Here is a 115343-nt window from a genome sequence, read left to right as displayed (position 1 = left end):
ATGACCAGCGGCACCTTCATCGTCGACCAGGCTGGTCCGGTGGTCCAGTCACCGAAGGTCACCATTTTCTCGCCGCCGACCGGCATGATCGCCATGCCGAGCTTGGCATGCACACTCAACTGCAGTTCCTGGAAACCGGCGGCCAATGTGCCGGGCACGGTGATGGATAGGTGCTGCTGGTCGGTGTGCGCGGCAGCCGCGGTGATGCTGGGCTCGGCGGAATTCTTGTCCGCGTCCGTGCCGCATCCGGCCACCATCAGGAGTCCCGCCAGCGCGGTACCGCCGACCGCTTTGCGCAGGCGCCGGGATAGCTCAAAATACATACTTCGACACATTCTCGTTTCGAACTCGCCCAGGTCTCGATGTCAACACGGCATCCCGACACCGTACTTGGCATTGACACCGACCGCCCACCTCAACCGCGCCGACGCCGCCGAACCCGAACAGCAACAATCGCTTACGGCGTGGTCAACCGGCATGTACGCCGTAATGCGCCCGATCGGCGCCGCTACTCGTGCCTGATCGCGCGCCGCCCTCATCCGCGAACTTCTTGTGATCATCGCCTCGCAACGTACGCGACAAATCCGGCACGGCCCACTTTTCCTGGTACCAGGGGTACGGCGCGTCTCGAACGGAAGGGCGTGTCGCCCCGGCGAACAGACTCGAGCGCGGCGCAGGATAGTTCGATGCAGCTGACTTCGGTACCCATCGATAAACCGGACGATCTCAACGTCATCATCGGACAGGCCCACTTCATCAAGGCGGTCGAGGACCTGCACGAGGCACTGGTCGGGATCAGTCCACATCTGCGTTTCGGGTTGGCATTCGCTGAGGCATCCGGACCGCGGCTGATCCGTACCTCCGGCAATGACGACGAGCTGACCGAACTCGCCACCAAGAATGCCGTGGCGGTCGGCGCAGGACATTCGTTCATTGTGTTCCTGCGTGAGGGTTATCCGGTCAATGTGCTCAATGCGATACGACAGGTTCCCGAGGTCTGCGGAATCTTCTGTGCCACAGCGAATCCGGTCGAAGTATTGATTGCCGAGACCGAATCGGGGCGCGGAATCATCGGGGTCGTCGACGGGGGTGCGCCACTCGGCGTAGAAGGCCCGAGTGACAAAGAAGCCCGCAGACAACTACTCCGCCAAATCGGTTACAAGCTGTAGTACCACCAATACATTCTCGGCTGATCGTCAGACGAGGGGGCAGTGGGTGCGGGTGTAGATGGTGGGCATGCATTCGTTGCAGTGGATGCAGGCCGAGCGCGTGCTTCGATCGGCTTGGATTCGGCGCAGGAGGTCTGGTTCGCGGAGCAGGGCGCGGCCCATGGCCACGAATTCGAAACCCTCGGACATTGCGGTGCGCATCGTGTCGAGGTCGGTTATGCCGCCTAATAGGATCAGTGGCATGGAAAGTTCGCTGCGGAACCGGCGGGCGTTTTCCAGGAGGTAGGCGTCGCGGTACGGGTATTCGCGGAGGAAGGCGCGGCCCATCAAGCGGAAGCCCCAGCGTGCTGGCGCGGGAAGGACTTTCGCGAATTCCTTGCGCGGGGCGGCGCCGTGGAACAGGTACATCGGGTTGAGCAGGGAGCTGCCCGCGGTGAGTTCCAAGGCGTCCAGTGCGCCGTCCGATTCCAGCCAGGCAGCCACCCGCAACGAGTCAGCGAGCGAAAGGCCGCCGCGCACACCGTCTTCCATATTCAGCTTGGCGGTTACCGCCAAGCGGTCGCCGACTGCCTCGCGCACGACCAGTGCGACCTCGCGGGCGAGTCGGGCGCGGTTGACCAGCGATCCGCCGTATCGATCCTTGCGCCGGTTCAGTAGCGGGCTCAGGAACGAACTCACCAAATAGTTGTGGCCGAAGTGGATTTCGACCGCATCGAAACCCGCCTGCTCGGCCAGACCCGCGGCGTTCGCGTAATCGGCTATGACCGTGGCGATTTCGGATATGTCCGGAACACGCATGGGACGCATACCGAGTGGGCTGAACATTCGACTCGGCGCCAGTGCGGGTGCGCGGTTCGATGCGGCATTGGCCACCGGGCCCGCATGGCCGATCTGGGCGCTGGCGGCGGCGCCTTCGGCGTGTACGGCGTCGGTGAGTTCGCGCAGTCCCGCAACGGCTTCCTGGCGCATCCAGATCTGGTGCCGGTCGGTGCGGCCACCGGGCGATATCGCGCAGTAGGCGACGGTGGTCATACCAACACCACCGGCGGCTATTTCGCGATGGAAGTCGATCAGATCATCGGTGACCAGCGCGTCCGGTGTTCGGCCTTCGAAGGTGGCGGCCTTGATCACCCTGTTGCGCAAGGTGATCGGGCCGAGCTTCGTCGGTGCGAATACTTCGTTCATCATTTCTCTCCTGCCGCGGTCAGTCCGGCGACAACGAAATCGCGCAGCGTGCGCACCGCCTCGTCCGACAGTTCACGCTCACCCGTGCCGAAACCACCGAATTGCACGATGATCAGGTCGAACGCCAATCCCCAGCGCCGTCGACTCTCGTGTTCGCTCAGCTCCGGCAGCAAGCCGATCCAGGCATCCATGCGGAACCAGTGTCGACGCCACATCGTCGGGTGCCGACCGAGTACGAATTGCGCCAACAGCCGCAGGTGCAGCCGCCCGACAGGGTCGGCCGCCAATCCGATGAACGGCTCGATCACCGCATCCACCAGCGCCGATACCGAACCGTGCGCGGCCGTCACCTCGGTCAACCTTTCCGCCCACAGTGACCCGAGCCGGTCCTCGAGCAGCGCCGCGACCAGCGCTTCCTTCGAGCCGAAGTGATAGTGCACCGCGGCCGGATTGGACCCGGCCGCCGCGCAGATCGCCCGCACCGAGACATCGTCGTACCGCTCGGTCAGCAAGAGTCGCTCGGCTGCCAGCAATAGCCGTTCACGCGTGCCCGCCGCGGCTGCCTGTTCCACCATGACCGAAGTCAATCACATTCCCATCATCGATTCAATCACTGATTGAATCAATGATGGAGGCCTAGCATAGGAGCTACCTCGAGAGCTCCACGCGAGGAGAAGTGGCCAGCTCAGGACGGGAGCATGATGAGCCAGCACGTCACCTACCGGAGAATCTATGAAGCGCCGATTCCGTCGGATGGCGCCCGTGTGCTCGTCGACCGGGTCTGGCCGCGCGGGATCCGCAAGGACGACGCGCACCTGGACGAGTGGATGCGCGATATCGCACCGTCGACCGACCTGCGCAAGTGGTACGGGCACCGGCCCGAGCGCTTCGCCGAATTCCGTCGTCGATATCTGGCCGAACTGCGCGATTCGCAGCACCGCGAGGCCGTCGCGCAGCTGCGCGAGATTGCCCGCGCACATCCGGTGACCTTATTGACCGCCACCCGCGACGTCGACCACAGTCAGGCCGCCGTTCTCGCGAACTGGATTGCGACAGAGTCGAATTCGACCGACTGACGGGGCGGGACGCTAACCGACGTTACGGGCGGTGCCGCGGTGCGCGGGCACGCTGGTCGGATCCTCCGGCCACGCGTGCTTGGGGTAGCGACCACGCAGGTCACTGCGGACCTGCGGCCAACCGGTGTGCCAGAACGACGCCAGATCAGCGGTGATCGCCACCGGGCGTCGAGCGGGCGAGAGCAGGTGCAGCACGATCGGGACTCGCCCATCGGCCAGCGACGGTGTCCGCGTCCAGCCGAAGACCTCCTGCACCTTGACCGCGAGCACCGGCGGGTCGGTCGAGTAGTCGAGACGGACGCGGCTGCCGGAGGGGACCAGCAGCCGCTCCGGCGCGAGTTCGTCCATGCGCGCGGCATCGGGCCACGGCAGCAGCCGACGCAACGCCTGTCCGGCGTCGATGCGTTCCAGGTCGGCGCGGCGCCGGGCGGTGGCGAGTTCGGGGCCCAGCCAGGCGTCGGCATCGGCAAGCAGTGATTCGTCATCGACCGGCGGCCAGGGTGCGCCGAGTGTGCGGTGCAGGAAATCGAGGCGCTGACGGAGGGCCTCCGCGTCGGAATCCCAGTGCAGCACAGCGAGTCCGGTCGAAGTGAGACCGCGTCGCACTGCCGCGCTGAGTAATTGGCGGTCCGGATCACGAATCTGCCGCTCCGACAGGACGATCGCGCCCAGTCGCTCGACGCGCTGGGCAACCACATCACCGTCTACCCAATCCACCTCGTCCACGATCTCCAATAGATTCGATGCCGCGCGGCGCGCGAGCTTTTCGTCGGCGACCGCGGCCGACCGGATCCGCCCGTCGGCACGCCCAGGATCGCGTGTCGCCACCGCGACCGCCAACCACTCCGCATCACTCAACCCGGAACCCGGGGGCAGCGTCACCGCCGTGCCTCCGGCCAGCAGATAGCTCGTCGAGCCAGCACTACGCCGCCGCGCCAGCCGCTCCGGATGTGCCAGTGCGACAACGAAAGCCGGATCATCGGCACCGTCCGTCGCGTCGACCAACCGAGACAGGCGCTCGACCTCCCGCCGCCAACGCGGCGGCCGCTCACGCCGCAGCGCGCGCAGACCGGCCACCAGGTCGACGCCGGGCACGAGGGTGTCATCGTCGAGGACCGCGACCACTTCCGCGGCCCACCGGGTGCCGACCTCGACGGCACCGTCCAGCAGCGCTCGCGCCAATCGCGGATGCAGGCCGACACGTGCCATGTGTCGTCCGCGCTCGGTCACCTCGCCTGATCCGGTCACGGCTCCCAACGCGCGCAACACATCTCGACCAGCAGCCAAGCCACCTTGCGGCGGCGCGTCCCACCACGCGAGGCCATGGCCATCGGGGGTGCCCCAACAGGCGAGTTCCAATGCCAGCCGGGTCAGATCCGCCGTGCGAATCTCCGGCTCCGGATAGGCGGGCAGCGTGCCGTTCTCGTACTCCGGCCAGCAGCGCCATACCTTTCCTGGAGCCTCCCGTCCCGCGCGCCCGGCCCGCTGTTCGGCCACTGCCGCCGAAACCCGCACTGTCGCAAGGCCGGACAGCCCGCGTCCACGATCGATGCGCGGCACTCGAGCCAGCCCCGAATCCACCACGGCGCGCACACCGGGCACCGTCAAACTGGATTCGGCCACCGCCGTGGACAACACCACGCGCCGCCGCGAACCGGGCCGCAACGCCAAGTCCTGTCCGGATGCGGAAAGCCTGCCGTGCAAAGGAACCAGATCCACGTCTACATCGGCCAGGAGATCTATGGTCCGGCGAATTTCAGCCGCTCCGGGCAGGAAGACCAATACGTCCCCGTCGATCCCGGCCAGCGCTGCCCGGGTGGCGCGGGCCACCTGCGCATCGCCGCGTTCCCTCGGCAACGGCGGGACATACGTCGTCTGCACTGGATAGGCCCGCGCCTGCACCTCCACCACCGGCGCATTTCCCAACAGCACCGAAAGGCGTTCGGCCGCAACCGTTGCCGACGTCGCGAGCACCCGCAGATCGGGCCGTAAACCGGCCCGCGCATCCAATAGCAACGCCAACAACAGATCCGCGTCGAGATGTCGCTCATGACATTCGTCGAGGACAACGACATCCACGCCCGCGAGCTCGGGATCGCCCTGCAACCTCCGCACCAGCAACCCGGAGGTGACGACCTCGATCCGGGTGCGGGCACTCACCCGCCGATCGCCCCGGACCGAATATCCGACCGTCTCCCCCACCGACTCACCCGACAACGCGGCCATCCGACCGGCCGCCGCACGCGCCGCCAACCGCCGCGGCTCGGCCACCACCACCCGCCCGACAGTCTCCAACGCCAACGGCACCAACGTCGTCTTCCCGGTTCCCGGGGGCGCGACCAATACGGCGGTGCCATGCTCGGTCAACGTCGCGACAATGCGATCGAGCGCACCGCGCACGGGCAGATCTGGAAGTTCAGGCAGTTTCATTGCCAACCAGTCTGCAGCCCCCGGCGCGGGGGCGGTGCCGCACTGCCATTCCGGTAACGCGACGGTGTCGGAAACACCGCTCACGCCCAGCCGAATCGGGCCGCCAGCCGAAGAACAGCCACAGCACAGTTGTGGCAATACATGACCGGCGTCCGAATGACCTCGGCACCCCTGGGCCGAGAGCTCGACCCGCAATGCCCACTCTGACGGTGACTTTTGCCGCAATTCCATCGAAATGCGTTGTGCGGCAACATTACCTGCGTCAACACAAGGGTTCGCTACGATGGAAAGGTGCGGATCGGAGTCGGTCTCTCCACCGCGCCGGGAGCGCGGCAGGCGGGCATGGAAGCCGCAGCGCACGCCCGCGATCAGATCGCGGGCGACACGCTGTCGCTTGCTGTGCTGCTGGCATCACGAGCCCATACCGACGATGCCGCGGACGTACTCGCCGCAGTTCACCAGACGGTCCGGGTGCCCGCGCTGGTCGGATGTGTGGCGCAGGCGATCGTCGCGGGCCGCCGCGAGATCGAGGACGAGCCCGCGGTGGTGGTATGGCTGGCATCCGGATTACCCGCCGCCGAGACCTTCCGGCTGGACTTCGTCCGCACGGCGACCGGAGGACTGCTCGCGGGCTACCGCTTCGACCCGGCCGCACGCGACTTCCATCTGCTGCTGCCGGACCCGTTCTCGTTCCCCGCCGACATCCTGCTCGAGCACCTGAACACGGATCTGCCCGGTATCACCGTGATGGGCGGGCTGGTGAGCGGCGCGCGGGGGCCGGGCGGCTGCAGGCTGTTCCACGACCGCGATGTGCTGACCTCCGGCGCCGTCGGCGTGCGGCTTCCCGGAATGCACGGTGTCCCCATCGTGTCGCAGGGCTGCCGACCGATCGGCTATCCGTATATCGTGACCGGCGCGCGTGGCGCGCTGATCACCGAATTGGGCGGCCGACCGCCGATCCAGCGGTTGCGCGAGATCGTCGAGATGCTGCCACCCGACCAGCAGGAACTGGTGACACACGGGTTGCAGATCGGCATCGTTGTCGACGAGCATCTGGCCGTACCCGGACAGGGCGATTTCCTGATCCGCGGCCTCCTCGGTGCCGACCCGGCGAGCGGCGCGATCGAGATCGGCGAGCTCGTCGAGGTCGGCACGACCGTACAGTTCCAGGTCCGCGACGCGGTCGGGGCCGACGAAGATCTGCGCGCTGCCCTCGTCCGAGCGGGTTCGGACCTGCCGGGGCGCCCGGCGGGGGCGTTGCTGTTCACATGCAACGGACGGGGTCGCCGGATGTTCGGGGTCGCGAACCACGATGCCGCCGCGATCGAGGACCTGCTCGACGGCATACCGCTGGCGGGCATCTTCGCCGCGGGCGAGATCGGTCCCATCGCTGGTCGCAATGCGTTGCACGGATTCACGGCATCGATGGCGGTATTCGTCGAATGAGCGTCGACCTGCGGGTCTACGCCGAGCTGAACGATTTCCTCCGGCCCGACGAGCGGTACACGGTGCTGCGCCGACCGTTCCGTGCGCACCAGACCGTCAAGGACGTCATCGAGGCGGCCGGTATCCCGCACACCGAGGTCGACCTGGTGCTGGTCAACGGCGAAACGGTGACCTTCGGTCAGCACCCGCGCGGCGGCGATCGGATCACCGCCTATCCGGTATTCGAGACCCTGGACATCGGCCGGGTTACCAGGGTGCGCCCACACCCACTGCGCGAGCCGCGCTTCGTCGCCGACGTCAATCTCGGCGGCCTCGCCAAGCTGATGCGGCTGATGGGCCTGGACGTGCACTGTCGGTGGGACGCCGACGACGCGGCACTCGCCGAGCTATCGGCGGCCGAGCACCGGATACTGCTGACCCGCGATCGTGGACTACTGAAGCGGCGCAATGTAACTCACGGCGTGTACATCCGGTCGGACCGGCCGGTCGATCAGATCGTCGAGGTGATCCGACGGCTGGACCTCATCGAGCGCTTGGCGCCGTTCACCCGCTGCCTGCGCTGCGGTGGCGCGGTCGTCGCGGTGGCCAAAGCCGAGGTCGAAGATCGGCTGCAACCGCTCACCCGACGCCATTACGACACGTTTCGGCGATGCCGCGACTGCGGGCGGATCTACTGGCAGGGTTCGCACCAGGTCCGACTCAGCGCCACGGTGGAGACGATCCGCACCCGCCTCGATCAATCCCTTCTTGCTCAGTAGACCTACCGAAATCAGTCCCGAAACAGCCTGTGTCCGTTGGGAATGGCCGATCTGGGCTGGGCATGGCGCCGAAACTCATCGGTCGCGCGTGCGGTCCGGGTGTTGCGACCACGGCGTGGCCTTAGGTGGCTGGGCCGAGCCCGTGGATGGCTCGGGTATCCGAAACCCGCCCTCGGCAACCTCGGCGCGCAGGAGCGCCAACTTCTGGACCTTCGTCCATATCTCGTCGACCCCCAGCCCGATCACCGCACGCATCCGACCGGAACCGCCGACACCCCGGACGGCGAGGCGCATGCCCCACTCATGGGCCAGCCGCACGAAGTCCTCGGACAGCAGCGGGTAAGGCACCGCGACACCGGTGGCACCCGTGCGGCGTGCCTTCTCGAGGAGAGTGCCGATACCCTCCGCCCGGGGTCGCACCGCGCGAGCCATCCAACCGAGGGTGCCGCGAATACCCGCGGTGGTAGTCATCAGGGAGTTGATCAAGAGCACGCGGTGGCAGTCCGGGGCCAGCTCCGCAGCCGCCGTCAGTACCCGCTGATCGAATGCGTGCAGCTCCCCCCGTGTACCGTGACGCGCCAACGTGGCGACAACTTCGGCCACTTTCGTCCGGACCTCCTCGTCGGACCAGCGCGGACCGGCATTCACTTCCACCGCCAGCGTCGCATCGTCGAACGCTGCCGACCGGCACACGGCATCGAGAGCTGCCACGTCCTCAGCGCCACGGCCGACTCGCACGCCGAGCGTGTTCACGCCGAGCGCGAGCGCGTCCGTGCCCGCCGACCCGGAATCCACGAGCCCGTCCGCCCCGAGTTGGACGGCAATCCTCGGGCCTGCCGTTGGGGAAGGCCGCGCTGGCGCGGCGTGCGGCTCAGCCTCCGCCGACGTCGCCGCAGGCCCCCAATGCTCACCCACCCCCCGCTCGGCCTGCTCTCGCGGCTCCCAGCTGTCGAAATGATTGCCGTCGCGGTCGGCGTATCGCGGGCGCTCGCGGTCGATGGGTCGCACGCCCAACCCGCGGCCGGATCGACGGCGCTGCACCCGGACAAGGGTCTCGCCGCGTCCTGCGGTGATCTGCGCTACGTTGGCCAGCGCTTCGGTGGGCAGCCCGGTCGCCGGATCGCGATGCAGATAGCCCTGGTGCACGGCCTCGGCGCCCGCGAAGTTCGGCGAGGTGGGGAACTCGGCGCCGACTCGTTGACCGCCGAAAGCCTCGGTGGCCGGATCAATGCCGTGGCCGAGTCGCGGGTTCACGCGGCTCCGCGCGCCGGGCCGGTCCGCGCCGAATATCGTCACCGGATCGCGCCACGACGCGAGGACATAGACATTCTCCGCGCCGATGCCGAACTCCGCGGCATGACGAACCGGGCCCGCACCCGGCGAGCCCGCGAGGGTTATCGAGCCGACCAGGCCAGCGAGCCTGCCGTACCTGCCCGCATAGCATGTGGTCACCGAACCGTAGCTGTGCCCGTAGAGCCGGTTCACGAGCTGGTCGGGGGCGGCGGTTCCGGCAAGACGTCTGGTGGCGTGGAATGCCGCGATGTCACACAGCAACCGATGACCGCCGACACGGGCGCGGCGCGGGAAGGCGGCTTTCGCGAATCCGGTGTTCATCGGCCCGGCCGGTGCGTCGTATCCGATCCAGATGATCGACGCCAGCTCGAGCGACGGATCGACGCGCAGTGTCTGCTCATACAGGTTGCGCAACGGCTTGAACTGGTAGGCCAGCGAGGAAGAGGTCGTATTCGTCCCGGGCACATGCCAGTTCACCGTCTGCGCGGTGTCCACATTGCCGAGCGCGACGACGGCCTTGCCTTTGCCGTGGAAGGCGGTGGAATCGTAGGACAGCAGATGCACCGGAGGACTGCCCACCATCTCGGCGGCCTGCCGGTCCAGCTGTTGCAGGTGATTTCGGATATGGATCAGGTTGCCGAGCTGTTTCCGCTCGGCGGCGGTGAGTCCGGTCCGGATCCAATCGAGCATTCCCACGCCGCCCGGCCTGCGGGCGATGAACGCGCCCAGATCACGGCGGATCGACAACCGGTTGGCGTGGTCGCGGATCACGGCGGGCAGACCGTCGGCATTACCGATCTGGTGCGGGTAGACCTGGATGAGTGCCCGTTGCGTACTGCTCGGCCCGCCGGGTTCGTCCGGGTCGCTCAGCGAATCCCACCACTGGCCGTTCTCGGTCGCACGGCGTTGTGCGGCGTCCGCGAACAGGTGATCTCGCGGACGTTGCAGCATATCCGCGTCGTCGAAGCCGCCCGCACGTAGCGCCTCGTCGGCCAGCCGCCGCTGTTCGTCGTCGAAACCGTGATCCACCGGCAACGACCGCCAGTGGTCGTCCGCGTCGGCGTGCACGGAGCCGGTGCCGTTGTGGTCTGGGCGCCCCGGCTCCTCGGACAAGGCGGTCGCCGAATGGGCGTCGCCCGGGGCGGTGGTGCCGTCTCGACCCGGCTCGTCAGCAGGCGACCCGTCTTGGTGCGATCGGCCGTCGGGTCGATCCGCAGTCGCCGCGGAGGAACCTCGACGGCTGCGCCTGGACCGTTCGGCTGACTCCGGCGGGTCCTGCCGGTCCAACCAGCCCAACACCGCGTCCAGACATTCGTCCGCCGTATACGTCTGGGCTGCCGTGGAATTCGCGTGCTGCGCCGCGGCAGGACGCTCGTTCTCCGCGAGATGGTTTCCGTGCTGGAATTCGCCCTTGTCGAAACGGTTTTCGTCTACGGCGGATATTCCCGCAGGGGGCGCGATCCGCCCCGCGATGTGCCGAACGATGTCGACCGCACGCAAAGCGCGCACGGAATCCTCGGGTTCGGAGGCGGGCGACGTCGCCGGTCCGAACCGGTCGACCAGGACTCGGCGTTCGGCGGCCGTGAGTTGGTCGAGTGCCGTTTGCAGTTCAGCGGGACTCGCCGCGGCCAGCGCGGTGGCCAACACCGTCTGCGACCGGTTGTGTTCGACCGCAAGGGCGCTCACCCATCGACGAGCGGCGATCAACGCCATGCTGCGAACCACCGGTGTATTCGATCCCGCCCGCAGTCGGCTCAGCGCTGCCCGATGCGCCGAGCTGAGGCCTTGGACAGCGCGTTCCATCTGCTCTTGGCTCGCCCCGGCCAGCAGTTCTCGCGGATCGGGCTGGTCGGCGCTCGTCAAGGCGGCGTACATGGCTGCTCGGAAACGCTCGGACTCGGATGCCGTGGACGGTAGGACGCCAGGACCGCTCGGCGCCACCCGCTGATTCCTGAGCTTGCGGCGGACACTCGCCAGGTGCGCCCGCACATCGCGCACGGAAAGATCGAGTGTGGCCGCTATCTCGTTGTGTGTCATGCCTTGCCGCACCCGAGCGAGTACTTCGGTCTCGCACGCGGTGAGCGGGACCAGGCCCGGCGTGTTTTCGGCGAGTCGCTCGGGGATCAGATGCGATGGTTGTCTGCGGAGTTGGTCATCAGGGTGCGGTTCGCCATCCCGCGACCAGGGCGTCGTCTGGCCCGGTGTGGGGCGTCGTGCTGGCTCGTCCTGTTCATGTGGTCTGCTGCCGATCCAGCCGCCCGGTTTCGGACTCCCCTGGCCCGGTTCCGAATCGCCGTTTCGCTCAGGTGGCTGATCCGGCTCCGCCCGCGCCGTGGTCCACGGTGTCAACGATACCGGTTCCTGTTCGCTACCAATCACATTCGCGGACCGACGCGGGGCATCCGAATCGTCCTCATGTGGCCTGCTACCGATCAGGCCACGCGCACGACCCGGAGCCGGTGGATCATCCTGCGGTGGGAGATCGACCTCGAGGTCCGGCGCGACCCGCGGCGGACGCCCGGTGGTGACGTACTCGTGGATCGCCCACTGCGGCGAACCGACGCCCACGCCATGGATGTCCGCCTCCGCGAACCCGACAGCAAGCACCTCCTCATCGTTCAATACGGTCTTGGCTTCGTTGCCGAAGGCGTACTCGGGCAGCCGAGCGATCCAGGTCCACCAGTGCTCGTCGACCAGGCCGAGCCTCGACAACTGTGAATAGGTCTCCCCCAGCACCTGGCGCAGGTTCTCCGAGAGTCCCTCCTTGGCATCGATCGCGTGGATGAATTCGTGGACGGCGTCGTGGTGGAATGGTCTATCGCCGATCGGATTGATCCCGTCCACATGCGATCGGATACCGAATTCGACAAACGGCGCGGGCCTGGCCGCATGGTGCAGGCTGAAATGAATCCGCTCGGTTCGACCCGCCGCCGCTGCGCGATCTACATACCAAGATGTTCTGGCACTGGCTTTCGTGTCGCCGAGGTAATCGATCCGCAGTTCCCGGATATTGGTCCGGCCCGGGAATCTGGTGAACATCTCATCCAGCCCACCAAGGATTTCCACAACGACATCGGCGCGCACATGTGGATGGTCGAACCCCACCATCGTGAGATACGGATACTTCAGGGTGAACACCTCGACCAACCGCGCCTTGTCCGCCACATCGTCGCTGCGCCATTCGTCGTCGAGCCCCGCACGATGCAACATCTCCCACGGGGTGGGCACGGCGTGCCGTTCGATCTGCGCGAGCGCTGCCAAGTACCCGCGGTGGATGTCGAGCAGCACATCTCGGTGTTCCTCGGGAGCCGGATAGCTTTCGATCCACGATTCGAGGTAGGTCACCCGCTCACGAATGTCCTCGACCGCCCACCTCGGCAGGGTGTTGTCCAACCACACCTCACGGCCATCGATACGTTGTACGAACTTCGCCGCGAACACACCGGTCGGCGTGGCGTCGACGTCGGATCGGGCGCGCCCGCCCATCACGTCGTCGTGGGGACCCATACTCCACTCTCGCCCGGTCCGATTCGTTCTGGTCATCACATCGAACAGACCGAGCAGCACGCCCGAGGACGAGTCCAGAATCTCCGGGGGCAAGACATCGAACATATGCCCCGGCCGCCCGGGCGGCGTGAGTTCCCGATAAACGCGGCCGTCTTCCAGATTCAGCATCGCGTGGGCGACCGGAGCACCCATGACAGCGGCGACCTTGGCCTGCAATACCTGGATATCCGCTTTCAGCGGATCGGAATATGTCTCCGCGAACACCCGCAAGCCGTTGCCGAACGTTATCTCCTCGACCCGCAGCCCCGGCGCATCCTCCACCACGAACCGTTCCGCGATACCGGAATCCAGACCCGCCAGCACCAACTCCTCGAACCCGGGGCCAGCAAACGCACGCTCACCAGGCGAATCCTCGAAGGGCCTGCTACCGATCAATCCATGCGGACCGTTGTCGTCCGCCTTGGGATCCTTGCTTCGAACAGGCGGCTGATGCTGCTCGGGCGCTTGGGCCCCAGGAATGAACGGAGCCGGATTCCGCTCGGCGGTACCGGGATCAGCCGTGCCGTCTCCGCTCGACTCGGCATCGCTGCTATGCGTCGACGACTGATCCGGCTCTGCCCTCGACCCGGCCCACGGTGTCAGCGGTGCTGAGTGCTCCTCGCCTGCGAAGACTTCGGCGGACCGACCCTGGCCGAACGCATCGCGCAGCCGTGTAAGAGCATCGGCGAGAACCTCGGCCGCGTCCGCGACCTGCAACCCCAATCGCTCGGCCGCGTCGACCAAAGGCATGCCCTCCACCACATGCAGCATCACCAACCGCTCCGCGGTGCCGGGATCGGGCATATCAGCCAGCGCGGCACGAACCGTCATCGCGAAGTCGGTGTCGGAAAACCCTGTGGAAGCAGCCGGATCAGACAATTCCCGATTCCGGGCCCCATCCTTGCCGGTGATCGACGCGTCCAGGTGCAGCGTGGGCCGAGCCAGAATCTCCCGCGCCGACATCACATCGGCCATCTTCAAACCCGTCGCGCGCGCAATCTCCGCGTCATCGAGAACCGAACCTGCGGCAAACATCCTGCCGATCTGTGCTCTTACCGTGATCACTTTCGCCAGCGTGCGATCGTCAAGATCCGGGAACTGACGCTGCAGGCGGTACCGAAAAATTGCACTGCGACCGCTGGCCCACGCATGGGAGGTAAACGATCCGAAAGGGACGTGGTTGTCGATCGCATTCAGAATCCCCATCCACGCGACCTGCACCGCCTCATCTCTGATATTCCGAGCCTCACGACGAGCCAACGCATTAGGAATCCATGCGAACATTTTACAGATATCGTCCCGGATGCCCTTTTCCTCCGACGAACCCACCTTGCTCACGACGTATCGATTGAACAGGTCTTCTTCATCTCGATCACCGGGCTGGCCGAAAGGGCCACTATAGAATTGCGCGACGGCCTCCAACAAAACATCACCACCGACACCGAACACCGCACAGAGCCGCCGCAGATTTCTAAGTCGCGGACGGTGCCGGCCTCTTTCGATGGCGGCAATTGAGTAACGACTAATTCCCGACTGCCGCGCGAGCTCGTCTCTCGAAATTCCTTCGATATGGCGCAGAGCCACAATCCAACGACCTAGCGAAGCATGCGAGACGGACCGGTAGATGTCGCGATAAAAGTGTTGGGAAGCGGCCCGCCGTAGTTCGTCGCCGACCTCCAATACGTTACAGATTCGCCGGAATACCGCGAACCTCGGCCGATAGTTCCCGGCCTCGATACTGGAAAGCTGAACCCAACCTTGCCCGATTGCGTTCGCGAGTTCGATCTGAGTCAGATCCCGATCGTGCCGCAGCGCCACAAACCAGCTACCCGGAGACCAGCGGTCGTGGGCGGCCGGATCGAGATCGAGTTCGAGATCCCGATAGAAATGTCGAGTTGCCGCATCCAGAATTTCCGGCGAAACCCCTCGAGCTCGGCATACCCGACGGAAGATGATCGAATTCGGAGGGCGTTCTCGGTCCTCGAATACAGTGAGGTACTCCGTCCGTGCCAGTTCGGCTCCGGTCATGTCCCGGTCATAGCGCAATGCGGCAATCCAGCTACCCGGCGCGCCGGGGTCGTGCGCGGTCGGATCAAGGTTGTACTCGAGATCTGAATAGAACTTGCGAGCAAGTTCGGCCAGCTCTTGCCGCCCTGCACCCAATGCGTGAGCAATCGGCCAGAAAACTTCCGGCTGCGGGCGCTCCCCGTTTTCGATATCCGCGATCCGCTTCGGACTCACACCGACCGTGCGCGCGAGGTCCGCCTTGGACATACCTTTGCGATTACGAAGCCCGGAGATCCAGACACTCGGCGAATCCTGTGCAGCCACCTCGGTTTCCGGCTCGACCTCTGAATAGAAATGGTTGATAGCGACCCGCCTCAGTTCGTCGCCGACCCTCAGCACATCGCAGATCCGCAGAAATGCCACATACTTCGGCCGAGACCCCGTGGTCTTGACCTGGTGGAGGTCGACCCAGCCTGGCCCGATCGCTTCCTCGAGTTCAGCCAGAGTCAGATCCCGGTCGTGCTGCAATGCCAGGATCCAGGTATCCGGCGACCAACGATTGTGCGCGAGCGGATCGAGATCGAGAACGAGATCCGGATAGAAATGCCCAATGGCCGCCTCGAGAACTTCCGGTGTCACGCCCCGCGCACGACAGGTCCGCAAGAAACCGATCGAAGTCGGGCGCATCCCGCGCTCGATCGCGATGACATCTGCGTCCGATATGCCTGCGGTCGACGCCAGCTCGGCCACGGTCGTACCCCCGTCGAAGCAGAGTGCCGCGATCCAATTCCCGGGCAACCCGGGGTCATGCGCGCCTGGATCGAGGTCGAGCTCGCGGTCCGAATAGAGCTGTCGCACAGCCTCGGACAAGGTCTCACCAGCGAGCCCGAGCGCTTGGCAGATCCGCTGAAAGATTCCGAGCGCCAGCTCCCGCTTTCCGGACTCGATCGCGGACAGTGCGCTTATCCCCACGCCCGCGGCTTGCGCGAGCTGTCGCTGCGTCATTCCTCGATCGAGTCGTAGGGCTTTGAGCCACGCGCGTCGCGCAGCCTCCGATTGCGAATCCTCTTCGTGTGGCCTGCTACCGATCAGCTCACCCGGACCACCCGGGTCCGGATGATCTGGATGCGGCGGGAGATCGATCTCGAGATCCGACGTGACCTGAGGTGGCTGCCCGGTGGTGACGTAGTCATGGATCGCCCACTGTGGTGCCCCGGCCGCCGCGCCGTGAATGTCGGCCTCAGCGAACCCGACAGCGAGCGCTTCCGCATCATTGAGTACCGTCTTGGCTTCGTTGACGAAGGCGTATCTCGGCAATCGAGTGAGCCAGGTCCACCAGGACTCCTCGATCAGGCCATGATTCGACAACTGTCCCCAGGTCTGCGACAGCATCCGCTGTAGGGTCTTCGACAGCCCCTCCACGGCATCGATCGCATGCACGAACTCGTGCACGGCGTTGTGATGAAACGGCCGGTCACCGACCGGATTCAGGCCGAACTCGAGAAACCGGATTCCGCGTTTGACAGTCTGTGCCGGGTTGGCCGCATCGCGCAGGCTGAACCGCATACTCAGCGTCCGGCCCGCCGCTGCGGGGTCCGCATAGTTATGCGTTCTGGGGCTGTTGGCCTCCCAGTCGGTGTAATCGATCCGCAGTTCGCGGATATTGGTCCGGTCCGGGAACCTGGTGAACATCTCATCCAGCCCACCCAGGATCTCCTCGACGACATCGGCGGGCACGTCCGGATGATCGAACCCCACCACCGCGACGTGCGGATAGTTCAGGGTGAACACCTCGACCGATCGCGCCTTGGCCTGCGCTTGCGCATCGAGCCCGGCGCGATGTGCTCGCTCGCCGAAGGTATGCACGGCGTGCCGCTCGACCTGTGCCAACGCCGCCTCGTACCCCGCGTGGATATCGAGTAGGGCCGTTCGGTGTTGCTGGGGCATCGGAAAATTCGAGATCCACGTATCCAGGTGCGACACCTGATCCCGGATGGGCGCGATGTCCCACGTCGGCATGGCGTGGTCCAACCACACTGCGCGACCGTCGATATACCGCACGAACAACGACGCGAACACACCGATCTGTGTGGTGTCGACGTCGGGGCCGGAACGTCCGCCCATCACCTCGTCGTCGGCAACACTCCACTCACGCGCCGTCCGGCGAATCCCGGTCACCGCATCGAACAAACCGAGCCGCAGCGCCGAGTCCGAGTCCAGCACCTCCGGGTCCACAACATCGACGCTGTCCCCAGGTCGCCCAGGGGTGAGTTCCCGATAAACGCGGTCGTCCTCCAGGTTCAGCATGGCGTGGGCGACCGGAGCACCCATCATGATGGCGACCTTGGTCCGCAACACCTGCACCAGCGCGTCAATCGGATCGGCATAGGTCTCCATGAACACCCGCACGCCATTGCCGAACGTCAACTCCTCGACCCGCACCCCCGGCCCGTCCTCGACCACGAACCGTTCCGCAATACCGGATTGCCGGCCCGCCAGCACCAAGTCCTCGAAGCCAGGACCAGCAAACGCACGCTCACCAGGCGAATCCTCGAACGGCCTGCTGCCGATCAGCCCACCCGGACCTCCGTTCCGCCCGGTCGCCGGGCGGTTATCTAATCGCTTGTCGTCCCCGGTGCGGGACCGTGCGCCGCTGTCATCGGCAGGTGCTGTGCCGGTCGTCAGCAGGTCCGGTGACGGTGCGAACTCGATGCGGGTACCACCGATAACGGCCTCCCGCACCGCGGGATCGGATTCCATCGCGTCGGCCACGGCGAGTATCCGCTGGTAATCCTCTTCCTCGCCGCGCGCCACCACACGTCCGTCCTCGAAGGAAACCTGGGTCCGCGACTGCCTGATCGCCGAGCGAGAGTGCGGGTCGGTGTTCCGTGCGGCGTGCACGAGCATCCTCGCGCTGTTTTCGCGGGTGTACGGCCGCATCAGTCCCTGTAACCCGCGGGCCGCCGCCCATGCGCCGGGCAGGTCGTCGAGTACGGAGCCGAGTCCGGCCACCCAGTTGTCGATCGGCACCTGGGCACCGAGCGGCTGTTCGACCAAGTTGAATCGTTGCGCCAGGTCGCGGTAGTCCGCCAGGTCGGCAAGGAAACGGCCCACTCCGCTGGACGACGGGACCGCGACCGGCACACCCTGCTCGATCGCCTCGATAGCGACCCCACCGAATCCCTCGGCACGCGAAGGCATTACCACGATGGTCGCCGCGCGGATATCGTCGCGCAGCTTCGCACGGCTTGTTGTATACGGCCGCACCTCGACCGCATCCGGGTCACCGACCAGCCGAGCCAACGCGGTGTGCGCCACTTCGACGCCGCGTTCCGGATAGCCCCGCACCACCAGCCGCACGTCACGCCCCTGCGCGCGCAGCCGCCGCACCGCCTCGGCGGTCTCGGCAGCGCCCTTCAGCTCGTCATCCACGCGCCCGAACAGCAGAATCCATGCCGGATCGTCGGGTGCGGGCTCCGGTGGCTGCTCGGCTATCTCCAGACCCGGCTGTAGTTGGTGCACCGAGCCGTGCCCCGCCATGACAGCCGCCGACAGCGCATCCGTGGCCAGCACAGGCCCCAGGCCCGCCACCAGATGTGCCCGGCGCGCCAAGTAGATGCGGGCCGCGAGCTTGGCGCGACCGCGTACCGGACTGTTCCGCAGGGTTTCCCACAGCATCGGGGTCAGGTGGTGGACGCTCACGAATCTCGCTGCGGGATACCGGATCTGGGCCTCCAGCGTCGCTCTGATGCCGCCGTCCTCGGCGTGCACGATCACCAGATCCACCGACTGCGGCAAATCGTTCGGGCCGCCGTCGTACCGCGGGCGCCGACTCGCGCCAGAGTCAGGGTCCCCGTACAGCTTCACACCCGAGAGCCGCGAACCCTGAGCGACCTCGCCTGCCCAGACGATCACCTCGTGCCCGGCCGCCGCCAGCCCCTCACACAGCGCCACATTCAACGTCGACATACCGGTCCCGCCGCTGCCCCAAACGCGGCAGCACACCAGAATCCGCTGCCTGGTGAGGTCGAGCCGAACCCGATGCCGGACCTGGCCATCCGGCAGCGGATCGGCGGTGTCGACGTCGATGCGGCCGTCCACGTCGGACAGCTCGCGGCGCAATTCCTCCGCCGTCACACCGGGAGCGGGATCGGTTGCGTCCGGTCGGGTGTAGTCCAACTCGACGAGCAATCGGCGTCGACCGTCGGCGTCCTCGGACGAGGTCACGACGAGCACGGCCTCAGCCCCCGCACGGGGCAGGGTGAGTTCCGCGAGCCGCGCCACCGCATCGATGATGTCCGCGCGGGCCCGCGCGGAGCCCGATTCGGGCAGTCGCGCGGCGACGGCGTCGGCGAGGGTACCGGGGTCCGAGGTGTCGGTGCCGGGTCCGATGACCACCTGCCAGGCTGAGGCCACATGCTCCGGCAGACCCCGCTCCGGCGTCCGCCCATCGGAGTGAGCGCCCGAATTCTCCGATGGTCGGCTGCCGACCTGATCACCGCGTGCCCGCCGCTCGGTGCCCGCCTCGCCTGTCTCGGCCTTCATGCTCTTCGCGAGTCCGCGCGCGTTGGCCGTGGTCGCTTCTGCCTGGTGGAGGTGGGCGAGGATGTGGACAAGGGGAAGGCTTGTTTTTGTCCGCTCGGCTGCGATGTTGTGGATGAGTCGGCGGGTGTTGTCGGCGGCGGCACTATCGATATGTGCGCGCACGTCAGCGCTGCCGACATGTTCCCTGGCGGCCTGTTCGGCCTCGTCGGATGTCATCCCGTGCCGGTTCATCAGAGTGGTCCGGCGCCCGTTTCGTGCGGCCGATTCTTGTCGCTGTCGGTATTCCGCGTAGCAGGACATGACGAATCGCTTGGCGTCCTGCGCGATAACCGGACTCGATTCGTCACGGCCGATCAAAGCGAAGGCCTGCTGCAGCTTTCGCGCATTCGCCGTATTCGCTTCTGCTCGATACAGATCGGCGAGACTGCCGGGAAGACTGATCTGTGCCCGATCGGCAGTGCGATGCATATCGACGATGAGTCCGCCGACATCCTGAGCGGCGGCGTCGTCGATGGCGGTGCGCGCTTCAGCGCTGCCCACGTATTCCCCGGCGGCCTGCTCGGCCTGCTCGGGTGGCATCCCGTCCCGGTTCACCAGAGCGGTCCGGCGCCGCTTCAGAAGGGCCGCCCTTTGTTGCTGTCGGTATTCCTCATAGCACCTGATCACGAAACGCTTTGCATCCCATGCGATGTCCGGGCCGCATTGGATGCCAGCGACCACGGCGACGGCCATCTCGAGGGCCGTCGGCGTGGCCGAGAGGGTCGCCGGCTCCTGCCCGGGTGCGGGCTCGGCCGGGTCGGGGGTGTTATGCGGGCGGCTGCCGATGCGGGCGGGTGCGGCCGATGGGGGGATGTCCGACTTGTCGGGCGTGTCCGCGTCGGTCCGCGACGGCAGATCAGGTGGGCCGTCGCCATTGACCGGCCAGCCCGGCTGTATCGCGTTGATTTCCTGCACCAGTTCCGCACTGACCTCAGCCTCCTGGGATCGGGGCGGGGTTTCGGCGGCGGGTGCGTCGCGATGCGAACTGGCGACGAGGTTGCCCTCGACGTCGAATTCGATGGTCTCGAATCTGCGTTTGTCGGCGGGCAGTCTGCCGATGAACTTTTGTTGCTCTTGTCGCCAGGTGTCGAACGGCACGGCCTTGGCCAGCAGCGTGCGGCGGTTGCGGAGGTCTTTCGGGCCGTAGTCGGTGCTGGTGTCGCCGTCTCGCGAGGCCGCGAGGTCGACCACGACCAGTTTCGGGGCCTCGCCCGGCTCGCTGTCGTTGACTACCAGCACCATGTGGTCGTCGGCGAGGCCCGTGGCTTTGGCGTTGGGACTGGCTGTGGCCGGGGTGTCTTTCCATTTGTAGACCAGGACGGTGATGCCTCCCGGCCGAGCTCTCAGCGATTCGGCCACCCCGTCCAGCGATCCGGCATTCTCGAGTGGGGCGCCGAACACGTTCGCGACCGCATCGCGGCCGTGGCCTGCCAGTGTGCTGGACGGCATTGCGATGTCGCGTCCGCTCAACACCCGCATGCCGGTCACAGCATTGTTGACGCAACTGTTGGGGCTGCGGCGGTGGATCCGCATGACCAGGTCGAGCAGGGCCGCAGTGGCCAGGTAGTGCGATGCCGCGGCGATAACGTCCTCGGCTACCGGATTCTCGGCTACCACCGATACGGGGTTCGTCGAGATGGGGGCGGCATCGTCGCGGGCGGCTTCGTCGCTGGTGGCCGACTCGGCGGTGCCCGCGACGGACAGGTGGCGGCCGACTGCTTCGCCCAGGATGTCGCGGGCTATGGCGGGCGTGATCTCGGAGGCGGGATAACCCAGTGTTTTCGCGAGGTTGTTTCTGGCTTCGGTCAGCGCGGGGTCGATCGTGCGCATACCTTCGGCGCCTTCGATGGCCTCGGTGTCCCAGCCGAGTTTCTCGGCCAGACGGTCCCGCTGCGGCAGCAACTGATCCAGCGCCTGCTCGTCGGTGAGCCCCGCATACTGCTCAACCGTTCCGCGTGCGGTCGCCTCGACTTGCTGCCGCAACGCCTCCACCGCGGCGGGCGGCAGGCCCGTCCGTTCCAGCAGGCTGCCCAGCGGGTCGTCAGCGCCGTCCTGTTCGAGTGCGGCGACGGCTGCGGCCGGGATCCCCAGCAACCCAGCCATGTGCGCGGCCGGGCCCGGCGAGTATTCCGGCTGCCCCATCTGACCGATGTCCGTACTGCCCTGGTAGCGCAACGCCTCGGCGGCGGCGACAACCGCGGCCGGGTTGTCGGTGAGGTAGGCGTGGTGGCGAATGAAGTCGGCGGTGGCGTGGCGGAGCGCGCGCTGTTGCAGTTCAGGCACCAGCGCGCCGAGGTCGTGGCTGGCCTCGACGAGGTTGTGGTGATTTTCCGGAGTGGGGTCGCTGCGGTGAGCGGCGGCGGCTTGGTCGTAGCGGACCGCCACCTCGCGTACCCCGTGCAGGTGCATAGCGTTGCGGATCAGCGCGTCCTGCGGTGACATCAGCGCCTGTGCGGACCCGCGGTCACCGTTGCGGGCGGTGCGGTTCTTGGCCTGCTCATGGATGTAGGACTGCTCGGGGACTTCGGTCATCCACACGAACATGCCGCCCTTGGCCTGCACCGCCTCCGACACCGCGATATCGACACCGCGCTGTCCCTGCCGGTTGATCACCAGGATCTTGCCCTGCTCACCGGCGGCATCGAAGACCTTCTGCAACTGGCCTTCCCACTCCGCGCCCCACCCGGCGATCCGCTCGGCGTCGACGGCCTCGATCGCCTCCCTCGGCACCCCCTGGCGCACCAACGCCTGCACCTGCCTGTCGACCAGATCGTTGCGATGACACAAGATTTCCTGGGACCTGCCCCGGCCGCCCTGCCACACTCTGTGCGCGCCTTCGGCGATAGCGCTCAGCTTGGCGCGGGTGTTGGCCACCACCTCGGGGGCGCCCTCCATCAACCGCTGCTCCTGTGCCCGGTCGACTTGGTGCGCTTCTTCCAGACCGTAGATCTTCTCCAGCACGGGGTTGAGGTCCGCGAGGGTGCCCGAGGCGCCGGTGACCTCATCGAAGAACCGGTCCTCCGGGCGGCCTCCCGTGCGATAGATTTCCACCGCGTTGATGCTCTTGGCCGAGTCGGCGTCGGCGCGCACCACGATCTGATGCTGCTCGGCACTCATCCCGAGGGCCTCGGCCGACCGGATCTCCTTGGCCTCGACGGCCTGAGCCAGACTCGCCTTACCCTGCTCGGCACTCCACCGTGATTCGCTCGAGGTCGTCGGGTTGCGTTGCAGACCGTGTTCGCCCTGATCGATGATGACGATCTTGCCCGCATCCATCACGTAGTGGGTGCTCTTGCGGCAGGTGAACTCGGCCGCGGCGGCCGTCTCGAGCCGCGACAAGCCCAACCCCGCCAACCACTGTTTCCCGCCAGGAAGCGCCTCGACCTTCTCCCGTCCCCCAGGCGTCAATTCCGCCCGACCGTCGTACCAGAACTCGAGCTCAGGAGTTCCGTCGGGATTCAGGCCGACTTCTTCGATGATCCGTGTGAGACCGAAATCCTCATGCGACAACGTCCCCTTCGCCAGCGCCTCGGCGAGGAAATCGTGCGCGGCGAACACCTCGCGTGCCGTCGCCTCGGGCGCGGCCTGCTCGACGCCTTCCGACCGGAGAAACTGCCTCTCACCACGGTCGATGATCCCGTCCATCTCATCGATCAACGCGTGGCGCGGCGGCCGGTGACCGGCGTTGCACAGATGCCCGACCGTTTCGCCGGTGGCCACAACGACCGCAGGGCGACCGGCGGCGACCGGCCCGAAACCCTGCTGCTGGTCGGCACGGAACACGTCGATCCCCAAGTCGGTCAACAGCTGTCGATACCTGGTGAATTCGCGGTGGGCCAGCCCATCGGTCGTCGTCACCAGAAGACACTCACCGTGACGCACCGCTCGCTGCATCGCGGCCGCCATGAACATCAGCGACTTGCCTTCGCCCGGCTTCATCTCCACCGGACGCTTGTCCAGCGCGTACAACCCCTCCGCCTGCTCGACCCGCAACACCATCCCCCCTGGCACAGCGTCGCTGATCGTGCCGCGCCGAATGATCTCCGCCGTCGCGATCATCGACTTCCGCGCGTCGGTGTCGAACATTCCGGCCTTCAATACCTCGTCCGGAAGGTTGCACAGCCGCAGCTGCTCCGGAACCCGATCACCAGAACCGGCGTGGAAATCGGCCAACAAGTCCACCGCCTGGTCACGCGCGCTCGGCGCAGGCGAACCGGCACCGTCGACGTGATCCGCAACCGGTCCGGCCGACACCTCGTCGCCCGTTTCACCAGCCAGGACGCTTCGCTCCGCCGGGATAGCGTGCTCCTCGTTCCCCGGCAACCGGTGTTCACCGGCGGCAGGGGTTTCGGCGTCGCCGGTGCCCGTGGCCGGGCGAGCGTCAACCGGGGCCTGGTGCTCATCTGCCGCGGCACTCACCTTCCCGGTGTTGCCGTACTCGTGATTCCCTGGCGATCGGTGTTCACCGACGGCATGGGTTTCGGGCCGGTCGCCGGTACCCGTGGCAGGGCGGGCGTCGACCGGGGGCCGGTGCTCATCTGCCGCAGCACTCACCTTCGCGGCGTTGCCGTGCTGGTGATTCCCTGGTGATCGGTGTTCGGCGGCGGCAGGTGTTTCGGGCCCGGTGCCGGCCTGCCGGGTCGGGGTGCTCGTCGAAACCTTCTGCGGCGCTGACGCTTCCGCTCCGGCCTCGGTCGTTCGTTGCGCTGTCGCGTTCGTGCGGACAACCGATTCGCCCCGCTGCGGACCGGGCACCGACGCATCCGTCTCCGAACGCCCCGCCGACCCGAGTCCGAGCTGAGCACGGCCAGTCGCCTCATCGTGTGGCATCGACCCCGATACCGCGGGCGACCGCGATTCGCCGGACTTGACCGGCCCGGTATTTCCGTCCGCTCCGGCCGTGGGCACCTCCGCGCCCGCGGCAGCGACGGTATCCGGAGTCGTCGCCCATGCTGCCTTCGCCGCCTCCCATGCCTGCTTCGATTCCGCGGACACCTCGATGGGCGGCAGACCCGCAGCGGCCTCGCTGCGTATGGCCGCGGGCAGATCGGGCCGGGTGAAAGCCCCACCGCCGTCGATCATCGCCCCCGTCGGCGCAGCCGATCCCGGGCGAGCGAGGGCGTGAGCGTGCACTACCCCGGCGAAACCACCGTTGAGCAACGGTGCCAGCACATGATCGAAATGGTCCGGCCAACCGGTCACCAACGCCGCCGCACCCAGACCGGCCACCGCGCCCGCTGTGCCGTGCACCAACCCGAGCGCCAACCGGCTGCCCTCGATCCGGGGAAACACCTTCGGCGCGACCCGGCCCGCGACCATCCCGCCGACCGCACCACCGGCCCCCGCCAAGGCCGCGACTTTGATCGATGTCAGATCGATACCCGTCGGATTCTCGCCGTCCGAACCGATCACGGCGAGGGTTCGATCACCGGAGGCGGCCTGCAGTGCCTGCACGCCCGCGTCGACACCCACCGGCAGCGCGGCGGCCTTGGCCAACGTGACAGGCAACTGCAGCGCCCCCAGCGCCGCCCGCCGGGCGGCCGTGCGCGTCGCGCCCGCCCTGAACGCCTGATCCAGACCCGCACGCATGCCCGCGACACTGGCGCGCCCCTCGATCAGCATCGACTCCGCCACCGGCACCGCCGCCACTTCCCCTGCGGGACCAGCCGCTGCGGCAGCGGACAGCACACCGAAGATCCGCCACGCCAACTCGATACCGAAAACGAACATCACACACAGCGTCTTCTCCGCATCGTTGGCGGCCGCCTGCACCTGATCGGCCAGGGCCAGCGCGTCGTCACCGAGCCTGGTCGCACCATCCCGGTGCAATCCCAACGTCTCGCGCAGCCGTTCGCCGAGGACGCCCATCGAATCCTCTTGTGCCAGCAGCTCTTTCGTATCCTGTGCGCGATCGTTCAGCGCAGCTGCCTGGACACGGAACTCCGCGGCCATCCGACGCATCCCGGAAATATCGGCACGCGGCAGCTCTCCCCCGAACACCACCATCTCGATCGGACGCCGCACCACAGCAGGCAAGCTTTCGAACGAATTCCGCAGCTGCACAACAGGGTTCAGCGACAACGAACCGTCCACCGACACCGCCTACCCCGGCCGAGAAGCCGCGTCGATCAGCACCGCGTGCAGTGTTCTCGCTTGGATGCGGGCCTCATTTCCGCGCAGCACTACCTCGGCGAATGCGGCGCCGAAGGCTCGACTCACGTCGAATCCGCCTGCGGCCGTGGTATCCCCGGTCAACTCGGCACGCCAGTGCTGGTAACCGCGCACCACCTCGGCGAGTGTGCGCTGTCGGCCCGGTTCCAGACGCAGGTACTCCGCGACCAGGACGCGCTGCGCCCGCCTGCGCGCGAGACCGCCACCGGCGCCATCGAGCGCCGGGCCGAACTCACCTAACGTCGCCGCGTATATACCCGGCTCGGTTCCGGTGGCTTCCCTCGGCTCCTGAGCGCTCCGCTGGTCGAGAGTGATCGAGCGAACTGCGCACCCCGGGCCGCGTGGTTCCGAACTCCACCGCACCACGCCCGATTCGGCGCCGAGTTCGGCCACCGCGACGACATCCAGGACGATCACCGGATAGTCGGTAAGCACCCGGTCCACGGCGGCCACGAACTCCCGCACCACCGACACCCGCAGGCCAGGTGTATCGAATCCGACCACTCGCACACCGTGCTGATCGGCCAACCTGTGTGCCAGCCACCCGACCACGGGATCGGGAACCGGTCGCCCTTCGGAACCGCGCCGATCACGCCCGCGCCGCGGTTCTTCGGTGGGCTTGTTCGATCGCGGCGGGGAACCGTACCGAGGGCTCGGGGAACTCGGCTGGGCGCCCGCAGGCGAGCCGCCGGGTGTCGGGTGCCGTTGCCCGGTCCACGGGGTGTCTCGCCGCCCGACATCGGCCGCTGGCCTCGGTCCGGATGCCGTGCCCGCGGACCGCGCGGCATTCCTGGTGGCAGCCGGGGGCAACGACCAAGAGGACGGGGGCGACACCCGACGACCGAACTCTCCGGCTGGGTCGCCGGATTTGCCCCTGCCCTCTCGAACTGACCGATCCGACCTCTGGGCTGTTCTATCCGAAGAATCCGGGCGCCGCGAACCGTCCTGCGGTGCGGACTGTTCCGGGGAAGCCTCGGGCGACCGCCGCCCGCCGGGCGCGGATCGTTCGGTGGGTCGCGCCCGGTCCGTGGGAGACGCCTGGCCTCCCACCGCCGAAGAGTTCGCCGCCGGATCGTTTGTCCCAGGTGAGTGCGCGTCGGCGAACGCTGGCGTGCCGACGCGGCCGTCCGACAGCTGCCGAGCAGGCTGCCCGATTTTCGGGTCGAGGTCCTCGGCTGTGGCGCCTACCTGGCTGGCAAGGTAGGCGTCCTGCGCCTCGAATTGGCGTGCGGCGTCGATGATTCCGGCGGCCGTGCCGTGCAGGCTCTCCGCCATTTCCCGCACATTCGCCAACAGCTGCTCGGCGTGCGGCTTGAACTCCTTGGCGAATGCCAGGCCGATATCGTCGTCGCCCCAGCTGCCTTCGGACTGCACCACAGAGTCCCGCAAACGCGCGTACGTCTGCCCCACCTGGTCACCGAGTTCGGACAGCCGCTCGCCCCGATTTCGCAGACTATCCAGATCCAACCGGACCTCAGTGTTCACGTCCCACCCCGTCGGTCAGACTCGGCCGCTGCTACGCATCCGGAACCGTCGCTCGAAATCGGTGACGAACACCGACAGCGGCACAGAGGAGGTAGAGCGCTCCACGATGCCGTCATCAGCGACATAGAAAACCGCACGGTCCAAAGCGATTTCACCGTCCGGCACCGGCGAACGCACCAACCAGCCCACGCTGATGCGATCTCCCCGCAATGTCGACACCGGATATCCGGTGGTGTCGTAACTCCGCTGGCGGATGTGATCGCGGACCAGATCGAGCGCATCCGCTTCGCCGATCCCATCGGCATGATCGGCAACCAGATCCGCGAGCATCAATTGGAATAGTCCACCGTCGATATCGACTCCGTCGCCATCCCCGATGGCCTGCACCATCGCCTCACGGGTCACCGCACCCGCCTGCGCCGCCAACACCAACAGCTCAGCGGATTCCGGACTTTCACGCGATCGGTCACCCAGCAGGCTGCCGACGACTCCCGCAACCGTCGAGACCGTCCACACCGCGGGCAGCGCCGGCGCGCACTCCGGTATCGGCGCGGACTCACCCCGATACCACTGCCCGTCTTCCCACCAGTAACAAAACGACAGCAAACCGGTTATCGCACGCGGATTGAGCACCGGGTCCGCCACCCAATCCGGTGCTCCCGCAAACAATTTCGGCATCGCGGCGCCCCCGTTGTACGCGGCGTCCAAGACCGGCGCATCCCACACCCCGCCCGACAGCACAGCTCGGTCACCGGGCAGCAGAGTCAATGTCGAGCCGCTGCGTTCCGCACTTTCGAAGATGCCCACCGACGGTCCGATCCGAGGCCCCCGCTTCGATCCGACCGCCACGAAGGCCGCAGCCAGCACCGCCCACCGGGCCCACAACACCGCCAGCTCCGGCAGCTCGCCATCCACGGCCAGCGCTCGCACCCCCGCACGCCGGTCCGCACGTATCCCGTCGACGGCGGCCCGCGGCGGCCTCGACTGGCGTTCACCGCGCCCGATGTAAGCCGCCAACCACACTGGCAACCGATCGCGCGGATAGCGTTCTACGTCAGCCAGATAGGCATCCGGTGCGAACAACTGCTCACCGGGGAACGGCTCCTCCGCGCCGTGATCGACGCCGACTTCCACACCGTCCGTGTCGATGCGCACGAGCAACCGCCACCACGGCCCGGACGCCGAATTCGCAGATATCCGCCGATGCCGACGCACCGTCTCCCACACCGCATCCGACACCTGGTACCGCACCGACCGGCTGCCATCGTCGACCATCAGCAGCGCCGATTCGGCGACCACGGTCATCGCGAACCACGCCTCCAACCGTTGCCACCCGGGCGGGGCAAGCCCACGCAGTTCATCCGCGATCCGGTCGGCCAACGCCGCGAGATCCTCGCCCCCCTCGGGATCGCCCCACAACGGTTGACCCACTTGTTCTCCCTTCGGAACCCCCGCCCACGCATGACGCCAGCCATGTCAACATGTGTGACTGCGCCGCCCGAATGACATTCACACCAGTTGATACACGATTGCACCATGCCCCTCATTGTCTGTCAACGGTCGTCAAGCGATAATGGTTGGGAACCATTCCAGTTGACGGAAAGGCGATCGGTGGACGAGGAAGAAGTACCCTCGACGTTGGCGTCGAAATTGACCCATCTGTTCGACGTCGTACGCAGGCCCGACGGTCGCGAGTTCAGCAACGAGGAGGTCGCCACCGCGATCACCCGCGACCAAGAGGTCAAGATGTCGGGCTCGTACGTCTGGTACCTCCGCACCGGTCAAAGAGACAACCCCACCTTCCGACACCTGAGCGCACTGGCTCGATTCTTCGGGGTCCCCCCCGCGTACTTCTTCGACGATCAGACCAGTCGCGAAGTCGACGCCGAGCTGGGTCTACTGGCCGCCATGCGCGACGCGGGCGTCCGCGATGTGGCCCTGCGAGCAGCGGGACTATCCGCCGAGAGCCTGGCCGCGGTCACCGACGTGATCAACCGTTTTCGCCGATTGGAACGACTACCCGCAGGCCGCCCCAGCGACCAATAGCTGCCATGCGGACCAAGGGGTCGGCACAGTCGTGGAGCGTCAGACCACAATCGGGTTGTCGGGGGCCACGTTGCTGACGGGCTCGACGGTGGTGAAAACCGGAATCATGCGCGAGGCCGCCAAGTAGGGGGTGCCCTCGGTATATCCCGTGCCACTGGCACCGCCCAGCATGCGCACTGCTAGTCGATAATGCGTGGTGCGCCAGCGCAGCAGAGCGGCCGAGAAGTTTGCCATCACTTCCGCCAGTCGCGCCAGTTCGGGGCCGGCGATGTCGCCCGAGCGGCTCGCAATGGTGAAGGCCTCGTCGAGGGTGCGTTCCTGACCGGCCAGAACCCGGTCCCGAACCTCAGGCACCGACTGGTATGCGGGTGACTCGACGCGATCGACGTCCGGACGCCGACACAGCGACTCGACGAGCTTGTAGCTGCGCGACTGGATCGCGCTGGCGCCCTCGGTGAACTGCCGAAAAGTCCGGAAGGACTCGATCTGCATCGTGGCAAGCATCGAGAACAGCGGCGCCGCCTCGCGCAGTGCATTCGTCGAGCTGCCGATGAAGTGGATTGCTCGGCTCACGTCGCTTGCGGCCAGCGCCGCCACAGCACCGCGCAGGTGCATCGCCAGAAGCGTGAAGGTCGTCTCGAAGGTCTGCAGCACCCGAATGAACAGGTACTCGTCGTGGATGGTGTACACCGGCAAGATGCTCAGCTCGAGCACACGCCGCTCGGCAAAGGACATATCGCCGTACACGAGTGCGCTGACTTGGCGCGCCCGGTTGATGGGCTCGTCGTCGGTCAACCCGCGGTCCAGCGCCAAGCGCGCCAGCACTGGGCGGATCGCACGCAATCCGTGCCGAATCCGCTTGTCGACCAGATTCCGTGGCGGACGCATCGTCGGCAGTAGTGTGGCTCGGTCATGTATCGCGGCCAGTTCGAAGGCTAGAACATCCGCGAGAAGTTGCACAGTGCGCCGATCACACCGAGACCGCGCGAAAAGCGCCTGCTCTATCGGGTCATCGATGACGGGCAGTTCGAGCAGCCGCAGCGCCAGGTAAGTCGGGTAACTATATCGGTTGTCCAGCTTATCCAGTGCACAGTCCAGAAATGCGGCAAGGACTCGCACTGGTGGCCAAGGACCACCGAGCCGAGGCAGTACCGCGCGGGCCTGGTCGAGCAATTCCAACGTGTCGGTGGGCACGAAGTGCTTGCCGACACTGTGATATCCGCACAGGACCGCGTCGTAGGGGAATCGTGCAGCGTCTGGCTCGCATAGCCACGACATGACTTCAGCAGTGGACATCAGAGCCTTTCCGTCTATGCAGAGAAAAATTCAGAACGCCGGATTTCGCGCAGGGCCGCGCATAGGGCGGCGATGTCCTCAACATTGCTGTAATAGTGAAATGACACCCTTACCACGTCCTGCCGTGGGCTGACCGCGATGTGGTGTCCGGCAAGTCGGCGACTCAGTCCGGCGGGGTCGGCGTCGACAATTCCTATATGCGCTCCACGGCGCTCGAGCGGGACGGCGCACACACGCTCGCCTTGTTCGCTCAATTGCTCGCGAGCCAGTTCGCCCAGGCGCCCCACATGATTGCGAACAAGTCCGAGATCCAGCTCACCGACAAGCTGTATCCCCGCCACGGCGGCATAACATGCAGGCACCGCCGGTGTACCGGTTTCGAATCGCGTCGCCGTTTCGGGGAAATCCAATTGGAAGGAGTTGAATGCATATGGGTCGACTCGCCCGAACCAGCCTGTCAAAGTCGGTAGGTGGTCGGAATATTCAGGCGCACGGGCGTAGAGGAAAGCGAGGCCGGGCAAGCCGAGTAAGTACTTCGAAGTACCCGCAACCAGGAAATCGCAGCCGAGGCTTTCGACGTCCACGGGATCCACACCGACCGCCTGATAGGCGTCGACGAAGACTTCGGCACCGGCCGCGTGCGCGGCCTGGACTACTTCCATGACCGGCATCCGCACGGCGTGCTGGTAACTGATCAAAGGCACCGAAACCAAGCGGGTTTTTCGGTCGATGAACGCTGTGAAACTATCCACGGTATGACCGGCGTCGACAACCTCGGCGCCGCACTGCCGCTGGGCACGCCAGACATGGGCAATAGACGGAAATTCGGCCGTCGTGGTAACGATACGAGGGCGAGCTCGCCAGCTTCGCGTAGCAGCGACCTGGAAGGCGCCGATCGATGCGTTGGGAACTATCGCCACTTGGTCGAGCCGCGCACCGATCAGTGCCGCAAACCGATTTCGTGCCACACTGATCTGGTTCTCGAATGCCTCCCAAGCCGCGCCGGGAAGGGTCATCTCCGCCAGCATCCGAGCCAAGGCATCATCGAGCTCCACCGAACGAGCCCCAACGCTGCAACTTGCCAGATGTACCGCGCGTTGCAACATCGGAAAGTGAGACCGGAATGCCTCGGCAGACATCGGCCGACTACTCATTGCCGAAGTTACCGGGTAGCTCGGCATTCGCCTGCGCCATCGGCCCGGTCTCGGTAAGGAAACTCCGGATTTCCCATAGCTCGGGAAAAAGCCTGTGCGCGATCAGTTTGGTCAGCATTGCGACCGGCGTGCCCTGTGTGCCGGTCGCATGATGTCCGATCAACCGGGCGGTGATCTTGAAGTGCCGCACCCGCCATAAAGATACTCGCTCGTCCCATTCGATCAGCGCCTCGGCCAGGCGGTGTATTTCGGACTGCTGCTCGGCCCGATATACCTCGACAAGGTCGATACCCCGATTCTGCACGAATGTGGTGAACGATTTCCCGATGGCCCGACTATCTCGCCGCACCGAAAGCCAGCCCGGAGAATCGGATCCCGAACCGTGGCCGAGAACGGTGCGGATAGTTTGGAAGTCCCACGGTGACAAATGGCGCATCATCTCCAGCTGGTCGGTGATGAGTTCCATTGCCAGAGACGCTCGGTTCAACAGCGCGATCGCGTTGTTCAGATCGGCATCATCGATATAGTCGGCCGCCTTGCGTAATTCGGTGCAGGCCAGCTCGAGCCACAACTCGGTCGACTGATGGACGATTTGGAACAGTAATTCGTCACGGTGCACCATCTCGTCCGACCGACGCTGCAGATCCAGCAGTCGATCGGTACGCATGTAACGGGCATAGTCGTTATCGCCCTCGCCACTCAGTATCTGCTGGGAATAGTCCTTCATCGCCACACCTGGATGCCACGAACTGTGCCGATGCATCTCCGACAAGACTGATTTCCACCTATTGTTTCCCAGGCGATCGAGTCCAGCTCGTTGAAATTCATATTATCCTTCTTGCATCGGAGCCGATGCGATTCGGCGCCCGGTCTTCCTGCTGGGCAATCACTATCGGAGCCAAGAGGACCGGCAGTTTTCGTAGCCGACCGACACGGGCGCCGCCGGTCCCGACCGGCCGCGGGGCAGGACTGTGTTGGGTGGACAACCAGGGCCGTGGCCTTCTCGCGCCGGTGTCGAGCAATGCCGCGGTGAACCGAGGACCTGCCGACGGTCGACCTCCGGGGGTGCTGCTGCCCACTGCCGGTCCTCTCGCCAAGACATAACGCATCTACCGGCGCGTCAACACTCGTGATTGGTTGCCGACTCTTGTTCACACCAGTTGATGCGGCTGATTATTGCCACGTCTGGCGTGTCCTGTCAACGGTTGTCAAGTGATAATGGTTCGCAACCATTCCAGTTGACGGAAGGGCGATCGGTGGACCACCCAGTCTCGACGTTGGCGTCGAAATCGACCCATCTGTTCGATGTCGTGCGCAGGCCCGACGGTCGCGAGTTCGGCAACCAGGAGGTCGCCGCCGCGATGACCCGCGACCAGGCTCGATTCACCGATGTGATCAACCGTTTTCGCCGATTGGAGCGACTACCCGCAGGCCGCCCCGGCGAGCAATAGCACACGAAAACCTCCACCCAGCAAGGACTGCCCCATGCGGACCACTGATTTGCGGAAGCGCTGCGAACGGCGAATCGATACGCTCTCGCTACCGGCTCGTTTCGGTATCGGCGATGTGTGCGAGCGTCTGGAGAGTCATGTGGGCAGACGGATCGAACTGATCCCGATGGCGTTGCCGCCAGCGAGTCCACTCGGGTTGCTGATCACCGACGAACGCGGACACTCCGTTATCTACGAGGAGTCCGCCAGCCCGATTCACCGGCAGCAGATCATCTTCCACGAATTCGCGCATCTCCTCTTCGGTCACCGCGGTCAACCGATCAGCGATGATCGACGGCACTGCATGTTCGTGCACATCGCCGATGAGATCCAAGGCCAGGTGCTCGCCAGGTCCTGCGGGTCGACCGAGCAGGAAACCGAGGCCGAGATGACGGCGACATTGCTCCTGCGGCGCGCGCACCGGTCGAGCCAGCCGGTCACCGTCGCCGCCGATCCGGCGATCGCCGACATAGTCCGCCGCTTGGATAAATCACTGTGACCCCCGACCCGATTCTGCTGATCTTGCTCACGGCGTTCGCTTGTGGCGCAGTCCTGGCCATCAAGGCGCGCGACATCATGCGGGATCCGGATAACGGGATGCACCGTGCGAGTGCGCTTTTCGCTGCCGCGATCCTGGCGACCATGATGCTCTGGCTCGAATCCGATGCCATCGACCAGCACACCCATGTTCGGACAATCGGCATCTTGCTCAGTGACATCACGGCAATGCTCGCGGTGTGCGCGAGCCAGATATGGTTTGTGTACCTCACGACACCGACCGAGATCGCGCGGCGCAGATCCCCGCTGTGCTACGCGGGGTTCGGAGTTGTCGTCGGCGCGGTCGTCTTGCTGTTCGCCGCCTTCCCACCGGCCTCAGCGAATGATGCCCAATATCGGTATCTGTTCATCTGCTACGTCGGTGTCAGCGCCGTCGCGGCGGTAGTGTTCGGGTTCCGCTACGCCGCGCTCACCGCGAAGCCGTGGCTACGCATCGGATTTCGGGTTATCGCACTAGGCGGCATCGCCGTGATCGCGCGCCTGGCCTTCCTCGGATATGTACTGGTCGTCGTCGATCTCGGCCACGAGGCCCGGCCGGTGTATGCCACCGTGGACGGACTACTCACCGTAGCCGGACTGCTCATCGTCATCACCGGGATGGCACTGCCATCGGGGGGCGAGTTTCTGGGCGCGCTGCTGCACGCTTACCGATGCCACCGAGCTGAACGACAACTCGGTGAGCTGAGCTGGCACCTGACTTCCGCGACCGGGACGACGAGCGTTGTGCCGCTGCCTGCCAGCCGCGAATGGAATCCTTTGCGGGACGCTGAATTTCGGCTCTGTCGCCGGGTCGTCGACATTCGGGACGCGCAACTGGCATTGCGCGGATATGCCGATCCACGGGCGCGACAACTCGCCGCCGACCGGTACGACGCACTCGGCTTACCGGACGATGAGCGCGGCCCGATGATCGAGGCGGCCGTCATCGCGTCCGCGATCACGGCGAAGCAAGCAGGCGACCCGCCCCAGCACAACACGACGATGACCCTGTCTACTGAACAAGGCGGCACCGACACATTGCTCGACGAAGCCAGGTGGCTCGGACGTGTCGGCCGCGCCCTGCGATCTGCCGAGATCGCGCGTCGCAACGCCGAGGTCTAGCTGCTGTGTTCGTCATCGTTATTTCCGAATGACGTTGGGCCAGTGGGTAACCCACACAGCGCGTAGGTGAGCATGCTACCGATATCCCTGGTAGGTGGAGACCTGCGCCGAGCGGCAGTGCACGCCCGCCCATGCCGCCGATTTCAATTCGTCGAAGGCAGGTTCCGGCCGTGTGAAGCGCACCCTCACATGCTGGAGTCTCGGGAACATTTGTTCAAGACACTGTTCGCGCCAGCGGCGACAGTTAGAGGGTGATTTCACCTGTACTCCGCGCCGAAAACAGCGCCCGCTCGCGCGCGGAGATCGAGGCGGCACTGGACGCACGGGCGTCGAAAGCCGTTCCGAGACAATGCCGCTCGGCAAGCTCATGCCGTCGATCAAGAATTCTCGTCAAGTAAGGAAACTGCTCATGCGGATTCTCATTTCCGGTGCCAGTATCGCCGGTCCGGTGTTGGCGTATTGGCTCACCAGGCACGGCTTTTCGGTCACCGTCATCGAGCGCGCTCCGGCGCTGCGCAAGACCGGCGGCCATGCGGTCGATCTGTTCCGGCCCGCGGTGGACATCTCGGAGAAGATGGGCGTGCTCCCACGCGTCGAGCAGCGGGCGACCGGCACGAAGCGGATGACTCTGTACCGCGAGGGCGCACGGCGTCCGGTCGGGGTGGACCTGTCCAAGATCTTCGGCGCCACCTCCGACCGACACGTCGAGATCATGCGTGACGAGTTGAGCGAGATCTACTACGACGCCGCGCGCGAGGACGTCGAGTATGTCTTCGGCGACTCGATCACCGCGATCTCCCCTGAGGGCGAAGTGCGGTTCGAGAACGCCGCGCCGCGCCGCTTCGACCTCGTCGTCGGCGCGGACGGACTGCATTCCAACGTGCGCCGTCTCGTCTTCGGCGACGAGTCCCGGTTCAGCGCATTCATCGGCGCCTACCTCGGTGTGCTGACCCTGCCCAAGGCTTTCGGGCTCGACGGCGAGGTCCGCATCCACGTCGGCGTCGGACGCACCGCGGGCATGTACGGCGCACGGCACCTCGGCGACGCGCGGGCGTTGTTCCTGTTCCGCAGCGAGCACGAGCTCGACTACCACCACCGTGACGTGCCACGGCAGAAAGACCTGCTGCGCAATGCGTTCGGCGGCATGCACGCCGAGGTAGACCGCTGGCTGGACGAACTGGACCGCACCCCGGCGTTCTACTTCGACTCGATCACCCAGCTCCGCATGGACACCTGGTCGCGGGGGCGGGTGACGCTCGTCGGCGACGCGGGCTACTGCCCCGGCCCGGCCGTCGGCGGCAGCACCACTCTGGCCGTCGTCGGCGCGTACATCCTTGCCGGGGAGCTGGCCCGCGCGGACGGCGACTACGAGCGCGCCTTCCCCGCCTACGAGCGCGCGATGGCGGAACACGTGCGCGGCAGCCACGCGGTCGCGCTGAGCGCGGCGAAGACCCTGATCCCCACATCCCGCCTCGGCGTATCGGGACTGGTCCAGGGCAGCCGTCTGATTTCCGCCCTGCCGGCGGGGCTCAGCCGCGCCTTCATCCGCCTAACCACCAAGAGCGCACGTCTCTACAACGCGATGACCGTCGACGACTATCCGCCGTCACCCGCCCCGAGAGACCAGGTCGGCCACGCGGGCGACCCAGGAAGCGGGCTCGGGGTGGGGTAAGGAGCGCTCACCGACCTGCTTGCCGATGTCACTCGCAAGGGCGGTTGCCACTGACCGGCGTGGCTGCGGCTACTCCAGCTCTGCTATTTCATCGCAGGCCGAGCGCTGACGAACAACCCGGCCAAGGGCCCCAGCCCTGAGTGGCGAGTACCTGCTCGGCGACGGCGATCTGCTGCTCACGGGTCGCCTTGTCGGCGGTCTGCCCATACGCGGCACCGCCATACGCAGCCCAGGTGCCCGGCGAGAATTGCAGGCCGCCCTGAAACCCGTTGCCGGTGTTGCTACTCCAATTACCACCCGACTCACATGCGGCGAGGCTGTCCCATTCCTGATCGGTAGCGGCGGACGCTTGGCCGATGTATGCCATGCCGGTCCCGCCGATAATCGCGCTGGTGAGGACGATCTTCTTGAGTGGAGTACCCAGAGTGCCCAATTCGCAGTTCCTTTCGAGTCAGCAAACCTATACAGGTGTCCAAGCATGAAAGGTGATCACTGGATCTTTGGAGCCGTTCGAGTCTGTGCTGGGCGCGGTGAGCTGAAGTGAGAGTCCTCGATATCGTGTCCACATCGAAATACAAACCTGAGTCATGCATGAACCATTGGCAGCCGTCGAAAAGCTTTGACGTCGCTAGGCGCTCGGTAAACCGGACGCGAGCAGCTGGAGGGTGCGTTATCGTCGGCTCCCTGAGGGATATGCCAGCTGCCCCGAGGGGGCGGCCTGCCCTGGCGTTCAGCGCTGACCTGAAGTGCGGTATCAGGGAGGAATTGTGGACATTACCGAGCTGATCCTCGACGACCACCATGAACAGCGGCGACTATTCGCGATACTGGAGCAGATCGATCGCGCCGAGACCGGCGTGCTCTCCGCGATCTGGGACAGGCTGGCCGCCTTTCTCGAGCTGCACGCGCAGGCGGAGGAGGAGATCTTCTACCCCGCACTGCTGCAGGCGGGTATCGCGGCCCGGCGCGCGGCGGGGGTGGAGGACGAGACACTCGACGCTATCCACGACCACAACGAGATCAGGGACGCTATCGCCGAAGTGGCGCGTCATCAGGTCGGTACCGATGACTGGTACGCGGCCGTCGCGGCAGCGAACTACGCCAACAGCGATCACATGGCCGAAGAAGAACGCGAGGGCCTCACCGACTTCCGCCGCCTGACGGGGCTGCCGCGCCGCCATCAGCTGGCCGTGGCCTTCGCCGCTTACGAGGCGCGCAACTACGCCGGAGTCCAGCCCGTCGACAAGGATCCCGTCAGCTACGTCCGTGCGGAAGAGAAGAAGCTGCGGACCACGGCGAGCGGATCGCTGAGTGTCGGCACCCTGAAGCGGCACTGACCCAGATGTGCTGCGGCTCAGGACATCCCGCACATGCCGATCTCGGCTAGCGGCCAGGGTAGAGGTTGCAGAAGTCTTCGGGTTGGAGAAGGCTGCCGTCGCGGGCGATGCGAGCCTGCTCCCGGGTGATGCACTCCTGATACTGCAATCGCCGATCCAGATCGTATTCGTCGTCCCCACTGAGGAACCCGGCGACGAGCGACCCCAGTACCACGACCACTGCCCGCACGATGGCGACTGCCCGCTGCGTCGGCACAGAGGCCAGGGCTGCGGCACCCTGAACTCGCATTCGCCGATTCCGTTGTGCCGGAATCAATATCGTGGACTATGCCAGCGTCCGTCAATGGTCCAGGGCGTGTTCCGGTTGACAGACGTGCAGCGGAGACGGCAGATACCGAACGATGGCGTCCAGGAGCGGGGCGATGTCGTCACTCCATGGCGCGGCATCACACAGGACAGGCACGGCGTCGCCGATGCGCGTGCGGCAGCGGATGCGCTCGTGCAACTGTTCGGGTGGGATCACTCGAAGGCCGAGCGAATCTGCCGCGTCCTGTTCCATCACTGTGGCGACGAGCTTGCGGTACCACTGCTCGGCGACTTTCCAATGGCTGCCGTAGAATTCGGCGGCCATCGGTTCGAGCGCCCACATCGGGACCAGATCGATGACGCCTTCGAAATCGGTGCCGATGCCGATAGGAATCTGCAGCGTCAACGGCACCGCCCCGCGCGTCTCGGCGATCGTGTGGACGCAGCGGTCGAAGTCGGCGGCGGGATGGTCGAGTCCGGTCATCAGACACAGCCGTGCGACCTGATGGTCGTCGGCAACCCGCAGTATCGTCTCGAGTCGCGGGGTGCTCCGCACGGCAGTGTTCACGACCGCGATCACCCCGTCGGCTACCCGGATGGACCGCTCCAGCTCCGCGATCGGCGCGTGGCTGGACAGCTCGGCGATATGGATTGTGTGATCGACGCGGCCCGTCACCCAATGGACCGTGCCGGACCCGCTCCCGGCGAAACGGTGGAACAGGCGGTGGACGACTCGCGTCGTCTCGTCGGGGTCCCCGATGATCGTGACGTTGCGGATCGACTGCGGGTAAATGGCTTTGGTGCCCATCGGGTACTCCAGGTCGACTCGAGGTCTCGTCGCGTCCTCAGTTCGCCTCACCGTACCGCCGCGCGTACATCGCCGGTGCCGAGTTCCGTCCCAAAATAGAACATGTTCCTATAACGTCGGGTTCGTGCAGAAAGAACAACGCCCCGCGGTGGCAGATTGGTTCACTGCGGACGACGGCGCGGTACGTCTCGTGGGAAGTCGCTGCGATGTGTGCGGCACACCGTATTTCCCGCGGAACACGCTGGCCTGTCGCAACCCGCAGTGCGCAAGCCCGAAGGACGGCTCCGAACTGGTCGAATACCTGTTCTCCACGCGTGGCCGGATCTGGTCATACGCGGACGCCCGGTACAAGCCGCCCCCGCCCTATGTCTCCCCCGATCCGTTCGAGCCGTATGTCGTCGCGGCGGTCGAGCTCGAGGTCGAGCAGATGGTGATTCTCGGGCAGGTCGTGCGCGGCATCACCGTGGACGACCTGGCCGTCGGCATGCCGGTGGAACTGACGGTCGGCGTGCTGTACGAGGACGAGGAAGCGGAGCATACGGTGTGGATGTGGAGGCCGGTCGATGCCTGACACGAATGATCGCGACATTGCCGTCCTCGGTGCCGGCATGCACCAGTGGGGCAAATGGGGGCGCAATTTCGTCGAATACGGACTGGTCGCGGCGCGCGCGGCGCTGGCCGATGCCGGGGTGGACCACCTCGATGTCGGCTACATCGCCGGTGCGGACACCATCCGCAACGGATACCCCGGCTTCGTCTCCGGTGCGACATTCGCCCAGGCGTTGGGCTGGTCGGGTGCGCGGATCTCGAGCAGCTACGCCGCCTGTGCCTCCGGTGCGCAGGCCATCGCCAATGCGCGGGCCCAGATCCTGGCCGGGTTGACCGATGTCGCGCTGGTGATCGGCGCGGATGCCGCCCCGAAGGGCTTCTTCCAGCCGGTCGGCGGCGAACGCCGCGACGATCCGGACTGGTTGCGCTTCCACCTGCTCGGTGCCACCAACCCCATCTATTTCGCGCTCTATGCCCGCCGCCGGATGGCACTGCACGGCGCCACACTCGATGATTTCGCCGCAGTCAAGGTGAAGAACGCCAAGCACGGCCTGAACAACCCGTACGCCCGCTACCGCAAGGAGGTTTCGGCCGAGGAGGTCGCGGCCTCGGCGATCGTCTCGGACCCGCTGCGGCTGCTCGACATCTGCGCGACCAGTGACGGCGGTGCGGCACTGGTGCTGACGTCGATGGAGTACGCCCGCCGCCGCGGCGTCACCGACCCGGTCCGTATCCGGGCGCTGTCGACGGTCACGCCGACATTCCCGAAAACCGTCCTCGACCTGCCGGATTTCGCGACGGACTCCGCCGTGGCCGTTGACGCGCCGCCGCGAGCGTTCCGTTCCGCCATCGCGCACGCCGCGTACGAGGAGGCCGGGCTCGGCCCCTCCGACCTGTCCTTCGCGGAGGTCTACGACCTCTCGACCGCTCTGGAGTTGGACTGGTACGAGGACATCGGGCTCTGCGACACGGGCGATGCCGAGGAACTATTGCGCAGCGGCGCAACAACTTTGGGTGGACGCGTGCCGGTGAACCCCAGTGGCGGTCTTGCCTGCTTCGGTGAGGCGATCCCCGCGCAGGCGATCGCTCAGATCTGCGAACTCACCTGGCAATTGCGCGGCCGAGCCGACGGCCGCCAGGTGGAGAACGCCCGTGCGGGCATCGCGGTGAATCAGGGCCTGTTCGGTCACGGCTCGGCAATTATCGCCACGCGCTGAACCGAGGCCGATCCACGCCGCGACCGCGATGAAGCCGCGGTCGCTGTCGTTGGATCGGCCGACCCGAGACCGCTCAGAATCGGTGCGCCGCTCCGTCTGGATTCATATGAAGCTCACCGTTCAGACGTTCCTGACCCTCGACGGCGTGATGCAGGCCCCCGGCGGGCCTGAGGAAGATCCCAGCGACGCCTTCACCCACGGCGGCTGGCAGGCCCCGTTTCCGGACCAAGCCGTCGGCGAGTTCGTCACCGAACTCAACAGCCACGCCAGCGCGTTCCTGTTCGGACGCAGAACCTTCGACATCTTCCGCGGCTACTGGCCCGATCAAACCGACCCCGACAACGCCATTGCCACGGCGATCAACTCGCTGCCCAAATACGTCGTGTCCAACTCACTCAGCGAAGCCGATGCCACATGGCGCGGCGAGCACCCCGACACCGCTCACCTGCTGACCGGCGACCTCGTCGCGGCAGTGCGGGCGCTCAAGGACGAACCCGGCGACGAACTGCAGATCTGGGGAAGCGGCAAACTGCTCCAGACGCTGTTGCAGCACGAGCTCGTCGACCGCTTCCGCCTGATGACATTTCCGCTGCTGCTCGGCTCCGGTCGCCGCCTGTTCAACGACGGCATCCGCCCGGCGACGATGCGCCCTGTCGAGCTCACCGTGACCGATCTCGGCATCGTCCTCGGCACCTACGAACCAAACGGCCCGGTTCGCCACGGCCAGATGTAACGATGGCCGTGCCAGGCCGTCACGGCTGGCCATCACCGTGCTGAACTCCCGCACACGTTCGGGGGGCGCCCCTGGGGCGCTACCAGAGGTGGGCCGCGCCGGACCGAAGCAAACCAGAGCTGGACGACGGGAACGGTCCGGTATCCGCCGCCCGACTCCATTACGCTGATGCCGAACGCGCGGGAATGAGTGGAAGTGCGGGTGACTGGGTTGTCGGATCTGCTGCTTGGTGTCGACATGGGTACGGGCAGCACCAAGGGGGTGCTGACAACCAGCGACGGCAGGATCCTCGCGACGGCGGTCCGAAAACACGGCATGAGCCTTCCTCGGCCGGGCTGGGCAGAGGTCGATGCAGAGATCATCTGGTGGGGCGATCTGGTCGAGGTATGCCGGGAACTCGTTCCCCATATCGGCGAGCATCGTCTGGCTGGCATATGCGTCAGTGGGGTCGGTCCGTGCCTGCTGCTGTGTGACCAGGATTTGCGCCCGGTCCGGTCGGCGATTCTCTACGGAATCGACATGCGGGCTACGGCGGAGATCACTGAACTCACCGAGCGACTCGGTGCCGACCAAGTGCTGCAGCGTTGCGGTAAAGCTCTGTCGACGCAAGCAGTTGGACCGAAAATGCTGTGGGTGGCGCGGCACGAGCCCGACGTGTGGAAACGGGCCACCCGGTGGTACAACTCCAGCTCATATGCCGTCGCAAAACTGACCGGGGCCTACGTGCTCGACCACCATACGGCCAGCCAGAGTGACCCGCTGTACGACCTGCGCGGGCAGGAATGGGCCCAGGATTGGATCGGCGATATCGCCGGGCATCTCGAGATGCCGCAGATCGTTTGGCCGCATGAGGTTGTGGGCGCGATAACGTCAGCGGCCGCAGAGGAGACGGGTCTGCCCGTCGGTACCCCCGTCTGCGCGGGTACCGTCGACGCCTGGAGCGAGGCTTTCAGCGCCGGGGTGCGGCGACCGGGGGACGTGATGCTGATGTACGGCTCGACCATGTTCTTCGTCCAGGTACTTCCCACCCTCCAAACCCACCCGCTGCTATGGACAACCTCTGGCATCGAGCCGGGGCAGTTCACGCTCGCCGCGGGAATGTCGACCTCAGGGTCGCTCACGTCATGGGTTCAGCAGTTGACCGGGGACGTGCCGTTCGAACAGCTCATCGCCGAGGCGGCGGCGGTGCCGCCTGGATCCGACGGCCTGGTACTCCTGCCGTACTTCGCTGGTGAGCGCACGCCGATCTTCGACCCGAGAGCGCGTGGCGTCGTCGCCGGACTCAGCCTGCGGCACGGACGGGGGCACCTCTTCCGTGCCGCATACGAGGGCATCGCCTACGGCATCCGGCAGATCATCGAGTTCCTCGACAGCGAGCAGACCCCGATCGAACGACTCGTGGCTGTCGGCGGCGGAACGCAGGGTGGATTGTGGACTCAGATCGTGAGCGACGTCGTCGGCCGACCCCAGGTGGTGCCGACCCAAACGGTGGGCGCGAGCTACGGCGACGCACTGCTCGCCGCGATCGGAACCGGCCTGGTCGCACCGGAGACCGACTGGGCGACCGTCGGTCAGCTCATCGAACCGAACCCCCGCACCCGGACACTTTACGACGACCTGTTCGGCGTCTACGACAGCCTGTACGGAGCGACGAAACCGCTCGTGCACACGCTGTCCGCCATCCAGGAGTCTCCCTTCACCGAGTGACTCCGCACATGCCGGACGGATGTTCGCCCGACATGCAAGTCGAGGCCCTACTGACATTTCCGGAGGATGTCGAGGAGCTCATGCCTGTCCGTGCGAGACGCGGGAGCGGCGCGCCAATGAATCGATGAGTACCGCCAGGGCAAGGACAGCACCGGTGATCATGAACCGCGGGGCCGACGACAGATTCAGCAATGTCAATCCATTCGAGATGGACTGGATCACGAGGATCCCCAACAGAGCTGAATACGCCGATCCTCGACCGCCGAAGAGGCTCGTACCACCGATGACGGCTGCGGCGATGGCATTGAGATTGACATCGCCGGTGCCAGCACTCTGGCTAGCCGAGGCCAGCCGGGCCGCCATGAAAATACCGCCGAGCGCCGCGAGCGTGCCGGTGAGGACGAACGCGGACGTATAGACCCGGTTGACATTGATACCGGCTCGGCGCGCGGCCTCGACGCTGCCGCCGACCGCGAACATGTGCCTTCCCCAGCGGGTTCGGGTCAGGCCATAGTTCACCACCACGACCGCGATGACGAAGACCATGAACATCCACGGCACTCCATTGTCCTGGTTGAGGTACCAGGCGGCGGCGAGGAAGACGACCAGGAGCGCACCGCTCTTGATCACCCGGGATTGCACGGACGGCCGAGATAGATTGGCGCGCGCCCGTTCTCGGATATTCGCCAGACCCGCGACGAGCACGCCGACCGCGGCGACGACGCAGATTACATAAGCCACAGCGGGTGGGAGGAACTGCTGCTGGCCGAAGGTCACCAGCTGCGAACCGTATGGGAGGTTGATCGATCCGTGGCTGCCGAGCAACTGCAGCTGAAGTCCGAGGAAGGCGAGCAGCCCGGCCAGAGTCACAACGAAGCTCGGCATCCCGAATCGGGTATAGACCAGTGAATAGAGCAGCCCGATCAGCGCACCGCTGAGCAGAGCCGCTAGGACGGCCACCGGCATGGGCCAGCCCTTGTTGACCCACAAGACCCCGAGGAACGCCGCCGACAGACCACTCAAGGAACCCACCGACAGGTCGATCTCCCCGAGAATCAGGACCAGCACGATGCCAAGGGAGATCATTCCGACGGCCGCACTGTCGTATAGCAGGTTGACCAGGTTCGTCGAGGTGAGGAAGACCGGGTTCAGGGTCTGGAAAACAACAGCGATGCCGACCAGACCGACGAGGACAGGCAGCGCTCCCAGATCACCGGAGCGCACGCGGCGACCGAATCCGGTGATCATCGCGCCGACGCCGCCCACACCGACGGTTACTCGGCTGTCCTGGCGGTCGAGTTCAGTGCGCTCGGCCGCCTCGGACTTCGTGGACGTTTCCGTCTGACTCATGACAGCTCCTCTGCGGTGTTCGCAACAGCCGCGTCGATCTCGACCGCTCGCCGGGCCGATCGACGAGCGACGACGTTGTCCGTGGCGCCCGTGATCGCCGCGACAAGCTCGTGGTTGCTCACATCCGGACCGAAGGTTCCGTTGTTGCGACCGAGCCGCAGCACCACGATCCGGTCCGCGACCGCCCGTACGTCCTCCATGTTGTGACTGATCATGATGACGCCGAGCCCCTTGGCGCGCACGCGTTCGATCAGGTTGAGCACTTCCGCGGTTTGCGCCACCCCCAGGGCGGCAGTCGGCTCGTCGAGCATGATGAGCCGCGGGTTGACCAGTAGCGACCGGGCGATAGCGACGGTTTGGCGCTGACCACCCGACAGCGACGCGATCGGGACGCGAACGCTCGGGATCCGAGCCGATAGCTCCCCGAGCAGCTCCCAGGACCGGGTCTCCATCTCGACCTCGCTGAGCCGGGTCCTACCGAGCTCTCTCCCGAGAAACAGGTTGGCGACGACGTCGAGATTCTCACAGAGCGCCAGATCCTGGAAAACAGTCGCGATGCCGAGTTCGAGTGCCGCGTTCGGCGAGGGAATCGCGACGGGCTTCCCGTCGAAGAACAGCTCACCAGAGTCGGGCTGATGAACACCGGACAGGACCTTGACCAGGGTGGACTTACCCGCCCCATTATCGCCGACGAGGGCGACCACCTCACCGGCGTGGACTTCCATGTCGATGTCGGCCAGCGCGGAGACCGCGCCGAAAGTCTTGCCGATACCGCGAAGGCTGAGCACCGGCGTCGTGGACGATGTTGCCGTGACTGTCATAAGAACTCTATCGGTGACGTGGAGGCGGTTTCAGGAGATCCCCAGTGCCGTGCATCCAGCGGCATAGGCACCGGTGCACAGCTCCGCCGCGGTGTTGATCTTGGCGTCGACGATATCGGCCTTGAGGTTGTCCCGTGTGACGACCTTCGGCACGAAGAGCATGGTCGGGGCCGTGAAGACGGTTGTCAGGTTGCCGCCACCGACGGCCTCGACCTGCTTGCCCTCGACGAGGTCGACGACCACTTCAGCTGCTGCGGCAGCGACTATCTCGCTGGGCTTGGAGATCGTGTTGTACTGGTCACCCGAGATCACGAGCTGCAGCCCCGCGTTGGTCGCGTCGTTACCGGTAACCGGCGGGATAGGCTTGACGTTCGCGGCCTTCAACGCGGCAATGGCGCCACCGGCCGTCCCGTCGTTGGCCGCGACGATCCCGCCGATCTGCGCCCCGAATCGGGAGACCTGGCCTGCGACCCACTGTTGCGCGGCGGTCGGCTCCCAGTCCGGGGTGTCGTACTCGGCGAGTGTCGCGTACCCACCGCTGGCGAGGCCTTCGTGGATGCCCTTCTTGATCAGGCCTGCTGCCGCGTCGGTCGGTGAGCCGTTGACCTCGAGGATCCCCTTGTCGGTCGGGACACCGGTGTCCTTCATGTGCTTGACGAGCGATTCGGCGATTGCCTTACCGATGGCCTCGTTATCGAAGGACACGTAGTAGTCGACCTTCGCGTCCGGGATGGGCCGATCGTAGGCAACGACCTTGATTCCCCTGGCCTGTGCACGAGACACCATGGAGGCCGCGGCCGTGGAGTCGACCGGATCGATCACGATGGCCTTGACGCCCTGCGAGATCGCGGCGTCGAACTGCTGCTGCTGCTTCGCCGCGTCAGCGTTGGCGTTGTTGTAGAGCGTCGTACAGCTCGCGCACACCTTGCCGAGCGCGGCCTTGAAGCCCGGCGCATCGTGCTGCTCATACCGGGTCGATGCCTGGTCCGGCATGAGGAAGGCGATCTTCGCGCCATCGATACCGCCGGTAGCGGTTTTGGCGTTCTTACCCGAGCTACACGCCGCGAGCGGCAGGGTGAGGGCAATAGCGAGAACAAGGGCAGCCCGGGTGGTCTTGATAACGTTCATTACGATGTCTTTCCGATCTGATGTGGGTCCGGGTGGCAGTGAGCGAGCATGGTTCGGCCACTCGCGAGCCGATCGTTTCCGTCAGCCTGAGCCGACCGATCAGGGAATGAGTGAAACCTTGATCGAGTCCTTGCCCGACGCGACGAGGTCGAGTCCGCGCGCGAACTCCGCAATCGGCAGCTGGTGGGTGCAGATGTCGTCGAGCGGGAGCTTTCCGCTCTCGATGAGCCGTATCGCAGCAGGCCAGCAGTTCGGTCCTAGATGGGCGCCGCGCACGTCGAGTTCCTTGTCATCGCTGATGATCGTCCAATCGACGGTCACCGCCTCCTTGAAGACGCTGTATTCGATGAAGCGACCGAGCCTGCGCAGCAGGTTGAGACCCTGGATCACCGCCGACGGGTGGCCGGTCGCCTCGAGGTAGACATCGGCGCCATAACCACCGGTAAGTTCTCGGACGCGGGCAACGGGATCTTGCTTGCTGATGTCGATCGTCATCGTGGCCCCGGCGCGCGCCGCGAGTTCCAGCTTGCGCGGTTCCATGTCCAGAGCAATGACCTGGGCCGCAGACTTCGCCGCCGCACCCGCGACCATGCCGAGGCCGATGGGCCCGCACCCGGCGACGACAACCACATCGGAGAACGTGATGTCGGCCCGTTCGACGGCGTGGAGTGCGCAGGACAGCGGCTCCGCGAAGGCCGCGTGCGCAGGCGGAATATCAGCGCTGATCCGATGGACCAGCGAACCCTGCGTGATGACCATGTACTCCTGCATGCCGCCGTGGGTCGCGCGCTTGAAGCCATAGATGTCATGCACCTGACACATGTGGTAGTTGCCCTCGGCACAGTAGCGGCAGTTCCAGCACGGAACGATCTGCTCGACGACGATGCGGTCGCCGATCTCGACGCCCCAGCGCTCGCGAGCGGCATCGTCGATCTCGACGATCCGCCCGGTGATCTCATGCCCCGGTACGACCTCCGTCTCCGCCCATGCCGCCCGGTTTTCGTCACCCCAGAACTTCGATGCGCCGTGGTAGCACTTCAGGTCGCTCGCGCAAATGCCGACGGCCTCGACGCGGATGAGTGCTTCTCCCGGTCTCCGGGATGGGACCGGTAGCTTCTCCAGCCGGTAATCGGCGGGACCGTGGCAGACGACTGCCTGCATCGTGTCACCAGCACCAACGGCTGAACGGGTGCGTTGTCGATCAGTCACGAGTGACTCCTTCTGCCTGCCACCTCCCGTGGGGGGCGTGTTCTATGTCACTATAGACATCGGTGAACAAATGTACAGCACAAATGTTCAGACCCGATCGAATACTCTGAACATCTGCACACCCGATTCGCGCGGAAGGAGGATGCCGATGAGAGACCGAGCAGCCGGGAGTATCGATGCGGCCACCCGCCGCCGGTTTCCTCCCGGGCTGGTGTACCAGGCGGCGCGGCTGTACTACCTGGACAACGCGACTCAGGCCGAAATCGCACACCAAATCGGCACCAGCCGTGCGACCGTGAGTCGTCTCCTCGCCGAGGCGCGCGAGACCGGCATCGTCCAAGTCACGATCCGCAACCCGGAGAAGCGGGCGCTGACCGACCTCGAGCATGATCTCCGCCAGGCGCTGGGACTGACTGCGGCATACGTGACACCGGAGTCCCCGGGTGTGGAATTGGGGACGCTGCTCGCTCCCCGCGTCGCCGACGCGCTCACCGAATCGCAACTGCGCCCCGGCGACACGCTTCTGGTGTCAACCGGCGCAACGGTATTCGCGGTCGCACGGCATGATCTCCCGCCGCTGCCCGGCGTCGTACTGTGCCCGACAGTCGGCGGTATGGAAGAGCCGGAGGCGCACTACCAGTCGAACGAGATCACGCGAGCGCTGGCGCTGCGGGTCGGCGCAGTCCCTGTCATGCTGTACGCCCCAGCCATGCCGACCCCGACCCTGCACGAAGCGTTGATGAGCGACCCACAGATCCAACGGGTCCAGCAACTGTGGCGGTCTGCGCGTGCCGCACTACTCGGGATCGGTGCGCCACCGCTGCACCGCTCGTCGCTGCCGAGCGTTATCTCGGCGCGGGAGGCAACGCTCGAGCACGCCGTCGGTGACATCTGCGCCCGGCCCTACGGACCTGACGGAGCGCCGATCGAGTCCAGTGGGTTCGAGCGCCTCATCGCCATCCCGTTAGAGGACCTCCCGCGCATTCCGCACACAATCGGCGTGGCCATCGGCCAAGACAAGGTGGATTCCATCCTCGTGGCGGCGCGCGCAGGCTACGTGAACACCCTGGTGACCGACAGCCCGACGGCGGAGGGTCTCCTCAGAGCCGCTGCCGTCAGATAGACGACCGTCACGACGGCACGACACTGCCACCGGTCAGCGCCACAGTTCGTCAGCGCCCACGTTCGGATGTACTTTGCGGACATCGACGATCGCACCGCTGCGGTGACGGTCGCGCTCGAACGGGGCTACTGCGGTTGAAGGGGTGTCAATCGACGACGTAGCGCAGCATCACCACCTCGTTGAAGTGCTTCGTCTCGGCCAATCGGAGCTGGATGCGCTTGTCCAGCAACGGGAACATCGGTGTGCCGCCGCCGAGCACCACGGGCGAGACGAACAGCTGATACTCGTCGATGAGCCCGTGTGGCATCAGCGAGGCCGCGAGGCTCGCGCCACCGACCTCCATGACGCCATCGCCTCCGGCCTTGAGCCTGCGGACCTCCTCCACCGCGTTCGCACTGACCAGGGTGCTGTTCCACTGGACCTCGGTGAGCGTCCGGGAGAAGACGACTTTGGGCTTCTCCGTCCAGAGCCCGCCGAACTCGCGCTGGATTCGCGGCGCGTCCTCGGGCACGTGCGGCCAGTACTCGGCCATCAGCTCGTACAGCCGACGACCGTGCAGTGAGATTTCGATCTTGCGGTACCTGTCGTTGTGGAACTGGTGCAGCTCGTCGTCCGGGTTCGTCCAGTCGATGCTGCCGTCGCGGTCGTTGACGTAGCCGTCCAGGGACACGCCGAACCCATAGATCAGTTTCCTCATGACCAGGTAGACGCCCTACGCGCTCAAAACTCATCGGACCACAGCACAACGATGCCCGCACCGGCCACCAACCCCTGCGCGAACCCGCGCCATCAGGACGCATTCGCGGAACGGCCGAACTCCCCCTGCTAATCGACCTGGTTCAACTGCACAATGACGCTGACGCGGCCCTTGTCATCGCGACGGGCGACCGCGTGCCCGGACCGTTCGGCGCCGTCCAGCTTCAGCGAGATGGGGCCACCCGCGCCGAGAAAGTTGCGCCACCAAGTCTTCTGGTCCGGCATGCCGACCGCGATGGTGATTTCGTCGCCAGAGCGTCGAAAGCCCACCGGTGTGCTGAAGGTGTGTCCGGAACGTCGGCCGACGTACGTGATCTCGGTGATCGCCCGGCCCACCCGAGGCCCGATCCATGGTGCCTTGGTCAACGCCATGACCCCTGCATTGAATCCGCGCGCAACAGGCCCCAGCACCGCTTTGAGTTCCATGGCATCTCCTGATCGCCGAACGGGTATCGACCACCAAACTAGCCGACCGCCGTGCGTTTTGTAGGCAGCGATAGCGGCACGAACTCACAAGACTACAAATACACAGCACTGAAACCCACTGCGGCACTGACGAAGTCGCCGTAGTGGAAACGCGCCTCGGGATCGATACCGTCGCCACGGAACACCCCGGATGTGTCATGATCATGAAGCTGACCGTTTCGATGGGTTGGCATTCTGCGGGTGACATCGGAAAATCAGGAGGGGCAGTGCTTTTCGTCCCGGAGTCGGCGCTTGGTATGGCAAGCACGATCGAGCCGGCCGTTCATGCCACCCAGGGGCACGCGACATGTATCGCGGGTGCTGGTTTCGAGACAGCTCATGCCGGGGAGGACTATCTGGAGCATGGAAAGAAACTCGGTGAGATTGGAGTAAATTTGTGCCGAGTACGTCGTTTCACGGAAGCCTCGAAACCGATAATCCGGAAATTGTCGAGCAGATATTGAGATCGTGGCTATCGACCGACGATCTACTTGTGCGGCCTCGTCGAGGATGGGAAACGCATTACGAAACAGACGACTTCGAACTGCTCTGCTATGAAGCATCACCGCAGAATCCCCCCAATTACTTCCTCCTCGAAGGCCATATCGATGGCGCCGTCCAGGCCGCCGTGGCCCGGCTCCATGAACTTGCCGAACAGTGCAGAAACGCGGCAGTCGAATTCAGTATCGACTATGAGGAAGTCGATGCGAACGGTAGCCCGTTGAGCGAGGAACACACCATCAACTGATCCAGTGGCCCCGAGATAGATCCGGATGCACAGGGGCTGTTGCTGCTGAAGCGCGCCTCTGCGCCAACGCGAATGAATGGCCATGACCGTGACATCGATCGGGTGGCGATGATCGCAACTCCGGTCTTCACGTAGTACCGGCCGCCTGATCCGGCGATATGAATAAGGGGAATCCATCATGGGATGGCGTGCGCTGACCGATGACGAGATAGCCGAATTGGTTACCGGCTTGCGGACCTTGGACTGGTCGTGGCAGCTGCAAGAGGTGCCCGCTATAGCGACAAAGTTCGACTGGAAGGTATTGATGACCCGAGCGGATTGGGTCATGCTCGACTGCGGTTTCGGGCTGAGCAGCGGTGCAGTAACAGGCCGCGACGGGGTAGCAGAGTCCATCGAGTTGATGGTGACGGACTCCGCGAGCGAGGACGCGACCGGCCGAGCATTGGTGCGTGACGCGTTCGTCAGGATGTCCGGCGCCATAACCGGCGCTCTCGGCGAGCCATCCGCCCGCATGCCGGGGGAAGCCGCGGAAATCCGTTGGGCTTTCCCGGAAACAACATTGCGCCTGAAGAATCTGAGCCTCGCACATACTGTCCAGCTGACGTATCAGACGAACGCCTCACTGGCGGCTCTCGACAGATCCATCGAATTCGAACGGCAGGGCCTGCTATGACGGATTGGACAGAATTCAGCGAGCGACTGGCCGAGCAGTTAGCGGTACTGCCCGCAGGCGCGATTGTGAAGATCGTCGAAGCGGGACCTCCTCCAGGCCACCAGCGGTTCGCGCAGTTCGCGCAGACCGACAGTGAGCTGCTGGCCGAATTGGTAGGCGATGAGTTCCTCGAACCCGCCGCACGGCCGGACGAAACGGGTCACCGCCTGATCATCGAGACCGGCTGGCAGGAACCCGATGCCGACCACGGCCCCTACTGGTGGATCGAACTGCCATGGCCGGTCAATTCAGCCATATACCGCCAGTTGGCGGCAATGGTGGTGACCGGACTGCGTGACGCGTTCCGAATCGCCGGCCCGGGGTCGTTGACCTACACCGCGTGGAACAAGGGCGCGGACGAACGCGACCTCCACCTGCCACTGCTCGGGCTGGCACGTCAGGATTGATCGGTTGTCATCCGAGCTTTGGAGATAAGGAGGCTATGACCTTGGCGCTATACGCAGAAGTCGAGAAAATCGAAGAAGACGAGGCGCGTGTTCGCTACCGGTACACCGATATTCAGGCAGTCAGTACACGTTGGTCCTGTACAAGGCCACCGAGGTAATCGCGTCGGAGAACGGCGCCGACGATATGCTCTATCGGGCCGTTGCCAGAAAGATCGCAGTTGCGTGGCTGGACAGCGGAGCAACACCCGAGCGCCTGGTAGTGCAGTCGTGAAGGCAACATCGGGAGGCCTTGAATGAAGCTGATGCGGCGGTTTCGCCTGGTCACTACTGGTCGGCTCGATCTAGCCCAACTCGAGGAACTTCGAGCGGTCATCGGGCTTACTCCATCGGGAGCTGCCGAGGATGCAGTGGGCAGCGAATTGGGGTGCCGAATCCGAAACCACCCGCGATACCCCTCAATTCGTGCCTCCACTATCACGCTGCTGCGCACCGGCGCCGATGAATGGTCCATCACCATTGATGCCCTCCCCTTTTTCGACATCGCGACATTGATCGGGCTCGTCGAAGTCGGCTGCCGCGCAGCAGGACTGACTGTCATCGATCGGCATCTGTCAGCAGACGCAACGGTAAGCGACGCACCGCCCAGCCCGGCCTCACTGGAGCACGCACGCAAAATTCTGGAAGAATCCAGAACACGAATGTGGGGTGCCACCCTCACTTTCGGCACACCGGCCCCCGAAGCACCGCGAGCCCGTATCACTTCCGAAGACGACCTGACGTTCGACTATGCGGCGGCCACCGAATCGCTGTCGACGCCCCGCGCGGGCCGACCTGCGTCGAAACCCCTCTTCGTCGCCGACCACATACCCGTCGCACAGCCGATGCCGCGGCCATCCGGATGGCAGGCATTGTCCGACAATGAGATCGCCGATCTCGCCGAGAAACTGCGGACGCTGGTCTGGTCATGGCGAATGGACGATCTGCTGCGCTTGGTGACCGTATTCGGTTGGCAAGAACCCAAGATCCACTCAACGGACCGGGTTCAGTTCGCCTCCGGTCTCGGCCCCGACACCGTCGATATCATCGGCTTCGACGGCGACGCGGTACGCATCGAAGTCACCGTCAGTACCCAGGCGGCTGATACATCGGACGGTCGCGACAGCACAGTGGCGGCTTTTGCCCGGATGGCGGACGTATTGACCAGATCCATCGGCGAACGAACCGATCGCCTCGACGTTTGGATTCCCGAAATCCGCTGGGCCGGTCCGGAAACAACCCTGCGGCTGCTCGATTTCCACCACACGGTCCGGTTACAGCTGGTCACCAACGACTGGCTCAGCGCCCTCGACCAGGAGGATTGATAACGCCGTCGACCAGGAGCTGGTATTTGCGGATCAGGCCCGGCGCGTGAACGTGCGAGCGTGGGCGAGAGCGGACTGGCCGTATTCGAAAGTGATGATAGGACGAGGTTATGACGGGTTGGCGGGCGCTGAGCGACGCCGAGATTGTCGTGCTCGCGCTGCGATTGCGGTCGTTGCATTGGTCGTGGTGGTTGGCTGATGTGCAGGACCTGGCGGCGGAATTCGGTTGGCGCATAGAGCGGATCGGCCCACATTCGGTAAGCGTTGACGTTGGATTCGGGCTGGATAGCGGTGGAGTCGACGGCTGGGACGGGCAAGCCCACCACATCGTGCAGTCGGTGACCGACAGCGCCTCCGATGAGGCCGACAGCGTGTGGAATGCGTTCGTGCGGATGACGCGTGCGCTTACTGATGCGCTCGGTGCACCAACCATGCGGATCCCGGGTGAATACCCCCAGGTGCGGTGGGCCGGGCCGCAGCAGACGCTCATGCTGAGGGCGCTTCCGAACGTGGTGAACCTGGAGTTGGTGCCCAACGAGCAATTGGCTCTCGACGACGAGGGCGAAGCGCTCGCCGAGGCAGAACGGTCATGACCGGCTGGGACGAGTTCACCGACAGGTTGGCCGACCAGTTGGCGTTGCTGCCCGCGGGCGCGGTTGTGTCCATCAGGGAAGCTGTACCGAACCCGGATCGGCGCCGGTACACGCAGTTCTATCAGACCGATACCGAGCTGTGCGCCGAACTCCCCGGCCCCGACATGCTGGACCCCGAGGTGCGCGCAGACGCAGCGGGCCTTCAGCACATCGCCGACCTGGGCTGGGAACCACCTGCCGGGCGCGACGACTACAACTGGTCATACAACGTGGCGTGGCCCGCGCCACGGGCCGACTACCGCAGGCTGGCGACGATGATCACGTCCGGTTTACGGGATGCGTTCGGGATAGCGACCCCCGCACGGTTGACCTATAAGGCGTGGAACGAGAACAAGGGCAACGCCGACCTCGCCCTTCCCCTACTGGGACTGGAACCAACTCCCGACGAGGCGGGATCGGCGACAGATCGGGAACTCCCGGTCAGGCCGAAACGCCGGTTGCTGCTGAGCCTTTCGGGGGAGCTCGACCACGATCGACTGGAACAGCTGCGTGACACCCTCGGTCTGAGCCGCCGTGGACGTCTCGATGACCCCGATGCCGTGCAGTTCGGTGCACGTGAGCTCAGCGCGGGTGGGAATGCCTCGGTGCTGGCCAAGCTGTGGCGCGACGATGAAAACCGGTGGTCCATCAGCGTCGAGGTCATGCCCGATGCCCTGATAGACAGCACCGACGTGGACCAGTGGCAGGAAATGTTCGAAACCGCCGCCCGGTCCGTCGGCTTCGATGTGGTCGACGTCCGTGAATTTCCATGACCCACTGCACCTGCTGATGACCATACGCGCGCAGCCAGGACCGTCCGCGGATCCCAGAGGTGGCTGGGTGGAATTCGCACCGACCGGATACGCAATGATGGTGTCCCGTGGGTGATTACACACTGGTCTTCGACCGAGTCCGGGGCTCGCTGCTGGGTGGGGCGATTGGTGACGCGCTCGGGTGGCCCATCGAATTCTTGCAACTGGCCCAGATTCGCCAGCGGTATGGAGCCGAGGGTGTGCAGGGTTTTCTGCCGCAGCATGACGCGGGTGCGCCGCAGCAGGTGACCGATGACACCCAGATGACGTTGTTCACCGCGGAGGGTCTGTTGCGGTCCGTTCCGGGTGTTGACCCTGTACCGGCGCTGCGGAAGGCATATCTGCGTTGGTTGCAGACCCAGAGACAAGATGCTCCCGCACCAGACAGTGATGGCTGGCTGGCGAGTCAGCCGTTTCTGTATGTGGCACGGGCGCCAGGAAATGCATGTATGTCCGGGCTGAACCAGCAGGCACGTAAGTATCTCGCCCCGGGCATGCTCGACGAACCCGGTCCGGTGAATCCAGGCTCGAAAGGTTGCGGCACGGTAATGCGGTCAGCGCCGTTCGGACTGGCTGGCGCCGGCACTGATCTCGCATTCACCACCGCTGCTCGCAGCGCGCAGCTGACCCACGGGCATCCCACCGGATACCTCGCCGCGGGTGCGTTCGCCGCACTGATCGATCGCGTCATCAGCGGTGTCGAACTGCCGATTGCCGTGCAGCAGACCATCACTCAGCTCGCGGCGTTCCCCGCAGGTACGGAAACCATAGCGGCACTGAACCGAGCTGTCGAACTGTCCGAGGGCGTCGCGACCGCTGAAAAGGTCGAGCAGGTCGGCGCGGGGTGGATCGCAGAAGAGTGCCTGGCCATCGCGGTGTACTGCGCTCTGCACGCGGTCCGGACCAGCGACGTACGCGCAGCGCTGCTGCTGTCGGTGAACCATTCCGGTGACTCCGATTCCACCGGTGCGCTCGCCGGCAACCTGATCGGCGCCGCCTATGGTGTGTCCAGGCTGCCGATGGAGTGGGCATCCGCCGTCGAGGGTCGCGATGTACTGGTCCAAGTCGCCGACGACCTCGTCCTGAACTACTTTGCCGGCGACCGGTCCGCGTTACACGACCGGTACCCGTTCGACGAGGGACTGTAAAGGTCGTTCGTTGGTTCGCGTGACCGGTCTGACGGTTCTCGCAGATCGAGACGGCGTCGGTCCACAACGCGATCGACGGCCGCATCTGAATTTCGACGGTCGGTGGCCGAGTCGCGGGGTCCGGTCAGGACCCCGCGACCAGCCGCACCGAACCGGGCCCGTCAGGCGTCGAGGGCCGCAGTGATCTTGCGCGCCATCACAGCCACAACAGGGCCGGGCTCGCCCTTGCCGAACCCGGCCGCGGCTTCCACAGCCACCAAGACGGTAGCGCGGAAGTTGTCGACCTCCTCCGGATGCTGCGTACCCAGCAGCCTCACGGCAGCAGTCAGACTCGGCAGCACCTGATCGGCCAGCTCGGCGACCGACTTGCCATGCAAATGGATGTCTTTGGACTTGGCGGCCAACACATGCCCGACCAGCCCGGTCGCCGAAGTCAGCGCGATGGAACCATACGAGATGCCCTTGTGCGGCACACCCGAAGCAGCCATCAACGCCACAGCCCCATAGGCAGCGATGCGCAAGGTGCTCTTGTCCTGATCGATCAGGGTGATAGTGACAGACATGTCGTGTACTCCTCGAAATCAGTGGTGGCACTAAACCATCGGTGCCGATCGTTTTGTTCGATGAACACACTGTCCCCGCGCCGACTGACACCGGCCTGACACACACCTGACACCCGCACTGACACCGCGATCGGCCATCAACACACCAGCCGACCCGCTGACGATCACACCGCACGCTGCTGCAACAGACTCGACCCGCATCGTCGTACAGCAGCATCGAGAACGCGCGGCGCAGCGGACCAGGCCCGAGACTGCCGTGGCGCAGAACGTCCTATGCCGCGCTCGATCAGGCACAAACGTTGGCCAGCAGTCGATCTCGCGAACATCTGCCGCCGTGGTCGGCCATCTCTAGATCCAGAACCTTTTGCTGGGCATAGCGGCCGTCGGGCCGAGGAAACGTTGTGGTGGCGTTGAACGCGGAAACATACTCGAAGCCAAGGGATTCCACGACGCGACGGGCACGCGTGTCGCAGGAGAACCAGGCCCCGTGTATCGGCGTAGCCGGATGCTGGCGGAGCGTTTCAGGTCGAGACTTGTTCCACCCCGAGCATGGCCCAGAGTTGCTCGACCCTTCCCAACCGTGATCCCGCGCTGCCGCCACGCCGCTGGACCAGCCGTGACGCGGTCGCTGACGCACTTGCATCGCAATTGCGTTGCGGGAAACGGGAATAGGGCAACCTCGTGCACGACGCGCGCAGTTCATGGCGGTCGGCAAGTAGGGCTGGAGACGGCGCGAAGTGTTGTTCACCAGCCCATTCGGGCTTGGGACCGCACTTGTCGGTGCCGTCACATATCTTGGGCGCATCTTGATCGACCGGGAGGGAGAACGATGGCCTCGAATCCGAGTGCCACGCCGGATGAATCGGCATGGGAAATCGCTTCTGTCGTGCGGGTTTTGCCCGCCGTCGCACCGCGCAAACTGAACAAGGTGCCGTTCGTGGAGCTGGCCGACGGGCGCCTCCAGGGCGTGGTCTCGAGTGGCTCCGATATTTCACGCGTGTACGTGGCGTCGGTGACCGCGGGGACGCATGGGCTGAGCTGTAGCACCAATAACAATCGGCCGTGCGGTGGGTTGAACCAAGGATGGGTCTGCAAGCATCTGGACGCACTCATCGACGAAGCGGTGCTCCAGTACGGGCAGGACAGGGTGGCGCGTTTCCTGCGTGTCGAGGTCCCCGAGGGAACCCGACTCGCGCACTGCCTCAATGGAACTCGCGACCCGGCTCCGGCCGCCGCGGTGTTCAGCCGGTTCCTGCGGCATCTGACCTACCTGGAACTGCCGGGTAGCGCGACGCCGATCCCGGAACTGCACTGGTTCCCGGCGGGGGTGGGTCGCTGATGCAGGCTGTACAACTAGCCGCACTGGCGGATGCGCCCACCGGCGTCGAAGCGGCCATGGACGCGGTGAACGGCTTCGATACCGCACTGGTCAACGGCTTCGCCCGGGTTTCCGAACCGCAAGGCGCGGCACTGACGGCGCTGGCTGCTGCCGTGGCGGGTTCGCCACTGGCCGAGGCGGTTGCGGCGGCGGTGTCAAAGGTGAGCACGGGGTCGATCGGCACGGATGAGCTGTCGGCGCTGGCCGCCGCCCGTGCCGCCCTGCTGGGCGCGGTGCACGACGCACTGGTCGACCAGGCCGATACGGCACTGGGCCGCAATCGATCCGAGTGGACGGCCACGCCGGATGCCGCCGCCCCGAGCCCGCTCGCCGCGGGTTCCCGCGCCTGGCTGGGCGAACTGGCCATCGCCGGATGGCGCGGCGTGGACCACGACCTGGTGGCGGCCGCCGATCAAACCGTGCAGTCGCTCCTGGCAGACCCCGCACTGCGACGGCTGGCGACGCTGCTGGACGGCTTCACCGCCGAACTGGGCGCCTCCGCGCCGATCGCCACCATGGACCGGGTGCCCGCGCGACGCTGGGCCGATCTGTGGACGCGCGCCCTGCTGCTGTCCTGGCGCGGCACGGAATCCACTGTGACCGAGTCGGTTTCGGGTCGGCTGCTGCCGCTGGGCGTGGACCTACACGAGCACGGCACCGCCGTACAGGCCCAGGTGCACGGCGTGCTCGAGGTCGCGGGCGCACCGGCCCGTCGAGTGCGGGTGTCGGTGGCCGCGGCCAAGGTGGATACCATTGTGGGACCGGCGGTTTGGCAATTGCTCGGTGCGCATCGGCAGTTGCTCACCGCGCTGGCCGAGCAGCGCGCGCTGGAGCTCACCGATATGCCGCTGACGGCGACCGGTGACCTGCTGTGGGGTGACGATCGGGCGAAGGCCGGGGAGGCCGCCGATCCGTTCGTCACCGCCACCGTGCAGCTACCGCAGGCGCAGGCCCCGGCCGTCGCACCGCTGGATAGCGATCCGGTGCACATCGCCGAACCGGTTCTGCTCGAGGGGTACCGATTCCGCGACGGTGCAATGGAATTGGGTGAGCAGCGGATTCGAGTGGAACTTGACGCACTGCCATCCGCCGGTCCGCTCACTCCGGCCGGGGTGAGCGCCTCCGGCACCATGATCGGATTGCTGCGCTGGGATGCCGACGGCTGGTCGGTGCGACCGTTGGCCGTGCGGCGCAAGGTCAAGGGCGCACTCACCGCCTTCCACAACGGTGACTGGGCGCTCGGCCCGACCGATCCGAAAGTCGCCAAGGCACAAGCCAAGTCGGGCGACGCCGTGGCGGTGCTGCGCGAGCGCGCAGGACGGTTGCTGCGCAATTAACGGCTCCCTGCCTTGAAGGGCAGGGATTTCCAGCTCAGACCGCAACCGAATCACGCGCCCGAAGGAGGCGATCCGCTTGTCTTACGTCCTCAACACTGACACAGCCCCGTTCTGCTGTGGCCAAGATCGCCTTGGCGGCGTTCCGGTCGCGCCCCTCTGCGTGGCCGCAGGAGTCGCAACGGAAGTCTCTCTCGTGCAGTTCGAGTCGCTTGGTTCTCGCGAAGCAGGAACTACACGTCATGGTTGTGTAGGCGGGCCGGACCATCACCACCTTCCGCCCGGCCCGCGTGGCACGCCCGATCAGTTCACGCTTGGCCGCGCCGATCGCGGCGTCAGCCGCCTTGCGGGCCATCGTGGACTTCGCCAGGAACACCGGTTTGAAGTCCTCGACAGCGATCAGGTCATGGCTGTCCACGACACGCTTCGCCCAGACGCCGGAGTCGTGGACGGTTTGGCGAGTGGCTTTCTTCGCCAGCTTCGCGGCCTGCCGCTTGGCGTCCAGGCAGCCGCGCGATGCAGGGCGCCCCTTCCAGTAGCGGCGGGCCATTCGCCGCTGCGCTTTCGCCAGCTCGGCGGCGCATCGCCTCCGGTGCCCGAGGTGGGGCAGGTCGAACGCGGGATCACTGGCTGTGGCGGTAGTGGACACGCCCCAGTCGATACCGATACCACGCTCGCAGCGCGGGTAGATCTGGATCTCACGGCGGACCACGAACGAGGCATACCAGTGGCCGAGATTGTCCTGGTAGACGCGGACCGACGTCGGCGAGGACGGCAGTTCCCGCGACCAGACGACGGGGATCGTCACACCCTTCGGCAGGGTCAGCCGACCGTTGCTGATGCCGAATCCGCGAGTCGTGTACTCCAGGCTCGGCAGGGCCTTCTTCCGCGCCTTGGCGACCGGGTGGCCGCGGCCCTTCACCTTGAATGAGTGGTCCAGTGCGCGGGAGTACTCACGCAGCGTCTGCTGCTGGGCGACCTGCGATCCCTCGCGCAGCCACGGCATCCTCGCCCTGGCTTCGGTGAGGAGTTTCCCGAGCTTCGCGAACGTCGGTTTCTGCCTGGACTTCTGTTGGTGGACGGCCTCGTTCCAGACCCAGCGACACCGGCCCCATTCGGCGAGTAGAGCGGTTTCGGCGGCACGTCCGGGCCGCAGCCGGTAGGTATACCGCACCACTTCGTCCATACGTTCGATTCTATCGAAAGGCGTTGCCATGCAATGGAAACGACACACATGCCCTTTCCTCCCAGTCGTTGACGACGGGGTATCGAAGGCGGACTTCTAATGACTACAGCATCGCGAAGCGATTCCATGGGGGTCACGGGTGGGCCGAATTACGAGACGCGACGCCAGATCCTGTACTGGCGTCTCCTGGCCGGTGTGTTCACCGGGGATCAGCAACCGACGCTGGAACAGGCGAGCGCGGGCATTGTCGACGATCTGGGGTTGCCGCTGGCCGTGCTCGATCCGGGCATTTCCATCGACAATGTGGTGCAACGCTATCCAGAGATGAAGGCGGAATTCGAAAGCCTCGACTTCTCCGAGACCGTCGACTCCGCGACCGAGACCGTGGATTCCGCGGCCGAGAACGAGGCCGTGCCCGATTCGCCCCAGCCCGTCGGGGCGGCCGACGTCCGTACCGCCGCACTGGTTTCCAAGCTGCTGCTGAATGTCTTCGCCACTGGCTCCGGCCAGGTCAGCGCCACCCAGCTGGCGGGCTGGCAGTCCGATGCCAACTGGCTGCGCCGCAGCCTGGGCGAGGAGCAGGCCGGTGCCGTGCAAGGCGTGCTCACCGGTCTGGAAGGCGAACTGGTGTCCCGCATGCGACTGCGCGAAGTGCTGGCCGATCCGCACCTGGCCGCCCAGCTCACCCCGAGCATGTCGCTCATCGAACAACTGTTGCGCGACAAGCACAATCTGTCCGGCGTGGCGCTGGCCAATGCCAAGCGCCTCATCCGCCGCTACATCGACGAGGTCGCCGAAGTCCTGCGCACCCAGGTGCAGCAGACCAGCGTCGGTTCCGTCGACCGCACGGTCGCACCCAAGCGGATCCTGCGCAACCTGGACGTGGACCGGACCATCTGGAAGAACCTGCCCAACTGGAATCCGCAGGACGAGCGCCTCTACGTCGACCGGCTCTACTACCGCCAGACCGCCAAGCGCACCGTCCCCGCTCGGATGATCGTGGTGGTGGACCAGTCCGGTTCCATGGTCGACTCCATGGTGAACTGCACCATTCTGGCGTCGATCTTCGCGGGCCTGCCCAAGGTGGATGTGCATCTCATCGCCTACGACACCCGCGCCCTGGACCTGACCCCGTGGGTGCACGACCCGTTCGAGGTGCTGTTGCGGACCAATCTCGGTGGCGGCAACGACGGCCCGGTCGCCATGGCCATGGCCCAACCCAAGATCACCGATCCGAAGAACACCGTGCTGGTGTGGATTTCGGACTTCTACGAGTTCGACCGCTCCCAGCCGTTGTTCGAGGCCATGGAGGCGGTGCACCGGTCCGGGGTGAAGCTCATCCCGGTCGGCTCGGTGAACAGTTCCGGCCACCAGAGCGTCAACCCGTGGTTCCGCGAACGGTTCAAAAACCTTGGCACCCCGGTGATTTCCGGCCGCATCCAGAAGCTCGTGCACGAACTCAAGAACTTTCTCGACTAGGAGACCAGCCATCATGAACGACGTTTTGCGCGCCCCCGCCGAGGTCAAGTACGCCGAGGAACTGGATTGGCTGGAGTCCGTCGACGACGGCCCCAAGCCGTTCGCATGGCGGCTGAGCCCGAAGATGGTGCGGCTGTTCATTCTCGGCTCCGAACGCGCCGACGGACTGGACCGCCAGGTGGAGCAGAAGTGGTTCGGTGACCGCAGTTTCGTCGAGCGCAGCATCGTCACCCTGGCCTCGGACCGGGGCCTGCTGCTCATCGGTGATCCGGGTACCGGCAAGAGCTGGCTGGCCGAGCTGCTTTCCGCGGCCATCAGCCGCAATTCCACACTGGTGGTGCAGGGCACCGCCGGCACCACCGAGGACCACATCAAGTACTCGTGGAACATCTCCATGGTCATCGCCAAGGGACAGTCGCGGGAGTCGATGATCCCGTCCCCGATCATGACCGCCATGGAGCAGGGCGTGATCGGCCGCTTCGAGGAGCTCACCCGCTCCACCAGCGACGTGCAGGATGCATTGATCTCCATCCTGTCGGAGAAGTACGTCTCCATCCCCGAACTCGACGACGACAATGTGGTGTTCGCGCAGCCGGGCTTCTCCATCATCGCCACCGCCAACAGCCGCGACCGGGGTGTGAACGACCTGTCCTCGGCGCTCAAGCGACGCTTCAATTTCGTGCGCATTCCGGTGGTGTCCAACAAGAAGAGCGAGGCGGAGATCGTGCGCTTCCGCACCGCGGAACTGCTGCGCCGCCATTCCATCGAACTGGAACTGCCGCCCACGCTGCTGGACATCCTGCTGGACAGCTTCGCCGATCTGCGCGCCGCCGCGGCCGTCGCCACCAGCGACGATGACAAGCTGGAATCGGCGCTGTCCACCGCCGAGCAGATCGGTGTGCTAGAGGACGCCATCCTGCACAGCCAGTTCTTCGGTGCGAAGGAATTGGGCGCCGAGACCCTCGCCGGTTCGCTGGTCGGATCCCTGGCCCGGCGCACGCCCGAGGACCTGGCCATTCTCAACAAGTACCTGCACGGGGTGGTCGAACCGCGCACCAAGGACAAGAAGAGCAATGCCGCCTGGGGCGAATTCCTGGCGGGCGGCCAAGCGGCGATCGCGAGGCTGTCGTGATCGTCTCCGATATCCGGCCCACGCCGGATACCTTTGCCCCGCTACGCGATCAGCTGGCGGACGCGGCTGTCGCGTTCGCCGGGGCGGCGGGCGACATCCTGGCGGGCATGGTCGACGATGTCGACCGGGCGCTGTCGGAGCGGCTGGAAATCTTCCCGGTCTGTCACCACTCACCCGCCTCCGGTCTGGCCATGGTGCGGCGGCTACGCGAAAAGCAGCCGAGCGTCATCTACCTGGAACTGTGCGAAGACATGCGGCCACTGCTGGACGAACTGCGCAACTGCCGGTTGCCGGTTGCCTTGCAGGCCTTCGCCACTGATATCGAGGGTTTCCCGGCGGAATGGGCGCCGCTGTCGGTGGTCGCGCCGATCACCGAATCGTCGGCCGAATACCAGGCCATCGCCTACGCGCTCGATACGCCGGGCGTCGAACTGGTGCTGGTGGATCGGTCCACCGATCACATCTTCCAGTGGGCTCCCGACGAGGCGAAGTCGGAAACATCCGCTGACGGGGAGCAGGACGAGGACGACGGCCTGCACGGCGAAGCGGTCGGTATCGAAATCGGTGATCTGCGACCGCGTTTCGCCGAGCTGGAAGAACACCTGCTCCACCACGGCAAGGTCCGGCACTGGTCGGAATGGTGGGACCAGTACGTCGAGCAACCCCTCGCGGACGCCGATTACTCCACCTACCGCCAGGTCATGGTGATGATCGGCAGCCTGTTCCGGCGGCTGCGGCGTGGCAGCACAGTCGAGGACGAGGACCGCGAACGATACATGTGGACCCGCATGCGGGAACACTTGTCCGCCAACGACATCGATCCCGCACGGGCGTTGTATGTATGTGGCGCCGCCCATGCGGCCAGCCCGGTCGATCAGTTCGGGCTGGAGTCGGACGCGCCGTTCGAGATCTCGCCACGCTCGGCCACCAAGTGGCACTACGGGCTGATCCCGTCCAGCCACTCCGCCATCGAGGCACAGTTCGGGCTGGCGGGCGGCGCGGTGTCCATCGCGGCAGCGACCTGGGCGAAGGGATTGCGGCGCGGCAAACTGCAGTCGTTCCAGCTGGAAGGCCAGCAAGGGACGAAGAAGCGCGCCAAGAAACTGGCGCCGCTCGCGGCAGAACCGGAAGCCGAAGTGGCGGACCGGCTTTCGGGCTTCCTGTCGCGGCCACCGGTACTCGACCCACTCGATGAGGCCGAACTCCTGGAATGGTCGGTGGATATCGTCCGGCTGGCCCGGCGCAACGGCTACCTGGCCAGCACCGCCGACGCAATCGCCATCTTCGAGACCTCGATCCTGTTGGCGGGCTTGCGCAATCGTGCTCGGCCGACGCCGTACGACTTCCAGGACGCGGCTGTCACCTGCCTCGAGAAGGATCGGGTGCCGGGGCGGCGCGATGTGCGACGGCTGTGCGAAATCCTGCTCGGCGGCGACCGCATCGGCCAGGTCGGCTATGCGGCACTGCCACCGCTGGCCCGCGATGCGCTCGACCGGCTGCAACCGCTGGGACTGGATCTGTCCAAGCGGACGCTGCAACGCGCGCTGCTGGACCTGAAGGCGAATCCGGACCTGCGGCCATGCTCGGATCTGCTGTGGCTGCTGCGCAGGTTGCTGCCGCAGGACGCGCTGCGGCCCATCATGGGCTCGCGCGGACTTGGTGAGACCTCGATCCAGGAAAGCTGGGATATCGGGCTCGGCAAATACCAGCGCTCGCTGGTGGAGCTCGGCTACGAGGGTGTCTCGGTGGAGCAGGTGCTCGAGCAGCGCCTGCGGCGTGCGGTCGCCGCGCCGGACGCGACAGCGGCCGTGGCGCTCGGCGCGGTCGAGGATGCGCTCGTTTATCTGGGATCGGTCCGGCTCGCCGACGAGCTGGGCAATCGCGCGGTCGAACTCCTCTCCGCCGAACGCACAGTAGACGACGCGCCCGTCGTGCTGCGGCGAATCCGGGTACTGCTCAACTACTTCCGCTCCACCGAAGACGGCTTGCCCACCTGGTGCGAACGTTTCGTGACGGCCGGGTACGCGCACTACTGCACCCTGCTGCCCACCGCCTTCGCCGCCGAGGAGACCGGACCGGCTCAGGTGGCGGCGATGCTCGGCTTCCTGTTCGGGATGGAGAACCTGGCGCTGTCGCTGGGCTGCGATCACACCCAGCTGGAACTGGCGGTGCTGCAATCACATCCGGAGGCGCCTGCCAAGGTGGCCCTGTTGTGGGCGGCGCGGTTCCAGCTCGGCATGCTGACCATGGCCGAGCTGCGCGAGCGGTGCGACGGCATGCTGGCCAATCCGCTGGTGCTGCCGACGGTTCCGCAGTACGTGAGCGGTTTCGTGCAGGCAATCGACCCGGCTCCGGCGCTGAAACCTTTTGTGGTGGAGCTGTTGTCGAAGGCCTTCGGCACGCTGCCGGACACGGTGCTGCTGCCGTGGCTGCCGAAACTCATCACCACGCTGAAGGACCAAGCGGGCGACCTGATCCCGGGACTGGTCCGGGAAGCAGGCCGCACCTTCCCCGGCGCACTGCCCGCCGTGGACACCTTCGTGCCGCCCTGGTCGGTCGAATTCACCACGGCCGCAACGCCGGTGGTGGCGGCGCCGCGCGGCCCCGTCACCGAACTACTGGCCGCCCACCCCGCCGCCTGCGATGCGCTCGCCGGACTGCTCGGCGTCGAGGGCGGCTGGCAGGAGGCCGGAAACCGCGAGGTAACCGGTTTGCTCGACCGGTTCCCCGCAACCGCCGCCGCACTGGCGGCGCAGCTCGCAGTGTCAGCCGCGCGGAGCTGACGCCCGGCCCTTCGTCCCCGTCCGCGCTGATCGAAACCGGTCGGCGCGGTACCTCGGAAGATCAACGGGCCGCGGACATCCGGCCTCATGCCGAGGAGAATGTGCCGGTCCGTATCGGTGGTCGGATCCAATCCGGGCGCGGACATCCGGCCTCATGCCGACAAGGATGTGCCGGTCCGTATCGGTGGTCGGATCCAATCCGGGCGCGGACATCCGGCCTCATGCCGACAAGGATGTGCCGGTCCGTGTCGGCGGCCGGATGCAATCCGGGCGCCGACACCGTCTTCCTCGGGACTAGCCGACCCGGCGGTGTCCCGGGTCGATTACGTCTTGTACCGGGCGAGGCTCGTCGGCACGTCTGAAACGCCGGACGGTGGGCCCGCGGCGCGCAAGGATGGCCGAATGACATTGCCTGCCCTCCCCGAGGAGTCCTTCCAGCGCGTGCTCTGCGTCGTCGCACACCCTGACGACATGGAGTACGGCACGTCCGCTGCCGTCGCTCGCTGGACCGCCCGCGGCATCGAGGTCGGTTATCTGCTGCTCACCCGCGGCGAGGCAGGCATGCCGAACCCGCCCGAGGAGACAGCACGCCTGCGCGTCGCCGAGCAGCGGGCCGCCTGCGCCGTCGTCGGCGTCGATCACCTGACCGTCCTCGAACATCCGGACGGCGTGCTCGTCTACGGACTCGACCTGCGTCGGGATATCTGCCGGGAGATCCGCCGGTTCAAGCCCGACGTCGTACTCGGCGCCGGTTACGAAATCGAGACGCCCTATGGCTTCGACCAGGCCGACCACCGCGCGGCGGGGCTCGCGACGCTCGACGCGGTGCGCGACGCGGGCAACCGGTGGGTCTTCCCGGAGCAGATCGACGACGACCTCGAACCGCACTCCGTGCGCTGGTTCATCGTCCCCGGGCTTGCCGGCTCCGCGACACACGGCGTCGAGGTCACGGGTGAGCCGCTGCGCCGCGGCGTCGCTTCGCTCGAGGCGCACGCCGCGTACCTGGCCGCGCTCCCGGACCACCCCGCCCCCGAGGACTTCATCCCGCAGTTCACCGCGATGAGCGGCAAGGCCATGGGCGTCGAGCACGCCGTCCTGTTCCGCGCCCACGATCTGCAAGCACCGCCGGAATTCGCCCCCGAGGACACGCAGGACTCAGTCGAAGTGATGGCGACGAAGTCTTCGCGCAGCGGTCACCTGCCGATCAACGGTCTGAGCCTCTATTACGAAGTGTATGGCGAGCTCGGCACGTCGAAAACGTCTCCGTTGCTGCTCATCCCCGGCGCGTTCATGGCCACCGACTCGATGAAGTCGTGGGTATCCGCCTTCGCGAGCACGCGCACCGTGATCGTCTTCGATCAGCAAGGGCACGGCCGCACCCCGGATACTTCGCGCGAGATGTCCTACGAGCAGTTCGCCGACGATGCCGCGGCGTTGCTGCGCGCGTTGCAGGTCGAGCGCGCGGATGTGCTGGGCTACTCGCAAGGTGGCGGGGTCGCGTTGCAGCTTGCGCTGCGTCACCCGAGGCTTGTCGACAAGCTGGTCTCGTTGTCGGCCACTTACCGCAAGGACGGCTGGTACCCGTCGGTGATGGAGGGCATCCGGGGTCTCAGCGGCGCAGCCTTTGCCGGTACGTCCGTCGAGAAGGCGTTCAAGGAGCACACCCCGGACGCGGCGGCGTTCGACGCCTACCTCGAAAAGATGAAGGTCCTGAGCATCGATGACCAGAACATCAGCGACGCGCAGATGCGTTCGATTTCCGCGAAGACGATGGTCATCGCCGGTGATGCGGATGCTGTGAAGCCCGAGCATGCGCTGGCGATGTTCGAACTGCGCGGTGGCGGCGATGCCGAAGCGGCAGCGTCAGGGGTGCTGCAGAGGGTCCCGGCCGCGCGCTTGGTAATTCTGGCGGCGACGTCGCATATCGGCATCTTCGGGGAGTCAGCGGTACTGGTGCCGATGGTGAATGCGTTTCTCGATGATGTGCTGCCGAGGACACCGAATCTCTTTTAGGAGTTGTCAGTAGACGTAGACCACCGCGTTTTCACCGCCCGTGCACGTGACCAATTGCCCGTCCGCTACACAGTTCATGGTGTAGCTGCGGCCGGTGACCGGGCTTGTGGCGACCACTGAGCGCGAAGAGCGCGAGACGTTCGTGGCGGCGGATTCGGCGTAGGCCTTGCGGACCGCTTCCGCGAAACCGCAACTGGTGACCGGCGATCCGGTGGCCGATTGGGTGTAGCTGCCCGAAACGGGTTGGCCGTTGGTGCAATTCGCCGCGCCCGCGGGCAGGGTGACCGAGGTGGGTGCGGCCTTGGTGGTCGACGGCGACGGCGGTGTGGTCGCACCGCCGGTGGCGCCGATGGCGGCCGTCGTGGTCAGTTGCGCGCCCGCCTGAACGTTCGAGTCCCCGGATTTGCCGGAACTGAGCACCTGCCAGCCAATGGTGCCGACGACCGCGAGCACTACGATCGCGAAGACGGTGACCATGATCGGCAACATGACCGATCGATCCTGCCGATACGGATCCGCGGCAGGGTCCTGCGCGTAGTAATCGTCTTCGTACTCGGGCGCGACATGGCCCTGCGGCGAGTACTCGGCCGGTTGCGGCGAGGGCCGGTAGGGGTTGGGCGCCGCATGGGCGGGACCGCGCGGCGGCTCGAACGGCGGTGTGCCGGAGAAAGGTTGCGGCAACGGGACACGGCGCGTCTCCGGAGCGGACGAATCCTCTTGCGCACCATAGTGTTCCGGGTATCCGGCCGCTGGGTAACGCGACTCCGGATACCGCTGAGTCTGCTCGGCCTGCGAGTATTGCGCTTGTTCCGGATAACGCTGGGTCGGCGGAGCCGCCGGATCACCCGGGTACCGCGGTGACGGCAAATGCTGCGGAACCTCCGGTGGGGACTCCTCGTACAAATGCGCATCCGGAAACGGCCGCACCGGCCGACCGCCCCCTGGCGTCCCGAACGGCGGACCGGCGGGCTCCGGCGGCGGCAACGGGGTGAACTGCAGATCGGCGAGCGAGACGACCGTCGGCGCGGTCGGATGGATCACCGCGGGAATCGTTCCCGTCGACTCGGCGGGCGCCGCCGGACTGCGGTGCACCACAGCCTGATCCGACGGACCCCGCGACGGATCGGGCGGCCGCACGATCAGTGTCGGCGTATTGGCGGCGGGCGCGGTGCCGAGTGCGGCCCTGGCCGCGCGTGCCAGGTCAGTCGCGGTCGGGAAGCGATCGGCGGCCTCCTTGGCCATACCGCGCGCGATCACCTCGTCCATCGCCGGGGGAACTCCCGGCCGCTGCACGCTCGGTCGCGGCGGCGCCTCGGTGAGATGCGACCGGATCAGCACACTCATGCTCCCGGCCGGGAACGGTGTTGCCCCGGTGAGGCATTCGTGCAGTACACAGGCGAGCGAGTAGATATCGGCGCGACCGGTCACCGGTCCGGAATCGAAGCGTTCCGGCGCCATGTAGGTGTAGGAGCCGATGGCCGTGCCCGCCTGGGTCACGGCGCTGTCGCCCTCGGTGTGGGCGATGCCGAAGTCGACCAGGTAGGCGAAATCCGCCGCGGTGACCAGGACATTGGCCGGTTTCACATCGCGATGCACCAGACCGTCGGCGTGCGCGGCGTCCAGACCCGCGGCGATCTGCTCGATGATGCCGATCGCGCGCTCGGCGCTCATCGGACCCTGATCGCGCAGGATTTCGCGCAGATCGGTGCCGGGAACCAGTCGCATATCGATGAACAGCACACCGTCGATCACGCCCCAGTCGTGAATCGGGATGATGTGCGGTTCGGCCAGCCGGGCCGCGGCCTGCGATTCGCGACGGAAGCGCACCTGATAGACGGGGTCCCTGGCGAGTTCGTCGGACAGCAGTTTGACCGCGACCACGCGGTCCTTCACCGTGTCGTACGCCTCGTAGACCTCGCCCATACCCCCTTTGCCGAGCAGCGCTCTGAGCTCGTACGGCCCGAACCGACTGCCGACTCTCCATCCAGGTCCGTCCACCCCGTCAATCCTCCACATCCCGGGCAAAGATCGCCCATCACCAGCTCCGGGTATGCGCGATCCGGCTGCCCGTCAACCCGTGGATTGTCCTGGTGCAACCACCCCGTGGTCAAACGCGAACACGATCGCGGCGGCCCGATCCCGCAGCTCCAGTTTGCCGAATATATGTCCGACATGGCTCTTGACGGTGACTTCCGAGATGCCGAGGTCGCGTGCGATCTCGGCATTGACCCGGCCGCGCCCGATCAATTCGAGCACCTCGTACTCGCGCGCCGTGAGTTCGGCGAGTCGGCTGTCGTCGCGAGTGACGGCGGGGCGGACCGTCCGGTAGGCCGAGAGCACTCGACCGGTGACCGACGGGTCCAGCCAAGCGCCGCCGACGGCGACCGTTCGGACGGCACGGATGAGATCCTCGGCGGGCGAATCCTTCAGGATGAATCCCGCGGCTCCGGCCCGCAGCGCGCCCGACAGCAGCTGGTCGTCGTCGAAGGTGGTCAGCACCAGCACCGGCGGCGCACCGTCGCGCGCACGCAGCATGCGGGTCGCGTCGATGCCGCCGACGCGCTTCATGCGCAGATCCATCAGCACGACATCGGGTCGGTTGGCCGCGATCGCGGCGGGCACTTCATCGCCGTCGGCGCATTCGGTCACCAGGAAACCGTCACGTCGCCGCAGAATGCGCCGCAGCCCGCCGCGAACGAGTTCCTGATCGTCGACGACCAGCACGGTGACGGGCTCATCGCCGCCGGCCGCAGCCCCTGTCGTCACGCGCCCTCCCCCACCGCACCGTCGCGCCGCATCGCATTCGCGGCCCCGTGGATCACGTCGGGCAAGCCGCACGACATCGACCAGGCCCGCGCGCCGCTCAGCGGGAATTCGGCTCGCACCGTCCAGCCGTCGTCGTAGGGTCCGGTCTCGAGGCGACCGCCGAGCAGTTCGGCGCGCTGATGCATACCCGACAGTCCCATCCCACCGCCGAGATCCGGCGGCAATCCCTTGGGCAGCGAATTGTTCACGATGAGCCGGGCCACCGACGAATCCACCTCCAACAGCACGGTCGCGGTCGCGCCGGGCGCATGTTTGATCACATTGGCCAGGGACTCCTGGCCGATCCGATAGAGCGCGAGCCCGACCGCCGCGGATACCGCGGACAGATCCTCGGTGCGGGTGTAGCGAACATCCAATCCGGCTCCGGCGAAGTCACCGACCAGATCATCGAAATCGCGGATGCCGGGCTCCGGGACGAGTTTGGACGGTCGGGCGTCGAGCAGGCCGATGGTGCGGCGGATATCGGCCATGGCTTGCCTGCCGAGTCGCTCGGCGTCGACCAGCGCGTCCACCGCTTCGTCCACGTCGCGGTCGGTCTGCAGTGCGTGCCGGGCGGCGGTCAGATGCAGCAGGGTGATGCTCAGTGAATGTGCGATGACATCGTGTACCTCGCGCGCGATCCGGCTGCGTTCCGCGTCGGCGGCGCGTTCGGCCCGGATCTGCTGGCTCTGGCGTTCCTGATAGAGAAATTTGCGCTGGTACTGCAGCATCACGCCGACCAGCCAGCCGAGTGCGATCCCGACGATGTACATCTGCAGGCCCTGCAACCGCTGACCCGTCACGCTCCACATCAGGTGACCGGCCGCGTCGAAGGCCATCAACTCGAGCACCGCGATCACCGCGAACAATGCGCTGAAGCGTTTTCGGACGATGGCCGCGACCTCACCGACCATCACCACCAGGATGAACGGGGAGAGGTCGGACGATACCGGCTGGGTGAGCATTATCGCCGTCGCGACCAGACCGGACACCGCGAGCAGGATCGGGCTCGGTGTGACACCGAAGAAGCAGAACAGCGGCACCGAGAGAAAGACCAGGATGAGCGCGAGAATCGGCAGTGCGGTCGGAAAATATTCGTGCCGCTGGATGACCGCGCCGACACCGACCACGAGCAGCGCCGCATCGGCGCTGATCATCACCGATGGCGGATAGTCGAACGGCAACTCTTCGAGATTGCGGCGCAAGACCGCGACCGGGTCGCGTACAAAGGCCACAAACCGATCCCGGACGCGCCCACTCTCGCGGAACGGTATCGCCGGTCGGGCGCCCGCCGAGGAGCCGATGGCGTGGGTCACATCCATCCTGTAAGGCTAACCGCCAGGTCGGGGGCGGTGCATCGTGCTCGGAGCGGGCCGCGGCTCCTACCGCGGTAGGAGATCGATTCGCGTCCCTGGCACGAAGACACCGAATTTTGCCGTCCGTAGCGTGAGATCTACCAAATCACGGAAGGGCATATGCGATGTCCGATCATTTCGAGCGACCTGCAAGCAATCGCTACGGCCAATTCGAGCGACACGGCAGTCGCAATGGATGGGAAGATCACCACCGTCGAACCGAGATCGTGCGCACCGTGCTCACCCGCGCGGCCATCGATCCGGCCAGTCCCGACCTGTTCGCGGAGATCCCGGAACTGGACCGGTTGTTCGGCGGACCGGAGGGCCTCTTGCTCGCGTTGCGATATCGGTGGAATATCCACCTCGACGCGAAATTGGACCAGGCGCTGGTGCAGGGCCAATCCGCGGTCGAGGCCTATCTCGAACTCGCTGCCGAACAACCGGTCCTGCGCGCCGTGCTCGACGCGCAATATCGCCGCAAGGCTCAGGCAGCCGAGGCGATGGCACGATAACGCGCCGGTGCGACACCGCGGTGCAGCACAATCGACCAAGATCGAATAGTTGAGAAAGAGGGTGGGGGACCGCCATGTCGAACCAGGCCATGCTGGAACTGACGGATATCACCAAGGAATATCGCGTCGGCGAACAGGCGGTGCGAGCACTGGACGGCATCAGCCTGCGCATCGAATCCGGTGAATTCACCTCGATCATCGGGCCGTCCGGCTCGGGTAAGAGCACGCTGCTGCATCTGCTCGGCGCACTCGATACTCCCGACTCGGGGTCGATCCGCTTCCAAGGCGAGGAGATCGGCGGCCTCGACGATGAGCGGCAGTCCGAATTCCGCCGCCACCGTGTCGGTTTCATCTTCCAGTTCTTCAATCTGCTGCCGACCCTCACCGCCTGGGAGAATGTCGCGATTCCGAAGCTGTTGGACGGCACCGGATTGCGCAAGGCCAAACCGCGCGCACTGGAACTGCTCGACCTGGTCGGGCTCAGTGAGCGCGCCGCCCATCGCCCCGCCGAATTGTCCGGCGGTCAGATGCAGCGGGTCGCGGTGGCGCGGGCGCTGATCATGGATCCGCCGCTGATCCTGGCCGACGAACCGACCGGCAATCTGGATTCCAAGACCGGTGCGTCCATCCTGAAACTGCTCGGCGATATCGCGGGCGACGGTAATTCGGTGGTGATGGTGACCCACGATATGGACGCTGTCGAATATTGCGACCGGGTGATCACGTTGCGCGACGGGCAGATCGGCTCCAATGACAAGGTCGATATCGCCACGCGGTCGGTGCGCGCATGATCGGCGCGGCATGGGATCGGCTGCGGCTGTTCAATATCGGTGAACTGCTCGCCCACCGCGGCCGCACCATCATGTCGCTGGCGGTGATGTCCATTTCGGCATCGCTTCTGGTCGCGGTGTTCAGCATTTCCGGTTCGGTCACCGGTTCGGTGGATCGGCTCACCCACAGTCTCGGCGGCAAGGCCGTGCTGGAGGTCACCGGGATCACCGACGCGGGGTTCGATCAGCGGGAACTGCAACGCGTCGCGACCACCCCCGGCGTCGACAAGGCGGTGCCGATGTTGCGCGCGCAGGTCGGATCCGGCGCGGATAAGGCGCTGCTGATCGGCGCCGACACCAGCATTACCGCACTCGGCAGCGATCTGGGCGGGCCGATGGCCGCACAGGCGAGCAAGTTGCTCACCGTGCCGAACGGTGTCCTGGTCGGATCCGGGATGGGCCGCGCCGAGGGCGAACAATTCCCGCTCGGATCCGGAACCGTCACCGTCGCAGCGGTTCTCGATAAGAAGTCCGCCAAGCAACTCAACGGCGGCCATATCATCGCAGCCCCGCTCGGGCTCGCGCAGAAACTCACCGACCGCGTCGGACGCCTGGACTCCATTCAGATCATCGCGGCCGACGGCACCGATGTCGACCGGTTGCGCGAGACGCTGACCGAGGTGGTCGACGGCCGCGCCGTGGTCGCCGACCCCGGGTTGCGCACCGCACAGGCCGGTGGCGCCATCCAGATCGTGCGGTATTCGACGCTGATGGCCTCGGCGGCAGCGCTGATCGTCTCGGCATTCCTGATCTACAACGCGATGAGTATGGCGGTCGCCCAGCGCAGGCCGGTGTTGTCCATGCTGCGGGCGATCGGCGGCAAGCGCGGGCCGATGGTGCGTGATCTGCTGGTCGAGGCGGCGCTGCTCGGCGTGCTCGGCGGGTTGGGCGGCGCGGTGGTCGGCGCCGCCATGGGTGGTGTCGCGATCGGCAAACTTCCCACCGCCATCATGCAGTCGGTGGAGGCGCGCACCGAATATATGGTGCCCGGGTACGCGATTCCGGTGGCGGTCGGCGCCTGTGTGGTGGCCAGTGTGCTTGCGGCCGCCATCGCGGCGCGGCAGGTGTACAAGGTCGAACCGATCGAGGCGCTGGCGCCGGTGGGCGTGGCGCGCACCGATGCGACGAGTGCCGCACTGCGCTGGTCCTCGATCGTGCTCGGCGTCGGCCTCATCGTCGGCGCGATCGTCATTGCCGAGGCCGATCTGGGGCGCCTGTCGCTGGCGTCGATCTCGATGTCGTTCGCCGGGGCGGTGACGCTGTGCTTCGCCGCCACCGGACCGCTCGTACGGGCCGCCGCGGCGATCGCCGGACGCTTCGGCGCACCGGGCACCCTCGGGGCCACCACCCTCGAACGGGCACCGCGGCGGGTGTGGGCCACCGCGATGACGGTGATGATCGGTGTATCCGCGACGGTCGCGATGGGCGGGGGCTCGCGCAATATGGTCGATTCGGCCACCGCTTCCTTCGCGGGCTTCGGCGATACCGATCTGTTCGTCAGCACGAGCTCGATGGAGCAGTTCCCTACGGGTCCGTTGCTGCCCACTGGATTACGCGAGAAGATCGCCGAGGTGCCGGGGGTCAGGGAGGTCGGGCCCGCGCAGATGGCCTTCGCCACCCTCGGCACCGGGCGGGTGATGCTGCAGGGGTATCCGAGCGAGGCGAACGAATCCGAGACCGGCTCGGTGAGCCGAGAAGTCATGGCCCACTTGGCCGCCGGGGACGGTGTGGCGATCTCCCGGGATGTCGCGCGATCGCTCGGCGTCAGCGCCGGGGCCGAATTGACCCTGCCGACCCCGACCGGCAACCACACCGTGCGGGTGCTGGATGTGATTCCGTACATCTCGGCCATCTCGGGCGTGGTCGTGATGAATCTCGACCAGATGCGCGCGTGGTATGAGCGACCGGGTGAAACCGTGCTCGCGGTGCATTTCCAACCGGGTGTGGACAAGTCGGCGGTGCGGGCCGCGGTACGACGGGTGGTGCCTGCCGATATCCATGTGGATACCGGCGCGCAGGCGGTCGTCGCCATCTCCTCCAGCCTGCGGCAGGGCTCCGCGATCAGCTACGCCATTCTGTGGATCGTGGTGCTGGTGTCCACCGTGGCACTGCTGAACACCCTGATGCTCTCGGTCCTGGAACGCCGCCGCGAACTCGGCGTACTGCGCGCCATGGGCACCAGCCGCAAATTCCTGCTGCGCTCGGTGCTCGCCGAGGCCGTCGGAATCGGATTCATCGGCGCGGCAATAGGTCTCGCGGCCGGTGCCGCGATCCAGTATCTGGCGACGGTCGCCGTCGGGCACGCGCTGACAATCGACATCGCGTATCAGCCGAGCCCGATGCTGCTGGTGTACGGCACCGCCGCACTGGCATTGGCGCTGCTCGGATCGATTCCGCCCGCATTGCGTGCGGCACGGATGCCGATCGTGGAGGCATTGGCGGTCGACTGAGTTCAAATTGCGCTGCCGCAGTGCATGCGACAGCCCGATTGGTTTTGTTCGGCAAGCGTTACGGCCGTGCAGTGCGCCGCGATGGTGAGCGGGCATGGGTGATCGACTCGTCCGAGCACGGCGTCGTCGAGTCGATCTGCTCGCGCGCAGGACCGCGGTCTCAACAGCAATGCGCCCAGCTCGGGTGAGTTGCTCGGTCCGGGGACTGGCTGCATCTGCGCGCCAAATGTCCGGACTTCTGAGGCGGCACCAGTCCAGCTGTCCAGTAGGCGATTACAATGGTGCCGCGTCCCACCAGGCAGTTAATGCGTCCTGGGCGGTGGGGGTCGGCGGGACGGTTTGCACTCCCCCGGCGGTGCCATGGTTGCTCACGTACACCAGGAAATTCGCGCGGGCGGGGTCGGATTCGAAGCTCACTACCAGTTTGGCTGTGTGATAGAAGGGCTGGAGCGGGCCGGGCGGGTCTTCCACGGTCCAGCGGTGGGTGTTGACCGGGATTCCGCTTTTCTTACCGGCCGTCGCGACATTGGCGGGTAGGGCCTGGACCACGGCTCGGGCGTCGGCGGCGGAGGCGTATTCGAGGATGGTGTAGCTCATCTGGGTGGTGGTCTGGGTTTCGCGATGGCATTCCCATGCGGTGATCCAGGGACTGGATTTGAGGGTTTCGTCCTCGATTCCCAGCGGCTCCCCGGACTCGGATGCCATGCAGCGCGCGTCTTGGTAGGCCTCGCCGAAGTCTTCCTTGCCCTGCGGCACCAGATTCGGAAACAGCCTGCGGCTCTTGGCGAGTGGATCGGATGGAGCGGCCGCCGTCGTGGCGGTAGCGGGTGGCGGTACTGCCGCATCGGGTGGTCCTTCCGACTCCCAGCCGACGACCACGAGCGTGCCGAGCGCCGCGACCACCGCGACCACGATCCCGACGGCGATCCAGCCGACCAGCACCGCGGTATTCCGGCCGTGGTCCGGGGTCGGTTGCGGGCCAACGGCATTCGGGCCGAACGGCGGCGGTGCCGCGCCGGGCGGCAGCGCGGACGGCGGCTGCCCCTGATGCGGTGGTCCCTGAGTCGCCTGGCCCGGAATCGGCGAGCCCTGCGCCGCTGGGGCCTGCATCGGTTGCCCCTGAGCCGGTGGACTCTGTGTCCCCTGCTGAGGCGGAGCCGCCTGCTGTGGTGCCGCCGGATACGCCGCGGCCTGCGGTGGCCCCTGTGTCCCCGGATGCGCCGGCGCCATCGGATACCCCGCACCCCCCTGCGCCGGTGTCCCCTGCGGCGACGGTGCACCCGGCTGCGGCGCAGGTGCCGCCGGATAACCCGCAGGCACCACCGGCTGCTGCGCCGGTGGATAGCCCTGCGGCGCACCATATCCAGCGGGCCCGACCGCCTGCGTGGACTGCACCAACGCCCCCTGATCCGCGGCCCCGCCGAATCCCGGTGCGGGCGGCGCGGATCCAACGGGCTGCCCCGGATACACCTGCGGGAAGCCGGGATTCACCTGCACGGTGGCACCCGGTGGCGCGGTCAATGCCTTGCGGGCCGCGGCGGCGAATTCCGCACAGGTCGCGTACCGATGCTCGGGCCGTTTGGCCATCGCCTTGGCCAGCACCCCGTCCAACGCGGGATTCAACCCCTGCCGTCGGGTCGCCAATGGCGCGGCGACATGTTGCAGATGCCCACGGATGATGTCGTTCGGATCGGGCGCGTCGAATGGCGCCATGCCGGTGAACAGCCAGTACAGCGCGCAGGCCAGCGAATACTGATCGGTGCGGTTGTCCAGCTCGGCGCCGGTCATCTGCTCCGGCGAGGCATAGGACAGAGTCGCGCTGAACATGCCGGTCTGGGTCAGGTGGGTGGAGTCCTCGCGCAACCGGGCGATGCCGAAGTCGGTCAGGAAGACGCGCTCGCCCTGCCCACCGCTGGAACGGGCCAGCAGGAAGTTGGCGGGCTTCACATCCCGGTGCAGCACACCCATGCCGTGCGCATAATCCAGTGCCGCCGCGACACCCTCGATGATCTGCACCGCCCGCTCCGGCGGCAGTGTCATCGGGTCGACGGTCGCCGCGTCGACGCCGTCGATGTACTGCATGGAAATCCAGAGCTGATTGTCCTCGGAACCGCGGTCGTAGACGGCGACGATATTCGGGTGGTCCAGATGCGCGGCCAGATCGGCCTCGCGCTCGAAGCGCGCACGCACCTCGGCGTCGGCGAACAGCTCCCTGTTCAGCAGCTTCAGCGCCGTCTGCTTACCGAGACGGGGGTGTCTGGCCAGGTATACCGAGCCCATGCCCCCCTGGCCGAGCAGCCGCTCCACGGTGAACCCGGCGAACACCTCACCGCTGTTCAGCAACGCGACCCCCTTCAGGTGACTGCGGCCATCGGACATCGGTCGTCCGAGCGCGTAAGCCGATCTTTTCGAGCGACCTGCAAGCAGTCGCTACGGCGGTTGTGAGCCTACCGGGTAGCCCCTTGGCCACGCCGTTTCGAATTCTCCGGGAAAATCGGCGAAACTATCAACAGCGCGTCATCACCGTGTCAGCCGCTGGCATGACCCGGTGCTGATCGCGCGACGTCCGGTCACCGACCGGGCGGGTGTGACGAGGATGTTTTTCGCACCGCCGATGGAACAACGGGTGTCAGGTTGTGGTGGCGCGAAGAACGCGGCGGTGAGGTCTACAAGAACGATGGTGAATTATCGGGTGGCGCTGCGCGGCGCGGCACTCACGGTGTTGGTCACACTCACCTCCTGTTCGCTCTTACCCAGCATCCATGACGCACCCGCGGAGCCGACGCTACCTGTCGAACGCCCCGGATCCTGGCATCCCGGCTGGTCGATCTCGCGGCCCGATTCGCTGGCCGCCGACTTCACCCAGTTGCAGCCGAATCTGCTCGGGCAGGTCGGGATGGCGATCATGCCGGTCGGCGGCGGCCGGATGACCATTTTCGGCGACTGGACCAGCGGTGTCGCCTGGTCCACCATCAAGGTGCCGTTGGCCATCGCGGCGCTGCGGCACGACCCGACCGGTGTCGCGGAATACGCGCACGAGGCGATCACCGTCTCGGATAACGATGCGGCCGAAGCGCTCTGGGAGTCGCTCGGTGACGGCGAAGAGGCCGCGCGCGCGGTCCAGGGCGTCCTCGACGAGGCCGGTGACGCGCTGACCAACGTGTACGGACCGAAGACCAGTCTGGATTACACCGCATTCGGCGCGACCGAATGGACGCTGGCGAATCAGGTGCGCTTCGCCTCGCAGCTGCCGTGCCTGCCCGAGTCGGCCACCGTGGTCGAGCTGATGGAACAGATCACGCCGGAACAGCGCTGGGGTCTCGGCACCATCGAGGGCACCGAATTCAAGGGCGGCTGGGGGCCCGACGACGAAACCGGCGTCTATACGGTCCGTCAGTTCGGCATCGTGCCGACTCGATCGGGCGGTGTCGCGGTCGCGCTTGCGGCACAGGCGGATTCGGGCACCTTCGAGGATGCGACCGACCTACTCGACCGGCTGGCCCGGCTGCTCTCGCGACACCTCGACGATCTCAACGGCGGTAAGTGCCAGCCGCAGCCGCGCTAGCCAGGGGTGACCAGACCCGATTCGTAGGCGAGTACCACCGCCTGCGCGCGGTCGCGCAGATTCAACTTCGAAAATACCTTGGAGACATGGGTTTTCACGGTCTGCTCGGCGACGAACAGTGCGGTGGCGATCTCGGTATTGGACATGCCCTTGGCGATCAACTCCAGCACCTCGCGTTCACGTGGGGTCAGTGACGCCAGCGCGGGTGTGGGTTTGACCCGGCTCGCGGCGCGGCGGCGGGTGACATCGGCGATCAGGCGGCGGGTGACCGTCGGGGCGAGCAGTGCCTGGCCGTCGGCGACCACCCGCACCGCGCGCACCAACTCCTCGGCGGGCGCGTCCTTGAGCAGGAACCCGCTGGCGCCGATGCTCAGCGCCTCGTAGACGTAATCGTCGATATCGAAGGTGGTCAGCATGAGCACCCGCACGGGCGGGTCGAATCCGGCGGCGAGGATGACGCGTGCGGCGTCGAGTCCGTTCATCTCCGGCATGCGCACATCCATCAGCACCACATCAGGGCGCAGCCGCTTGGCCTCGGCGACGGCGACCTTTCCGTCCGGCGCGTCACCGACCACGCTGATATCGGATTGCGCGGCGAGCAGAGCGCCGAAACCTTGACGCACCATGGCCTGGTCGTCGGCGATCAGAACAGTTATCGGCAGCTCGTCCGCCTCTCCGCGTATTCAGGCCATACCAGTCAGGCGCGTGATGGGTAGCGTTCAGGTGCAACACCAGTTTTTGGCGTGCCCGACGAGTTACCCGTGTACTAACGAAATCAGTTGCCCGGTAGGCAAAGAGTCACAATACAGATCGTCGCGGAGATGCCGGTATTCCGTCGTCGTGCCGATGGTCAGACGTCGTTGGCAGCGCCGATTGCCGCAGTTGTCGCCGATCTGGGTCCGATTTCCGCAGTCGCGGCGATCGGCAGCCGCGCCCGGACCTCGAAACCGCCGTCCGCACGCGGGCCCGCCGACACCTCGCCGCCGACCGCGAGCGCACGCGCATGCATGCCCGCGAGACCGTGGCCGCCATTGCCGACCGGGCGGGCGACAGTAGCGCTCAGGGCATTGCCGACGCTCAACTGCAGTGCGTCGCCGCCGATCACGATCGATACCCGCACCGGCGCGCCCGGGGCGTGCCGGGAGGCGTTGGACAGCGACTCCTGCACGATCCGGTACAGCGCGAGGCCGACCGAATCCGGTACCTGATCCAGCAGTCCGTCGACGGTCCATTCGATGCGGACACCGGCGCGACGGGCACCCTCGAACAGTCCGACTACATCGGCGGCCTTCGGTTGCGGTGCGTGTTCTGGCAGTTGGCCGTCGCTGCGCAGTACACCGAGCATGCCGCGGATCTCGTTCAATGCCTCGCGGGCGGTCGCGCCGATGGATTCGAATTCCGCGCGGGCGGCGGGCGTCACGCCCTCGACCCGATACGGCGCGGTCTGGGCCTGCACCACGACGAGCGACATGTGGTGGGCGACGACATCGTGCAGGTCGCGGGCGATGCGGGCCTTCTCCTCCAGAATGGCGCGCCGGGCCCGCTCCAGTTCGTTCTCCTCCTCCTGAGCCAGCAACTGCTGGCGCGATTGCACCAGCCAGCGCACCAGCATCGCGAACAGCACGACGGCGGCGAACGCGATGGGCCAGGCCCACGCGGCGCCGGAGATATCGCCGGCGCTGGTCATCGTGGTGGCCAGCAGCAGCGAGGTCGCACCCCAGGCGACCGCGACGATCGGGACCGCCGCTCGCAGGGCCACCGCGAAGAGCAGCGCGAACAGGCAGAGGATGTGCACGACCTGGATCGGGATCTCATTGTTCGGCTGATTCGGTATGGCCAGGGCGATGAGCAGGGCCGAGCCCGCGGATATCGCCCAGCCCAGCGCCGGGTTGAGCCGGATCAGCAGGATCGGGAACGCGGCGAGCGCGGCGATGAACGGCTGCACCGCGATCGGTACGTCGTGGGTGATGTGCAGGGTCGGCCAGGCGACGGCGTAGAAAATCACCGCGAGCAGCACCGTGAACGCGTCGAACCACATCCGCGCGTTCATCCCCTTGATCCAGCTACCACGATTTTCCCTCATGGCTACGACAGTAGGAAGCCGGGCGGTCGGGGTCCTCATACCCACGGGTGAATTCCGCTCCAGTACCGGAGTGGGAGGACCCGCGCGCGCTCCCCCGACGGCACGGGCCGGTAAACCGCTCCGCGGCGTGAGGTGGCGTAGCGGCGTGGATTCCTAGCGTCGAGCACCATGAGCACATCGACCATCGATGCCCGAACCCGATCCATCGCACGACGCAGTGCCGCATCGACCGCGGCCGCGCTGACCACCATGGCGGCCACCATCATGCTGGCGCCGGCGGCGCATGCCGCCACGGTCGAGCGGCCGGTGGAGAACGCTTCGGCCGGTGCGGCGGTGGTCGAGCTGACCTCGGGGTCGGGTTCGACCGCGGTGATTCCCGCCGATTTCACGGCGCGGTTCGGTTATCGGCCTGCTGTTGTCGACGGGCTGGTGGTGAATCCGGATGGCGGGTGCTCGTCGCCGGTGACACTGCCCAGCGAATTCGAAACGGCTTGTAAGGCACACGATTTGGGGTACGACCTGCTGCGCTATGCGGACGCGCGAGACCAGCCGCTCGGCGGGTGGGCCAGGCAGGCGCTGGATGCGACGCTGGCCGCGCATATGCACGAGGCGTGTGCGGCTCGGGAGGACGAGTTTTCGCGGGCTCGGTGCGATGCGATGGCGAGTATCGCGAGTACGTTCGTCGATCTGAATTCGCGGCGGCAGGAATATGGCGCGCCGGTTGTCGAATCCGCTTTCGGGGCAGGGGATTCCGGGCGAAACGGCTGGGTCGTCGGTGGCGGCCTGATCGGGTTAGCGGCGGCCGGATTCCTGCCGTCCATCAGGCGGCGGCTCGGCTATGCGGGAGCACGGGCTCGACATCGCCGCGCGGGTGGATTCACGAATCATCTCGGCGCTCTGGCGGTTCAGAAATGAGCACGCTGACCGCGCTCAGACCGGTGTCGGCCCCGAATGATTCGAGCACGAACGCATCACCCCCCATCGCCGACAGCAGCAGCCGCGAGACGTATCGTCCGGGTCGGGAACACACATGGAGGACACTGGCCGCCAAAGGGTTCCACCGTGCTACGCGGCCGCGGATCGGCACGACACTCGCCATCGGTATCGGCACTTCGATATCGCTGATGCCCGGTCTGCTTCCGCGCACATCCAGTGCCCAAGCCATGTTGACCGGGCTGGCCGTCGTTGTCGCACTGGCCATTGCGGGATTACTTCGATTTGCTTTGCGGCCCTTCGATATCAACCGGCGGCTGCATCGATTCCGCGGGCCATTGCTCGGTTCGACCGTGCTCGCGGTCATCGGCATGGCCGCCCAGGCGACCCATTGGCAGAACGAGTTGCGTACAGCGATGGATACGGCATTGATCGGTCCGGACTATTGGGTGCGCTGGGGGTCCATATCCGCGGTAATCGTCGGTGTATTCATCGGAATCGCCCGAGCGATCGGGTGGTTCATCCGGAAGTTGGGTTGGGCGCGCAGCATCGCAGTGGGCCTGGCTGCGGCGTCGGTGCTCTACCTCGTCGGGGTACCTGCGGCGATCGACTGGCGACGCAGCGCCTATGCCGCAGCCAATGCGGAGATCGATCCGGCACTGGTACAACCGGTTTCGTACTCCGGGTCCGGAAGCGCCGAATCCGCGATCAGCTGGTCGTCACTGGGTGCGGAAGGGCGCAAGTTCGTCACCGGATCGCCCGCCGGACCGATCCGGGTGTACGTCGGACTCGACTCCGCGCCCGATCTCGCTTCCCGGGTGGCCCTTGCCATTCGAGAGCTGGAACGGTCCGGCGGATTCGAACGGTCGAATATCGTGCTCGCGGTGCCGACCGGGTCCGGGTGGATCGATGCGAATGCGGTTCGCGGCTTCCACGAACGCTTCGGCGGTGATGTCGCCCTCGTCGGGATGCAGTACTCCTATGCCCCCAGTTGGGTGACCTTCGTCTTCGGGCGCGACGATGCGGTCGCGTACGCACGAGCGCTGTTCGATGCCGTGCAGCGCCGCATCGACACACTCGACCACAAGCCCAGGCTCTACGTATACGGGCAGAGCCTCGGCGCGCTCGGCGGCAGCTCGGTATTCGCCGATGACGCCGACCAGGACCGCCGGACCTGCGCAACGCTATGGGCGGGTCCGCCCGCCGGTCAGGTGCATCGGGCGGGTGCGACGGTACTCGCCAACAGCTCGGATCCGGTGGTGCATTGGTCGCCGTCGCTGCTGTGGCGCGCACCCGAACTCCGCGATGTGCGAGTGGACGCCCCTGTGCCGCAATGGCTTCCGGTGATCAGCTTCCTACAGACCAGCGCCGATCTGCTCGCCGCTCTGAACGCGCCGCCGGGCCACGGCCACCGCTACGGCACCGATCAGGGCACCGCTATGGGCGCATGCTGACCCGCGACTTCGCTGCTGCGAGGCTTGATCAGCTTTAGAACTTGTTCTAATTTGCTAACCATGCCCTTTGTCATCGATGCCACCGTGGAGATCGACGCCCCCGCCGAACTGGTGTGGCAGGTGATCACCGACCTCCGCCGCTACGGCGAGTGGAACCCCTTCTGCATCGAATGCCGCAGCACCCTCGTCCCCGGCGAGCCGATCGACATGCTGGTCGCGCTCTCCGGCGGCAAACCGCGCCGCCAGCGCGAATGGATGGTCTCGCACACCCCTGGCACCGAACTCAGCTACTCGATGAAGCCGGTCCCGCTCGGAGCCCTGCACAGCCTGCGCGCACACCGAGTAACCCCACTCGGCCCCGACCGCACCCGCTACGAATCCCACTTCGAACTCGGCGGCTGGCTGCACCCTGTGGTCGTGGCCGTCCTCGGCAAAAACCTCCAGCGCGGATTCGCGGGCATGACCGAAGGCATCCAAAAACAGGCCGAATCCCTCCGCGCCCACTGACCAAAAATCCCGGCGCGGCTGCCGCAAACCTCCCGAGCACGGCGCATAGCGACGTACCGCCCGCCGCGCCGAGTTCCGCATGCGAACGTGTGCGAGAGCATCGCCCCCGACGGGAGCGGGGTGTGGTGAGGGTCTCTTCGGGGTATGGGGGGAATGTGGATTCGGGCTGGGTGGTTGTGTGGACGGTCCGGTGATACGGACCAGACCGCAACAGAATGGATCTCGTCTTGCGTACAGTTCGCGCCCTGGTAACGATGCTGCTGTTGTTGTTGCCCGCCGCCGTTGTCACCGCGAGTGCGACGCCACCGGAACAGTGCGTTTGGACGACGGTCTGGGCGACCTCGGCGCATCGGCCGAGCAAGGCATTCGTGGCCAATTGGGCCGAAGCCGGATTCGCGAATCAGACTGTGCGCCAGGTGGTTCGGGTCAGCGACGGCGGTCCGGCCACGCGGGTCCGGCTGACCAACCGGTACGGGACGGCACCGCTCGCGGTCGCGGGCGCGACCATTGCCCGCAGCGCCGCCGATGGCGCGATCCGTCCGGAGACGGTGCAGAATCTGACGGTCGGTCTCGCACCGTCGTTCCGCATCGCGCCGGGAGACGATCTCGCGACCGATCCGGTCGCGCTGCCGCTGGCGCCGCTGGAGTCGGTGACCATCACGCTGTACCTGGCCGAACCGACCGGCCCGGCCACCCAGCACGCCCAGTCCTTCGCCACCAGCTTCCGGGCCGCTGGCGACCACCGCGCCGACGCGACCGCCGCGGCGTTCACCGAGACCAGCCAATCCTGGTACTACCTGGCCGGAGTGGACGTCGCGGATGTCGCGCCGTCGCGCTCCGCCGTGGTGGCCTTCGGTGATTCGATCACCGACGGTGTCGGCTCCACCGGTAACGCCGACAACCGCTACCCGGACGAACTCGCCGAACGCCTCGCCGCCGCGGGCACCCCGCGTGCCGTGCTGAACGAGGGCATCGGCGGCAACCGCGTCACCGTCGACTCCAGCTGGCTCGGTGACAGCGCCCTGACCCGGTTCCGCCACGATGTGCTCGACCAGCCCGGCGTGGGCACCGTGATCATCCTGGAGGGCACCAATGACATCGGCCTCAGCTCGGGCGTGGTCGCGCTGGACACCGTCGTCGATGTCTCCGCCGAACAGCTCATCACCACCTACCGCGACCTGATCCGCCAGGCCCGCGCCGCCGGACTGCGCGTCCTCGGCGCGACCATCCTCCCCTTCGGGGATTCGCCCTACTTCAACAGCGCCGCCGAAGCCAAACGGCTCGCGGTGAACGAATGGATCCGCACCGCAGGCGAATACGACGCCGTCGTCGACCTCGACGCCGCCCTCGCCGATCCGACCAACCCGCACCGTCTGGCTCCCGGCTACGACAGCGGCGACCATCTCCACCCCAATGACGCCGGATACCGAACCATGGCCGCGACCATCAACCCCGCCGACATCCGCTGACCCATCCGCGACCACTCGCGGATGAGCTGCGCCCCTTCGGAATTCACGTCACGCTGGCACAGCTCGGCGGTTTCGACACCGATTGGGCCAAGTCGAGCATGAAGTTCGCGACGGCGCTCCCGGCGTATGAAGAACTGCGTACCGGCATCCTGGGCATGCCGGACTACCCGGACCCGACCGCCCCACCGCCGGTGACCGATGCGGCCGGCACCGCCGAGCCCACGCCGGAGACCGAAACGACAGCCGAGCCCGAATGGGTGGAAGCGGCGCCGGAAGTCGCCGCGGCGGAACTGATCGCGCTGGTGAATATGCCGAACCCACCGGTGCGCAAGGTAATCGGACCCGGTGCACACCAAATGGTCGCGATGGCATTGGACCAACGCCGCCGGGACTACCTCAGCGGTCCGGAATTCATCTGGCCCGCATAGGGATGTCCGGAGCGCTCGTTCCCGTCGGGATCGAGACGGGAACGAGCGCTCAGACCAATACTTCTCAGGCGATCGGCCCGCGCGCGGCCTCGTACGCAGCGCCGACCCGGTACAGCCGATCATCGGCAAGCGCGGGGGCCATGATCTGCAGACCCACCGGCATCCCGTCGTCCTTGCTCAAGCCGGACGGCACCGACATCGCCGCATGCCCCGCGAGATTGGTAGGCAGCGTGCACAGGTCGGAGAGGTACATCGCCAGCGGATCATCGACCTTCTCACCCAGCTTCCACGGGGTGAACGGGCTGGTCGGGGAGACCAGCACGTCGACCTGCTCGTAGGCCTTGTCGAAGTCGCGGGCGATCAGCGTGCGCACCTTGAGCGCCTGACCGTAGTAGGCGTCGTAATACCCGGCCGACAGCGCGTAAGTGCCGATCATGATGCGGCGCTTGACTTCGGGGCCGAATCCGGCGGCCCGGGTCGCGGCCATGACCTGCTCCGCGCTGTGGTTGCCGTCGTCGTCGACGCGCAGTCCGTAGCGCATGGCGTCGAAGCGCGCCAGGTTCGAGGACACCTCGCTCGGCAGGATCAGGTAGTAGGAGGCGAGCGCGTATTCGAAGTGCGGACAAGACACTTCGACCACCTCGGCGCCCAAATCCTTCAGCACACCGACCGCCGCATCGAAGGATGCGATGACGCCCGGCTGGTAGCTGTCGGAGTGCAGTTCCTTCACCACGCCGACCTTCACGCCGCGCAGATCGCCGGTGGCGCCCGCACGTGCCGCGGCGACCACCGGCGGCACCGGCACATTGCGGGAGGTGGAATCGCGTGGGTCGTATCCGGCGACCACCTCGTGCAGCAGCGCGGTATCGAGCACGGTGCGACCGCACGGACCGCCCTGATCCAGCGATGACGCGCACGCGACCAGACCGAACCGGGACACGGTGCCGTAGGTCGGCTTGGTGCCGACGGTCGCGGTCACCGCGGCGGGCTGCCGAATCGAGCCGCCGGTATCGGTGCCGATCGCCAGCGGCGCCTGATGCGAAGCCAGCGCGGCCGCCGAACCACCGCCCGAACCACCCGGAATCCTGGTGGTATCCCATGGATTCCGGGTCGGACCGAAGGCCGAGTTCTCGGTGGAGGAGCCCATCGCGAACTCGTCCATGTTCGTCTTGCCGAGAATCGGGATGCCCGCGGCGCGCAACCGGGAGGTCAGCGTCGCGTCGTACGGTGCGACCCAGCCATCGAGAATCTTCGAGGCACAGGTGGTCGGCATATCCGTGGTCGTGAAAACGTCCTTGAGCGCCAACGGAACTCCGGCCAGCGGCGAGGCGGGCGCATCGCCCGCGGCGAGTGCGGCGTCCACCGCGGCGGCCGCGCCGAGCGCCTCGTTCCCGGCCACGTGCAGGAAGGCGTGGTACTGACCGTCGACAGCGGCGATCCGATCCAGATGCGCCTGGGTGACCTCCACCGAGGTCACCTCGCGGCCGTGGATCTTCGCCGCCAATTCGGCGGCCGACAGCGCGGTCAGGTCGTCGCTCATTCGCCCTCTCCCAGAATCTGCGGAACCAGGAACCGCTGGTCCTCCACCGCGGGCGCGCCGGAGAGCGCCTCGTCCGGGGTGAGGCACGGGATGACCTGATCCGGACGCGTCACATTGGTCGCCGGATTCGGCGACGCGGTCGCCGGGACATCGGCGGCGGCGACCTCGGAGATGGTCCGCACGTGACTCAGGATCGAATCCAACTGACCGGCGAACTGATCGAGTTCGGCTTCGGACAGGGCGAGCCTGGACAGCCGGGCGAGGTGTGCGACCTCGTCGCGGGAGATGGCGGGCACCGCGGACCCCTTTCGGCATGGTTGAGCTTGGTGAACGGCCACCGAACAGCCTAGCGACTCCCGGTTGCACAACTTGCACAGGAGCCGCGCAGGCAACGACACACCCCACCGACTAGCGTGACACGCCGCTTCCGCGCGAATTCGCGCTATGGCATCCGTCACTGGCCGCACTTCGAGTCGATAACCGGGACTTGTGGGTGTAAGTATTGCGTGACCCGGGTATTCGTTCAGAGCCTCGGCCGCCAAGGAAAGGAACGCGCGTGTCTTATCTGCTCCGCGTGCAACTTCCGGATCGACCGGGAAGCCTCGGTGCGCTCGCGCTCGCACTGGGCTCCGTCGGCGCCGACATTCTCAGCCTCGACGTGGTGGAGCGGGGTGCGGGATTCGCGGTCGACGATCTCGTGGTCGAGGTGCCGCAGGGTGCGCTACCGGACACCTTGATCACCGCCGCCGAATCGATCGGCGATGTGCACGTGGACTCCATCCGCCCGTATTCCGGTGTGCTGGATACCCATCGCGAACTCGAGCTGATCGATCAGGTCGCCAGTGCGCGCGACGATCGGCTGCAGGTGCTCGTCGACGGGGTGCCGCGAGTGCTGCGCGTCGGCTGGAGCACCATCATCGATATGGGCCCGCAGGGCGCCTATCGCCTGGTCGGCAGCCAGAGTGCGCCGCAGACGCAGGCGGGTTCGGCGCCGTGGATGCCGTTGGAGAAACCCGCCGTCCTGGATCCCGAGGGTGATTGGGTGCCGCAGATCTGGCGCGATATGGACACCAAGCTCGCGGCCGCGCCGCTCGGAAATACCGGCAAGGTGCTGCTGCTCGGCAGGCCAGGTGGACCCGACTTCCGGCCGTCCGAGGTGGCACGGCTCGGTTACCTCGCGGGGATCGTCGCGACCGTATTGGGCTGAGAACGCCCCAATTTTCGACCGCCGCGCCGGTCGCTCGGCCGATATCGGGTCGGTGCTGTCAGGTGTTCATGCCGTGAGATCGAGCCGTAGCACCGACAGCCATTCGCCAACCTCGGTCTTCCAATCCCGTTCCGGTACAGGGACGAAACCGAATCGGTCATAGATCCGGCGCGCGTCGACCATGGCGGGCATCGTGGTAAGCACCACAGCGGCAAAGGATTCCGCGCGTGCGGTCTCGATGACGTTACGCACCAACGCCGTTCCCGCACCGAGTCCGCGCGCCGACTTCGAGACGGCGAGCATCCGGAACTCCAACTCACCCGGCCGGGCGATCTCGGCATACGGCGTACCCGGCCGAGCCACCGCCAGCGAACCGACCACCCGATCCTCGTGCACCGCGACCAGCACCTGCGCCACACCCGCGCGATGGGTGATATCGGCGAGTTCGGTGACATACGGGCTGCCTGGACGCACATAGCCCTCGCCGACATAGACCTCGACCGTCAGGTCGCCGACCGCATCGTATTCGTCCGGGCGCGCGTCGCGAATGACGACCTGGGAGTCCTGCACATCCATACCCGCATCCTCCCACCGCCCGAGCGGCGCAATCCGTTCGGTCAGGAGCCGAGCCCCGGACGCGCGCCCGGATGCGAGATCTGCCAGCGTTCCGGCTTGCCGGACGGGTAGACGACCGGGATGAGATCTCCGATGGCAGGCCAGTTGTGCACGTCCCAGACCAGGCGGCCGTACACCACGGTGCCGGGCACCGACGGGCCGGTCAGATTGCCGGTGATGGTCACGTACTGCTCACCGGTCGCGTCGGGCCGCGGGCTCACCCCGGTGACATACAGCGTCCCCGTCTCTGGATTCGACAGCCGGACGCCGTTGCGCCCACGCAGGTAGAGCATGACCATCGCCACCAGCGCGCCGACCATGATCACCAGCATCCCGAACTCCACCATGGCACCCATGCTATTGCTCCGAGCGGGCATCTTGCGGCGCTGCTGGGCACGGCGGCAACCGACGCCAGCACAACCGCGAGCCACCGCCGACCCTCAGAACTACAGCGCGGCGAGCTCGCTGGTGCCGTGGTCGGTGCGGCGGATCTGCCAGACGGCCGTGCGGGTGCGCTGTGAGCGCCCGTTTGCCCGATCGATCAGCGACCGACTGTTCGTGGTGAAGATCAGTTGTGCGCCACGGGAATTGGTCTCCGGATTCTGGAACAGCTGGATCAGCCGGTCGGTCTCCTCGACCGGCAGGTGCGCGCCGATATCGTCGATCGCGAGCACCCGGCCGGAGTCCAGTGCGTCGAGCATGGTCGGCAGCAAGCGCAGCATCGAGACGGTGGCGGCGGATTCGTCGGCGATATCGAAGGCGGTATCGATGCCCGCGTGCACAAGTCCGAGGCCGACACCGCGACGCTCGACCATCCGGGTGTAGAGGGCATCGCGCGCGGCCTTCAGATTGCTCAGCTCGCGCTCGAGCATGACCTCGGTGATGCCGTTCTCCCGCAGCAACTGATCAGCATGCGCGGGGGAGGTCGCACACAGCTCCACCTGTTTGGCCGTTCCCGCGATATCGGCGTCGAGTTCGCGCAGATAGTCCGCGTACATCGGGTCCGGTTCGGCGATCAGCAGATCGGTAATGCCGAGCTCGGCGGTGCGCAACAGCATGAGCAGTCGCACAGCGTGGTCCGGGGCCGCGGACAGATGACTGCCGAGCCGATGCGCGACCGCCGTCGCATCCGTGGCACCGTGCTGTACTTCGAGCATCGCGGAGAACCACCGATATGCGGGTACCAGCGCCTCGGCATACATCTGCCCGGCGAGACTGAGCAGCAACGCATTCGGCCGCACCAGCGGCAACAATGCGGCAATGCCATAGCGTGCGGCCTCGAACATCGGGCCGATCTTGATCTGTTCGCCATTGCGCTCGAAGACAATTCGCTTGCGCGAACGCGGATGCGCGTAGAGCCACTCGGCCGTCACATCCGCGTTGTCCAGCCGGAACCCATAGGTGTACGGCACCCCCTCGGCGACGAAGCTCGCCACGAATTCCGAAGGACGATCCGGGAATCCGCGATGCGGCGCGCGCACCGGTCCGGCGTAGGGATCCCAGCCGGTCACCGAATTCAGCACCGCATCGCGCATCTGGCCCAGCGCATCGATCAGGCTCGTCTTGCCCGCGGCACTCGCACCGTGCACCGCCGTCACCGGTACCGCGACCGGTCCGCTCCCCCGGCTCAAACGCAAGTCCTGCCGTTCGGCCAGCGATCTGTGATTCGTCACCTGAAAACTGCGCAGCATCCCGCCATCCTGTCGGTTCGTCCGCCGGACCGCGACACCGCACCCGCCCGATGGCCTGGACAGACGGTGCTCGGGCGGCTTCGGCCGGACAAATGCGCACGTCACGCGTTATCATGCAGGCGCCGCGGCTATCCGCTGGCATCTGCCGGAAATGTATTGATGAGGGATTCAACGATGGAACTGACGATTAGTCGTCTAGTGGCCCGCAGCTCCGTCGCGGCCGCGCTCGCACTCGGCCCGCTGGTCGTGCTCGGACCGCCGCAGGCCGCCGCCGAAGCGCCCTGTCCGGACGGCACCGCCCGGATCTTCTTCCACGACGAGACCAACACCTGCCAGAGTGGGGGCACCTACAGCTTCGACGGCTCGCCCGCGCTCGTGAAGGTGTGCTCGGTGGGTAAGGTCCAGGTCATCGTCGACACCACCATTCAGAAGAGCCGGACCAAGACCAGGACCGCCCATCTCGATCTCAGCAACGGTAAGTGCGGTCGGATCGAGGTCGGCGGCCAGCTCGACTCCACGGTGAGCATCAGCCCCTCCTAGCGTCGGGACCGAACAGCAGCGCACTGTCGCCGAACTCGTGCCAGAGATATCCGGTGTCGAGTGCGGTGGCGTACGCCTGATGGACGGTGGCCTCGCCCGCGACCGCGACGAGCAGATCCAGATGCGACGCACCGGGTGCGTGCCAGCCGGTGATGATGCCGTCGACCACCCGAGCGGGATGTCGCGGTCCGAGGACCAGTTCGGTCCACCCTCGGGCCGGGTGCACGATTCCGTGGTGGTCGGCGGTGGTCTCCAATGCTCGCGTCACCGTGGTGCCGACCGCGATGATGCGTCCGCCCGCCGCCTTGGTGTCGTTCACCAGACGCGCGGTCGCGGCAGGTATCGCGAACCGCTCCGGGCTCGGGGGTTCGCCCGCCTCGGGTGAGGAGACCCCGGTGTGCAGGGTGATCGGCGCGATCGCGACGCCCGAGGTGACCAGATCGAGCACCAATCGCCGCGTGAACGGGCGTGCCGCACTCGGCATTTCGGCGCTGCCGGGGATACGGCCGAAGACGGTCGTGTAGTACGACGGCGACCAGCGTTGCGGCACATACGAATAGGTGATCGGGTAGCCATGGGTCGCCAGCAGCCAGATGGGATCGGCACTGAGTTCGGCGATCCAGAGTCGACGCGCACCCGGTAGCCAGGATTCACGCAGGGTGGCGGTGGCACCTTCCCGAAGCCGAATCTCGCTGCCCGGGTGAAGATCACGCGGATACGGCGTGCGTTCGCGGGTGCGCACCTCCACCACCCACAGTCCGTCGCAACCGCCGAAGGTGTCCGGTGACCCGCTCGTCCCGTCGACGGGCGCATTGAGCCAGGTGGACAGATGCAGCGTGACCGGCAGGCCGTCGAGGGTGCCGTCGACCGCCGCGGCCAGGGTCGCCGAATTGTTCACCACCACAAGGTCACCCGCGTTCAGCTGCTGTGGCAGTTCGCGAAATATGTTGTGGGTGAGACGATCCGCGGCCACCAGCATCCGGACCTCGTCGCGGGCCAGCCCGCGCGCCTCCGGCGGAGCGGCGGCATTGCGCTCGGGCGGCAGGACATCGGCCCATTCATTCAACGCCGTTGTCATCTGCCGACCCCCGCGGCGAAATCGGCGGCGGTATAACGACCGCTCTTGGGACGCTGCTCGATCAACCGCAGCAGTGCGGGCACGACGGTCTCGGGCTCTGGACGATCGGAGATATCGTCACCGGGAAATGCCGCCTGATGCATTTCGGTGCGCATATCGCCGGGATCGAAGGCATAGATCGACAGCTCCGGATGTTCGGCGGCCAGGATGGCGGTGAGTTGATCCAGGGCCGCCTTGGCGGAGCCGTAGCCGCCCCAGTCCGGATACGGTTCGACGGCCGCATCGGAGCTGATGTTCACCGCGACGCCATCCGGATCGAGCAGCGGCAGCGCGAACTGGACAACCGCGAGCGGTGCGATGACATTGGTCCGATACACCAACTCGAGCTGATCGAGCGGATACTTCGCCAGTCGCGGCATCGGACTGGGCCCGAGCGCGCTCGCATTGTTCACCAGCAGATCGAGATGTCCGAATTCGCCCGCGACCTCGGCCAGTTCGGCGCGATGCGCCGGATCGGTGATATCGCCCGGCACCGCGAGAAATGCTTCACCGATCTCGGCCCCCACCCGGGCCAGCCGGTCCGCGCGGCGCGCGGTGCCGATCACCCGCCAGCCGCGGTCGATGAGCGAACGCGCAAGAGCCAGACCGAATCCCGCCGAAGCACCGGTGATCAGAGCGGTTGAGCGGTGAGTCATAACGAATCTCCTGATAGTTACCTACCAGTCGATCGTCATACCTGAAGTCAGGTTCAGGTCAAGGATTTCGCCGATGGCATATCTACTCCTCGGATTCGGCATCCTCCGCGACCGTCTCCGGCGTGACCGCCGCCGGACCCTGCTCGAGCAGCTTGCGGAATCCGTCCTCGTCGAGGATCGGCACACCGAGTTCCTCCGCCTTGGCGGCCTTGGACCCCGGCGAATCACCGATCACCACGAATGCGGTCTTCTTCGAGACCGAACCCGCGGCCTTACCACCACGCACCAGGATCGCCTCCTTGGCGCCGTCGCGGGAGAACCCTTCCAGCGAACCGGTCACCACGATCGATAGACCCTCGAGCGTGCGCTCGATGGATTCGTCGCGTTCATCGGCCATCCGCACGCCCGCGGCACGCCACTTGTCGACGATCGCGCGATGCCAATCGACGGTGAACCATTCCGCGACCGCGGCGGCAATGGTCGGACCGACACCATCGGCGGCGGCCAGTTCCTCTACCGCGGCATCCCGGATCCGGTCGATACTGCCGAATTCCCTGGCCAGCACCCGCGCCGCAGTGGGCCCGACGTGCCGGATGGACAACCCGACCAGCACCCGCCACAGCGGGCGATCCTTGGCGGTCTGCAAGTTGTCCAGCAGCCGCTTGCCGTTCGCGGACAGGCCGCCGTTCTTATTGGCGAACAGCGCGGTGGTGAGCAGCCGCGCCTCATCGAGGTCGAACAGATCGCCCTCGTCGGTGATCACGCCCGACTTCAGCAGATCATTGGCGGCCTCGTAGCCGAGCGATTCGATATCGAACGCACCGCGACCTGCCATATGGAATACCCGCTCGCGCAGCTGCGCCGGACAGAACTGCTGGTTGGGACAGCGGATATCGGCGTCGCCTTCCTTCTGCGGCGCCAGCTCGGTGCCGCACTCCGGACAGTGCGTCGGCATCACGAATTCACGCTCGTCTCCGGTGCGTGCGTCGACCACCGGGCCGAGCACCTCGGGAATCACGTCACCGGCTTTGCGAATGGTGACGGTATCGCCGATCAGCACGCCCTTGCGTTTCACCTCGGAGGCATTGTGCAGGGTGGCCATGGCGACCGTGGAGCCAGCGATGGAGACCGGCTCCATTACCGCGAACGGGGTGACCCGGCCGGTGCGCCCGACATTCACCTCGATATTCAGCAGCTTGGTCGTGGCCTCTTCGGGCGGGTACTTGTAGGCGATCGCCCAGCGCGGGGCACGCGAGGTCGAGCCGAGCCTGCGCTGCAGCGACATCTCGTCGACCTTGATCACCTGGCCGTCGATTTCGTGCTCGATATCGTGACGGTGCTCGCCCCAATAGTTGACGCGCTCGATCACCGCATCGATGCCCTGCACCAGCACAGTGTGCTCGGAGACCGGCAGACCCCATGCGGCAAGCGCGCGGTATGCCTCGTGCTGTGAGGTCGGGGTATAGCCCTCGATGCGTCCGAAGCCGTGGCAGATCATCCGCAGTCGACGCCGCGCCGTGACCGCCGGATCCTTCTGGCGCAGCGAACCCGCCGCGGTATTGCGCGGATTCGCATACGGCGGTTTGCCCTCGGCCACGATCGCCGCGTTGAGGGTCTCGAAATCCTCCAGCCGGAAATAGACCTCACCGCGCACCTCGAGCAGCTCCGGGACCGGGAACTCCGTGGTCGCGGTCAGCTCGGTCGGAATGTCGTCGATGGTGCGCGCGTTGAGCGTGACGTCCTCACCGGTGCGTCCGTCGCCGCGGGTCGCGCCGCGCACCAGCCTCCCCTTCTCGTAGACCAGGTTCAGCGCGACACCGTCGATCTTCACCTCGCACAGATAGTGCAGATTCGACCCGGTCTCGGCCTCGACCCGGCTCGCCCAGGTGCGCAGCTCGTCGAAGTCGAAGACATTGTCCAGTGACAGCATTCGCTCGAGGTGGTCCACGGCGGTGAAATCCGTCGCGAATCCGCCGCCGACCAGCTGCGTCGGTGAATCGGGCGTGCGCAGATCCGGATGTGCGTCCTCGAGCGTCTGCAATTGCCGCAGCAGCTTGTCGAACTCACCGTCGGAGATGACGGGCGCATCCCGCACGTAATACCGGAACTGGTGCTCCCGAACCTCGTCCGCAAGCCGCTGCCACTCCACCCGCTGCTCCGCCGTAGCCGGGTCCGCCGCGATGTCGCTGTCACTCACCCATCGCACATTAGTCGAGCCCACCGACAAGTCACCGCCACATTCCCGCACGTCGCGGCGGACAATCCGGGCAACGGATCCGGTCCGAGAGCACTAGCCCATCGCCCGCCCGCACTGCCGCGAATCCGGAGTCGGTCATCGCCGTTTCGCACTCGCGCGACGCGGTGGTCGGATCGCGGTCCGCAGCGGCACCGGTCATGTCGGCGATCGACCGAGCCGATCGACAACCGGGGACACCGCCGCCGGATCCGCACGCATGGTCTTCGCGGCGTCCGTACCGATGACGATCGAAACACGCGAACGGCGGCCACACCGTCCGAGCGTCAAGAGAAGTCGAGCGATTCCGGGTCTTCGGCGTAAGCGCGTGCCACTTCGGTGGACAGACGGAGGGCTTGGCGGGCCCATTCGAGTGGGGCACCGGCCAGACCGCAGGCGGGAGCGACCAGGATCTGGGTGGCCAGCACAGTGCGACGCAGGCCGAGGCGGTCGATGAGACGGACACCGGGTTCGGCGATATCGCGCCAGGTCGGTTCGGCGGGCGGTGTCGTCGGAACCAGGCCGAGGGCCAATTGCTTTCCCGCGTCCAGGGTTTCGCCGATATCGTCGAGTGCGCCGGTGGTGATGGTGGCCATGTCGAAGCCGATGGCACTGGCCGCACTCTGGCGGAGGAAGGACAGGGCGGGCGTGTCGGCGCAGCTGTGGACCAGGACGGGGACGGACTGGGCGGCAATCACCGCGTCCAGCACCGCGAGTGCCTCCGGTTCGGGAACCGCGCGCACGGTGTCGAGCACACTGACGCCGCGCAGAGACCCGGCGAGCACATCGGTCAGTGACGGTTCATCCAGTTGCAGGATGACTTCCGCGCCGAGGCGTTTGCGCACCTCGTCCACGTGTTGGGCGAGACCTTCGGCAAGGGATTCCGAAATATCGCGCACCGCACCGGAATCGGTGAGCACTCGGTGTCCGACCGGAAGTTCGAGTCGGGCCGCAAGACTCAGCGGGCCGGTGGCCTGCAGTTTGACCGTGCCCGCCGAACCCGCACTCACCCAGGCCTCTTCGAGCGCGTCCAGATCCGACCTCAGCAGATCGCGGGCACGCCGCGAGACCGCACCGGGCCGAGGCGCCAACCGATAACCCCGGGTAGTGGTATCGAATCGCATATCGACCAGGAGTGCCGATACCCGGCCGATCATGTCCGAACCCACACCGCGCCCGGGCAATTCGACCAGATGCGGCAGATCCGGCAACTCACCGATGATGGTGGCCGCGGCCTCCCGCGGATCCGTGCCCGGCCAGGAACCGACGGCGGTCGCGATCCCACCCGGAATCCGCTCGGGCCCCTTCGCCGGGATTTCGCCTGATTCCTCGGCGATTTCACTCACGACTGCGCCTCGCCGACACTCGGCTCCATTGTGCGCGATCGCGCATTGTGTTGTTGGCTCACTCGCCGGCGCTCACTCACGACCGCGCCTCGCCGACACTCGGCTCCATCGTGCGCGATCGCGCGCCCTGTCGATGGCTCACTCGCTGACGCTGGCTCACTGCTTGCCCCTATGCGGGGTATGCACCCCATCGTGTGGTGGATCCCGGTCTGCGCCCGGGACGAAGCGATCTCGCTTGCCGCGCCGCCCGATGTCGGCGGCACTCACTGCCGGGTGCTCGCGCCCGCGCTACTCACAGAATCCGAGGCATCGCGCGCGGTGCCGGTGATGGTGCCGCTGCCGATCACCTGATCTCCCAAAGCGTCCGGGCGATACAGCACAACGGCCTGGCCGCGGGCCACACCGGTCAGCGGCTCACGCAGTCGCACGACCAACCCGTCACCGACCGCCTCGGCCACGGCCGGTGCGGTACCACCGTGCGCGCGCACCTGCGCCACGCACTCGATCGGACCTTCGGGCGCCGCGCCGGAAGTCCAGATGGCGCGCTCGGCTTGGACGGTCCACACCTGCAGATCCTCGGCCGAGCCGACGCGCACCGTGCCGGAGTCGGGATCGATCTCGGTGACATAGCGTGGCTTACCATCGGCGGCCGGACCCGGCAATCCGAGACCCTTGCGCTGACCGATCGTGAACCCGTGCACGCCTTCATGATTCGCGAGCACCTGCCCATCGGAATCGACCACCGCGCCCGGCCGGATGCCGATCTTCGCGCCGAGGAAGGCCCGGGTGTCACCGGAAGGAATGAAGCAGATGTCATGGCTGTCGGGCTTATTCGCCACCGCGAGCCCACGGTCGGCGGCTTCGGCGCGAATCTGCGGCTTCGGAGTATCGCCCACCGGGAACATCGCCCGCGACAGCTGCTGCGCGGTCAGCACCGCGAGCACATAGGACTGGTCCTTGTCGGCATCGACGGCACGGCGCAGCACACCGTCCTCGAGCCGCGCGTAATGGCCGGTGACCACGGCATCGAAGCCGAGGGCCACCGCGCGATCGGCGAGGGCGGAGAACTTGATCTTCTCGTTGCAGCGCAGGCAGGGGTTCGGCGTTTCACCCGCGGCGTAGGCGGCGACGAAATCGTCGATCACGTCTTCCTTGAAGCGGTCCGCGAAATCCCAGACGTAGAAGGGAATTCCGAGCACGTCGGCCGCTCGCCGGGCGTCGCCCGCATCCTCCTTCGAGCAGCAACCGCGCGAACCGGTGCGCAAGGTGCCCGGTGTCGCGGACAGCGCCAGATGTACACCGACAACCTCATGACCAGCGTCGACGGCACGTGCCGCCGCCACGGCCGAATCCACACCACCACTCATCGCGGCGAGTACCCGCATCAGACACCTCCCTTCGCACCGGCCAGACCCGCGGCCCTGGCCCTTTCCACAACCTGGGGCAAGACATTCAGCACCGCGTCCACATCGGCACGGGTCGAGGTGTGCCCCAACGAAAATCGCAGTGAACCGCGCGCCTGCCACGGTTGCACGCCCATGGCGATCAGCACATGACTCGGGGTGGCCACACCCGCATTGCAGGCCGACCCGGTAGAGCATTCGATCCCGGCCGCGTCCAGCAGCATCAGCAGCGAATCCCCTTCGCAGCCAGGGAAAGTGAAGTGCACATTGCCCGGCAGGCGTCGCGCATCGGCGGGGCCGCTCAGCACCGCATCCGGAACGGTATCGCGGATGCCTTCGATCAATTCGTCCCGCAGCGCAGTCAATTCCTTTGTGCGCGTTGGCAACTCGGTCACCGTGTAGTTCAGTGCGGCGGCCAGGCCGACGGCCGCGGCGGTATCCGAAGTACCGGAGCGCAGATCGCGCTCGTGCCCGCCGCCGTGCATCAGCGGCACACACGGCACCTGCCTGCCCAGCAGCAGCACGCCGACACCATGCGGACCGCCGACCTTGTGCCCGGCGAAACTCGCCGCCGAAAGCCCACTCGCCGCGAAATCGATCGGCAGCTGCGCGGCGGCCTGGATCGCATCACTGTGCATGGGCACGCCGAATTCCTGTGCCACCGCGGCCAATTCGACGATCGGCGCAATGGTGCCGACCTCGTTGTTGGCCCACATGATGCTCACCAGTGCGACCTCGTCGACATGTTCGGCCAGCGCCGCCCGCAGCACCCGCGGCGACACCACGCCGTCGGAGTCGACCGGCAACCAGGTCACCTGCGCGCCCTCGTGCTGCTCCAGCCACTCGACGGCATCGATGACGGCGTGATGCTCGGTCGAGCCCGCGATAATCCTGGTGCGGCCCGGTTCGGCGCCACGACGGGCCCAGTAGATGCCCTTGATCGCCAGATTGTCGCTCTCGGTCCCACCCGAGGTGAAGATCACCTCCGATGGCCTGGCGCCCAGATCGGCGGCGATCGACTCGCGCGCCTCCTCCAGCATCCGCCGGGCCGCACGTCCGGAACCATGCAGCGACGAGGCATTTCCCGTCATTGCGAGCGCGGCCGTCATCGCCTCGATCGCGGCAGGCACCATCGGAGTGGTCGCCGCATGATCGAGGTAGACCGTCTGGGGCGCCCCATGGACCGAACCCGCAAAAGCCGACTTCATGACCGATAAAGCCTATCCCATCGTTGACCTGCGTAATCCTGGGGTATCCACCGGCTGGCTACGAAATCTCTACGATTCTGCACACGGTTCCGGCAACCAACCGGCCCGATCAGGTATTCCCCCACGGCCTTCGCACGACATCGCGACGACCTCACTCTGTATACGCCGGCGGCCCCAAGCCGGGCCTTGCAGCTGTCACATGTTCACGACTTCTGTCACCGAGTACTCTGCCGACGTCCTAGTGGTCGACGGTGGGATGGGGACTGGACGTCGGCGGTAGTCGCGGCCGTGGAACAGCGAACGGGCATCACTCTCGCCCGCGTGCAAGCCATCGCCGAACAGCTGCGGCACCCTCGAGACCAATACCGAAGTCGCCCAACGCATGCACTTCCACCGCAACACCATTCACCGCCGGCTACGCCGCATCGAGACCCCCTGCTCAGATCCGAAGGAAGCCGCCGAGCTGTACATCGCGCTGACCGCTGCCCAGCTCACCGGCCTCGACCCGGTCTGACAGCAGACACATGGCAAATCCGAGCGAGTAGTCTTCGGGGCGCCGAACGATGCTTTGGAACCGAGCCGCTGTCATGGAAGCGGGAACCCATGGTCACTCGTCGAAGGAAGCCGGTTGTCACGGTCGTGGCTGTTGCCGCGTCGATCGCACTGTTGATCGCGGCGTGCACGTCCGATAGATCCACGACGTCGGGCCGTGGCAGTACCGCCCCGGTCGCGTACCAGGAGCCGGTCAGGCTGACGAGCAAAGACGGCGTTCTCGAAGTGCGACTGTCGGCGCATCAGGGCACGGTCGCCCTCGACACGGTTTCCGATCCGGTTTCGAACTTCCTGGTCTTCGGTTACGAGCTCATCAGGGGAACCGCCTCGGACGGCTCGACCAAGGGGGACAACAGGTATCCGGCGCCGACACTGCGGGTCGATCCGGGCGAGCGCTTGATCGTGCACTTCGACAACGATCTCCAGGGTCTGACGATCAGAGACTTTTACAACCCGGCATTCACCCCCGTCGGCGGCGATGTGCCGATCTACCCTCCTGCCCTGACCACGGCTCCGCTCAACCTGCACACGCATGGACTACACGTGAGCCCCGACGGCAATGCCGACAACGTGCTGCTCGACATCCCCGCCGGCAAAGGCAATGTCTACGACTACGCGGTGCCGAAGAGCATGCCGAATGGCATGTACTGGTACCACAGCCATCGCCACACCGTCACGGCACAGCAGACCTACAAGGGATTGGCGGGCCTACTGGAAATCGGGCGACCCGACGGCAACCTGCCGCTGGTGACGCAGCACGACATCCCGATCCGCGATATGGCACTGCAGTACAACTTCGTCTTCGACCGCAAGGGCCGCGGCCACCAGTTGAACGACCCGAACTGGCCGCAATATGTGAGCACACTGCGGCCGCCGCAGGGATCGCAGCTCGCCGACGGCAGCTACCGGCCGAGCCTGGCCCCGGTGAACTTCGCGGAGACGACCGATGGTTCCCGGTACGTCACCAACTGGCACAGTGGCCCGCTCTCGCCCGCCAACCATCGGGGGCAGACCCAATTCGTGCCGAGCAACCTGCAGAGTTTCACCAGCGATCCGACGACCCAACCGCCCATTGCGGTCCCGGCGGACCCGACGCTGCCCGACAACCAGCGCGACGTTCAGTTCACGATCAACGGACAGTTCCAGCCCGCGCTGAAGGTGAAGCCGGGGCAGACCGAGATCTGGGTCCTGGCGAATATCAGCGACTTCACCTACATGCCGGTCACGCTGACCGAGACAGCGACGGGCAACCATCCGCCGTTCGCGATCGTCGGCCAGGACGGTGTCCCCTTCTCCGAGGTCCATCCACCGGTCGACGGCGACGGCACCCGTCTAGTAATCCCGCCTGGCTCGCGATATGCGATCGCGGTGACCATGCCGAAGACCGGTGATCTGGTACTCGAGATGCCGCCCGTGCCCGGAGCCCGTCCGGTCACGAATCCCGGTGTGCTCTATACGAATAACGGCACCGACAACCCGCCCGCCGTACTGGGCACGCTCAGTATCGACCCCTCGTTCATCAGCTACGAGGACGGCTTCTTCGTCTTCCCCACCCAGAAGCTCGTCCAGGTGCGGCCCGACGACGGCACGGGAAAGACGACGCCTTTCGTGCCGGGCCAGCAGCTCGATGCGTACACCTCTTTCGTGGACATGTCGGTGATGCAACCCGACGTGCGGCGCACTCTTACCGTCACGGGCGGCTTCGGCAACGACAAGGCCAGCAGCAGCGATCCCAAGGCGTTCACCTACGAGTTCGACGACAACACCTTCCCGAATATCCCGCTGCTCCAGCCACGACTCGACTCGGTCGAGGACTGGCTGATCACCAACCTGAACAATGACGAGCACCCGATGCACATCCACGTCAACGATATGCAGGTGCTGGAAATCGTCGATCCGGTGGCGAATACCAGGACCGGCGCGCAGATGTGGGGTGAGGACAACGTCAATGTGCCTGCCCCGGTCACCGACGAGAACGAGAACCCGCTCGTGCCCGCCTCGGTGACGCTGCGCATGAGGTTTCCCGATTACACCGGGACCTTCGTAATCCATTGCCATCGCCTCAATCACGAGGACAACGGCCTGATGGCGCTCGTCAATGTAATCCCCGCGGTATCGACCTATGCGGTGGCGATACCGGGTTCGCCCGGTGCGGCCGCGACCGTGCAGGTATACGACGGGAACGGCGACCGGCTGGTCGCGACGGTCACGCCGTTCACTTCGTTCGAGGGCACACCGACGGTCGCGATGGCCGATGTGAACGGTGACGGGGTGCTCGACCTGGTGGCCGGTACGGGTGCGGGCGTGAGCTCGGAGGTCGTGGCCTACAACGGTGCGGGCGCTGCGCCCTTCAGCGCCGAGCTGACTCGGTTCGCGCCGTTCGGGCCGGACTTCCGCGGTGGCGTCGATGTCGCGGCGGCCGATATCGATGGCAACGCATTGGCCGACAACATCGTCGTCGGCTCGGGACCCGGCATCGAATCGCAGGTCAAGGTGTTCTCCTCGACGCTGCCAGGTGAGCGCGGCAAGGCGCCCGAACAGTATTCGAGCTTCACGCCGTATCCCGGATCGACGAGCGGGGTCACGGTTGCCACCGGGATGGTCGATGCGGCCTCGGGTCGCGCCAGCATTGTGACGGCTCCGGGGCCCGGCGAAGCGCCGCGCGTGAAGACCTTCCGCTACGACCTGTACACGGCAACGGCGAAAGGCGACACCCACGCCGGTCATTCCGACCAGCCGACAATGACCTCGGAGTTCCTGGCCTTCGACGAGAACTACCGGGATGGACTCGCACTCTCGACCGGATGGGTGGCCGGTGCCGAGGGTGGTGCGAAGAGCATCGTCACCGGCATGCTCGGCGGCGACGGCACGGTGCGGGTGTGGTCGAGCGGGTCGCGGCTCGACGGACAGCCCGCGTTGTATACCGAGAGCCCGAACCATCATGCGGGCGCGGTCATGTTCCGAGAGATCGCGTCGTTCGTGCCGTTCACCGGCGCACCGGCGGGCAGCGGGGTACGGGTCGGGACCACTAGTACGACCTCCGGCGCGGATCTGCTCGTCAGCGGACCGTCCGAGATCCGAAAGTTCGGGCTTGACCGGGCCGACCCGCGCGCCACAACCCTGACACCGACGCTGTTGAGCACAATTGCCGCACCGACGCGGCCCGCACCGCTTGGTGGCCGTTAGGGCAATGACCAGAGCTCGGTCGTCACCACGTAGAAGATGACGACCCACGTCAGCATGACGGCGATGACAATGGCAATGCCCTGGAGGTTCGTCTTCGACGCTGGTGCATCCCGGGGCGGGCGCAGCCACCGCCGCAGCAACCGGTTCACGTAGTACGGCATCGTGACGTAGCTCATCGCGAAACTGGACAACAGGTTGCCGATCAGCAACCCCAGCCACAGCGGCATCTTCAACGGGGAAAGGGCGAGGGTGAGCAGCACGACGGTCGGGTAGAGGCCCACCCATACCGCGATCGCGGTCTTGGTATCCGACGGCGTCTCGTTGCCGTTCTCGTCGAAGGCGAACCAACTGCCGAACGAGTTGTCGATGGTGCGCAACTCGAAGTCGCTGAACTTCTCGCCCGCGGCCAAGAGCTCCTGACGCCGCTTCGAGGTGAGCCAGGTGGCCAGATTCGCGGCGGTGTCGAAACGATAGAGCGCCGTCCACTCGTCCTGCACACCCTCGATGGGGCGGAAGAGCTCGGTGCCGCGGAAGCCGTCGAATTTCGCCTCCTCCCGGCTCAGATCCGCTTGCCACGCAAGGAAATCCGCGACGCTCTCGGGAGCCACCCGATGGGTGACGACGACCGTCACGAGCGGATCCACTGGTGGCGTGCCACCGCTGATGACCTGCTGGGTGGCGGGGCCGTCGAAGTATTGCTGCCCGCTGTCCAGGAATTCCTGACGGGTAGCGCTGTTTATCCAGTCCTGTAGATGACCGACGGAGTCGAATCGGTAGACCACGATCCATTCGGGCTGCACCTCGGTGGGGGCGGCGATCTCGGCGCCGACGAATCCCGGATAGCCCGCTGCCGCGGCGTTCATGTCCTCCTGCCAGGACTTGAAGGCCTTCTCGAAACCTGGGCGCACCTGCTGGCCGATGATGACCGTCGCGGCACTGTCGGTAACTTTCCCGGCTCCCATCGCAGCCTCCTCATGGCTCGGGTCGCGCCGGAACCGGGGTGAGACGCCGATAGATGCGCTCGGGTGTGAGCGGCAGCGCGCGGAATCGGATGCCCGTCGCGTTCTCCAGCGCATTCGCCAGCGCGGGGGCCACCGGGTTGACGCAGCACTCCGCAATCCCTTTGGAGTGCATCGCCCCTACGGAATCGGCCGAGGCGACGGTAAATACTTCGGTGCGGGGAATATCGGCGTAGGTCGGGATGCGGTAGTTGCGCAGGTTCGGGTTGATCACCGCACCGTTCGCGTCGACGTGGAAGTTCTCGGTCAGCGCGAAGCCGATGCCCTGCGCGACGCCACCCTCGATCTGGCCCCGCACCTGCGCCGGGTTGATGAGGACCCCGGCATCGGCGGCGTGCACGCTGTAGAGGATGCGGATCTCACCCGTCATCCGGTGCACGGCGATCCGGAAGCCATGGGTATTGAACACGACGCTGCGCGGCGACCCGAAAGCCTTGCGCGCCTCGGTCAATCGGATACCGCGCCGGTGCGCCACCTCGATCAGTTCCGACAGCGATATCCGGCGGTCACCGCAGATGACACCGGTGTCGTCCATGGCACACGAGGCGATATCGACCCGAGCATGTTCGGCCGCCAAGAACAGAATGCGATCGCGCAGAGCCTCAGCTGCCCGCAGCACCGCGTTCCCGGCGACGAAAAGACCAGCGCTGGCGAAGGCGCCGGTGTCGAAACCCGTTCGGTCGGTATCGGATTGCACCAGACGCACCCGGGCCGGTGTGGTGCCGAGCCGGTCGGCGGCGATCTGCACGTGGGCGGTCGGGGTGCCCTCGCCGAATTCGACGGTGCCGACGGCGAGTTCGTAGATGCCGTCGTCACCGAGGGTCAGCCAGGCCTCGGAGAGGTGATCGGTCGGGGGCGCGGTTTCGTGCAGCGAGCTGGCGGCGCCGGTGCCGATGAGCCACTCGTCGCCGGGTGGTGGCTCGGCGATATTGCGCCGCAGCGCGTCATCGACGAGAGCGATGCATTTGACCAGGCCGTCCTCGCCGAATGAGACGTCGTCCGGGCCGTCGTCGAATGCGACGAGAGCATCACCCGGACGCACGATATTGCGCCGCCGCAGCGCGAGCGGATCCATATCGAGCGCGACCGCCAGCTCGTGCATGGCCGACTCCATCGCGAATGCGGGCTGGGTCATGCCGTAGCCGCGCAGTGCGCCGCTGGGCACGCTGTTCGTATAGACCGAATACGCGTCGAACTTCTTGTTGGGGCAGCGGTAGATCGCGACGGCCGTCCCACCGGCGAACAGCGTCTCGCCGCCGTGGTTGCCGTATGCGCCGGTATTCGACACATTGCGGACCTGGATCGCGGTCAGCGTGCCGTCGGCCCGTGCGCCGAGCTTGACCGTCAGCGACATGGGATGCCGCGGTGAGGCCGTGGTGAACTCCTCTTCACGCGTGAACTCCAAACAGACCGGCCGTCCGGTATCCAAGGTGGCGAGGGCGACCAAATCCTCGGTGATGACCTCCTGCTTACCGCCGAACGCGCCGCCGACCCGCTTGCAGAAGACGCGCACCTGATCGGGACGCAGATCGAAGAGATAGCCGAGCTTGTTCTTGGCGATCGAGGGCGACTGCGAACTGGTGCGTACGTGCAGCCGACCGTCCTCGAGCCACGCGATCGATCCGTGCGTCTCCAGGTGCGCATGCTGTACCCGCGGCGAGAAATACGTGCCCTCGTGGATCACATCGGCCTCGGCGAACCCCGCCTCGACATTACCGACGTGGCCGTGGATCTCGAGCAGGATGTTGTGCTCGGGATCGCGCACGAATGAGTCGTGCCCACCGTGCAATTGGGGAGCGCCGTCGGCCATCGCCGCCTCCGGATCGAAGACCGCGGGCAGCACCTCGTACTCGACGACCACCTTCCGGCAGCCCTCCTCCGCGGCCCCGACGGTGTCGGCCAGCACCGCGACCACGCGTTGTCCGACGAAGCGCACCACGTCGTCGAGGATGTAGGTGTCGCTCGGATCGACGAGGTGATCGGTATGGATCGCGGTCGTGAAGCGCTTGCGCGGCACGTCTTCCCAGGTGTAGACGCGATGCACACCGGGAACCGCGAGCGCCGCGGACTTATCGATCGACACGATGCGGGCATGGGCGTGCGGTGAGTGCAGCACCTTCAGGTGCAACATGCCATCGATCGCGGTGTCCATGGTGAATTCGGCGCGACCGGTCACCACCTGGGCGCCCGACGGAGTACCGACGCTCGTGCCGACGACTCGTCCCGGCCGGGCGTCCTCGATCCCGGCGACACCGCGCACCGCGTCTTCGATCGCCCGGTAGCCGGTGCAGCGGCAGAGATTGCCCTTCAACGCGCGCGACAGGTCTTGCCGCTGGGCGTCGGTGAGCGCCACCGTGGTCATGATCATGCCCGCGGTGCAGAAGCCGCATTGGAAGCCGGGAGCGTCACGGAACTGCCGCTGCATCGGGTGCATATCCTCGGGCGAACCGAGACCCTCGATGGTGGTGACCGCATGCCCCTCGGCACGGAATGCGGGCGTGATGCAGCTGTGCACGGGATCGCCGTCCAGCCATACCGTGCAAGCACCGCAATCGCCTGCGTCACAACCCTTCTTGACACCGTGGAAGCCGAGCGAGCGCAGGAATGTGCGCAGGCATCGACCCGGATTCGGCTCGGCTTCGAAGCTGCTTCCGTTCACGGTGTAGGTCACGGCCGACCACCCTCGGTCAGCTCGACGCGGATCTCCTCGGCGAAGTACCCGGCCAGGTGATGACGATGGTCCGGCGTGCCGTTCGGGTCGCTGAACCACAGGTCTTCGGGGATGGCGTCGATGCTCTCGCGCAGCGCCTCGGCGTCGGGCATGCTGTCGAATGCCAAGCGGACCGGGCGGGTGGTGCCCGCGGTGATGGTGAGCAGCAGGTCCGCGGTTCCCGGCGACTGGGTAGCGATCAGGAACAGCGTCGAGCGGCCCAGCCGCGTCAGAGTGAAGCGCCGGTGCGTGCACCGTTTGCGAAGTGCGGCGACCGGAATATCGATGCGGCGCAGGATCTCGCCCGGGGCGAGGATATTGCGGTGGTCGCCGATGACGAAGTCGGCGGCGTCGACGGTGCGTTCGGATCCGTCGGCGGCCCATACGGTGTAGGTGGCTTCCAACGCGACCGTCAGCGTGATCATCGGGCCCGCTGGCAACGACATGCAGATATTGCCGCCGACCGTCGCCGCGTTCCAGACCTTGAACGAGGACAGGAACGCCGCACAGCACGTGCTGAACAGCGTCCCCGCGGTCCAGTCACCAGGCGGCGCAAAGGCATCCAGCTCGCGAATGGTGCACGTCGCGCCGATCTCCAGGCCCGCGGCGCTCGGCACCAGACTGTCCCAGCCGAGTGCGGTGATATCGATCAGACGGCGCAGCTCCGGCTGCTCGGTCGAGAACAACCACGTTCCCCCGGCCAGCCATGCGTCGCCATCGCGCCAAGCCGCGCCCGGTCGGTCGGAAGGTCGCCGAACGATATCGGTGATCGTATTGAGATCCATCGCGCCGCTCCCTCTGGGAAGGTGCCGCCGATCGCCCGCCGAGTTCGATCACGCGATGCATCCGCCTTCGTCGGGGCATCGCCGATCACGTACTCGCCTTGGGCCAACGTACCCGACCCGACTATGCCCCGGCCAGCAATCCCACAGCGACTATCCGCGATCTCGGACCAACCCGTTCGCGAGCCGTGCCGCATCCCCTGCTCCCGCTCGCGGCCCGGTCGTAGGTTTCCACTGTGCGGCGACCGTTGCTTCGACGCTGGGGTCCCGCCGCCTTGTCCGCAACTCGCTCGCGGCGCTCGACCCTCTCCCGGGATTCCCGCGACCCGCCGTCGGCATAAAGGGCAAGACCGATTGCCGCACCGATGAATCCAATGGACCGAGGCCTGACGACCACACCCTTCGGGTGGGATAGCCTGCGAATATGGCTGTTCCAACGACTCGGATGCTGGTGCTCGCCGTGGTGCGACTGCTGGCGCCGGTGCACGGTTATGACGTTCGGCGGGAGTTGCTGTCGTGGCGGGCGGACAACTGGGCGAATGTGAAGCCGGGCTCGGTGTACGGCGCGTTGAACACCTTGCAGCGTGACGGGCTCATCGCGGTGGAGGGCGTCGGACAGGACGGTGCGCGACCGGAGCGCACGACCTATCGGCTCACCGCCGAGGGCGAGAAGGTCTTCGCGCAGCTGCTGCGCGACGCATTGTGGGATACCGAGCAGCCGAAGCATCCGTATGCCGCGGCGGTCGCGCTGCTACCGCAGGCGCCCAGGGACGAGGTCATCGCCGCATTGCGCAGTCGGGTCAAGAAATTCGAGGCCGAACTCGAGCAGCTCGATCGCGAGGAGCGTCGCGTGATGGCCGGCAGCGGCGATCCGGCGGAGACCGAACCGCATCATGTCGCCGACGCGATCCGGTTGGCCTCCGAACATATCCGGGCCGATCTGCGCTGGTCGCAGCAAACGTTGCAGCGCATCGAAAGTGGCGAATTGGCGGTATGGGATCGGTTCCCGACGCGGCTGGACGGCCGGAGCGCGATCATCGACTGATCAAGACTGAATAGTAAAGCTTGACTATTTGCCGGTCGTTCCCTACCGTTGTTCAGGTGGAAACGATCGACTCCGTTCGCGATCGCACCCGCACCTCGGTGATCCGGGTGCGCGGGCTGGCGCGGACGTTTGCAACCAAAAGCGGCCCCGTCCAAGCGGTTACGGGCGTCGACTTCGATGTGTACGCGGGCGAGATCCTGGGCCTGCTCGGTCCCAACGGCGCGGGTAAGACCACCACGCTGCGAATGCTCAGCACCCTGATCGCCCCGACCGAGGGTGAGGCGGTCATCTCCGACGCTGATCTACGGGCCGAACAGCGGACCGTGCGTTCGCGCATCGGCTATGTCGCCCAGGGCGGAATGACCAATGACGACGCCCTGGTCATCGACGAATTAGTGCTACAGGCAAGGCTTTTCGGGCTGAGCAAGGCGCAGGCGGTGCACAATGCCGAAGAACTGCTCGTCGCGCTCGACTTGGACGGACTCGGCAGGCGCAAATGCAACCAGCTCTCCGGCGGTCAGCGCCGCCGCGTCGATATCGCACTCGGCCTGGTGCACGGCCCGACCCTGATCTACCTCGACGAGCCGACCAGCGGACTGGATCCGCAGAGCCGCGCGAATCTGTGGGAGCACATCCGGCGGCTGCGCGAGCGGGGCACCACGGTCGTGCTCACCACGCACTATCTGGATGAGGCCGACGCACTGTGTGATCGCCTGCTCATCATGGACCACGGCGGCATCGTCGCCGAGGGCTCGCCCGACGAACTCAAACGCCGTATCTCCGGCGACGTGGTGAGCTTCGAAATCGATGACGGCCAAGCCGATCTCGCACTACAGGCCGCCCAGTCGGTGCTCGAGGTGCGCTCACTGGTGCGCTCGGAGGACGCGGGCGCGGACCGGATCGGCACGACGCTGCTGCATCTCACCGTTGATCGCGGCGACGCCGCGGTTGTACCGCTGTTGCGTGCCATGGACGAGCGTGGACTCGTGCCCGGTGCGCTCACTGTCAAACGTCCCAGCCTCGACGATGTCTTTCTCACCATTACGGGGCGATCGCTGCGGGAGGCGAGTCACTCATGAGGTTCATGCGCGAGACCGGGCTGATCTTCTGGTCCCAACTGCGGGCCAATCTGCGAAATCCGGTGTGGGTCTTGATCGGTCTGTCCCAACCGGTGCTGTATCTGGTGCTGTTCGGGCCGCTGGTCAAGGGCATCGCGCCGGCGCTGGGTGCGGATGCCGATCCGTGGAAGCTGCTCACGCCCGCGCTGGTCATTCAGACCGGGCTGTTCGGCGCGATCTATGTCGGATTCAGCATCGTGGCGGAACTGCGCGCAGGGGTGATCGAACGGCAGCGGGTCACGCCAGCGAGTCGAGGCGCACTGCTGACCGGACGCGTGTTCAAAGATATGGTCGTCCTGGTCGTCCAGGCACTGGTGCTGGTCGGAGTTGCCATGGCGGCCTTCGGAGTTCGGCCGGATCCGCTCGGCGTGGTGCTGTCGGTCCTGTTGATCGCGGTAATGGCAGCAGGTTTGGCCGCGGCATCCTATGCGCTGGGGCTGTGGGCCAAATCCGAGGACGTGCTCGCCTCGGTGCTCAATAGTCTCGCGGTGCCGCTGATGCTGCTGTCCGGCATTCTGCTGCCGTTGAGTGTCGGGCCCAGCTGGTTGCGCACGATCGGCAAGGTGAATCCGTTCTCGCACACCGTCGATGCGGCCAGGGCGCTGTTCCGCGGTGACTTCGGCGCGTCCGAGGTGTACCTCGGGACCGGGCTCACGCTGGCCGTCGCGGCGGTGGCGATGGTGATCGGCGCGCGCAGTTTCACTCGCGAAAATGCCTGACCGGCAGCCGGATTCCGCAGGCGGCCGCAGGTCTCAGCGGCGGTGCAACCCGGACAGCAGCGTGGTGAGGATGGGCGAGCGGCGCGCATCGCTGCGCAGGACCGCCGAGACCGGAATCCGTAGTCGGTGCTCGGCCAAGTGCAGTACGACCAGGCCCTCGGTCGGGCTGTCGGCGTAGAGCACGGTCCAGGCGTCCGGGCGATTGATCAGCTCCATGGTCGCGGTGTGGTCCGGCGGGATCGGCGGACCGAAGGTGGGGCCCGCGGCTAGGTCGGCGAAGGCGGCCCGAATCACATTGTGCAGCAGGACCTGTTCCTGTTCGGGCGGGAGCAGCAGCGGATACTGGCTCAGATCCGCCAGCGTCACCTGGTCGCGCGGGGCCAGCGGATGGGCGGCGGAGGTGGCGATGACGAGGTCCTCGATCCACAGCTTCTCGACCGCGAGACCGGGCTCGTCGACGCTGCCACGAATGAGTGCGAGATCGCAGTCGCCGTCGGCCACCGCGGTGATCCGCTGCCGGAACGGTTTGATGACGAATTCGATCTCGGCATCCGGATGCGCGGCGCGCGCTCCGGCGATCGCGGACAGGGATCGGGTCGCGAAGGACATATTGGCGGCCAGCCGGATGCGGTGGCCCGAGGTGCGCACGGTGGCCCGGATGGCCGACTCCAGACTGAGCATCTGCTTAGCCAGGGGAAGTAGCCGCATGGTCGCGTCGGTCGGTACAACAGCCCTGGTCGAGCGCTCGAACAAGGCAACGCCGAGGTCACGTTCCAACCGGGCGATCTGATGGCTGATCGCCGATTGGGAAATGTAACAGCGGGCCGCGGCCCTGCTGAAACTCAACTCCTCGCACACCGCGACGAAGTAGGTGAGCTGGCGAAGCTCCACGTGATCTCCAATTCATGAGCAATCCAGATAAGAGTCATATCTATTATGCGCCTGAACACCTGAAATATCTGCGGTTCGAATGACGGTTGGTAATGAGAGAAGGAGGCTGTCATGGAACACGCAGATGTTGTCATCGTTGGATCGGGATTCGGGGGGCTTGCCGCCGCTAAGCAGTTGGCCAAATCGGGTATCAATTACGTTCTTATCTCGAGCACTCCGGAGCATCTCTTCCAGCCGTTGCTCTACCAGGTCGCGACAGGTGTGCTGGCCTCCCACGAGATCGCCCCACCGATCGCCTCGGTACTGCGCAGGCATAAGGAGGCCGACGTCCGGCTCGGCAAGGTCGTCGCCATCGAGGCCGACAACGCGGTGCTCACCTACGAGCACGACGGCACGCACACACAGATCCGCTACGGCTCGCTGATCGCCGCCACCGGCGCCTCGCAGTCGTATTTCGGCCGCGACGATTTCGCCGACAAGACGTTCTCGCTCAAGACCATCGACGATGCGAAGCTGCTGCGCGCACAGATCGAACGGGTCTTCACCGAGGCCGAGGGCGCGGATGCGGAGACCCGCAAGCGACTGCTGAGCTTCGTCGTGGTCGGTGCGGGTGCGACCGGTGTCGAGGTCGCGGGTCAGCTGAAGGAACTCGCGAAACGGCACTACCACCAAGAGGTTTCGGTGACCCTGGTCGAGGGTGCGGGCGAGGTGCTGCCGCCCTTCGGCGGCGGGCTCTCGGAATACGCGAAGGCATCGCTGACCAAGAGCGGCGTCGAGGTGCTGCTTGGCACCTTCGTGACCGATATCGAATTCGGCAAGGTGACCGTCAAGGATAAGCAGGGCGTCGAGCGCCGGATCGCGGCCGAGACGGTGGTCTGGTCGGCGGGTGTGCAGGCGGGCGGATTCGCGCAGCTGCTGGCCGAGGCCACCGGCTGCGAAACCGACCGGGCCGGAAGGCTTTTGATCAATCCGGACCTGACCGTCGGCGGACATGCCGATATCTACGCCATCGGCGATATGACCTCGCTCAACGGCTATCCGGGACAGTCGCCGGTGGCCATGCAGGAGGGCAGGCACGCCGCCGACATCATCCGCCGCAAGAAGCTCCCCGGCACCCCGTTCAAGTACTGGGACAAGGGCAGCATGGCGGTGATCAGCCGGTTCAGCGCGGTGGTGAAACTCAACGAGCACATCACCTTTCGCGGCGTCATCGCGTGGACCATGTGGCTCGCGGTACACCTGCTGTACCTGGTCGGCTTCCGCAACCGTTTCGCCGCCGTGGCCTCGTGGCTGGTCGCCTTCATCGGCACGGGTCGACCCGGCTTCGATGAGGTGGACGCGGCCGAGGATCCAGTGCGGATAGCGGAGCGCGACGCGGCCTGACCGGTACCGAAAAGGTCACGGATCAGGCAAAAGGCGGCGGTAGCGATGCGGGAGACAGAACGCGACGCGACAGTTCGGTGAACGCTCGGTGTGATCATCGCCTCGTTCACCGAACCGGCATCGAGGCGACACTTCGAGGTTGCTCCGGCGCAGTTTCGGACTGGCTTCATCACGGATATGACTATTTCGTCCGTGTTGACAGCCCCGGCTCGACCGACGGACTCCGGGGCGGAACGGTCTCGGTATTCGCTGGTCGTCTCCTCTGATTCGGCGCATCGGCTGGCCGCGCAGCGCCTGCGCTACGGCGTGTTCGCCAGTGAGCCCGGTTTCCAGATACCCGACAACGGAACGGGTCTGGACGCGGACCGTTTCGACGAGTACTGCGATCACCTGCTGGTCCGGGATGATCGGACCGAGGAATTCGTCGGCTGCTACCGAATGCTGCCGCCGGACAAGGTGACTGCCGCGGGCGGTTACTACACGGCCACCGAATTCGATCTGGCCCAACTGGATCCGGCGGGCAACCGAATCGTGGAAATGGGCCGTGCGTGTGTGGTGCCCGACCACCGCAACGGCTCGGTGCTGACCCTCATGTGGGCGGGCATCCTGCACTACATCCAGCTCACCGGATACGAGTGGGTGATGGGCTGCGTCTCGGTGCCCATGCAGGACACCCCCACCGATCCGGTTGGAGTGAATGTGCGCGGCGTGCGGGATATGCTGCTGGGCCGTCACGGATCCGATCCCGAGCGGCGGGTGCACCCGTACCGCCCGGTGGTCGTCGACGGGCTGACGCTGGACGAGATGACACCACCCGCGCGCCCGAAACTTCCCCCGCTGCTGCGCGGGTATCTGCGCCTCGGCGCGGAGATCTGCGGTGAACCCGCGCACGATCCGGACTTCGCGGTCGCCGATTTCGTCGCGCTGCTCGGCCTGGACACCATCAACACCCGCTACCTCAACCGATTACAAGACGCGGCCAATGCACTCGACGGGGGACGGTGAGTCGGATGGTGTTCGACGCGCCGCCCGCGGAGCGCTCCGCGCATGCCTGGATGCCGTCGAGTCCGTGTGGGCCCGGCTGTATCGGTCCGGTCGATGAGATCGGCACCGCGCGGGTGATCGGCCGACTATTCGGTGTGGTCGGGTTGCTGGTCAGCTTTCCCATTGTCAATGTCGTGACCCCGCGCGGTCGGCGCGAACAGCTGCAGCGCCGGTATGCGCGAACTGTTTTGAGCTGTCTCGGGATTCGGTTGCGCGTTGTCGACAACCGAGCCGATGCGGGGGATTCGGCCGATGCGCGCTTCGGCGATTCGGGTGACGGGTTGCTGATCGTGGCCGGACATATCGGCTGGACCGACGTGGTCGTCCTGGCCGCGGTGCAGCCACTCGGTTTCGTGGCCCGCGCCGATATGGTCGATTGGCCGCTGCTCGGCGGGCTGGCCAAACTCATGCGGGTCATTCCGATCGAGCGCGAACGGCTGCGCGAACTGCCGGGTGTGGTGGCGCGCCTCGGTGAACGGCTGGCGGCCGGGGACCGGGTCGCGGTGTTCCCCGAGGGCACAACCTGGTGTGGCCGCGCCTACGGCACCATGCGGCCCGCGCTCTTCCAGGCGGCGGTGGACACCGGAACCTCGGTGCAGCCGGTGCGTCTGCGGTATCTGGACACACACGGCACGCAATCGACCATTCCCGGATTCGTCGGCGACGACAGCTTCGGCACGTCGGCGAAGCGGGTCCTGCGCTCGCGCGGCATGATCGCCGAGGTGGTGCTCGAGCCGGTCGAGTATCCCGGACTCGATCGCCGTGACCTGGCTCGCCGGTGCGAACAAGCAGTGCGCGGCACCGATCTGTCCCGCCACGGGGCCATCGAGGCATCGGATTGGATCGAGGCGACAGCAACTCGCGTACAGGACCCGGAGTCGGCCGAGGCGCAGCCGCACCGCCCGTCGCGGCGGTTGCGACCGTTCCGGCGCAGGGGCTCCGGTCACGAGGTCGCGGTGTCGACAGACTGATCGAAGGCCACGATCATGGGGCCGACCGGGCGGACACCTGGTCGGCCTCCGGCCATTCAGTGCCATATGCCTCAGGCAGGTAGGACGCTCGATACGGGGCACGACATGCCGCAGTGATGATAGGCCCCGGAAACACCCGTGGCCCCGGCTGTCAGCCGGGGCCACGAGGCGGCGTCAGTGCGCGAGCGCTCAGCCCTTGTGCGCCTTGACGGCTTCGGTCAGCTGCGGGGCGACATTGAACAGGTCGCCGACGATGCCGTAGTCCGCGATCTCGAAGATCGGGGCCTCTTCGTCCTTGTTGACCGCGACGAT

General features: G+C 66.1%; 88 protein-coding genes and 2 pseudogenes (2 of these 90 running past the window's edge). 47 read left to right on the top strand and 43 right to left on the bottom strand.

Translation table 11 applies throughout. From position 1 onward, the window contains the following. Positions 1-323 carry the 5' end (the start) of a hypothetical protein gene (locus ACQP1T_RS10675; RefSeq protein ID WP_433759779.1) on the bottom strand. Its footprint begins 559 nt before the window's first position, so the window shows 323 of its 882 coding nt (coding positions 1-323); it begins with the start codon at positions 321-323; its stop codon lies off the left edge, out of view. A 363-nt stretch (positions 324-686) separates the two neighbouring features. On the opposite strand from ACQP1T_RS10675, the gene ACQP1T_RS10670 reads away from it, so the two are divergent. Beyond that, positions 687-1169, top strand: coding sequence for an adenosine-specific kinase (locus ACQP1T_RS10670; protein ID WP_433759778.1), 483 nt, complete (start codon positions 687-689; stop codon positions 1167-1169). A 27-nt stretch (positions 1170-1196) separates the two neighbouring features. Here ACQP1T_RS10670 and ACQP1T_RS10665 read toward each other — a convergent pair whose 3' ends face one another. Continuing rightward, positions 1197-2354: an NADH:flavin oxidoreductase gene (locus ACQP1T_RS10665; protein WP_433762133.1), complete on the bottom strand. Its 1158-nt coding sequence runs from the start codon at positions 2352-2354 to the stop codon at positions 1197-1199. After that, positions 2354-2929, bottom strand: coding sequence for a TetR/AcrR family transcriptional regulator (locus ACQP1T_RS10660; protein WP_433759777.1), 576 nt, complete (start codon positions 2927-2929; stop codon positions 2354-2356). The genes ACQP1T_RS10665 and ACQP1T_RS10660 overlap by 1 nt, the downstream gene beginning before the upstream one ends. Positions 2930-3052: 123 nt before the next feature. Between ACQP1T_RS10660 and ACQP1T_RS10655 the strand changes: the two genes are divergently transcribed. Next, a complete protein-coding gene (locus tag ACQP1T_RS10655) occupies positions 3053-3430 on the top strand; it encodes a DUF488 domain-containing protein (protein ID WP_433759776.1) in 378 nt (125 codons plus the stop codon). A 12-nt stretch (positions 3431-3442) separates the two neighbouring features. Here ACQP1T_RS10655 and hrpB read toward each other — a convergent pair whose 3' ends face one another. Continuing rightward, positions 3443-5860, bottom strand: coding sequence for an ATP-dependent helicase HrpB (hrpB, locus tag ACQP1T_RS10650; RefSeq protein WP_433759775.1), 2418 nt, complete (start codon positions 5858-5860; stop codon positions 3443-3445). Between the two features lie 291 nt (positions 5861-6151). On the opposite strand from hrpB, the gene ACQP1T_RS10645 reads away from it, so the two are divergent. Continuing rightward, complete coding sequence (locus ACQP1T_RS10645) at positions 6152-7306, top strand: FIST signal transduction protein (RefSeq protein ID WP_433759774.1); 1155 nt, start codon at positions 6152-6154, stop codon at positions 7304-7306. Then, entirely contained in the window at positions 7303-8064 is a 762-nt protein-coding gene (locus tag ACQP1T_RS10640; protein WP_433759773.1) for a Mut7-C RNAse domain-containing protein, read from the top strand. The genes ACQP1T_RS10645 and ACQP1T_RS10640 overlap by 4 nt, the downstream gene beginning before the upstream one ends. Before the next feature lie 75 nt (positions 8065-8139). Here ACQP1T_RS10640 and ACQP1T_RS10635 read toward each other — a convergent pair whose 3' ends face one another. Genes ACQP1T_RS10635 through ACQP1T_RS10625 form a run of 3 tightly spaced genes read right to left on the bottom strand, consistent with a single transcriptional unit; the run spans position 8140 to position 28581 of the window. Beyond that, positions 8140-25587: a helix-turn-helix domain-containing protein gene (locus ACQP1T_RS10635; RefSeq protein ID WP_433759772.1), complete on the bottom strand. Its 17448-nt coding sequence runs from the start codon at positions 25585-25587 to the stop codon at positions 8140-8142. Between the two features lie 9 nt (positions 25588-25596). Continuing rightward, positions 25597-27150, bottom strand: a complete 1554-nt coding sequence (locus ACQP1T_RS10630; RefSeq protein ID WP_433759770.1) for a hypothetical protein — start codon at positions 27148-27150, stop codon at positions 25597-25599. A 15-nt stretch (positions 27151-27165) separates the two neighbouring features. Continuing rightward, a complete protein-coding gene (locus tag ACQP1T_RS10625) occupies positions 27166-28581 on the bottom strand; it encodes a hypothetical protein (RefSeq protein ID WP_433759769.1) in 1416 nt (471 codons plus the stop codon). Positions 28582-28761: 180 nt separating this feature from the next. Between ACQP1T_RS10625 and ACQP1T_RS10620 the strand changes: the two genes are divergently transcribed. Then, positions 28762-29196, top strand: coding sequence for a helix-turn-helix domain-containing protein (locus ACQP1T_RS10620; RefSeq protein WP_433759768.1), 435 nt, complete (start codon positions 28762-28764; stop codon positions 29194-29196). 39 nt (positions 29197-29235) lie between these two features. On the opposite strand, the gene ACQP1T_RS10615 is transcribed toward ACQP1T_RS10620, so the two are convergent. From ACQP1T_RS10615 to ACQP1T_RS10605, 3 genes are all read right to left on the bottom strand, one after another. Then, a complete protein-coding gene (locus ACQP1T_RS10615) occupies positions 29236-29991 on the bottom strand; it encodes a hypothetical protein (RefSeq protein WP_433759766.1) in 756 nt (251 codons plus the stop codon). A gap of 515 nt (positions 29992-30506) precedes the next feature. Further along, positions 30507-31547, bottom strand: a complete 1041-nt coding sequence (locus tag ACQP1T_RS10610) for an aminotransferase class V-fold PLP-dependent enzyme (RefSeq protein ID WP_433759765.1) — start codon at positions 31545-31547, stop codon at positions 30507-30509. Positions 31548-31638: 91 nt separating this feature from the next. Beyond that, positions 31639-32373 (bottom strand): tryptophan 2,3-dioxygenase family protein, encoded by a 735-nt coding sequence (locus ACQP1T_RS10605; protein ID WP_433759764.1) that lies wholly within the window; start codon positions 32371-32373, stop codon positions 31639-31641. Between the two features lie 529 nt (positions 32374-32902). On the opposite strand from ACQP1T_RS10605, the gene ACQP1T_RS10600 reads away from it, so the two are divergent. The 4 genes from ACQP1T_RS10600 (at position 32903) to ACQP1T_RS10585 (ending at position 36467) form a co-directional block, all read left to right on the top strand. Further along, positions 32903-33097, top strand: a complete 195-nt coding sequence (locus ACQP1T_RS10600) for a hypothetical protein (RefSeq protein ID WP_433759763.1) — start codon at positions 32903-32905, stop codon at positions 33095-33097. 34 nt (positions 33098-33131) lie between these two features. Next, positions 33132-33635, top strand: coding sequence for a hypothetical protein (locus ACQP1T_RS10595; RefSeq protein ID WP_433759762.1), 504 nt, complete (start codon positions 33132-33134; stop codon positions 33633-33635). Further along, entirely contained in the window at positions 33632-34795 is a 1164-nt protein-coding gene (locus tag ACQP1T_RS10590) for an MAB_1171c family putative transporter (RefSeq protein WP_433759761.1), read from the top strand. The genes ACQP1T_RS10595 and ACQP1T_RS10590 overlap by 4 nt, the downstream gene beginning before the upstream one ends. A 409-nt stretch (positions 34796-35204) precedes the next feature. Then, positions 35205-36467 carry an FAD-dependent monooxygenase gene (locus ACQP1T_RS10585; protein ID WP_433759760.1) on the top strand — a complete coding sequence of 421 codons (1263 nt, stop codon included), beginning with the start codon at positions 35205-35207 and terminating at the stop codon, positions 36465-36467. 94 nt (positions 36468-36561) lie between these two features. Here ACQP1T_RS10585 and ACQP1T_RS10580 read toward each other — a convergent pair. After that, positions 36562-36900 (bottom strand): annotated as a pseudogene (locus tag ACQP1T_RS10580) (transglycosylase family protein); the annotation flags it as partial. A gap of 334 nt (positions 36901-37234) precedes the next feature. Between ACQP1T_RS10580 and ACQP1T_RS10575 the strand changes: the two are divergent. Then, entirely contained in the window at positions 37235-37804 is a 570-nt protein-coding gene (locus ACQP1T_RS10575) for a hemerythrin domain-containing protein (protein WP_433759759.1), read from the top strand. A gap of 46 nt (positions 37805-37850) precedes the next feature. Here ACQP1T_RS10575 and ACQP1T_RS10570 read toward each other — a convergent pair whose 3' ends face one another. Next, positions 37851-38093 carry a hypothetical protein gene (locus ACQP1T_RS10570; protein WP_433759758.1) on the bottom strand — a complete coding sequence of 81 codons (243 nt, stop codon included), beginning with the start codon at positions 38091-38093 and terminating at the stop codon, positions 37851-37853. A 51-nt stretch (positions 38094-38144) separates the two neighbouring features. After that, complete coding sequence (locus ACQP1T_RS10565) at positions 38145-38918, bottom strand: GTP-binding protein (protein ID WP_433759757.1); 774 nt, start codon at positions 38916-38918, stop codon at positions 38145-38147. 124 nt (positions 38919-39042) lie between these two features. Here ACQP1T_RS10565 and ACQP1T_RS10560 point away from each other — a divergent pair, with 124 nt between their 5' ends. The 4 genes from ACQP1T_RS10560 (at position 39043) to ACQP1T_RS10545 (ending at position 43124) form a co-directional block, all read left to right on the top strand. Beyond that, positions 39043-39489, top strand: a complete 447-nt coding sequence (locus ACQP1T_RS10560; protein ID WP_433759756.1) for a Zn-ribbon domain-containing OB-fold protein — start codon at positions 39043-39045, stop codon at positions 39487-39489. After that, positions 39482-40684 carry a lipid-transfer protein gene (locus ACQP1T_RS10555; protein ID WP_433759755.1) on the top strand — a complete coding sequence of 401 codons (1203 nt, stop codon included), beginning with the start codon at positions 39482-39484 and terminating at the stop codon, positions 40682-40684. Before ACQP1T_RS10560 ends, ACQP1T_RS10555 begins: the two co-directional genes overlap by 8 nt. 106 nt (positions 40685-40790) lie before the next feature. Then, a complete protein-coding gene (locus ACQP1T_RS10550) occupies positions 40791-41417 on the top strand; it encodes a dihydrofolate reductase family protein (RefSeq protein WP_433759754.1) in 627 nt (208 codons plus the stop codon). Between the two features lie 201 nt (positions 41418-41618). Further along, the gene (locus tag ACQP1T_RS10545; RefSeq protein WP_433759753.1) at positions 41619-43124 is read left to right on the top strand and encodes an FGGY-family carbohydrate kinase; all 1506 of its coding nucleotides are present in this window, start codon (positions 41619-41621) and stop codon (positions 43122-43124) included. A 78-nt stretch (positions 43125-43202) separates the two neighbouring features. Here ACQP1T_RS10545 and ACQP1T_RS10540 read toward each other — a convergent pair whose 3' ends face one another. From ACQP1T_RS10540 to ACQP1T_RS10525, 4 genes are all read right to left on the bottom strand, one after another. Beyond that, complete coding sequence (locus tag ACQP1T_RS10540) at positions 43203-44474, bottom strand: sugar ABC transporter permease (RefSeq protein ID WP_433759752.1); 1272 nt, start codon at positions 44472-44474, stop codon at positions 43203-43205. After that, positions 44471-45295, bottom strand: coding sequence for an ATP-binding cassette domain-containing protein (locus ACQP1T_RS10535; protein WP_433759751.1), 825 nt, complete (start codon positions 45293-45295; stop codon positions 44471-44473). Before ACQP1T_RS10535 ends, ACQP1T_RS10540 begins: the two co-directional genes overlap by 4 nt. A 30-nt stretch (positions 45296-45325) precedes the next feature. Next, positions 45326-46423, bottom strand: coding sequence for a substrate-binding domain-containing protein (locus ACQP1T_RS10530; protein WP_433759750.1), 1098 nt, complete (start codon positions 46421-46423; stop codon positions 45326-45328). Positions 46424-46522: 99 nt separating this feature from the next. Next, the gene (locus ACQP1T_RS10525; protein WP_433762131.1) at positions 46523-47584 is read right to left on the bottom strand and encodes a zinc-binding dehydrogenase; all 1062 of its coding nucleotides are present in this window, start codon (positions 47582-47584) and stop codon (positions 46523-46525) included. 196 nt (positions 47585-47780) lie between these two features. On the opposite strand from ACQP1T_RS10525, the gene ACQP1T_RS10520 reads away from it, so the two are divergent. Next, positions 47781-48755 carry a sugar-binding transcriptional regulator gene (locus tag ACQP1T_RS10520; protein ID WP_062984870.1) on the top strand — a complete coding sequence of 325 codons (975 nt, stop codon included), beginning with the start codon at positions 47781-47783 and terminating at the stop codon, positions 48753-48755. A gap of 145 nt (positions 48756-48900) precedes the next feature. On the opposite strand, the gene ACQP1T_RS10515 is transcribed toward ACQP1T_RS10520, so the two are convergent. Further along, positions 48901-49452, bottom strand: a complete 552-nt coding sequence (locus tag ACQP1T_RS10515) for a dihydrofolate reductase family protein (protein ID WP_433759749.1) — start codon at positions 49450-49452, stop codon at positions 48901-48903. Between the two features lie 128 nt (positions 49453-49580). Further along, entirely contained in the window at positions 49581-49937 is a 357-nt protein-coding gene (locus tag ACQP1T_RS10510; protein ID WP_433759748.1) for a nitroreductase/quinone reductase family protein, read from the bottom strand. A gap of 436 nt (positions 49938-50373) precedes the next feature. Between ACQP1T_RS10510 and ACQP1T_RS10505 the strand changes: the two genes are divergently transcribed. The 7 genes from ACQP1T_RS10505 (at position 50374) to ACQP1T_RS10475 (ending at position 55796) form a co-directional block, all read left to right on the top strand. Next, positions 50374-50724: a hypothetical protein gene (locus ACQP1T_RS10505; protein ID WP_433759747.1), complete on the top strand. Its 351-nt coding sequence runs from the start codon at positions 50374-50376 to the stop codon at positions 50722-50724. A gap of 178 nt (positions 50725-50902) precedes the next feature. Beyond that, on the top strand, positions 50903-51397 hold the full coding sequence (locus ACQP1T_RS10500) for a DUF6301 family protein (RefSeq protein WP_433759746.1): 495 nt from the start codon (positions 50903-50905) through the stop codon (positions 51395-51397). Further along, positions 51394-51843: a TY-Chap domain-containing protein gene (locus ACQP1T_RS10495; protein ID WP_433759745.1), complete on the top strand. Its 450-nt coding sequence runs from the start codon at positions 51394-51396 to the stop codon at positions 51841-51843. Before ACQP1T_RS10500 ends, ACQP1T_RS10495 begins: the two co-directional genes overlap by 4 nt. Positions 51844-52136: 293 nt before the next feature. Then, on the top strand, positions 52137-53204 hold the full coding sequence (locus ACQP1T_RS10490) for a DUF6301 family protein (RefSeq protein WP_433759744.1): 1068 nt from the start codon (positions 52137-52139) through the stop codon (positions 53202-53204). A 110-nt stretch (positions 53205-53314) separates the two neighbouring features. Continuing rightward, on the top strand, positions 53315-53797 hold the full coding sequence (locus ACQP1T_RS10485; RefSeq protein WP_433759743.1) for a DUF6301 family protein: 483 nt from the start codon (positions 53315-53317) through the stop codon (positions 53795-53797). Further along, positions 53794-54609, top strand: a complete 816-nt coding sequence (locus ACQP1T_RS10480) for a TY-Chap domain-containing protein (protein ID WP_433759742.1) — start codon at positions 53794-53796, stop codon at positions 54607-54609. Before ACQP1T_RS10485 ends, ACQP1T_RS10480 begins: the two co-directional genes overlap by 4 nt. Positions 54610-54716: 107 nt before the next feature. Then, entirely contained in the window at positions 54717-55796 is a 1080-nt protein-coding gene (locus tag ACQP1T_RS10475; RefSeq protein WP_433759741.1) for an ADP-ribosylglycohydrolase family protein, read from the top strand. A 161-nt stretch (positions 55797-55957) separates the two neighbouring features. On the opposite strand, the gene ACQP1T_RS10470 is transcribed toward ACQP1T_RS10475, so the two are convergent. Next, on the bottom strand, positions 55958-56359 hold the full coding sequence (locus tag ACQP1T_RS10470) for a hypothetical protein (protein WP_433759740.1): 402 nt from the start codon (positions 56357-56359) through the stop codon (positions 55958-55960). An 829-nt stretch (positions 56360-57188) separates the two neighbouring features. Here ACQP1T_RS10470 and ACQP1T_RS10465 point away from each other — a divergent pair. Further along, a complete protein-coding gene (locus tag ACQP1T_RS10465; RefSeq protein WP_433759739.1) occupies positions 57189-57698 on the top strand; it encodes a hypothetical protein in 510 nt (169 codons plus the stop codon). Further along, entirely contained in the window at positions 57698-59074 is a 1377-nt protein-coding gene (locus ACQP1T_RS10460; RefSeq protein WP_433759738.1) for a hypothetical protein, read from the top strand. Before ACQP1T_RS10465 ends, ACQP1T_RS10460 begins: the two co-directional genes overlap by 1 nt. A 34-nt stretch (positions 59075-59108) precedes the next feature. Here the strand turns inward: ACQP1T_RS10460 and ACQP1T_RS10455 are convergent, their stop codons facing one another. Continuing rightward, a complete protein-coding gene (locus ACQP1T_RS10455) occupies positions 59109-60257 on the bottom strand; it encodes an RNA-guided endonuclease InsQ/TnpB family protein (protein WP_433759737.1) in 1149 nt (382 codons plus the stop codon). A gap of 99 nt (positions 60258-60356) precedes the next feature. On the opposite strand from ACQP1T_RS10455, the gene ACQP1T_RS10450 reads away from it, so the two are divergent. The 4 genes from ACQP1T_RS10450 (at position 60357) to ACQP1T_RS10435 (ending at position 67664) form a co-directional block, all read left to right on the top strand. Then, complete coding sequence (locus ACQP1T_RS10450; RefSeq protein ID WP_433759736.1) at positions 60357-61736, top strand: vWA domain-containing protein; 1380 nt, start codon at positions 60357-60359, stop codon at positions 61734-61736. Positions 61737-61749: 13 nt separating this feature from the next. Next, complete coding sequence (locus ACQP1T_RS10445) at positions 61750-62868, top strand: ATP-binding protein (protein ID WP_433759735.1); 1119 nt, start codon at positions 61750-61752, stop codon at positions 62866-62868. Then, entirely contained in the window at positions 62865-65651 is a 2787-nt protein-coding gene (locus ACQP1T_RS10440) for a DUF5682 family protein (protein ID WP_433759734.1), read from the top strand. The genes ACQP1T_RS10445 and ACQP1T_RS10440 overlap by 4 nt, the downstream gene beginning before the upstream one ends. A gap of 309 nt (positions 65652-65960) precedes the next feature. Further along, positions 65961-67664 (top strand): alpha/beta fold hydrolase, encoded by a 1704-nt coding sequence (locus ACQP1T_RS10435; RefSeq protein WP_433759733.1) that lies wholly within the window; start codon positions 65961-65963, stop codon positions 67662-67664. 6 nt (positions 67665-67670) lie between these two features. Here the strand turns inward: ACQP1T_RS10435 and ACQP1T_RS10430 are convergent, their stop codons facing one another. The 3 genes from ACQP1T_RS10430 to ACQP1T_RS10420 all read right to left on the bottom strand — a co-directional run bounded on the left by ACQP1T_RS10430 (position 67671) and on the right by ACQP1T_RS10420 (position 71791). Continuing rightward, positions 67671-69662, bottom strand: coding sequence for a protein kinase domain-containing protein (locus tag ACQP1T_RS10430; protein ID WP_433759732.1), 1992 nt, complete (start codon positions 69660-69662; stop codon positions 67671-67673). Between the two features lie 72 nt (positions 69663-69734). Continuing rightward, positions 69735-70388 (bottom strand): response regulator, encoded by a 654-nt coding sequence (locus ACQP1T_RS10425; protein WP_433762129.1) that lies wholly within the window; start codon positions 70386-70388, stop codon positions 69735-69737. Positions 70389-70426: 38 nt separating this feature from the next. Then, a complete protein-coding gene (locus tag ACQP1T_RS10420) occupies positions 70427-71791 on the bottom strand; it encodes a sensor histidine kinase (protein WP_433759731.1) in 1365 nt (454 codons plus the stop codon). 158 nt (positions 71792-71949) lie between these two features. Here ACQP1T_RS10420 and ACQP1T_RS10415 point away from each other — a divergent pair, with 158 nt between their 5' ends. The 3 genes from ACQP1T_RS10415 (at position 71950) to ACQP1T_RS10405 (ending at position 75616) form a co-directional block, all read left to right on the top strand. Then, the gene (locus tag ACQP1T_RS10415) at positions 71950-72336 is read left to right on the top strand and encodes a hypothetical protein (RefSeq protein WP_433759730.1); all 387 of its coding nucleotides are present in this window, start codon (positions 71950-71952) and stop codon (positions 72334-72336) included. Positions 72337-72410: 74 nt separating this feature from the next. Next, positions 72411-73127, top strand: coding sequence for an ABC transporter ATP-binding protein (locus tag ACQP1T_RS10410; protein ID WP_433759729.1), 717 nt, complete (start codon positions 72411-72413; stop codon positions 73125-73127). Then, positions 73124-75616 (top strand): ABC transporter permease, encoded by a 2493-nt coding sequence (locus tag ACQP1T_RS10405; protein ID WP_433759728.1) that lies wholly within the window; start codon positions 73124-73126, stop codon positions 75614-75616. Before ACQP1T_RS10410 ends, ACQP1T_RS10405 begins: the two co-directional genes overlap by 4 nt. 273 nt (positions 75617-75889) lie before the next feature. On the opposite strand, the gene ACQP1T_RS10400 is transcribed toward ACQP1T_RS10405, so the two are convergent. Beyond that, entirely contained in the window at positions 75890-77995 is a 2106-nt protein-coding gene (locus ACQP1T_RS10400) for a protein kinase domain-containing protein (RefSeq protein ID WP_433759727.1), read from the bottom strand. A 298-nt stretch (positions 77996-78293) separates the two neighbouring features. Here ACQP1T_RS10400 and ACQP1T_RS10395 point away from each other — a divergent pair, with 298 nt between their 5' ends. Beyond that, positions 78294-79181 carry a hypothetical protein gene (locus tag ACQP1T_RS10395; protein WP_433759726.1) on the top strand — a complete coding sequence of 296 codons (888 nt, stop codon included), beginning with the start codon at positions 78294-78296 and terminating at the stop codon, positions 79179-79181. Here ACQP1T_RS10395 and ACQP1T_RS10390 read toward each other — a convergent pair. Beyond that, a complete protein-coding gene (locus ACQP1T_RS10390; RefSeq protein WP_433762127.1) occupies positions 79178-79843 on the bottom strand; it encodes a response regulator in 666 nt (221 codons plus the stop codon). The two genes, ACQP1T_RS10395 and ACQP1T_RS10390, sit on opposite strands and share 4 nt — an antisense overlap. A 188-nt stretch (positions 79844-80031) precedes the next feature. Further along, entirely contained in the window at positions 80032-81264 is a 1233-nt protein-coding gene (locus ACQP1T_RS10385; RefSeq protein WP_433759725.1) for a sensor histidine kinase, read from the bottom strand. Positions 81265-81432: 168 nt separating this feature from the next. Between ACQP1T_RS10385 and ACQP1T_RS10380 the strand changes: the two genes are divergently transcribed. The 5 genes from ACQP1T_RS10380 (at position 81433) to ACQP1T_RS10360 (ending at position 86055) form a co-directional block, all read left to right on the top strand. Then, positions 81433-82179, top strand: a complete 747-nt coding sequence (locus ACQP1T_RS10380) for a hypothetical protein (protein ID WP_433759724.1) — start codon at positions 81433-81435, stop codon at positions 82177-82179. 209 nt (positions 82180-82388) lie between these two features. Next, positions 82389-83651, top strand: a complete 1263-nt coding sequence (locus ACQP1T_RS10375; RefSeq protein ID WP_433759723.1) for an alpha/beta-hydrolase family protein — start codon at positions 82389-82391, stop codon at positions 83649-83651. Positions 83652-83711: 60 nt separating this feature from the next. After that, entirely contained in the window at positions 83712-84158 is a 447-nt protein-coding gene (locus ACQP1T_RS10370; RefSeq protein WP_433759722.1) for an SRPBCC family protein, read from the top strand. 227 nt (positions 84159-84385) lie between these two features. Further along, positions 84386-85627 carry an SGNH/GDSL hydrolase family protein gene (locus tag ACQP1T_RS10365; RefSeq protein WP_433759721.1) on the top strand — a complete coding sequence of 414 codons (1242 nt, stop codon included), beginning with the start codon at positions 84386-84388 and terminating at the stop codon, positions 85625-85627. A 98-nt stretch (positions 85628-85725) separates the two neighbouring features. Next, positions 85726-86055, top strand: a complete 330-nt coding sequence (locus ACQP1T_RS10360; protein WP_433759720.1) for a hypothetical protein — start codon at positions 85726-85728, stop codon at positions 86053-86055. Positions 86056-86119: 64 nt separating this feature from the next. Here the strand turns inward: ACQP1T_RS10360 and gatA are convergent, their stop codons facing one another. Both gatA and gatC read right to left on the bottom strand, forming a co-directional pair. Then, positions 86120-87595: an Asp-tRNA(Asn)/Glu-tRNA(Gln) amidotransferase subunit GatA gene (gene gatA / locus ACQP1T_RS10355; RefSeq protein WP_433759719.1), complete on the bottom strand. Its 1476-nt coding sequence runs from the start codon at positions 87593-87595 to the stop codon at positions 86120-86122. After that, entirely contained in the window at positions 87592-87891 is a 300-nt protein-coding gene (gatC, locus tag ACQP1T_RS10350; protein WP_040693716.1) for an Asp-tRNA(Asn)/Glu-tRNA(Gln) amidotransferase subunit GatC, read from the bottom strand. The genes gatA and gatC overlap by 4 nt, the downstream gene beginning before the upstream one ends. Positions 87892-88151: 260 nt before the next feature. Between gatC and ACQP1T_RS10345 the strand changes: the two genes are divergently transcribed. Next, positions 88152-88802 carry an amino acid-binding protein gene (locus ACQP1T_RS10345; RefSeq protein ID WP_062984932.1) on the top strand — a complete coding sequence of 217 codons (651 nt, stop codon included), beginning with the start codon at positions 88152-88154 and terminating at the stop codon, positions 88800-88802. 66 nt (positions 88803-88868) lie between these two features. Here the strand turns inward: ACQP1T_RS10345 and ACQP1T_RS10340 are convergent, their stop codons facing one another. From ACQP1T_RS10340 to ACQP1T_RS10330, 3 genes are all read right to left on the bottom strand, one after another. Beyond that, positions 88869-89378 carry a GNAT family N-acetyltransferase gene (locus ACQP1T_RS10340; protein WP_433759718.1) on the bottom strand — a complete coding sequence of 170 codons (510 nt, stop codon included), beginning with the start codon at positions 89376-89378 and terminating at the stop codon, positions 88869-88871. Between the two features lie 41 nt (positions 89379-89419). Continuing rightward, positions 89420-89764 (bottom strand): hypothetical protein, encoded by a 345-nt coding sequence (locus ACQP1T_RS10335; RefSeq protein ID WP_433759717.1) that lies wholly within the window; start codon positions 89762-89764, stop codon positions 89420-89422. A gap of 99 nt (positions 89765-89863) precedes the next feature. After that, complete coding sequence (locus tag ACQP1T_RS10330) at positions 89864-91108, bottom strand: AAA family ATPase (RefSeq protein WP_433759716.1); 1245 nt, start codon at positions 91106-91108, stop codon at positions 89864-89866. Positions 91109-91282: 174 nt separating this feature from the next. Here ACQP1T_RS10330 and ACQP1T_RS10325 point away from each other — a divergent pair, with 174 nt between their 5' ends. Then, positions 91283-91648, top strand: coding sequence for a hypothetical protein (locus ACQP1T_RS10325; RefSeq protein WP_433759715.1), 366 nt, complete (start codon positions 91283-91285; stop codon positions 91646-91648). On the opposite strand, the gene ACQP1T_RS10320 is transcribed toward ACQP1T_RS10325, so the two are convergent. From ACQP1T_RS10320 to ACQP1T_RS10295, 6 genes are all read right to left on the bottom strand, one after another. Then, positions 91635-92726, bottom strand: a complete 1092-nt coding sequence (locus tag ACQP1T_RS10320; RefSeq protein WP_433759714.1) for an S-adenosylmethionine:tRNA ribosyltransferase-isomerase — start codon at positions 92724-92726, stop codon at positions 91635-91637. The genes ACQP1T_RS10325 and ACQP1T_RS10320 overlap by 14 nt on opposite strands. Further along, the gene (locus tag ACQP1T_RS10315; RefSeq protein WP_433759713.1) at positions 92723-93421 is read right to left on the bottom strand and encodes an SDR family oxidoreductase; all 699 of its coding nucleotides are present in this window, start codon (positions 93419-93421) and stop codon (positions 92723-92725) included. The genes ACQP1T_RS10320 and ACQP1T_RS10315 overlap by 4 nt, the downstream gene beginning before the upstream one ends. Before the next feature lie 82 nt (positions 93422-93503). Beyond that, a complete protein-coding gene (gene ligA, locus ACQP1T_RS10310; protein ID WP_433759712.1) occupies positions 93504-95618 on the bottom strand; it encodes an NAD-dependent DNA ligase LigA in 2115 nt (704 codons plus the stop codon). 323 nt (positions 95619-95941) lie between these two features. Then, a complete protein-coding gene (locus tag ACQP1T_RS10305) occupies positions 95942-96991 on the bottom strand; it encodes a methionine synthase (protein ID WP_433762126.1) in 1050 nt (349 codons plus the stop codon). A 272-nt stretch (positions 96992-97263) separates the two neighbouring features. Next, on the bottom strand, positions 97264-98385 hold the full coding sequence (mnmA, locus tag ACQP1T_RS10300) for a tRNA 2-thiouridine(34) synthase MnmA (protein ID WP_433759711.1): 1122 nt from the start codon (positions 98383-98385) through the stop codon (positions 97264-97266). Continuing rightward, on the bottom strand, positions 98385-99611 hold the full coding sequence (locus ACQP1T_RS10295) for a cysteine desulfurase family protein (protein WP_433759710.1): 1227 nt from the start codon (positions 99609-99611) through the stop codon (positions 98385-98387). Before ACQP1T_RS10295 ends, mnmA begins: the two co-directional genes overlap by 1 nt. Positions 99612-99987: 376 nt before the next feature. Between ACQP1T_RS10295 and ACQP1T_RS10290 the strand changes: the two are divergent. After that, positions 99988-100125: pseudogene (locus ACQP1T_RS10290) on the top strand (helix-turn-helix domain-containing protein); the annotation flags it as partial. Between the two features lie 89 nt (positions 100126-100214). Next, on the top strand, positions 100215-103349 hold the full coding sequence (locus ACQP1T_RS10285) for a multicopper oxidase domain-containing protein (protein WP_433759709.1): 3135 nt from the start codon (positions 100215-100217) through the stop codon (positions 103347-103349). Here the strand turns inward: ACQP1T_RS10285 and ACQP1T_RS10280 are convergent. The 3 genes from ACQP1T_RS10280 to ACQP1T_RS10270 are packed head-to-tail and all read right to left on the bottom strand — an operon-like array spanning position 103346 to position 107863. Beyond that, on the bottom strand, positions 103346-104311 hold the full coding sequence (locus ACQP1T_RS10280; RefSeq protein WP_433759708.1) for an antibiotic biosynthesis monooxygenase: 966 nt from the start codon (positions 104309-104311) through the stop codon (positions 103346-103348). The two genes, ACQP1T_RS10285 and ACQP1T_RS10280, sit on opposite strands and share 4 nt — an antisense overlap. A 10-nt stretch (positions 104312-104321) precedes the next feature. Beyond that, positions 104322-107039, bottom strand: coding sequence for a molybdopterin-dependent oxidoreductase (locus ACQP1T_RS10275; protein ID WP_433759707.1), 2718 nt, complete (start codon positions 107037-107039; stop codon positions 104322-104324). After that, positions 107036-107863 carry an FAD binding domain-containing protein gene (locus tag ACQP1T_RS10270; RefSeq protein ID WP_433759706.1) on the bottom strand — a complete coding sequence of 276 codons (828 nt, stop codon included), beginning with the start codon at positions 107861-107863 and terminating at the stop codon, positions 107036-107038. The genes ACQP1T_RS10275 and ACQP1T_RS10270 overlap by 4 nt, the downstream gene beginning before the upstream one ends. A 421-nt stretch (positions 107864-108284) precedes the next feature. On the opposite strand from ACQP1T_RS10270, the gene ACQP1T_RS10265 reads away from it, so the two are divergent. Genes ACQP1T_RS10265 through ACQP1T_RS10255 form a run of 3 tightly spaced genes read left to right on the top strand, consistent with a single transcriptional unit; the run spans position 108285 to position 110742 of the window. After that, positions 108285-108905, top strand: coding sequence for a PadR family transcriptional regulator (locus ACQP1T_RS10265; RefSeq protein ID WP_433759705.1), 621 nt, complete (start codon positions 108285-108287; stop codon positions 108903-108905). Positions 108906-108961: 56 nt separating this feature from the next. Further along, entirely contained in the window at positions 108962-109984 is a 1023-nt protein-coding gene (locus tag ACQP1T_RS10260) for an ATP-binding cassette domain-containing protein (RefSeq protein ID WP_433759704.1), read from the top strand. Continuing rightward, a complete protein-coding gene (locus ACQP1T_RS10255) occupies positions 109981-110742 on the top strand; it encodes an ABC transporter permease (protein ID WP_433759703.1) in 762 nt (253 codons plus the stop codon). Before ACQP1T_RS10260 ends, ACQP1T_RS10255 begins: the two co-directional genes overlap by 4 nt. A 33-nt stretch (positions 110743-110775) precedes the next feature. On the opposite strand, the gene ACQP1T_RS10250 is transcribed toward ACQP1T_RS10255, so the two are convergent. Then, positions 110776-111633 (bottom strand): LysR family transcriptional regulator, encoded by an 858-nt coding sequence (locus tag ACQP1T_RS10250; protein WP_062984968.1) that lies wholly within the window; start codon positions 111631-111633, stop codon positions 110776-110778. Between the two features lie 111 nt (positions 111634-111744). Between ACQP1T_RS10250 and ACQP1T_RS10245 the strand changes: the two genes are divergently transcribed. From ACQP1T_RS10245 to ACQP1T_RS10235, 3 genes are all read left to right on the top strand, one after another. Further along, positions 111745-113016 (top strand): NAD(P)/FAD-dependent oxidoreductase, encoded by a 1272-nt coding sequence (locus tag ACQP1T_RS10245; RefSeq protein ID WP_433759702.1) that lies wholly within the window; start codon positions 111745-111747, stop codon positions 113014-113016. A gap of 177 nt (positions 113017-113193) precedes the next feature. Then, a complete protein-coding gene (locus tag ACQP1T_RS10240) occupies positions 113194-114021 on the top strand; it encodes a GNAT family N-acetyltransferase (protein ID WP_433759701.1) in 828 nt (275 codons plus the stop codon). Beyond that, positions 114018-115031, top strand: coding sequence for a lysophospholipid acyltransferase family protein (locus ACQP1T_RS10235; RefSeq protein ID WP_433759700.1), 1014 nt, complete (start codon positions 114018-114020; stop codon positions 115029-115031). The genes ACQP1T_RS10240 and ACQP1T_RS10235 overlap by 4 nt, the downstream gene beginning before the upstream one ends. A gap of 189 nt (positions 115032-115220) precedes the next feature. Here the strand turns inward: ACQP1T_RS10235 and ACQP1T_RS10230 are convergent, their stop codons facing one another. Then, positions 115221-115343, bottom strand: partial view of an electron transfer flavoprotein subunit alpha/FixB family protein gene (locus ACQP1T_RS10230; RefSeq protein ID WP_433759699.1) — the end only. The gene runs 834 nt beyond the window's last position; only the last 123 of its 957 coding nucleotides appear in the window; the start codon falls outside the window, past its right edge; its stop codon occupies positions 115221-115223.

Source organism: Nocardia sp. CA-135398 (genome assembly GCF_050955845.1).
In the GTDB taxonomy this organism is placed as follows: domain Bacteria; phylum Actinomycetota; class Actinomycetes; order Mycobacteriales; family Mycobacteriaceae; genus Nocardia.
Note: the sequence above shows the minus strand (reverse complement) of the source record. Positions and strands in the feature narration are given on the sequence as shown.

What these genes read in the sequence shown, in the direction of transcription:
- ACQP1T_RS10450 (WP_433759736.1), top strand. Translation starts at nt 60,357, where the DNA reads ATGACTACAGCATCGCGAAGCGATTCCATGGGGGTCACGGGTGGGCCG.
- ACQP1T_RS10280 (WP_433759708.1), bottom strand. Translation starts at nt 104,311, where the DNA reads ATGGGAGCCGGGAAAGTTACCGACAGTGCCGCGACGGTCATCATCGGC.
- ACQP1T_RS10245 (WP_433759702.1), top strand. Translation starts at nt 111,745, where the DNA reads ATGGAACACGCAGATGTTGTCATCGTTGGATCGGGATTCGGGGGGCTT.
- ACQP1T_RS10420 (WP_433759731.1), bottom strand. Translation starts at nt 71,791, where the DNA reads ATGGATGTGACCCACGCCATCGGCTCCTCGGCGGGCGCCCGACCGGCG.
- ACQP1T_RS10605 (WP_433759764.1), bottom strand. Translation starts at nt 32,373, where the DNA reads ATGAAGGACTATTCCCAGCAGATACTGAGTGGCGAGGGCGATAACGAC.
- gatA (WP_433759719.1), bottom strand. Translation starts at nt 87,595, where the DNA reads ATGAGCGACGACCTGACCGCGCTGTCGGCCGCCGAATTGGCGGCGAAG.
- ACQP1T_RS10480 (WP_433759742.1), top strand. Translation starts at nt 53,794, where the DNA reads ATGACCGGCTGGGACGAGTTCACCGACAGGTTGGCCGACCAGTTGGCG.
- ACQP1T_RS10445 (WP_433759735.1), top strand. Translation starts at nt 61,750, where the DNA reads ATGAACGACGTTTTGCGCGCCCCCGCCGAGGTCAAGTACGCCGAGGAA.
- ACQP1T_RS10670 (WP_433759778.1), top strand. Translation starts at nt 687, where the DNA reads ATGCAGCTGACTTCGGTACCCATCGATAAACCGGACGATCTCAACGTC.
- ACQP1T_RS10410 (WP_433759729.1), top strand. Translation starts at nt 72,411, where the DNA reads ATGTCGAACCAGGCCATGCTGGAACTGACGGATATCACCAAGGAATAT.
- ACQP1T_RS10360 (WP_433759720.1), top strand. Translation starts at nt 85,726, where the DNA reads ATGAAGTTCGCGACGGCGCTCCCGGCGTATGAAGAACTGCGTACCGGC.
- ACQP1T_RS10490 (WP_433759744.1), top strand. Translation starts at nt 52,137, where the DNA reads ATGAAGCTGATGCGGCGGTTTCGCCTGGTCACTACTGGTCGGCTCGAT.
- ACQP1T_RS10525 (WP_433762131.1), bottom strand. Translation starts at nt 47,584, where the DNA reads ATGCAGGCAGTCGTCTGCCACGGTCCCGCCGATTACCGGCTGGAGAAG.
- ACQP1T_RS10550 (WP_433759754.1), top strand. Translation starts at nt 40,791, where the DNA reads ATGAAGCTCACCGTTCAGACGTTCCTGACCCTCGACGGCGTGATGCAG.
- ACQP1T_RS10585 (WP_433759760.1), top strand. Translation starts at nt 35,205, where the DNA reads ATGCGGATTCTCATTTCCGGTGCCAGTATCGCCGGTCCGGTGTTGGCG.
- ACQP1T_RS10640 (WP_433759773.1), top strand. Translation starts at nt 7,303, where the DNA reads ATGAGCGTCGACCTGCGGGTCTACGCCGAGCTGAACGATTTCCTCCGG.
- ACQP1T_RS10405 (WP_433759728.1), top strand. Translation starts at nt 73,124, where the DNA reads ATGATCGGCGCGGCATGGGATCGGCTGCGGCTGTTCAATATCGGTGAA.
- ACQP1T_RS10485 (WP_433759743.1), top strand. Translation starts at nt 53,315, where the DNA reads ATGACGGGTTGGCGGGCGCTGAGCGACGCCGAGATTGTCGTGCTCGCG.
- ACQP1T_RS10395 (WP_433759726.1), top strand. Translation starts at nt 78,294, where the DNA reads ATGGTGAATTATCGGGTGGCGCTGCGCGGCGCGGCACTCACGGTGTTG.
- ACQP1T_RS10565 (WP_433759757.1), bottom strand. Translation starts at nt 38,918, where the DNA reads ATGGGCACCAAAGCCATTTACCCGCAGTCGATCCGCAACGTCACGATC.
- ACQP1T_RS10540 (WP_433759752.1), bottom strand. Translation starts at nt 44,474, where the DNA reads ATGAGTCAGACGGAAACGTCCACGAAGTCCGAGGCGGCCGAGCGCACT.
- ACQP1T_RS10595 (WP_433759762.1), top strand. Translation starts at nt 33,132, where the DNA reads ATGCGGACCACTGATTTGCGGAAGCGCTGCGAACGGCGAATCGATACG.
- ACQP1T_RS10315 (WP_433759713.1), bottom strand. Translation starts at nt 93,421, where the DNA reads ATGACTCACCGCTCAACCGCTCTGATCACCGGTGCTTCGGCGGGATTC.
- ACQP1T_RS10295 (WP_433759710.1), bottom strand. Translation starts at nt 99,611, where the DNA reads ATGAAGTCGGCTTTTGCGGGTTCGGTCCATGGGGCGCCCCAGACGGTC.
- ACQP1T_RS10455 (WP_433759737.1), bottom strand. Translation starts at nt 60,257, where the DNA reads ATGGACGAAGTGGTGCGGTATACCTACCGGCTGCGGCCCGGACGTGCC.
- ACQP1T_RS10510 (WP_433759748.1), bottom strand. Translation starts at nt 49,937, where the DNA reads ATGGAACTCAAAGCGGTGCTGGGGCCTGTTGCGCGCGGATTCAATGCA.
- ACQP1T_RS10415 (WP_433759730.1), top strand. Translation starts at nt 71,950, where the DNA reads ATGTCCGATCATTTCGAGCGACCTGCAAGCAATCGCTACGGCCAATTC.
- ACQP1T_RS10370 (WP_433759722.1), top strand. Translation starts at nt 83,712, where the DNA reads ATGCCCTTTGTCATCGATGCCACCGTGGAGATCGACGCCCCCGCCGAA.
- ACQP1T_RS10375 (WP_433759723.1), top strand. Translation starts at nt 82,389, where the DNA reads ATGCCCGGTCTGCTTCCGCGCACATCCAGTGCCCAAGCCATGTTGACC.
- ACQP1T_RS10470 (WP_433759740.1), bottom strand. Translation starts at nt 56,359, where the DNA reads ATGTCTGTCACTATCACCCTGATCGATCAGGACAAGAGCACCTTGCGC.
- ACQP1T_RS10400 (WP_433759727.1), bottom strand. Translation starts at nt 77,995, where the DNA reads ATGTCCGATGGCCGCAGTCACCTGAAGGGGGTCGCGTTGCTGAACAGC.
- ACQP1T_RS10535 (WP_433759751.1), bottom strand. Translation starts at nt 45,295, where the DNA reads ATGACAGTCACGGCAACATCGTCCACGACGCCGGTGCTCAGCCTTCGC.
- ACQP1T_RS10385 (WP_433759725.1), bottom strand. Translation starts at nt 81,264, where the DNA reads ATGAGGGAAAATCGTGGTAGCTGGATCAAGGGGATGAACGCGCGGATG.
- ACQP1T_RS10500 (WP_433759746.1), top strand. Translation starts at nt 50,903, where the DNA reads ATGGGATGGCGTGCGCTGACCGATGACGAGATAGCCGAATTGGTTACC.
- hrpB (WP_433759775.1), bottom strand. Translation starts at nt 5,860, where the DNA reads ATGAAACTGCCTGAACTTCCAGATCTGCCCGTGCGCGGTGCGCTCGAT.
- ACQP1T_RS10570 (WP_433759758.1), bottom strand. Translation starts at nt 38,093, where the DNA reads ATGCGAGTTCAGGGTGCCGCAGCCCTGGCCTCTGTGCCGACGCAGCGG.
- ACQP1T_RS10255 (WP_433759703.1), top strand. Translation starts at nt 109,981, where the DNA reads ATGAGGTTCATGCGCGAGACCGGGCTGATCTTCTGGTCCCAACTGCGG.
- ACQP1T_RS10270 (WP_433759706.1), bottom strand. Translation starts at nt 107,863, where the DNA reads ATGGATCTCAATACGATCACCGATATCGTTCGGCGACCTTCCGACCGA.
- ACQP1T_RS10460 (WP_433759738.1), top strand. Translation starts at nt 57,698, where the DNA reads ATGCAGGCTGTACAACTAGCCGCACTGGCGGATGCGCCCACCGGCGTC.
- ACQP1T_RS10660 (WP_433759777.1), bottom strand. Translation starts at nt 2,929, where the DNA reads ATGGTGGAACAGGCAGCCGCGGCGGGCACGCGTGAACGGCTATTGCTG.
- ACQP1T_RS10320 (WP_433759714.1), bottom strand. Translation starts at nt 92,726, where the DNA reads ATGACAACGGCGTTGAATGAATGGGCCGATGTCCTGCCGCCCGAGCGC.
- ACQP1T_RS10325 (WP_433759715.1), top strand. Translation starts at nt 91,283, where the DNA reads ATGGAACTGACGATTAGTCGTCTAGTGGCCCGCAGCTCCGTCGCGGCC.
- ACQP1T_RS10465 (WP_433759739.1), top strand. Translation starts at nt 57,189, where the DNA reads ATGGCCTCGAATCCGAGTGCCACGCCGGATGAATCGGCATGGGAAATC.
- ACQP1T_RS10555 (WP_433759755.1), top strand. Translation starts at nt 39,482, where the DNA reads ATGCCTGACACGAATGATCGCGACATTGCCGTCCTCGGTGCCGGCATG.
- ACQP1T_RS10285 (WP_433759709.1), top strand. Translation starts at nt 100,215, where the DNA reads ATGGTCACTCGTCGAAGGAAGCCGGTTGTCACGGTCGTGGCTGTTGCC.
- ACQP1T_RS10330 (WP_433759716.1), bottom strand. Translation starts at nt 91,108, where the DNA reads ATGCTGCGCAGTTTTCAGGTGACGAATCACAGATCGCTGGCCGAACGG.
- ACQP1T_RS10380 (WP_433759724.1), top strand. Translation starts at nt 81,433, where the DNA reads ATGAGCACATCGACCATCGATGCCCGAACCCGATCCATCGCACGACGC.
- ACQP1T_RS10240 (WP_433759701.1), top strand. Translation starts at nt 113,194, where the DNA reads ATGACTATTTCGTCCGTGTTGACAGCCCCGGCTCGACCGACGGACTCC.
- ACQP1T_RS10530 (WP_433759750.1), bottom strand. Translation starts at nt 46,423, where the DNA reads ATGAACGTTATCAAGACCACCCGGGCTGCCCTTGTTCTCGCTATTGCC.
- ACQP1T_RS10340 (WP_433759718.1), bottom strand. Translation starts at nt 89,378, where the DNA reads ATGGATGTGCAGGACTCCCAGGTCGTCATTCGCGACGCGCGCCCGGAC.
- ACQP1T_RS10515 (WP_433759749.1), bottom strand. Translation starts at nt 49,452, where the DNA reads ATGAGGAAACTGATCTATGGGTTCGGCGTGTCCCTGGACGGCTACGTC.
- mnmA (WP_433759711.1), bottom strand. Translation starts at nt 98,385, where the DNA reads ATGCGGGTACTCGCCGCGATGAGTGGTGGTGTGGATTCGGCCGTGGCG.
- ACQP1T_RS10265 (WP_433759705.1), top strand. Translation starts at nt 108,285, where the DNA reads ATGGCTGTTCCAACGACTCGGATGCTGGTGCTCGCCGTGGTGCGACTG.
- ACQP1T_RS10665 (WP_433762133.1), bottom strand. Translation starts at nt 2,354, where the DNA reads ATGAACGAAGTATTCGCACCGACGAAGCTCGGCCCGATCACCTTGCGC.
- ACQP1T_RS10495 (WP_433759745.1), top strand. Translation starts at nt 51,394, where the DNA reads ATGACGGATTGGACAGAATTCAGCGAGCGACTGGCCGAGCAGTTAGCG.
- ACQP1T_RS10335 (WP_433759717.1), bottom strand. Translation starts at nt 89,764, where the DNA reads ATGGTGGAGTTCGGGATGCTGGTGATCATGGTCGGCGCGCTGGTGGCG.
- ACQP1T_RS10520 (WP_062984870.1), top strand. Translation starts at nt 47,781, where the DNA reads ATGAGAGACCGAGCAGCCGGGAGTATCGATGCGGCCACCCGCCGCCGG.
- ACQP1T_RS10655 (WP_433759776.1), top strand. Translation starts at nt 3,053, where the DNA reads ATGATGAGCCAGCACGTCACCTACCGGAGAATCTATGAAGCGCCGATT.